Origin of the sequence: Nitrospirillum karajorum (genome assembly GCF_036348415.1) — a bacterium.
GTDB classification, from domain to species: domain Bacteria; phylum Pseudomonadota; class Alphaproteobacteria; order Azospirillales; family Azospirillaceae; genus Nitrospirillum; species Nitrospirillum amazonense_B.
The window spans coordinates 1-115,343 of sequence record NZ_JAZBQB010000001.1 but is presented as its reverse complement, the minus strand read 5'-3'; the positions used below and the strand labels follow the sequence as shown (position 1 = coordinate 115,343).

The 115,343-nt window shown below is 66.7% G+C and carries 95 protein-coding genes, 1 tRNA gene and 6 pseudogenes (1 of these 102 running past the window's edge); 55 read left to right on the top strand and 47 right to left on the bottom strand.

The window, feature by feature from the left end:
• From coaD to UCD39_RS00510, 3 genes are all read left to right on the top strand, one after another.
• Positions 1 to 421: the 3' portion of a pantetheine-phosphate adenylyltransferase gene (gene coaD / locus UCD39_RS00520; RefSeq protein WP_145730758.1), read on the top strand. Its footprint begins 134 nt before the window's first position; 421 of the gene's 555 nt are visible here — the last part of the coding sequence; the start codon falls outside the window, past its left edge; it ends in the stop codon at positions 419 to 421.
• 176 nt (positions 422 to 597) lie between these two features.
• Positions 598 to 673 (top strand) — tRNA-Lys (locus tag UCD39_RS00515).
• A 221-nt stretch (positions 674 to 894) separates the two neighbouring features.
• Positions 895 to 1,791, top strand: a complete 897-nt coding sequence (locus UCD39_RS00510; RefSeq protein WP_330494209.1) for a SphA family protein — start codon at positions 895 to 897, stop codon at positions 1,789 to 1,791.
• Between the two features lie 2 nt (positions 1,792 to 1,793).
• Here UCD39_RS00510 and UCD39_RS00505 read toward each other — a convergent pair whose 3' ends face one another.
• Positions 1,794 to 2,486 carry an SOS response-associated peptidase gene (locus tag UCD39_RS00505; RefSeq protein WP_330494208.1) on the bottom strand — a complete coding sequence of 231 codons (693 nt, stop codon included), beginning with the start codon at positions 2,484 to 2,486 and terminating at the stop codon, positions 1,794 to 1,796.
• A 104-nt stretch (positions 2,487 to 2,590) separates the two neighbouring features.
• Here UCD39_RS00505 and UCD39_RS00500 point away from each other — a divergent pair, with 104 nt between their 5' ends.
• From UCD39_RS00500 to UCD39_RS00485, 4 genes are all read left to right on the top strand, one after another.
• Complete coding sequence (locus UCD39_RS00500; RefSeq protein WP_330494207.1) at positions 2,591 to 3,055, top strand: nucleotide triphosphate diphosphatase NUDT15; 465 nt, start codon at positions 2,591 to 2,593, stop codon at positions 3,053 to 3,055.
• Positions 3,056 to 3,321: 266 nt separating this feature from the next.
• A complete protein-coding gene (locus tag UCD39_RS00495) occupies positions 3,322 to 4,050 on the top strand; it encodes a phosphatase PAP2 family protein (protein ID WP_330494206.1) in 729 nt (242 codons plus the stop codon).
• Between the two features lie 262 nt (positions 4,051 to 4,312).
• Complete coding sequence (locus UCD39_RS00490) at positions 4,313 to 4,498, top strand: hypothetical protein (RefSeq protein ID WP_330494205.1); 186 nt, start codon at positions 4,313 to 4,315, stop codon at positions 4,496 to 4,498.
• Between the two features lie 193 nt (positions 4,499 to 4,691).
• Positions 4,692 to 5,069 (top strand): PilZ domain-containing protein, encoded by a 378-nt coding sequence (locus UCD39_RS00485; protein ID WP_330494204.1) that lies wholly within the window; start codon positions 4,692 to 4,694, stop codon positions 5,067 to 5,069.
• Positions 5,070 to 5,097: 28 nt separating this feature from the next.
• On the opposite strand, the gene UCD39_RS00480 is transcribed toward UCD39_RS00485, so the two are convergent.
• A complete protein-coding gene (locus UCD39_RS00480; RefSeq protein WP_330494203.1) occupies positions 5,098 to 6,405 on the bottom strand; it encodes a putative bifunctional diguanylate cyclase/phosphodiesterase in 1,308 nt (435 codons plus the stop codon).
• A 229-nt stretch (positions 6,406 to 6,634) separates the two neighbouring features.
• Between UCD39_RS00480 and UCD39_RS00475 the strand changes: the two genes are divergently transcribed.
• The 10 genes and pseudogenes from UCD39_RS00475 to UCD39_RS00430 all read left to right on the top strand — a co-directional run bounded on the left by UCD39_RS00475 (position 6,635) and on the right by UCD39_RS00430 (position 16,179).
• Positions 6,635 to 7,477, top strand: a complete 843-nt coding sequence (locus tag UCD39_RS00475) for a YdcF family protein (RefSeq protein WP_330494202.1) — start codon at positions 6,635 to 6,637, stop codon at positions 7,475 to 7,477.
• A 72-nt stretch (positions 7,478 to 7,549) separates the two neighbouring features.
• Positions 7,550 to 8,656 carry a lytic murein transglycosylase gene (locus tag UCD39_RS00470; protein WP_330494201.1) on the top strand — a complete coding sequence of 369 codons (1,107 nt, stop codon included), beginning with the start codon at positions 7,550 to 7,552 and terminating at the stop codon, positions 8,654 to 8,656.
• A 43-nt stretch (positions 8,657 to 8,699) separates the two neighbouring features.
• Positions 8,700 to 9,209: pseudogene (locus UCD39_RS00465) on the top strand (septal ring lytic transglycosylase RlpA family protein); the annotation flags it as partial.
• A 335-nt stretch (positions 9,210 to 9,544) separates the two neighbouring features.
• Positions 9,545 to 9,805 carry an SPOR domain-containing protein gene (locus tag UCD39_RS00460; protein WP_330495465.1) on the top strand — a complete coding sequence of 87 codons (261 nt, stop codon included), beginning with the start codon at positions 9,545 to 9,547 and terminating at the stop codon, positions 9,803 to 9,805.
• 179 nt (positions 9,806 to 9,984) lie between these two features.
• Positions 9,985 to 11,169, top strand: coding sequence for a D-alanyl-D-alanine carboxypeptidase family protein (locus UCD39_RS00455; RefSeq protein WP_330494200.1), 1,185 nt, complete (start codon positions 9,985 to 9,987; stop codon positions 11,167 to 11,169).
• Positions 11,170 to 11,178: 9 nt separating this feature from the next.
• Positions 11,179 to 11,823 carry a dTMP kinase gene (tmk, locus tag UCD39_RS00450; RefSeq protein ID WP_330494199.1) on the top strand — a complete coding sequence of 215 codons (645 nt, stop codon included), beginning with the start codon at positions 11,179 to 11,181 and terminating at the stop codon, positions 11,821 to 11,823.
• Positions 11,823 to 12,941, top strand: coding sequence for a DNA polymerase III subunit delta' (locus tag UCD39_RS00445; RefSeq protein ID WP_330494198.1), 1,119 nt, complete (start codon positions 11,823 to 11,825; stop codon positions 12,939 to 12,941). The genes tmk and UCD39_RS00445 overlap by 1 nt, the downstream gene beginning before the upstream one ends.
• Before the next feature lie 64 nt (positions 12,942 to 13,005).
• Positions 13,006 to 14,526: pseudogene (gene metG, locus UCD39_RS00440) on the top strand (methionine--tRNA ligase); the annotation flags it as partial.
• A 31-nt stretch (positions 14,527 to 14,557) separates the two neighbouring features.
• On the top strand, positions 14,558 to 15,403 hold the full coding sequence (locus UCD39_RS00435; protein WP_330494197.1) for a TatD family hydrolase: 846 nt from the start codon (positions 14,558 to 14,560) through the stop codon (positions 15,401 to 15,403).
• A complete protein-coding gene (locus UCD39_RS00430) occupies positions 15,400 to 16,179 on the top strand; it encodes an MBL fold metallo-hydrolase (RefSeq protein WP_330494196.1) in 780 nt (259 codons plus the stop codon). Before UCD39_RS00435 ends, UCD39_RS00430 begins: the two co-directional genes overlap by 4 nt.
• A gap of 34 nt (positions 16,180 to 16,213) precedes the next feature.
• Here the strand turns inward: UCD39_RS00430 and UCD39_RS00425 are convergent, their stop codons facing one another.
• Positions 16,214 to 17,866 carry an OprO/OprP family phosphate-selective porin gene (locus UCD39_RS00425; RefSeq protein WP_330494195.1) on the bottom strand — a complete coding sequence of 551 codons (1,653 nt, stop codon included), beginning with the start codon at positions 17,864 to 17,866 and terminating at the stop codon, positions 16,214 to 16,216.
• A 606-nt stretch (positions 17,867 to 18,472) separates the two neighbouring features.
• Here UCD39_RS00425 and UCD39_RS00420 point away from each other — a divergent pair.
• Positions 18,473 to 20,440 carry an SPFH domain-containing protein gene (locus UCD39_RS00420; protein ID WP_330494194.1) on the top strand — a complete coding sequence of 656 codons (1,968 nt, stop codon included), beginning with the start codon at positions 18,473 to 18,475 and terminating at the stop codon, positions 20,438 to 20,440.
• Between the two features lie 11 nt (positions 20,441 to 20,451).
• Here the strand turns inward: UCD39_RS00420 and UCD39_RS00415 are convergent, their stop codons facing one another.
• On the bottom strand, positions 20,452 to 20,799 hold the full coding sequence (locus UCD39_RS00415) for a hypothetical protein (protein WP_330494193.1): 348 nt from the start codon (positions 20,797 to 20,799) through the stop codon (positions 20,452 to 20,454).
• Positions 20,800 to 21,107: 308 nt separating this feature from the next.
• Here UCD39_RS00415 and UCD39_RS00410 point away from each other — a divergent pair, with 308 nt between their 5' ends.
• Positions 21,108 to 22,475, top strand: a complete 1,368-nt coding sequence (locus tag UCD39_RS00410) for a phospholipase C/P1 nuclease family protein (RefSeq protein ID WP_330494192.1) — start codon at positions 21,108 to 21,110, stop codon at positions 22,473 to 22,475.
• A 24-nt stretch (positions 22,476 to 22,499) separates the two neighbouring features.
• Here the strand turns inward: UCD39_RS00410 and UCD39_RS00405 are convergent, their stop codons facing one another.
• The gene (locus tag UCD39_RS00405; protein ID WP_330494191.1) at positions 22,500 to 23,924 is read right to left on the bottom strand and encodes a mannose-1-phosphate guanylyltransferase/mannose-6-phosphate isomerase; all 1,425 of its coding nucleotides are present in this window, start codon (positions 23,922 to 23,924) and stop codon (positions 22,500 to 22,502) included.
• A gap of 271 nt (positions 23,925 to 24,195) precedes the next feature.
• Between UCD39_RS00405 and UCD39_RS00400 the strand changes: the two genes are divergently transcribed.
• Together UCD39_RS00400 and UCD39_RS28375 are read left to right on the top strand one after the other, a co-directional pair.
• Positions 24,196 to 25,197 (top strand): glutathione S-transferase family protein, encoded by a 1,002-nt coding sequence (locus UCD39_RS00400; protein ID WP_330494190.1) that lies wholly within the window; start codon positions 24,196 to 24,198, stop codon positions 25,195 to 25,197.
• Positions 25,198 to 25,318: 121 nt separating this feature from the next.
• Positions 25,319 to 25,995 (top strand): annotated as a pseudogene (locus UCD39_RS28375) (HAD-IA family hydrolase).
• Here the strand turns inward: UCD39_RS28375 and UCD39_RS00385 are convergent.
• On the bottom strand, positions 25,996 to 26,859 hold the full coding sequence (locus UCD39_RS00385; protein WP_330494187.1) for a LysR family transcriptional regulator: 864 nt from the start codon (positions 26,857 to 26,859) through the stop codon (positions 25,996 to 25,998).
• Between the two features lie 209 nt (positions 26,860 to 27,068).
• Here UCD39_RS00385 and UCD39_RS00380 point away from each other — a divergent pair, with 209 nt between their 5' ends.
• From UCD39_RS00380 to UCD39_RS00370, 3 genes are all read left to right on the top strand, one after another.
• On the top strand, positions 27,069 to 28,325 hold the full coding sequence (locus UCD39_RS00380; RefSeq protein ID WP_330494186.1) for a cupin domain-containing protein: 1,257 nt from the start codon (positions 27,069 to 27,071) through the stop codon (positions 28,323 to 28,325).
• Between the two features lie 72 nt (positions 28,326 to 28,397).
• Positions 28,398 to 28,877 (top strand): hypothetical protein, encoded by a 480-nt coding sequence (locus UCD39_RS00375; RefSeq protein ID WP_330494185.1) that lies wholly within the window; start codon positions 28,398 to 28,400, stop codon positions 28,875 to 28,877.
• Between the two features lie 145 nt (positions 28,878 to 29,022).
• Entirely contained in the window at positions 29,023 to 29,541 is a 519-nt protein-coding gene (locus tag UCD39_RS00370) for a hypothetical protein (protein WP_330494184.1), read from the top strand.
• Positions 29,542 to 29,570: 29 nt separating this feature from the next.
• Here UCD39_RS00370 and UCD39_RS00365 read toward each other — a convergent pair whose 3' ends face one another.
• Both UCD39_RS00365 and UCD39_RS00360 read right to left on the bottom strand, forming a co-directional pair.
• A complete protein-coding gene (locus tag UCD39_RS00365; RefSeq protein ID WP_330494183.1) occupies positions 29,571 to 29,894 on the bottom strand; it encodes a YciI family protein in 324 nt (107 codons plus the stop codon).
• A 33-nt stretch (positions 29,895 to 29,927) separates the two neighbouring features.
• Positions 29,928 to 30,542 (bottom strand): FMN-dependent NADH-azoreductase, encoded by a 615-nt coding sequence (locus tag UCD39_RS00360; RefSeq protein ID WP_330494182.1) that lies wholly within the window; start codon positions 30,540 to 30,542, stop codon positions 29,928 to 29,930.
• A gap of 121 nt (positions 30,543 to 30,663) precedes the next feature.
• On the opposite strand from UCD39_RS00360, the pseudogene UCD39_RS28370 reads away from it, so the two are divergent.
• Positions 30,664 to 31,485 (top strand): annotated as a pseudogene (locus UCD39_RS28370) (LysR family transcriptional regulator); the annotation flags it as partial.
• Between the two features lie 112 nt (positions 31,486 to 31,597).
• On the opposite strand, the gene UCD39_RS00350 reads toward UCD39_RS28370, so the two are convergent.
• Together UCD39_RS00350 and UCD39_RS00345 are read right to left on the bottom strand one after the other, a co-directional pair.
• Entirely contained in the window at positions 31,598 to 32,284 is a 687-nt protein-coding gene (locus UCD39_RS00350) for an alpha/beta fold hydrolase (protein WP_330494180.1), read from the bottom strand.
• Between the two features lie 101 nt (positions 32,285 to 32,385).
• Positions 32,386 to 33,045, bottom strand: coding sequence for a DsbA family protein (locus tag UCD39_RS00345; RefSeq protein ID WP_330494179.1), 660 nt, complete (start codon positions 33,043 to 33,045; stop codon positions 32,386 to 32,388).
• A 101-nt stretch (positions 33,046 to 33,146) separates the two neighbouring features.
• Between UCD39_RS00345 and UCD39_RS00340 the strand changes: the two genes are divergently transcribed.
• Entirely contained in the window at positions 33,147 to 34,043 is an 897-nt protein-coding gene (locus UCD39_RS00340) for a LysR family transcriptional regulator (RefSeq protein ID WP_330494178.1), read from the top strand.
• Between the two features lie 80 nt (positions 34,044 to 34,123).
• On the opposite strand, the gene UCD39_RS00335 is transcribed toward UCD39_RS00340, so the two are convergent.
• The 3 genes from UCD39_RS00335 to UCD39_RS00325 form a co-directional block, all read right to left on the bottom strand.
• Entirely contained in the window at positions 34,124 to 36,730 is a 2,607-nt protein-coding gene (locus UCD39_RS00335; protein WP_330494177.1) for a TonB-dependent receptor, read from the bottom strand.
• Positions 36,731 to 37,090: 360 nt separating this feature from the next.
• Complete coding sequence (locus UCD39_RS00330; protein ID WP_442943531.1) at positions 37,091 to 38,470, bottom strand: ISNCY family transposase; 1,380 nt, start codon at positions 38,468 to 38,470, stop codon at positions 37,091 to 37,093.
• A 117-nt stretch (positions 38,471 to 38,587) separates the two neighbouring features.
• Positions 38,588 to 39,094 carry an Lrp/AsnC family transcriptional regulator gene (locus UCD39_RS00325; RefSeq protein WP_330494176.1) on the bottom strand — a complete coding sequence of 169 codons (507 nt, stop codon included), beginning with the start codon at positions 39,092 to 39,094 and terminating at the stop codon, positions 38,588 to 38,590.
• A 147-nt stretch (positions 39,095 to 39,241) separates the two neighbouring features.
• On the opposite strand from UCD39_RS00325, the gene UCD39_RS00320 reads away from it, so the two are divergent.
• Positions 39,242 to 40,153, top strand: a complete 912-nt coding sequence (locus UCD39_RS00320; RefSeq protein WP_330494175.1) for an EamA family transporter — start codon at positions 39,242 to 39,244, stop codon at positions 40,151 to 40,153.
• A 16-nt stretch (positions 40,154 to 40,169) separates the two neighbouring features.
• Here the strand turns inward: UCD39_RS00320 and UCD39_RS00315 are convergent, their stop codons facing one another.
• The 9 genes and pseudogenes from UCD39_RS00315 to UCD39_RS00270 form a co-directional block, all read right to left on the bottom strand.
• Positions 40,170 to 40,973, bottom strand: a complete 804-nt coding sequence (locus UCD39_RS00315) for a hypothetical protein (protein WP_330494174.1) — start codon at positions 40,971 to 40,973, stop codon at positions 40,170 to 40,172.
• Between the two features lie 122 nt (positions 40,974 to 41,095).
• Entirely contained in the window at positions 41,096 to 43,912 is a 2,817-nt protein-coding gene (locus UCD39_RS00310) for a hybrid sensor histidine kinase/response regulator (RefSeq protein WP_330494173.1), read from the bottom strand.
• 36 nt (positions 43,913 to 43,948) lie between these two features.
• On the bottom strand, positions 43,949 to 44,596 hold the full coding sequence (locus UCD39_RS00305) for a chemotaxis protein CheX (protein WP_330494172.1): 648 nt from the start codon (positions 44,594 to 44,596) through the stop codon (positions 43,949 to 43,951).
• The gene (locus tag UCD39_RS00300; protein WP_330494171.1) at positions 44,593 to 44,976 is read right to left on the bottom strand and encodes a response regulator transcription factor; all 384 of its coding nucleotides are present in this window, start codon (positions 44,974 to 44,976) and stop codon (positions 44,593 to 44,595) included. Before UCD39_RS00300 ends, UCD39_RS00305 begins: the two co-directional genes overlap by 4 nt.
• A gap of 125 nt (positions 44,977 to 45,101) precedes the next feature.
• Positions 45,102 to 45,344, bottom strand: a complete 243-nt coding sequence (locus tag UCD39_RS00295) for a hypothetical protein (RefSeq protein WP_330494170.1) — start codon at positions 45,342 to 45,344, stop codon at positions 45,102 to 45,104.
• A 13-nt stretch (positions 45,345 to 45,357) separates the two neighbouring features.
• The gene (locus tag UCD39_RS00290; RefSeq protein WP_330494169.1) at positions 45,358 to 48,291 is read right to left on the bottom strand and encodes a CheR family methyltransferase; all 2,934 of its coding nucleotides are present in this window, start codon (positions 48,289 to 48,291) and stop codon (positions 45,358 to 45,360) included.
• A pseudogene (cheB, locus tag UCD39_RS28365) lies at positions 48,288 to 49,404 on the bottom strand (chemotaxis-specific protein-glutamate methyltransferase CheB). Before cheB ends, UCD39_RS00290 begins: the two are co-directional and overlap by 4 nt.
• Entirely contained in the window at positions 49,401 to 50,912 is a 1,512-nt protein-coding gene (locus UCD39_RS00275) for a chemotaxis protein CheW (RefSeq protein WP_330495464.1), read from the bottom strand. The pseudogene cheB and the gene UCD39_RS00275 overlap by 4 nt, the downstream one beginning before the upstream one ends.
• A gap of 20 nt (positions 50,913 to 50,932) precedes the next feature.
• A complete protein-coding gene (locus UCD39_RS00270) occupies positions 50,933 to 52,909 on the bottom strand; it encodes a methyl-accepting chemotaxis protein (protein ID WP_330494167.1) in 1,977 nt (658 codons plus the stop codon).
• A 167-nt stretch (positions 52,910 to 53,076) separates the two neighbouring features.
• Here UCD39_RS00270 and UCD39_RS00265 point away from each other — a divergent pair, with 167 nt between their 5' ends.
• Positions 53,077 to 53,499 (top strand): hypothetical protein, encoded by a 423-nt coding sequence (locus UCD39_RS00265; RefSeq protein ID WP_330494166.1) that lies wholly within the window; start codon positions 53,077 to 53,079, stop codon positions 53,497 to 53,499.
• Positions 53,500 to 53,518: 19 nt separating this feature from the next.
• Here UCD39_RS00265 and msrB read toward each other — a convergent pair whose 3' ends face one another.
• A complete protein-coding gene (msrB, locus tag UCD39_RS00260) occupies positions 53,519 to 53,917 on the bottom strand; it encodes a peptide-methionine (R)-S-oxide reductase MsrB (protein ID WP_330494165.1) in 399 nt (132 codons plus the stop codon).
• Between the two features lie 145 nt (positions 53,918 to 54,062).
• On the opposite strand from msrB, the gene UCD39_RS00255 reads away from it, so the two are divergent.
• The gene (locus UCD39_RS00255) at positions 54,063 to 54,779 is read left to right on the top strand and encodes an MgtC/SapB family protein (RefSeq protein WP_330494164.1); all 717 of its coding nucleotides are present in this window, start codon (positions 54,063 to 54,065) and stop codon (positions 54,777 to 54,779) included.
• Between the two features lie 3 nt (positions 54,780 to 54,782).
• Here the strand turns inward: UCD39_RS00255 and UCD39_RS00250 are convergent, their stop codons facing one another.
• Positions 54,783 to 56,219 (bottom strand): helix-turn-helix domain-containing protein, encoded by a 1,437-nt coding sequence (locus UCD39_RS00250; protein ID WP_145730848.1) that lies wholly within the window; start codon positions 56,217 to 56,219, stop codon positions 54,783 to 54,785.
• A 218-nt stretch (positions 56,220 to 56,437) separates the two neighbouring features.
• On the opposite strand from UCD39_RS00250, the gene UCD39_RS00245 reads away from it, so the two are divergent.
• The 4 genes from UCD39_RS00245 (at position 56,438) to UCD39_RS00230 (ending at position 63,593) form a co-directional block, all read left to right on the top strand.
• Positions 56,438 to 57,973, top strand: a complete 1,536-nt coding sequence (locus tag UCD39_RS00245) for an acyl-CoA carboxylase subunit beta (protein ID WP_330494163.1) — start codon at positions 56,438 to 56,440, stop codon at positions 57,971 to 57,973.
• Positions 57,974 to 58,001: 28 nt separating this feature from the next.
• Positions 58,002 to 60,023, top strand: coding sequence for an acetyl-CoA carboxylase biotin carboxylase subunit (locus UCD39_RS00240; protein ID WP_330494162.1), 2,022 nt, complete (start codon positions 58,002 to 58,004; stop codon positions 60,021 to 60,023).
• 5 nt (positions 60,024 to 60,028) lie between these two features.
• Positions 60,029 to 62,179 carry a methylmalonyl-CoA mutase gene (gene scpA / locus UCD39_RS00235; RefSeq protein ID WP_330494161.1) on the top strand — a complete coding sequence of 717 codons (2,151 nt, stop codon included), beginning with the start codon at positions 60,029 to 60,031 and terminating at the stop codon, positions 62,177 to 62,179.
• A gap of 133 nt (positions 62,180 to 62,312) precedes the next feature.
• Positions 62,313 to 63,593, top strand: a complete 1,281-nt coding sequence (locus UCD39_RS00230) for a DUF3422 family protein (RefSeq protein WP_330494160.1) — start codon at positions 62,313 to 62,315, stop codon at positions 63,591 to 63,593.
• A 17-nt stretch (positions 63,594 to 63,610) separates the two neighbouring features.
• Here UCD39_RS00230 and UCD39_RS00225 read toward each other — a convergent pair whose 3' ends face one another.
• Both UCD39_RS00225 and UCD39_RS00220 read right to left on the bottom strand, forming a co-directional pair.
• Positions 63,611 to 63,991: a hypothetical protein gene (locus tag UCD39_RS00225; protein WP_330494159.1), complete on the bottom strand. Its 381-nt coding sequence runs from the start codon at positions 63,989 to 63,991 to the stop codon at positions 63,611 to 63,613.
• A 163-nt stretch (positions 63,992 to 64,154) separates the two neighbouring features.
• Positions 64,155 to 65,219 carry an NAD(P)-dependent alcohol dehydrogenase gene (locus UCD39_RS00220; RefSeq protein WP_330494158.1) on the bottom strand — a complete coding sequence of 355 codons (1,065 nt, stop codon included), beginning with the start codon at positions 65,217 to 65,219 and terminating at the stop codon, positions 64,155 to 64,157.
• Positions 65,220 to 65,604: 385 nt separating this feature from the next.
• On the opposite strand from UCD39_RS00220, the gene UCD39_RS00215 reads away from it, so the two are divergent.
• Positions 65,605 to 66,276 (top strand): sulfotransferase domain-containing protein, encoded by a 672-nt coding sequence (locus UCD39_RS00215; RefSeq protein ID WP_330494157.1) that lies wholly within the window; start codon positions 65,605 to 65,607, stop codon positions 66,274 to 66,276.
• A gap of 2 nt (positions 66,277 to 66,278) precedes the next feature.
• Here UCD39_RS00215 and UCD39_RS00210 read toward each other — a convergent pair whose 3' ends face one another.
• Positions 66,279 to 66,662, bottom strand: a complete 384-nt coding sequence (locus tag UCD39_RS00210; RefSeq protein ID WP_186455665.1) for a spore germination protein GerW family protein — start codon at positions 66,660 to 66,662, stop codon at positions 66,279 to 66,281.
• Positions 66,663 to 66,922: 260 nt separating this feature from the next.
• Between UCD39_RS00210 and UCD39_RS00205 the strand changes: the two genes are divergently transcribed.
• The 12 genes and pseudogenes from UCD39_RS00205 to UCD39_RS00150 all read left to right on the top strand — a co-directional run bounded on the left by UCD39_RS00205 (position 66,923) and on the right by UCD39_RS00150 (position 83,546).
• On the top strand, positions 66,923 to 68,881 hold the full coding sequence (locus UCD39_RS00205) for a CocE/NonD family hydrolase (RefSeq protein WP_330494156.1): 1,959 nt from the start codon (positions 66,923 to 66,925) through the stop codon (positions 68,879 to 68,881).
• A gap of 172 nt (positions 68,882 to 69,053) precedes the next feature.
• Positions 69,054 to 70,859, top strand: coding sequence for a CHASE domain-containing protein (locus UCD39_RS00200; protein WP_330494155.1), 1,806 nt, complete (start codon positions 69,054 to 69,056; stop codon positions 70,857 to 70,859).
• 89 nt (positions 70,860 to 70,948) lie between these two features.
• Entirely contained in the window at positions 70,949 to 73,435 is a 2,487-nt protein-coding gene (locus UCD39_RS00195; protein WP_330494153.1) for a response regulator, read from the top strand.
• A gap of 352 nt (positions 73,436 to 73,787) precedes the next feature.
• Positions 73,788 to 74,680, top strand: a pseudogene (gene cysD / locus UCD39_RS00190) (sulfate adenylyltransferase subunit CysD).
• Positions 74,680 to 76,617 carry a sulfate adenylyltransferase subunit CysN gene (gene cysN, locus UCD39_RS00185; RefSeq protein ID WP_330494152.1) on the top strand — a complete coding sequence of 646 codons (1,938 nt, stop codon included), beginning with the start codon at positions 74,680 to 74,682 and terminating at the stop codon, positions 76,615 to 76,617. Before cysD ends, cysN begins: the two are co-directional and overlap by 1 nt.
• A 459-nt stretch (positions 76,618 to 77,076) precedes the next feature.
• Complete coding sequence (locus UCD39_RS00180; RefSeq protein WP_330494151.1) at positions 77,077 to 77,868, top strand: efflux RND transporter periplasmic adaptor subunit; 792 nt, start codon at positions 77,077 to 77,079, stop codon at positions 77,866 to 77,868.
• A 54-nt stretch (positions 77,869 to 77,922) separates the two neighbouring features.
• Positions 77,923 to 78,618 carry an ABC transporter ATP-binding protein gene (locus tag UCD39_RS00175; protein ID WP_330494150.1) on the top strand — a complete coding sequence of 232 codons (696 nt, stop codon included), beginning with the start codon at positions 77,923 to 77,925 and terminating at the stop codon, positions 78,616 to 78,618.
• Positions 78,615 to 79,778, top strand: a complete 1,164-nt coding sequence (locus UCD39_RS00170) for an ABC transporter permease (protein ID WP_330494149.1) — start codon at positions 78,615 to 78,617, stop codon at positions 79,776 to 79,778. The genes UCD39_RS00175 and UCD39_RS00170 overlap by 4 nt, the downstream gene beginning before the upstream one ends.
• A gap of 76 nt (positions 79,779 to 79,854) precedes the next feature.
• Entirely contained in the window at positions 79,855 to 81,072 is a 1,218-nt protein-coding gene (locus UCD39_RS00165) for an ABC transporter permease (protein ID WP_330494148.1), read from the top strand.
• Between the two features lie 514 nt (positions 81,073 to 81,586).
• The gene (gene flaF / locus UCD39_RS00160; protein ID WP_330494147.1) at positions 81,587 to 82,105 is read left to right on the top strand and encodes a flagellar biosynthesis regulator FlaF; all 519 of its coding nucleotides are present in this window, start codon (positions 81,587 to 81,589) and stop codon (positions 82,103 to 82,105) included.
• Positions 82,106 to 82,264: 159 nt separating this feature from the next.
• The gene (locus UCD39_RS00155; RefSeq protein ID WP_330494146.1) at positions 82,265 to 83,008 is read left to right on the top strand and encodes a hypothetical protein; all 744 of its coding nucleotides are present in this window, start codon (positions 82,265 to 82,267) and stop codon (positions 83,006 to 83,008) included.
• A gap of 190 nt (positions 83,009 to 83,198) precedes the next feature.
• A complete protein-coding gene (locus tag UCD39_RS00150; protein ID WP_330494145.1) occupies positions 83,199 to 83,546 on the top strand; it encodes a hypothetical protein in 348 nt (115 codons plus the stop codon).
• A gap of 66 nt (positions 83,547 to 83,612) precedes the next feature.
• Here UCD39_RS00150 and UCD39_RS00145 read toward each other — a convergent pair whose 3' ends face one another.
• The 12 genes from UCD39_RS00145 to UCD39_RS00090 all read right to left on the bottom strand — a co-directional run bounded on the left by UCD39_RS00145 (position 83,613) and on the right by UCD39_RS00090 (position 97,963).
• On the bottom strand, positions 83,613 to 84,167 hold the full coding sequence (locus tag UCD39_RS00145) for a putative metalloprotease CJM1_0395 family protein (protein WP_330494144.1): 555 nt from the start codon (positions 84,165 to 84,167) through the stop codon (positions 83,613 to 83,615).
• A 377-nt stretch (positions 84,168 to 84,544) separates the two neighbouring features.
• On the bottom strand, positions 84,545 to 87,343 hold the full coding sequence (locus tag UCD39_RS00140; protein ID WP_330494143.1) for a flagellar hook-basal body complex protein: 2,799 nt from the start codon (positions 87,341 to 87,343) through the stop codon (positions 84,545 to 84,547).
• Between the two features lie 471 nt (positions 87,344 to 87,814).
• Positions 87,815 to 88,096 carry a hypothetical protein gene (locus UCD39_RS00135; RefSeq protein ID WP_330494142.1) on the bottom strand — a complete coding sequence of 94 codons (282 nt, stop codon included), beginning with the start codon at positions 88,094 to 88,096 and terminating at the stop codon, positions 87,815 to 87,817.
• A gap of 11 nt (positions 88,097 to 88,107) precedes the next feature.
• Positions 88,108 to 90,294, bottom strand: a complete 2,187-nt coding sequence (locus UCD39_RS00130) for a flagellin family protein (protein ID WP_330494141.1) — start codon at positions 90,292 to 90,294, stop codon at positions 88,108 to 88,110.
• Positions 90,291 to 91,700, bottom strand: coding sequence for a flagellar hook-associated protein FlgK (gene flgK, locus UCD39_RS00125; protein ID WP_330494140.1), 1,410 nt, complete (start codon positions 91,698 to 91,700; stop codon positions 90,291 to 90,293). Before flgK ends, UCD39_RS00130 begins: the two co-directional genes overlap by 4 nt.
• Before the next feature lie 209 nt (positions 91,701 to 91,909).
• Positions 91,910 to 93,265, bottom strand: a complete 1,356-nt coding sequence (locus UCD39_RS00120) for a peptidoglycan DD-metalloendopeptidase family protein (RefSeq protein WP_330494139.1) — start codon at positions 93,263 to 93,265, stop codon at positions 91,910 to 91,912.
• Positions 93,266 to 93,291: 26 nt separating this feature from the next.
• A complete protein-coding gene (locus UCD39_RS00115; protein ID WP_330494138.1) occupies positions 93,292 to 94,026 on the bottom strand; it encodes a protein-L-isoaspartate(D-aspartate) O-methyltransferase in 735 nt (244 codons plus the stop codon).
• The gene (surE, locus tag UCD39_RS00110; RefSeq protein WP_330495463.1) at positions 94,023 to 94,808 is read right to left on the bottom strand and encodes a 5'/3'-nucleotidase SurE; all 786 of its coding nucleotides are present in this window, start codon (positions 94,806 to 94,808) and stop codon (positions 94,023 to 94,025) included. The genes UCD39_RS00115 and surE overlap by 4 nt, the downstream gene beginning before the upstream one ends.
• Before the next feature lie 10 nt (positions 94,809 to 94,818).
• Positions 94,819 to 96,090: a serine--tRNA ligase gene (serS, locus tag UCD39_RS00105; protein WP_330494137.1), complete on the bottom strand. Its 1,272-nt coding sequence runs from the start codon at positions 96,088 to 96,090 to the stop codon at positions 94,819 to 94,821.
• A gap of 114 nt (positions 96,091 to 96,204) precedes the next feature.
• Entirely contained in the window at positions 96,205 to 97,038 is an 834-nt protein-coding gene (tatC, locus tag UCD39_RS00100; RefSeq protein WP_145730897.1) for a twin-arginine translocase subunit TatC, read from the bottom strand.
• Positions 97,039 to 97,053: 15 nt separating this feature from the next.
• Positions 97,054 to 97,605, bottom strand: coding sequence for a Sec-independent protein translocase protein TatB (gene tatB / locus UCD39_RS00095; RefSeq protein ID WP_330494136.1), 552 nt, complete (start codon positions 97,603 to 97,605; stop codon positions 97,054 to 97,056).
• Positions 97,606 to 97,735: 130 nt separating this feature from the next.
• Entirely contained in the window at positions 97,736 to 97,963 is a 228-nt protein-coding gene (locus tag UCD39_RS00090; RefSeq protein ID WP_145730901.1) for a Sec-independent protein translocase subunit TatA, read from the bottom strand.
• Positions 97,964 to 98,187: 224 nt separating this feature from the next.
• On the opposite strand from UCD39_RS00090, the gene trmFO reads away from it, so the two are divergent.
• On the top strand, positions 98,188 to 99,561 hold the full coding sequence (gene trmFO, locus UCD39_RS00085) for a methylenetetrahydrofolate--tRNA-(uracil(54)-C(5))-methyltransferase (FADH(2)-oxidizing) TrmFO (protein WP_330494134.1): 1,374 nt from the start codon (positions 98,188 to 98,190) through the stop codon (positions 99,559 to 99,561).
• 39 nt (positions 99,562 to 99,600) lie between these two features.
• Here the strand turns inward: trmFO and UCD39_RS00080 are convergent, their stop codons facing one another.
• A complete protein-coding gene (locus tag UCD39_RS00080; protein ID WP_330494133.1) occupies positions 99,601 to 100,458 on the bottom strand; it encodes a phytoene/squalene synthase family protein in 858 nt (285 codons plus the stop codon).
• 206 nt (positions 100,459 to 100,664) lie between these two features.
• Between UCD39_RS00080 and UCD39_RS00075 the strand changes: the two genes are divergently transcribed.
• Positions 100,665 to 101,636: a squalene/phytoene synthase family protein gene (locus UCD39_RS00075; protein ID WP_330494132.1), complete on the top strand. Its 972-nt coding sequence runs from the start codon at positions 100,665 to 100,667 to the stop codon at positions 101,634 to 101,636.
• A 239-nt stretch (positions 101,637 to 101,875) separates the two neighbouring features.
• Positions 101,876 to 102,472: a superoxide dismutase gene (locus UCD39_RS00070; RefSeq protein ID WP_145730911.1), complete on the top strand. Its 597-nt coding sequence runs from the start codon at positions 101,876 to 101,878 to the stop codon at positions 102,470 to 102,472.
• Positions 102,473 to 102,547: 75 nt separating this feature from the next.
• Here UCD39_RS00070 and UCD39_RS00065 read toward each other — a convergent pair whose 3' ends face one another.
• Together UCD39_RS00065 and yajC are read right to left on the bottom strand one after the other, a co-directional pair.
• The gene (locus UCD39_RS00065; RefSeq protein WP_330494131.1) at positions 102,548 to 102,925 is read right to left on the bottom strand and encodes an Mth938-like domain-containing protein; all 378 of its coding nucleotides are present in this window, start codon (positions 102,923 to 102,925) and stop codon (positions 102,548 to 102,550) included.
• 119 nt (positions 102,926 to 103,044) lie between these two features.
• Complete coding sequence (yajC, locus tag UCD39_RS00060) at positions 103,045 to 103,395, bottom strand: preprotein translocase subunit YajC (RefSeq protein ID WP_145730915.1); 351 nt, start codon at positions 103,393 to 103,395, stop codon at positions 103,045 to 103,047.
• A gap of 287 nt (positions 103,396 to 103,682) precedes the next feature.
• On the opposite strand from yajC, the gene UCD39_RS00055 reads away from it, so the two are divergent.
• Both UCD39_RS00055 and UCD39_RS00050 read left to right on the top strand, forming a co-directional pair.
• The gene (locus UCD39_RS00055) at positions 103,683 to 104,555 is read left to right on the top strand and encodes an ATP-binding protein (RefSeq protein ID WP_330495462.1); all 873 of its coding nucleotides are present in this window, start codon (positions 103,683 to 103,685) and stop codon (positions 104,553 to 104,555) included.
• 325 nt (positions 104,556 to 104,880) lie between these two features.
• Positions 104,881 to 105,357 (top strand): Ros/MucR family transcriptional regulator, encoded by a 477-nt coding sequence (locus tag UCD39_RS00050; protein ID WP_145614927.1) that lies wholly within the window; start codon positions 104,881 to 104,883, stop codon positions 105,355 to 105,357.
• A 91-nt stretch (positions 105,358 to 105,448) separates the two neighbouring features.
• Here the strand turns inward: UCD39_RS00050 and torT are convergent, their stop codons facing one another.
• Positions 105,449 to 106,519 carry a TMAO reductase system periplasmic protein TorT gene (torT, locus tag UCD39_RS00045; protein ID WP_330494130.1) on the bottom strand — a complete coding sequence of 357 codons (1,071 nt, stop codon included), beginning with the start codon at positions 106,517 to 106,519 and terminating at the stop codon, positions 105,449 to 105,451.
• Between the two features lie 330 nt (positions 106,520 to 106,849).
• On the opposite strand from torT, the gene UCD39_RS00040 reads away from it, so the two are divergent.
• The 4 genes from UCD39_RS00040 (at position 106,850) to UCD39_RS00025 (ending at position 112,240) form a co-directional block, all read left to right on the top strand.
• A complete protein-coding gene (locus UCD39_RS00040; RefSeq protein ID WP_330494129.1) occupies positions 106,850 to 108,229 on the top strand; it encodes a DUF1800 domain-containing protein in 1,380 nt (459 codons plus the stop codon).
• A gap of 14 nt (positions 108,230 to 108,243) precedes the next feature.
• Complete coding sequence (locus tag UCD39_RS00035; RefSeq protein WP_330494128.1) at positions 108,244 to 109,512, top strand: DUF1501 domain-containing protein; 1,269 nt, start codon at positions 108,244 to 108,246, stop codon at positions 109,510 to 109,512.
• 74 nt (positions 109,513 to 109,586) lie between these two features.
• On the top strand, positions 109,587 to 110,219 hold the full coding sequence (locus UCD39_RS00030) for a phosphohydrolase (protein ID WP_330494127.1): 633 nt from the start codon (positions 109,587 to 109,589) through the stop codon (positions 110,217 to 110,219).
• Complete coding sequence (locus UCD39_RS00025) at positions 110,216 to 112,240, top strand: tetratricopeptide repeat protein (RefSeq protein ID WP_330494126.1); 2,025 nt, start codon at positions 110,216 to 110,218, stop codon at positions 112,238 to 112,240. Before UCD39_RS00030 ends, UCD39_RS00025 begins: the two co-directional genes overlap by 4 nt.
• Here UCD39_RS00025 and UCD39_RS00020 read toward each other — a convergent pair.
• The 4 genes from UCD39_RS00020 to tnpA are packed head-to-tail and all read right to left on the bottom strand — an operon-like array spanning position 112,235 to position 115,244.
• On the bottom strand, positions 112,235 to 112,765 hold the full coding sequence (locus UCD39_RS00020; RefSeq protein WP_330494125.1) for a cadmium resistance transporter: 531 nt from the start codon (positions 112,763 to 112,765) through the stop codon (positions 112,235 to 112,237). The two genes, UCD39_RS00025 and UCD39_RS00020, sit on opposite strands and share 6 nt — an antisense overlap.
• Positions 112,766 to 112,819: 54 nt before the next feature.
• Positions 112,820 to 114,472, bottom strand: coding sequence for an IS66 family transposase (gene tnpC / locus UCD39_RS00015; protein ID WP_442943529.1), 1,653 nt, complete (start codon positions 114,470 to 114,472; stop codon positions 112,820 to 112,822).
• Between the two features lie 59 nt (positions 114,473 to 114,531).
• On the bottom strand, positions 114,532 to 114,879 hold the full coding sequence (tnpB, locus tag UCD39_RS00010) for an IS66 family insertion sequence element accessory protein TnpB (protein WP_330494124.1): 348 nt from the start codon (positions 114,877 to 114,879) through the stop codon (positions 114,532 to 114,534).
• Entirely contained in the window at positions 114,876 to 115,244 is a 369-nt protein-coding gene (gene tnpA, locus UCD39_RS00005) for an IS66-like element accessory protein TnpA (RefSeq protein ID WP_330494123.1), read from the bottom strand. The genes tnpB and tnpA overlap by 4 nt, the downstream gene beginning before the upstream one ends.
• Positions 115,245 to 115,343 lie beyond the last annotated feature (99 nt).

The following is a 115,343-nucleotide window of genomic DNA, read 5'->3' as shown; positions in this document are numbered from 1 at the left end:
GCCGCTGTTCTCCACGGCGGAGCGCGTGGCCCTGGTGCAGGACGAATTGGGGCCGCTGGCAGCCAAGGGGATCTCCGTCGAGGTGCGGTCCTTCGACAGCCTGCTGATGAACTTCGCCGTGGGCTGTCAGGCCCAGGTGATCATCCGCGGCCTGCGCGCGGTCTCGGACTTCGAGTACGAGTTCCAGATGGCCGGCATGAACGCTCGCCTCAACCCACAGGTTGAGACCGTGTTCCTGATGGCGTCGGACCGTCATCAATTCATCTCTTCCCGCTTCGTGAAGGAGATTGGGCGGCTGGGGGGCGATATCGCCCACTTCGTCAGTCCGCGCGTGGCCCATCGCTTGGCCGAGCGTTTTGCCCAGGATGCCCGCCACGGCGTGGGCGGAATCGAGCCGGCGACCGGCGGCGCGGGCGAATAATCCGGCGGTTATCCAGCGTTTTCCGGGGCAGGGGGCCTATGCGTCCGGAAAAGGCCGGAGCCCCGCCTGTTTCCATTGACCGCGCCCACCCCCGTCATTATGGTGCGCGCCACACCGGGACGGGCGCACCAGCCCCGTCTTCGTTCGCGGAAAACCACGCTGTTTTCCCTGCGGTCGATCCCGTAGCTCAGCCGGTAGAGCACGTGACTTTTAATCATGGGGTCGTGGGTTCGAATCCCACCGGGATCACCAATCAATTCAGTCCCTTAAATGGAAATCCCGCCTAATTGGGCGTTGGATGCGCGGCGACATATTGACGCTGCGCTATGTCAGCTGAACGATGTATCGGCCAAACCGATATGGCGTATTGAATAATGCGCCTTCCGGCGGACGTTCTTTGCGCCGATTTTTCTCCTCACCAAAATAAAAGACGGTCGCCCGCGTGTGGTCGTCAAATGAGGAGGACGTGCTCTGTGAAGAACTGGGCGTATGCTGCGGCATTATTGTGTGCTGCTTCGTTTGCAAATATGAACACAGCTCAGGCCACGGAAGGTGGTGGTAACAGTTATCCGCCCGGCGCCAGCATCTATCTGGCGGGCGCGATGCCACCACCCGGCGAGTACATTCTGTTCCAGCCCAACTATTATACCGCCGGCCAGTTGAATGACAGCAGCGGCAATAAGATTCCCTTGGACTTCAGCGTTCAATCCGTCTCGCAGACTTTCCGCGGCTTTCTGGTCACGCCCTATCAATTTTTGGGCGCTCAGGTGGCGGCTCAAGTGATCCTGCCCGTCGTCGACCTGCATGCCGAGGTGGCGGGGCAAAAGACCAACAAATTGGGATTCGGCGACATCGGCTTCTCGCCGGTGCTGCTGGGTTGGCACTTCGGCCCCAATCTGACCCTGGTCTTTGGGACGGACATCTTCACGCCGGTGGGTCAGTACAACGTCAACTCCCTGGCCAACATCGGGCGCAACGTCTGGTCCTTCCAGCCCACCTTTGGGTTGGCTTACATTGATCCCCAGGGCTGGCAGGCCCAGATATCGCCCCGCTTCGCGTTCAACACCACCAATGATGCCACGCATTACCATTCCGGCGCCGATTTCGACCTGGACTTCGCCGTGGCGCGCAATATCGGGGGCTGGCGCTTGGGTGTTTCTGGCTACTACTACGTCCAGTATCAGGACGACACCCAGAACGGACTGACGGTCGATGGCGACGGCCATCGCGGACAAGCCTTCGCCGTCGGGCCGGCCATCAGCCACGACATCGGTCCGCTGCAGGCGACTTTCACCTGGCAGCATGAGTTCATGGCCGACAACCGCGCCCAGGGCGAGAATCTATGGATGCAGTTGGGCCTGCGGCTCTGATCTCAGAATAGGGTCGTGGCGGCCTGTGGGGCCAGGAGGTCGGCATCGTCGTTGCGCACGTTGCCCACCCTTGGCCCTACGGCCCAGAAGCGGGTCTCATTGGCTGGGTAGGGGCGCAGCAGGCCCCGCAGGACGGAGGCGTCGGCGTCCGTTTCGCCCAGCCAGGCGGGCCAGTCATCCGGGGCCAGGATCACCGGCATGCGGTGGTGGATGTGGCCGATGGCATCGTTGGCCGCCGTGGTCAGGATGGTGTAGGTCCGCACCCATTCGCCGCTGGACGGATCCTTCCAGCCTTCCCATAGCCCGGCGAAGGCCGTCGTGCCATTGTTGGCCGGCGCGATGGCATAGGCTTGCTTGGCGCCATTCTCCGCCCGCCACTCATAGAAGGCGGTGACCGGCACCAGGCAGCGGCGCCGGGCGAAGGCCTGCCGGAAGGTGGGCTTCTCCGTCACGCTTTCCGACCGCGCGTTGATCATCTTGGCGCCGCCCGCGAGATCCGCCGCCCACGAGGGCACCAGACCCCAGCGCAGCAGGTCCAGCCGCCGTTCCCCCGTCTGCGCGTTCCAGCGCACCACCGGCGCCGACTGTGTGGGCGCTATGTTGAAACGGCCGGGGAAGTTGGGCAGCGCGCCCAGGGTCTGGAACAGCGCCTCCATGGCCTGGGGCGGTGTGACGGCGGCGTAACGACCGCACATGGCGGGGACAACTCCGGAGCAGGGACGGGCGCTTGGCGCGGCGGCGCCGTCATGATACCGCTGGGGCACGGCGAAATGCCACAGTTAGTGTCTGGAGTGATGTGATGACCCAATCTCTTGTTTCCGCGTCTGCCGCGGCGGGCGTGCCCAAGGTCGGCATCGGTGTCCTGATCCAACGCGAGGGACGCATCCTGCTGGGCCGTCGCCGCAACAGCCATGGCGACGGCAGCTATTCCTGGTGCGGCGGCCATTTGGAGTATGGCGAGACCTTTGAGGAATGCGCTGTGCGCGAGGTGCGTGAGGAATGCGGCCTCGTCGTGCGTCGCCTGCGTTTCCTCTGCCTGCATAACATCCTGGCCTACGACCGGCACTATGTGGACATCCAATTCATCGCCGAGGAGGTTGAACCCGGCGAGCCCCGTGTGCTGGAGCCGCACAAGATCGCGGACTGGGGATGGTACGGCCTCGACGCTTTGCCAAACCCCTTGTTCCGGCCCGTGGAGCTGGCCTTGGACGCCTGGCGCACGCACCGCAGTTACACGCCTGTCTCCACGCCATCGGCGCCATAGCGCCATCGACGCGGGCCTTGTGACGCAAGGCCTATTTCGAAAGCGCGTCTTTGGCGGCACGTTGGGCTGAATATAAAGTTTTTATGACACTTTGTTGGCGGCCGCGAGTCCGGTTGGGTAACCCAGCGGGTAGCCAGCATGCGCCGTGTTTTTCCGGGGGGGGGTAGGGGGGAGTGCTCCCGGCCATCGTCGTGGCCGGCAATTATTGAGGCTGGCCGCTGGCCGCTGGCAGCGCCGGTGCGCAGAGCCAGGAGGAACGACAACAGATGAACAGCTTCGATGGTGCCATCCAGGAATTCCTGACCACCCATGCCTTCACCTCCGACGTGGCGAACCACGCCATCCGCACCATCGCCGACTTCACGTTGTTCAAGGGACTTTTCCCCGTCGCCATCCTCTGGTGGGTGTGGTTTCGAGGGGGCAGGCGCGGGCTGTGGGAGAAGGAAATGGTCATCGCCACCTTCGTCAGCGGCTTGTCCGCCTTGGCGGTGGGGCGATTGCTGGCCCACTTCCTGCCATTCCGGGAGCGCCCCATCTACGACCCGACGGTGCCCTTCCACTTCCCCCTGAGCGGCACCAACGAAAGCATCCTCAGAACCTGGAGTTCCTTCCCCAGTGACCACGCCATGCTGTGGATGGCGGTTTCGACGGGTATTTTACTGGTCTGGCGTTGGGTTGGGGCGTTGGCCATGGCCTACACGGCAATCTTCGTGTGTCTGGTGCGGGTATATCTGGGGCTGCACTTCCCCACGGATGTCATCGGCGGCGCCATTATTGGCATGCTGATCACCCTTATCATGACGCGGGACGCCGTCCGCCCGCTTTATACCACGCCTATCCTGCGGGTCATGATGCGCTTCCCGGCGCCATGTTATATGATGGCATTCTTGTTCTGTTTTGAGCTGGTCACGCAGTTCGATGAGATCCGCATGATCGGGCAGTCCATGCACAAGGTGTTGGAGGCCGGGCGCGAGCAGGCATCCCCCTCTTTATAGGCCGGCCCGGTTGGTAGGGCGGTTCACCGCGATCGAGCCTTCGTTCTTCGTCTTTGGAGATAGCCCGCCCGCTTCAATTCCATGGCCGTTTCGGAGGCTGTATAAATAACTTTCGTTGTAGATCAGTGCCCACAATTGTCAGGGACGATCCGGAACCATGTCCGATCCTCACGACGATCGCGGGGGTGATCCCACAGCAACGACGGGACACGCCACCCACCAAATCCGTCCGTCCGCTTCTTCCGCCGCGGCGCCTTCTGTTTTGTCCCCCGGTACTGCGGCGGACATGGCGCTGACGCGGGCCGCCGAGATGCTGCTGGGTCTACGCGGCACCCGTGCCTATGCCGAAGCGACGCCTGAAGAGCGGCGGGCACTGGAATCCTATGTCCTGGATCTGGTGGGTGGGCGGTCCGGGGGGCTTTTGCAGCCGAAGTTGTTGGTGCCATAACGCCGGACAGGCCCCTTTACGGTCGTTTCCAAGATGATGCCGCCGCGGCGGTTGAGACCGGCGGGCGACGTCTCCCTACCAGCATTTGCCTCACGGTAGGTTTAGCGGCACACTCTGCTCGTGTAGCACGGCCCGGTCGCTCGCTTGAGCGGCGAGCCAGCCGGTGCGGCCCTATGGAGAGGGGAGGGGGTTCATGGCCTGGGACGGAATCAAGCGTGTCCTGTCCAATCTTATGGGGGCCAGCAATCGACGCACCTATGACCGCTTGTCCGTGGATAGCCAGGTTCAATTGAGTTGCGGTGACGTGATCGTTTCCTGCCGGATCGCCGACGTCTCGGCCGGCGGCGCCTTCCTTACCCCCGGCCCTGATCTGCCCATCGGCACCGAGGGGGTACTGCGCCTTCCCGGCGCGCCGGTCGCCGCCGCCGTGCGCATTGTCCGGCGGACCGACACCGGGGTCGGGATCGAGTTCCTGCGCGACGGCGTGGGGGCTATCGTGGCTGGCTGGGTGCGGGCCATCAGCGGCACGCATCATCCGCACACCGATGATCCCGCGCGCCCCGGTGCCTGAACCGCCACAGGGTGCCTGACGGCGCGTCTCACACGCCGCAGAAAAGTTCGAACTCCTTGACGGGCAGCGGACGGGCGAACAGATAGCCCTGCCCCTCCTCCACCCCCATGGCCCGGAGCAGAGAACGCTCCGCTTCCGTTTCCACACCCTCGGCCACCACCTTCAGGCCCATGGCCTTGGCCATGGCGACGATGGCCTGCACGATATGGCGGGTGCCGATATCCTGCTCCATGTCCTGCACGAACTTCCGGTCCACCTTCAGGCAGTCCAGGGGCAGTTCCCGCAGATAGGAGAGGGAGGAATAGCCGGTGCCGAAATCGTCCAGCGCCAGTGCGACACCGCAATCGGCGATCCAGGCCATCTGGCGCAGGGCGCCTTCCAGATCCTCGGGCAATACGGACTCGGTGATCTCCAACTGCAGCAAGTGCGGCGGGATGCCGGTTTCGCGCAGCAGCACGTCGATCAGGGCCGGCAGGTGGCCCCACCGGAATTGACGCTCCGAGACATTGACCGCGATCTGCAGCGGCTGCCGTCCCGCCTCGATCCACGATTGTATCTGGCGGCAGGCGGCGCGCAGGGCCCATTCGCCGATGGGCACCATCAGGCCCGTCTCCTCGGCGATGGGAATGAACTCCATGGGGTAGACCAAGCCCCGCGTGGGGTGCCGCCAGCGGATCAAGGCCTCGCCCCCGATGGGGGTGCCGTCGGTGATGGACACCTTCGGCTGGTAGTGCAGCACGAACGCCTCGTCCAGGATGGCCTGGCGCAGCTCCGTCTCGGTGATCAACTGGTGGCGCAGCCGTTCCCGCATCTGCTCGGTATAGTGCAGGTAGTGGGCGGATCCGGACTTGGCCACCTCTCCCTGGGCGATGGCGGCGTTGCGCAGCAGGGCATGGCCGGTGGTGCCATCGTCGGGCGAAACCGCCACGCCGATCTTGGCCACCATGTACAGCAACCGTCCCTCGACCAGGATGGGTTCGCCAATGCGGGCGGCCAGGGCGGACGCGGTGAACAGCGCCTTGCTGGCGTGGCTGAGGTTGGGAAGGAACAGGGCGAACTGCGCACGGGCGATGCGGCACACCGCGTCACCACTGCCGCACAGCCCCAACACCCGCTCCGCCATCACCGCCATGGAGGCGTCCAGCGCCTGCTGGCCCAGCAGCTTGTACAGCTCCGCCATGCGGGAGATTTCGATGACCAGCACGGCGCAGGGGCCGCTGTGACCGGCCAGGTGATCGTCGATACGGCGGGTGAAAGCGGAAATATCCTGCAGGGCACCGGCACCAGGAGGTGCAGAGTTGGGTCTGGCGACGACGGTCAGGCAGGCATCGGTCACGATAAAGGCTAGGCCGCTTGTTCTCGGTTGAATTTGACCTTAGACCATTTTCTGTCTCGGCCGCATGAGGAAACTGCGCCATCCATGCAATATTCGACAAATCCCACGGAATCTGACCGTATCTGTGGCGCGCGCGCACTGAAGCTTGACCTACAGTGGTAGGCTGTTTGTAGGAGTAAGCCTTCCCCTCCTTGGCTTTGCCCAGCAATGATGATGGGAGACAAGAGTCTTGAGTTTCGCCCTGTCCAAGATTTTCTGGACGCTGACGGCGCCCGGCAACCTGTTGCTTTTGTTTTTGTTGGCCGGACTTTTTGCAACCGGCGGCTTCAGGGCGCGGCGTTCCTTGCGTTGTGCCCGCGCCGCGGCCCTGGGCTTTCTCATCATCGCCGTGCTGCCCGTGGGCGCCTGGAGCATGCGCGCGCTGGAACAGCGCTTCCCGGCCCCCGCCGCGCTGCCCGATCATGTCGACGGCATCATCGTGCTGGGCGGGTCGGTGGACCAGGTGGCCACCGCCGAGACCGGTCAGCCGGAGGTGAATGCCGCCGCCGAGCGCCTGATGGTCATTCCGGAACTGGCGCGGCGCTATCCGGACGCCCGCATCGTTTTTTCCGGGGGGTCGGGAGAATTGCGCGACCCCGACGAAAAGGAGGCTCCGGTGGCCCGCGCCGCGCTGGAAGAAATGGGTATGGACATCGGGCGCGTCACGTTCGAGGGGCAGTCGCGCAATACCTGGGAGAACGCGCTGTTCAGTCGCGACCTGATGCGGCCGCAACCGGGGCAGACCTGGCTGCTGGTCACATCGGCCTTCCACATGCCCCGGTCCATGGGCATTTTCCGCCATGTCGGCTGGCCGGTGATCGCCTATCCGGTGGACATCCGGGCGCCCCGGACCTTGCTGTACCGGCCGGATTTCGACCTGTTGCGCGGCCTGGAACTGCTGTCGCAATCGATGCATGAGTATGTCGGGCTGGTGGCCTATCGCCTGCTGGGCCGCACCGACAGCCTGTTCCCCGGCCCGGACCTTCCGGCCACCAGCGGCTCAGGCCCTGGCGCCGCCACTAAAACGCCCTGATTTCGTTCCTAATTTCAGTCCTGCCCCATTCCGTTCCCTTCCGCTGCCCACCCGTCATTCGAGGACCCGCCTGTGACCCGCATCGCCGTCCGCCGCCCCTCCCTGTCCCGTAGCGCCGGAATGGGGCTGTTGTCGGCCCTGTTGCTGACGGGATGTGCCAGCGGCCCGCCAGCGGCGGCCAGCGCGCCCACCCCGCCTCAACCAGCCGTGCCGGCCCAACCTGCGGCACCGGCGACACCCCCCGCCACCATCCTCACCCCGGAACAACAGGCTGACTTCGCCCGCTGGCTGGAGGGGGTGCGCCAAGAGGCCGAGGCCCAGGGCATCACCAAGGCGACCCTGGACCTGGCGCTGTCCAACGTGCAGGAACTGCCACGCGTCATCGACCTGGACCGCAAGCAGCCCGAGGGCACTGTCACCTTCGCGACCTATGCAGACCGCGTCCTGACCAAGGACCGCATCCAGCGCGGCCGCGAGATGATGCGGCAGAACGCGGCCCTGTTGGCCCAGGTCAGCGCCCGGTATCATGTTCAGCCGCAATACATCGTCGCGCTGTGGGGTCTTGAAACCAACTACGGGCGCATCACCGGCGGCTTCCGCATCATCGACGCCCTGGCCACCCTGGCCCACGACGGTCGCCGCCCGGCTTATTTCCGTAAGGAATTGATCCAGGCCCTGCGCATCGTCCAGGAGGACAAGGTCGATCCCGCCACCATGAAGGGCTCTTGGGCGGGGGCCATGGGCCAGGTGCAGTTCATGCCCAGCGCCTTCTTCAAGTTCGCGCAGGACTTCGACGGCTGCGGGCGCCGCGACATCTGGACCAAGACCCCGGACGTCCTGGCCTCCGCCGCCAATTATCTATCCACCGTCGGATGGGACGCGACCACCACCTGGGGCCGGGAAGTGACGTTGCCCGCGAAAGGTCTGGATGCGGCCGCCGCCGCCGGCCTGGACAAGAAGCGCACGCTGGCGGAATGGGGGCGGGCGGGGGTGAGAACCGTGGATGGCAAGCCATTGCCTGCCCGCGCGCTGTCGGCCTCGCTGGTCATCCCGGATGGGCCGACGGGGCGTGCCTTCCTGGTCTATGACAACTACCGCGCCATCATGAACTGGAACCGGTCCACTTATTTCGCGACCACCGTTGGTTTGCTGGCCGATCAACTTGGCGCGGCGCCTTGAGATGTTGTAGGGTGCTGCCACAATCCATAGCGGTGTGCGAGTGATGAGCCGGGCAAATCTGGTGAAGCAGGCGGCGACGGCCGCCGCTGCCAACGAATCGACGTGGCGGTTCCCGTGGATGGGGACCGCCCTGGCCGGGCTGTCGCTGGGTGCGCTGCTGCTGACGGGCTGTGCGCACAAGGCGGAGCAACAGGGGCCTGCGGTCGTCCAGAAGACCCCGAGCCCCAGTGCAGCCGCCTCCGGCCAGCCGACCTACAAGGTGGGCAACCCCTATCAGATCGGTGGCATCTGGTATTACCCGCGCGCCGACTACGACTACGACCAGACCGGCATCGCCAGCTGGTATGGACCGGGGTTCCACCAGGAGCGCACCGCCAACGGCGAAATCTTCGACCAGAACGAACTGACGGCCGCGCACCAGACCCTGCCCATGCCCAGCCTGGTGCGGGTGACGAACCTGGACAACGGCCGCTCCATCGTCGTCCGCATCAACGATCGCGGCCCCTTCGCCGCGGGCCGCATCATCGATCTGTCCCGCCGCGCCGCCCAGTTGCTGGGCATGGAGCAGCAGGGCACGGCCAAGGTGCGGGTGCAGATCCTGGCGGATGAGAGCCGCGCCATCGCCGCGGCGGCCATGCAGGCCGGCGGCGCCCAAGTGGCCCTGAACGCGCCGCCCAGCAGCAGCGCCCCCGTGCCCACCACCATGGCGGACGGCAGCCCCGTGCCGAAGGCGGCACCCCGCCCCAGCGTGACGGTCCAGGGCCAGGCCCTGCCGCCAGTCCAGGGGGGGCGGCGCCAGGGCCGAGTCCGGCACCATCACGGCCCGTCCAGGCCCCCACCACCATTCCCGGCACCACGGAACCCGACGGCCGCTTCCTGCCGGCGCCGGTGGTGCAGCAGGTCGCCGTTGGCCCCGGGCCGAAGAAGATTTACGTCCAGGCGGGGTCCTTCACCCTGTTCGACAACGCGAACAAGCTACGCGCCCGGCTGGCCGGTATCGGCCCGTCCTTCCTGGCGCCTACCATGGTCAACGGCACGCAGTTCTTCCGCGTGCGCGTCGGCCCGCTGGACACCCCGGAACAGGCGGACAAGGTGCTGGACCAGGTGGTCGCCGCTGGAAACAATGGGGCCCGCGTCATCGTCGAGTAAGGCGCGGGTTAAGCTTGAAATACTCCCGCCGGCCGCCGCACCCTGTGCATCAGGGGCGCCGCTGGTTGGGACATTTTGGCCATAGGCCGTCTGGAGACTGGCACGGCCGTCGGCCATGGGGCATGAAGCCCCTCTATATGCTTTAGGGCTATCGGACACGCAGTCGGGATAGAAGAGACATGGAATTGAAGGTTTTGGCGATGCGCGGCACCAAGCGGGCTGTCCTGGCGGTGGTGCTGCTGAGTGGTCTGTTGGGGGGCGCTGCCCCGATGGCGGTGCAGGCGGCCACCATCGATACCGAGGCCCGCCAGGCCATCCTGATGGATGCCGACACCGGCACCGTCCTGTTCGCCAAGAATGCCGACCAGCACATGCCGACGTCGTCGATGAGCAAGGTCATGACCATGTACATGGTCTTCGACCGGCTGAAGAACGGCAAGCTGTCGCTGGAGGATACCCTGCCGGTCAGCCGCCGCGCCTGGGAACTGGGGGGCGCCAAGACCGAAGGCTCCACCATGTACCTGCCGCTGGGCGCCAACGTGAAGGTGGAAGATCTGATCCGCGGCGTTCTGGTGCAGTCCGGCAACGACGCGACCATCGTCCTGGCGGAAGGCCTGGGCGGCACGGAGGAGGCCTTCTGCCGCAACATGACCAAGCGGGCCCATGACATGGGCATGAAGGACAGCAACTTCACCAACGCCGCCGGCCTGCCCGACGCCAACCACTATTCGACGGCGCACGACCTGGCCATCCTGGCCATCCACACCATCCACGACTTCCCCGAGTACTACCATTATTTCTCGGAGCTGGAGTTCACCTACAACAAGATCAAGCAGGGCAACCGCAACCCGCTGCTGTACCGCAACATGGGCGTGGACGGCCTGAAGACCGGCCATACCGAGGCCGGCGGCTATGGCCTGATCGCCTCGGCCAAGCGCGGTGATCGCCGCCTGGTGCTGGTGATCAACGGCCTGACCAGCATGCAGAGCCGCGCCGATGAACCCGCCCGCCTGCTGGAGTGGGGCTTCCACGAATTCGATGACTACGCCCTGTTCAAAGCGGGGGACACGGTCGACACCCTGCCGGTGTCGCTGGGCACCGCCGACACCGTGCCCGTCGTCATCCCGGACGCGCTGAAGATCACCCTGACCAATGAGCAGCGCCGCGCCATGAAGGTGTCGGTGGTGACGCAGCTGCCGCTGGCCGCCCCGGTGGTCAAGGGCGCCACCGTCGCCACTTTGAAGGTGACGGCCCCGGACCTGCAGACGGTGGAAATCCCCCTGCAGGCGGCAAACGACGTGCCGCGCCTGGGCCTGTTCGGCCGCATGGGCGCCGGTCTGCACCGCATGATCTTCGGCAGCTGAGGACGGACGATGCCGACCGGTCGGTTCATTACGCTGGAAGGCGGGGAAGGGGCAGGGAAGTCCACCCAGATCCGCCTGCTGGCCCAGGCCCTGGCCGACCGGGGCGTGGAGGTGGTGACCACGCGGGAACCGGGCGGCGGCTCCGATGGTGCTGCCGCCATCCGGAGCCTGTTGGTGGCCGGTGATACGCCGTGGCAGCGCCTGACCGAGGCGCTGCTGCACAACGCCGCCCGGCATGAGAATGTCGAGGCGCTGGTGCGCCCGGCCCTGGCCCGGGGCGCCTGGGTGCTGTGCGACCGCTACGTCGACAGCACCGTCGCCTATCAAGGCTACGCCATGGGGGTGGACCGGGGCATTCTGGGTGACTTGCACCGCCTGTCTACCGGGGGTCTGATGCCCGACCTGACCCTGGTGCTGGATCTGCCGGTCGAGGCCGGCCTGGCCCGCGCCGGCTCCCGGCCGGGGACCGAGGACCGGTACGAGCGTATGGGCATGGCCTTCCATGAACGCCTGCGTCAGGGCTTCCTGGACATTGCCGCCCATGATCCCGGCCGCTGCGCCGTGATCGACGCCACCGGCGACATCGCCACCATCCAAGCCCGGCTGCTGGCGGTGGTGGAACAGCGTCTCGGCCCCCTGGGGAGGGCCGCCTGATGGCCGCCCCCGCCTTCGACCGAGAGAGCGTGCCGGCCCCCATCGCCACCTACGACCTGATGGGGCATGCGGCGGCGGAGCAAACCTTGCTGAAGGCCGCCACCGGCGGGCGCCTGCATCACGCCTGGCTGATCGGCGGGCCGCCCGGTATCGGCAAGGCCACGCTGGCCTACCGCTTCGCCCGCTTCCTGCTGTCGGGTGGGGCGGAGCAGCAAGAAGACGGCCTGTTCGGCGCACCGCCACCGCCCACCAGCCTGTATGTCTCGCCCGAGAACCCGACCGCGCGGCGCGTGGCCGCCGGCGCCCACGGCGACCTGCTGACCATCCAGCGCACCTGGGACGAGAAGCGCAAGCGCTTCAAGCGCGACCTGCCGGTGGAAGAGGTGCGGCGCATCGCCCCCTTCCTGCGCCTGACGGCGGCGGAGGGGGGCTGGCGCATCGTCTTGGTAGACGGCGCCGACCAGATGAACGCCAGCGGCCAGAACGCCATCTTGAAGATCCTGGAGGAGCCGCCGCCCCGGGCCCTGATCCTGCTGGTCGCGGACAATCCGGGCGCGCTCCTGCCCACCATCCGCTCGCGCACCCGTACCCTGATGCTGGAGCCGTTGCCCACCACCACGGTGCGCAGCCTGGTCAACCGCATCATGCCGGACCTGGAGATGGGCGACGCCGCCGCGCTGACCACCCTTTCGGACGGCAGCATCGGGCGGGGCCTGGACTTGGCCGCCGCCGGCGGGCTGGATCTCTATCGCGTGCTGCTGGGCGTGCTGGACACTCTGCCGCGCCTGGATCTGGCCGCCGCCCATGCCCTGGCCGACCAGGTGGCGCGGGCCGGGCAGGATACGGTGTGGGAGACGACAACCGACCTGCTGCTGTGGTGGCTGGCCCGCTTCAACCGCGCGCTGGCCCGCGACCAGGCGGCGCCGGAGATCGTGGAGGGCGAGGCCGCCCTGATGGAACGTCTGTCCTTCGCGGCGCGCCGGGATCGTGCGCTTGATCGCTGGATGGAGGTATGGGACAACGTCAACCGCCTGTTCGCCAAGGCGGAAGGCGCCAATCTCGATCGCAAGCAGGTGATGTTGAGCGCGCTGCGCACGATCGAGGCGGCGGCGTCCTGAGGCGCTGTTATCGTCTCTCGCCGCCCTAAATAATAAACCGACAGCCGTTAGCCGGAGAGTTGCCATGTCCGGGCGCCCGCCCTTCTACATCACCACGCCGATCTATTACGTGAACGACGTGCCGCACATCGGCCACGCCTACACGACGATCGCCTGCGACGTGATGGCCCGCTTCAAGCGTCTGGACGGTTATGACGTCAAGTTCCTGACCGGCACGGATGAGCATGGGCAGAAGGTGGAGAAGTCGGCGGAGAAGGCCGGTATCGACCCGCAGACCTTCACCGACCGCGTGTCGCAGAACTTCCGCGACCTGACCGGCCTGCTGAACATCTCCAACGACGACTTCATCCGCACGACCGAGCCGCGGCACGTCAAGGCCGTGCAGGCGCTGTGGCATAAACTGGTGGACAGCGGCGACATCTACCTGGGTTCCTACGCCGGCTGGTACTCGGTCCGCGACGAAGCCTATTACGGCGAAGATGAGCTGCGCACCGACGAGCAGGGGCGCAAGTTCGCGCCCACGGGGGCGGAGTGCGAATGGGTGGAGGAGCCCAGCTACTTCTTCCGCCTCAGCGCCTGGACCGACCGTCTGCTGGCCTTCTACGAGGCCAACCCGGACTTCATCCTGCCCGCCGGCAAGCGCAACGAGGTCATGAGCTTCGTGAAGGGCGGCCTGAAGGACCTGTCGGTCAGCCGCACCACCTTTGACTGGGGCGTCCCCGTCCCGGGCGACGAGAAGCACATCATGTATGTCTGGCTGGACGCCCTGGCCAACTACATCACCGCCATCGGCTATCCCGAGACGGGGGAGGGCAGCGCCTATGCCCGGTACTGGCCGGCGCTGCATATGGTGGGCAAGGACATCCTGCGCTTCCACACCGTTTACTGGCCGGCTTTCCTCATGGCTGCCGGCTTGCAGCCGCCGCGCCGCGTGTTCGCCCATGGCTGGTGGACCGTGGAGGGCGAGAAGATGTCCAAGTCGCTGGGCAACGTGGTGGCGCCGTCCGAGCTGCTGGAAAAATACGGCTTGGACCAGACCCGCTATTTCCTGATGCGCGAAATCCCCTTCGGCAACGACGGCGATTTCTCCCGCCGCGCCATGGTCACCCGCATCAACAGCGAGCTGGCCAACGGCTACGGCAACCTGGCCCAGCGCTTTCTGTCCATCATCCAGAAGAACTGCGGCGCCGTGTTGCCCACGCCCGGTGAGTTCACCGAGGCGGATAACGCCCTGCTGACTGCCGCGCGCGGCCTGCTGCCCACCCTGCGGGCGGAGCTGGACGTGCAGGCCTTCCATAAGGCGCTGGACGCCCTGTGGGTGGTGGTGGGCGACGCCAACCGCTACATCGATGAACAGGCGCCCTGGGCCCTGAAGAAGACGGACCCGGCGCGCATGGCCACGGTGCTGTATGTGCTGGCGGAGGCGGTGCGCCACGTCGCCATCCTGACCCAGCCCTTCATGCCGGAGGCCATGGCCAAGGTGCTGGACCTGCTGGCCGTGCCGGCCGACGCCCGTGATGTCGCCCACCTGGACCAGGCGCTGGTGCCCGGCACGCCGCTGCCGCCGCCGCAGGGCGTGTTCCCCGCCATGTCGAGGAGACGGAGGGCGCCGCCTGATGCCCGACGGTGTGTCCCAAAAGGCTTTCCTGATCGACAGCCACTGCCACCTGGACTTCCCCGACTTCGTGGAACAGCGCGACGCGGTGGTGGAGCGGGCGCGGGCGGCGGGGGTCGGCGCCATGCTGACCATCTGCACCCACCTCAGCCGCTTTCCCCAGGTGCACGCGGTGGCGCAGGCCTATCCCGACGTCTGGTGCACGGTGGGCGTCCACCCCCACCAGGCGCTGGAGGAGCAGGATCTGTGCACGGTTGAGAAGCTGCGCGAGCTGGCGGCCTACCCCAAGGTCGTCGGCCTGGGCGAGACCGGCCTGGACTATTACTACAACAAAAGCCCGCAGGCGGTGCAGGAGGCCAGCTTCCGTGCCCACCTGATCGTTGCGCGCGAAACCGGCCTGCCGGTGGTCATCCACACCCGCGACGCGGATGAGGACATGATCCGCATCCTGCGGGAGGAGGGCGGGGCCGAGGGCAAGCTGCGCGGGCTGCTGCACTGCTTCAGCTCCTCTCCCGAGTTGGGGCGCCAGGCGCTGGAGATGGGGCTGCACATCTCCTTCAGCGGCATCGTCACCTTCAAGAAGTCGGATGAGCTGCGGGAGTTCGCCCGGGAAGTCCCGCTGGACCGCATGCTGGTGGAAACCGACGCGCCCTTCCTGGCGCCGGTCCCCCTGCGCGGCAAGACCAATGAGCCGTCCTTCGTGGCCCACACCGCCCGTTTGCTGGCGGAGGTGAAGGGCATGGACCCGGCCGAGCTGGCACGGGCCACCACCGCCACCATGCTGACCCTGTTCGACCGTATTCCGCCGGCCGAGTGCGGCACTCTCACCACGGGATTCCCGGCGTGAGGGACGGCATGCGGGTGCGCATCCTGGGCTGTGGCGGTTCCGGCGGCGTGCCGATGATCGGCAACGTCTGGGGCGATTGCGACCCTGGTGAACCGCGCAACCGCCGCCGCCGCGCCTCCATCCTGGTGGAGACGGACAACACCACGGTGCTGATCGACACCGGGCCGGAGATGCGGGAGCAATTACTGGATGCCCGCGTCACCCGCATCGACGCCGTGGTCTACACCCACGCACACGCCGACCACGCCCATGGCATCGACGACCTGCGGCAGGTCAACTGGATGAACCACCAGCCACTGCCCATCTACGCCGACGCGGTGAACCTGGGGCAGTTGCAGGAGCGTTTCGACTATTGCTTCAAGCCGCAGGACCGGCCGGACTGGTTCCCGCGCCCCTGCCTGGTGCCGCACGTCATCACCGGCCCCTTCACCATCGGCGATCTCACCTTCATCCCCTTCCACCAGGACCATGGGCGGATACCCAGCCTGGGCTTCCGCATCGGCGATTTCGCCTATTCCACGGACGTGGTGCACCTGGATGACAGGGCGTGGCGCGTGCTGGAGGGCGTGGACACCTGGATCGTCGACGCCACCCGCATCGAGCCGCACCCGGTGCATGCCCACCTGGACCTGGCGCTGAGCTGGATCGAGCGGCTGAAGCCCCGCCGCGCCTACCTCACCCACATGAACCATCAGATGGACTATCGCACCCTGATGGCGTCCCTGCCGCCAGGAGTGGAGCCGGCCTATGACGGCCTGGTGCTGGAGATGGCGTGAACCATCCGGCACCAGGCCGTCTTCAGTCGCCGCCTCAGTAGGCGACCTGGGCGCGGAAGCCCACGGCCTGGTAACGCAGGCCGGTTTGGTTCTGCAGCGTGGCGCCGCTGAGCTTGCTGACGTCCACGATCTGGTAGTCCGCCATGAACTTCAGATGGTCGTTCGGATACCAGTTCAGCCCGACCTGGATGACGTCCTGCTGGCCGCCCGCCACGCCGCCGGTCACCGATTGGGCCAGGAAGCGCTGGACATGGCTGTTCAGGTTGATGTCGCTGTAGCGGGCGGCCAATTCCAGCGCGCCCCAGTCATTGGTCTCGGGATTGAACGGGTGGGCGACCTTGAGCCCGCCGAAACCGCCGCGCGCCGACTGGTACAGGCGCGGCTCACCCGTCAGCACCCAGGATGCGTCCACATAGGCGCCGTGGAAGGTGAGGTCGGGCGTCTGGCTGGCGCCGCCCAGGCCAGCCCCGGCCTGATGCTGGCGGTTGATGCCGATCTCCACATACTCCGCCTGGACCAGGAAGTTCTGGTAGCGCAGGCCTACTTCCGGGTTCCAGGTGTAGACGCCCGTCGCCGGCATGGACCCGGTGTTGATCAGCTTGCTGGTGTCCACCCGCAGTTCAGGCTGTACCGACAGGGCCAGGTTCTGCGCCAGCCGGTTGCTGTCGTTCTGGTTCATGCTGAACACCTTGGAGCCGCTGAAGCCCAGGTGGACGTCATAGTCCTCGCCATAGACCGGGCGGCCCGCCACACGCATCACGGCACCCGTCTGCTGGCCATTGGAGGGCTGGGTGGTGGAGATGGCGGTGGTGACCGATCCGGTGGCGCCGACGGATGAGGTCGCGGTGGTGGTGGACTGGCCGCCATACGCCTGCCCCGTCAGGAAGCCGGAGACGAAGAAGCGGTCTTGGTAGTAACGGGCGCCCACGGCGGCGCGGGCGTCGCCGGCGGCGATATTGCGCTCCACATCCATGATGGCCGGGCGTTCCATGAACATGAAGTCGTTGGAACTGGGGGCGTCCTGCAGGCTGATGTTGGGCTGCAGATAGCCCAGCGCCGCGGTGAAGCCCTTGAACGGCATATAGGCCAGGTTGGCCTCATATAGGTACTGGGTGTTTTGGCGGCCGTCGGGCGACCCGCCGAAGTCGGGCGTGACCGTGGCCGTGACATCGCCATAGCGGAAAACGAAGGGAATGCGGATGCGGCGGGCGTTGACGCCGTCGCCCAAATCAACGCCAGACCGCTTTACGCTGGTATTGTCCTCGAAATAGGCGGCCGCGTCGAACTGCGCCTGCAAGCCGATCTGCAGCGTGCCCTTGCCGCCGAAGGCGGTGAAGGTGGGGCGGCCACCGGCCATGGTGAAGCTGCCGTTGTCGCCGCTGCTGGCCTCCAGCTTGGCGATGGTCTTGGCCTGGGTGGCCGCTTGCGCCGCGACCTGTTCCGCCTGGACCTTGGTTTCCGCCTGTGCCTTGGCGTCGGCGGCCTCGCGCGCCTCGAGCGCGTCCAATCGGGCCTGGATGGCCTGGCTGACCTTCATCTGCGCCTCCAACTGGGCGCGCAGCCGTTGCACCTCCTGCGAGGCTGTCTCTGCCGCATGGGCGGGCAGGCCGGCCATCAGGCCGCAGGCGGCGGTCAGCAGGAACACGCTGGTTCGCCCTGGGCGGGACGTCCGCGTTTGCTTCGACATTTTGAGGAACCCTTCATCTGTATTCGATCGCATCTGATCGGGATGCAGGGTCAATTCTAGGCGCTATATTTATATCTTTATTGCGTCAACCTGATAGTATTTCATGATCGGTCGATAATCGAATCTGAGTATTGGTGGGTTCAGATGTTGTAGATATCGAAATACTCTGTTTTCGATATGGACCAAGGTCAATCAGCCCGGCAAACTCCAATCGTCCGCCTTGTCCACGGCAACCGGTATGCGTGGCGCGCGGTGCTGGGCAAAAATGCCAGCATTGCGAGTGTGCGTTGTGTCACACCGCCGTCATGGTAAAATCCTTGCCATCGACAAACGGTTCGGGTGCCCAAGAATGCGGCGGTCCGGTTCCTGTTTCCTCAGCCCGCGGCGCCTCAACGCCGCCCTCGGCTTCCGTGTCTAAGGCTACATAATCCTTCCCATGAGCCAGCGCCGCCCCTGACACCGGCGGCCCCCTGACGCATCCCCCATCCCCATTCCGCCCTGCGGCTGCCCTTGACCTTGGGCGTTCGCTGATGGCGGTGCCGCGCCCGGACCCCGTCACGGATCCGGATCGGGCGCCCGCATCATGATCCGTCGAACGAGGCTTCCATGCTGGAGTTCCCTTCCTGGGCGCTGCCCACGCTATATGTCGTGGGCGCGGTCCTTGGTGTGTTGGTCCTGGCGTTCGCCACCGGCGCCGTCGTCTATATCCGCAACGATGCCGTGGGCATCGTTGAGAAACTCTGGGCCCTCGGCGGCTCGGTCGAGGAAGGCTTCCTCGCCCTGGGCGGAGAGGCCGGCTTCCGGCCTGAAACGTTGCGCGGCGGTTTTCACTTCTTCATGCCGCTGCAATACCGCGTGCACCGCGCCAACCTGGTGACCGTTCCCCAGGGCAGCCTCGCCTATCTCTTTGCCCGTGGTGGCCAGCCCCTACCCAACGCGCAGGCCCTTGCCCGCTGGCCCACCGGGGTGGGGGTGGAAAACGCCCGCGCCTTCGTCAGCCAGGGCGGCCAGCGCGGCCCCCAGCGCCGCATCCTGCGGGAGGGTGTCTACGCCATCAACACGGCCCAGTTCATCGTGTTCACGGAATCCGCCACCCATGCCGTCACCCTGGGCGACGCCAGCGATGTGCGGGCGGTGGAGACGATGCGCCAGTTGATCGAGGAGCGTAACGGTTTCCGCCCGCTGATCATCCGCGACCATGAGGACGCGGTGGGTGTGGTCACCGTCCACGACGGCCCGGCCCTGGATCATGGCGAAATCATCGCCCCCACCGTGGGTACGCATGCCGCCGATGGGGCCACCTTCCACAACTCCTTCCAGGACCCGGAAACCTTTCTGGCGGCGGGCGGCCGCCGGGGCCGGCAGGAGCAGGTGCTGGTGGAGGGCACCTACTACATCAACCGTCTGTTCGCGACCATCGAGGTGCGTCCCAAGACACAGGTGGATATCGGCAATGTCGGCGTGGTCGTCAGCTTCACCGGCCCGCGGGGCACTGACGTCTCCGGCACGGATCATAAGCATGGCGAGCTGGTGGCCCAGGGCCAGCGCGGTGTCTGGCAGACGCCCCTGCATCCTGGCAAGTACGCCATCAACCCCTATGCCGTGAAGGTCAGCACGGTGCCGACCACCAACTTCGTCCTGCGGTGGATCGAAGGTCGCAGCGAGGCCCATGGCTTCGACGACAATCTGGCGGAGATCAAGCTGATCACCAAGGACGCGTTCGAGCCGGTGCTGCCCCTGTCCATCGTCGTACACATCGGCTACGACGACGCGCCTTGGGTGGTGCAGCAGTTCGCGGACATCAAGAAGCTGGTGGAGCAGACGCTGGACCCCATGGTCAGCGCCTGGTTCAAGGACGCCGCCCAAAGCCGCACCCTGATCGAGCTGGTGAACCAGCGCGCCGAGGTGCAGCGGGAGGCATTGGCGGCCATGAGTGCCCGGTTCGCCAAGTATCGCCTGAACGTGAAGGAGGTGATGATCGGCACGCCGCGCGCTGCCAAGAACGACACACACATCGACACCATCTTTGAACAGTTGCGTGCCCGCCAGGTCGCCCGGGAGAAGGTGGAAACGTATGAGAGCCAGCAGATCGCGGCGGCCAAGGAACTGGAACTGCGCGCCGCCGAGGCGCGGGCCGCGGCCCAGGGCGACCTGACCAAGTCGGCCGTGTCCATCGAGGTGGCGCAGAACCATGGCCGCGCCGAACTGGCCCGCAAGACCCAGGAGGCGGAGGCGACCAAGGTGATGGCCGAGGCGACCGCCATGCGCACCCGCACCGAGGGCCGCGCCGAGGCCGACCGCGTGGCCGCCATCGGTGACGCCAACGCCCAGGCGGCCAAGGCCCAGGTCGACGCCTTCGGCGGGGCGGAGATGGCCCTGTCCAAGGAGGTCGCCGCCATGCTGAGCGGCGCCATCACCCAGGCCAAGGTGCCGTTGGTGCCCACCGTGGCCATGGGCGGCGCCGAGGGGGGGCATGGCACCCTGGTGGATGCGCTGGTCAGCCTGTTGATGGCCCAGGGCGGGCTGGACACCCTGGTGAAGCAGCGGGGCAAGCAGCCGGAGACGGCGGCCTAAGCTCTGAAGCTTCAGGAAGGCCGGGTCGGAAACGATCCGGCCTTTCGGCCTGTGGGGCGAACGTCCGGCGCCTCACCCCACAGGCCCGGATTCTTGGCGGATGACGGCGCCTTCACTCCCAGGGGCCACAGCATGGCGAAGACCAGCAACCATCCCGTCGCCCCGGCCGCCAGCACGCAGAATACCGCGAAGGGCGGCATGTAGCGCAGCAGCGTGAAGGCCATATACAACACCGCCAACAGGATCAGCCACATCAGGGGCTCGAAATAGAAAATCCACGCCAGGAAAGTCCACTTGGAATAAACCTCCGCCCGGCAGTTCGGGCAGACGAAGGGCTTGGACTTTGTCATGTTCGCCATGGGTGGGACCGTATGCTTATGGCATGCGGGACAGGGGCGGGGCGGTATCAGGGGCATGGCCGTAACCCAAAAGCCAGGTGTGCCGCCATTACCGGCGGCGTCCCCATCAATTTATGGCGGGAAGAGGCCCAGTCCAGGACCACCTATGCAGAGCGCAAGGCCCTTGGCTTGCCAATCCCTGGGCGTGGCACTTTCCATCCCTGCGAACTGGCCATGCCCGCAAATTGGGCCGGGGTGTCGCGGAAATGACTTCTAACCCGGGTATGGTCCGGCCCATCCTTGATGGTCCCGAAAAAGCAGGGTCTTAGATGCGACACTCCCATTGCCTCCGCCGCCGTTTGTCCTTGGCCGCCGTCTTTGTTTTCGCGGTCCAGCCGGCCGCCTGGGCGTGGAGCAACCACACGCTTTGCACCTGGCCGGCAGTGGAGGCCATGCCGCAGGTGGCCGGCCACAGCGTGCCGTCTGAGTCGCTGACCGGCTTCCTGGCCAAGGAGGCGGCGGCCCTGCCGGCGGTGCTGGCGGAGGAGGAGCGCTGGGCCCGCGCCAACGTTCCCTTCTATGCCCCCCGGCCGGACGCGCTAGCCTTCACGGTGGCGGCGGATGCGGACGTAGCGGCGCTGAAGCGGGCCTTCGTTCATGCCATCCGCGTCAACGAGGACGTGCCCTTCGCGCTGTACCTGCAACGCCGGCCTGGCACCGCAGCGGCTGCGGGACGCGAGATGACCTGGCCGGACCTGACCATCCTCAAGAGCCCGGAGGACGTGGATCTGAAGCAGATGGAGCGGGTGGAGGAGGGGGAGGCGGCGCCGGTGGCCGATGTCGTCGCCACGGCGTCTAACGAGCCCGACTTCGGCCTGGATATCGGCCTATTCCAGGACAATGGCCAGAACCAGGGCAATCTCTATGCCTTCGGTCCGCAGCCCTTCGGCAATCCCTTGCTCGACTATGGCAGCCAGGCGCCCTTCCACATGGGCTTCTATCATGAGGCGGGCATCGTCTATAAGGCGGCGCCCTTCCTGCAGCACACCTATCCGGAGGCGCGGGTCCACCTCTACATGACTTTGTCGCGCTTCGCCTTCTCCTCGGGCCATCCCTACTGGGGCTGGCGCTTCGCCGGCTGGGCCATCCACTACGTCCAGGACATGGCGCAGCCCTATCACGCCCGCGTCCTGCCGGGCGTGAGCGTACCGTCCATGCTGTGGACCAGCGTGCTGGACATGGCGGGCATCCATGGCCCCAAGATCGCCGCCCTGAACCGGGTGACCAACCGCCACACCGCGCTGGAGAATTACCAAAAAAACCGTATGACAGCGGCGTATGAGCAGGGTGACAAGGCCGATCCCCTGCTGGCGGCGCTGCGCGACACCCGTGGCGACGCCGGCTTGGAAAAGGTGCAAGCGGCGGATCTGCTGGGTGCCATCAGCGCGCAGTCGGTGGCCGTGGCCGACACGCTGGATGCGCAGCTGGAGCGCACGTTCCCGCCGCGCTACGTCTCCGACGCCGCCACCAACCTGGATGGCAAGGACGCCAACCTCTACACCCTGTCGCGCCAGGCGCCGGCGGCCGACCAAGCCAAACTGGCGGACCTGGTCGCCGACCGCATGCGTCAGGCGGGCCGGGACACGCGGGCTGTCATCCGCGCCGTGGCGCCGGACACCACGGCTGCCGCACGCTGAGGCCGGCTTCGGCTACGGCTGCCCTCAACTGCGGCCGTAGCTGTCCTCCAGGCGGACGATGTCATCCTCGCCCAGATAGGGGCCGGACTGGACCTCGATCAGGTTCAGGGGGATCTTGCCCGCGTTCTCCAGCCGGTGGGTGCATCCCAGCGGCAGGTAGATCGATTCATTTTCCCGCACGAGCTGGGTTTCGCCATCGCGGGTGACCGTGGCGGTGCCGTTCACCACCACCCAATGTTCCGACCGGTGGAAGTGCTTTTGCAGTGACAGCTTGTGCCCCGGGTTCACGGTCAGGCGCTTCACCTGGAACCGCTCCCCTTCATGCAGGGTCTGATAAAAACCCCAGGGGCGATAGACGCGCGGGCGGGTCAGCGCTTCGCGGCGGTTCTCCTTCTTCAGGGTGGCGACGACGCCTTTCAGCCCATCCAGACGGTCCTTGTTGGCCACCAGCACCGCATCCGGCGTGGTGACCACGATGACGTTCTCCATGCCCAGCACGGTGGTCAGGACGCCATCGGTACGCACGTAGCTGCCTTGGGTATCGTGCAGCACCACGTCGCCGTGCAGGCAATTGCCCCTGTCGTCCACGGGCAGAACCTCCATCAGCGACTTCCAGGAGCCGACGTCGCTCCACCCGATGCTGCACGGCACGACCGCGGCATGGTGGGTCCGGGCGAACAGGGCGTCGTCAATGGAGATGGACGGCGCCTTGGCGAAACTGTCCGGGTCCAGGCGCTGGAAATCCAGATCCCGCGCCCGCTTGTCCACGGCTTGGCGCACCGCGTCGATCAGCGCGGGCTCAAACGCGCCCAACTCTTCGACCAGGCGGTCGGCGCGAAAGAGGAACATGCCGCTGTTCCAGAGGTGCTGGCCGCCCGCCAGATAACCCTCCGCGATGGCCCGGTCGGGCTTTTCCACGAACTCCGCCACCGCGAAGGCGCCTTGCGCGCTCTCCAGCGCGTCGCCCTTGCGGATATAGCCGTAGCCGGTTTCGGCCCGCGTCGCCTCGATGCCGAACGTGACGAAAGCGCCATTGAGCGCGGCGGGGATCGCCTTTCGCAGGGCGTCCCGCCATGCCGCCTCATCCACGATCCAATGGTCGGCCGGCAGAACCAGCAACAGCCGCTCAGGCTTGGTCGCGGCCGCCACCAGGGCCGCGGCGGCGATGGCTGGCGCCGTGTTGCGGGCCACCGGCTCCAGGAACAGGCTGTCCAGCCCAATCTCCAGGTGGCGGGCCTGCTCCGCCACCACAAAGCGATGCTCGTGGCTGGCGATGACTATCGCCGGGTCCAGGCCCGCCTCATGACAGCGGCGCAAGGTCCGCTGTAACAGCGACACCTCATCAACCAGGGGCAGGAATTGCTTGGGATAGAGCTCTCGGGACAGGGGCCAAAGCCGCGTGCCGGAACCGCCGGACAGAATCAGCGGAAGTATCTGCGCCTGGTCCATGACATCCCTCGAAACAGAGTCACCGTCGCATGCCACATTTGGCCCGCTGGAGGAAGCGGACCGATGATTCAATCGGGGCTTCCCCTTTGCCAACGGCAAAAACGCACATACTCAACCAGCCGCACCTGAATTGGGCCCGGAACCGGCGCCCGTCGTTCCAGTTCCTGAACAGTCATTTCTGGATTACGGATCTCCTCGCCAACCCTGCCGGGCGGTATTGCTTAACCCGAGGGCGGCCCACAGGCGCCTGCCCGGGATCACGGAGAAGACCATGGGTTTGCTGGTTGACGGAGAATGGCGCGACGTCTGGTACGAAACGAAATCGACCGGCGGCCGCTTCGTGCGCAAGGACAGCGCCTTCCGCCATTGGGTCACCGCTGACGGTGCCCCTGGACCGGGCGGCGAGGGCGGCTTCGCGGCGGAGCCCGGCCGCTATCATCTCTATGTCAGCCTCGCCTGCCCGTGGGCGCACCGGACCCTGATCCTGCGCGCGCTGAAAGGGCTGGAGGACGCGATCAGCGTCTCCGTGGTTCATTGGCGCATGCTGGAGCGGGGATGGACCTTCGAGGAGGGGCCGGGCACCGTGCCGGACACGGTGAACGGCGCCGACGCGCTGTACCATGTCTACCAGGCCGCCGACGCGCATTACAGCGGACGGGTCACGGTCCCGGTGTTGTGGGACAAACAGCGCCGGACCATCGTGAACAACGAATCCTCCGAAATCCTGCGCATGTTCAACAGCGCCTTCGACACCGTGGGCGCCAAGCCGGGCGACTATTACCCCGCCGCGCTATGGCCGGAGATCGACGCGCTGAACGCGCGCATCTACGACACCGTCAACAACGGCGTCTACAAGGCCGGTTTCGCCACCAGCCAGGCGGCCTACGAGGAGGCCATCACGCCGCTGTTCGACACGCTGGACTGGCTGGAGGACCGACTGTCCAGTCGCCGTTTCCTGACCGGCGACCGGGTGACGGAGGCCGACATCCGCCTGTTCACCACACTGGTGCGGTTCGATCCCGTCTATGTCGGCCATTTCAAATGCAACATCCGCCGCATCGCCGACTACCCGAACCTGTCGGCCTATCTGCGCGACCTGTACCAACTGCCGGGCGTGGCCGGGACCGTGAACTTCCAGCATATCAAGGGCCACTATTACGAAAGCCACCGCACCATCAATCCCACAGGGATCGTCCCCGTGGGCCCGGTGCAGGACCTCACCGCCCCCCATGGGCGGGAGCGTCTGTCGGCGGCGAACCCGCTGCCGGTGTGATCCCGTCCCCGAAAAGCAAGCCCCCAGGTGCGAACCGGTGCCCAGCGAGCATGGGCGTCGACAGCGGAGCGGCGGGCGCCGCAGGATGGCATCCGCCCGGATAATCTGAAGAAAGCCCTGCATGCCCGCCGTTTCCCCCAGCGTACCCTACGCCGACCGCCGCTTCGCCGCCTTCCTGTTTGACATGGATGGTACCCTGGTGGACAGCATCGCCGCCGCCAATCGCGCCTGGTCCCGCTGGGCGGCGCGTCATGGTCTGGACCCGGCGCCGGTGCTGGCCACCATGCACGGCGTACGGGCGGTGGAGACCATCCGGCGCTGGAGCCCGCCCGGCACGGATGTGGAGGCGGAGGCGGTACTGCTGACGCTGGCGGAGATCGAGGATGTGGAGGGGACGGTCGCCATACCTGGCGCGCCCGCCTTCCTGGCCACCCTGCCGCCGTCGCGCTGGGCCATCGTCACCTCCGCCCCGCGTGACCTGGCCTTGGCGCGGTTGGGGGCGGCCGGCCTGGTGCCGCCGCCGGTGATCATCACCGCCGATGACGTCAGCCGGGCAAGCCCGCCCCCGATCCTTTCCTTCTGGCCGCGCGGCGGCTGGAGGTGGCGCCGCAGGATTGCCTGGTGTGGGAGGATGCGCCGGCTGGCATCGCGGCGGGGGAGGCGGCGGGTGCCGCCGTGGCCGTCATCACCGCCACCCATCATGCCCCGCTGGACACCCCCCATCCCACGGTGCCGACCTACGAGAATCTGGCCGCCGTGGTGGAGGCTGGGCGCCTGCGCGTCACCGCGAGGACCTGATCAGGCCCAAAGGCCAGGTCCCTTTTCCACGATCAGGTCGGCCAGGGCCGCCGGTGCCCCTTGCAGCCGGCGGCTGCGGCCCAGCACGACGAACTCCACCTCCGCCAACAGGGGCAGGGCGCCACTGGTCCCCATATCCACCAGGTCGGAACCGGACGCCCGCATCAAAAGCGGCGATTGCGCCATGACCCCCAGGCCGGCCTGGGCGCCGGCGCGCAAACCCGCCAGCGTCTCGCTGGAGCAGGCGACGAACCAGGACCGCCGGGCGCCGTTCAACGCCTCCATCGCCAATGTGCTGGTGATGGAGGCGTTGGGGTAAAGCACCAGGGGCACCGCCTCCTCCGCGCCCAGCGCGAACTCCCGGTGGGCCAGCCAGGCCAGACGTTCCCGGTGGATCAGCGTGCCGCGATCATCCCCCGGTTGGCGCTTGGCGAATACCAGGTCCAGGCGGCCGGCATCCAGCTTCTGGTACAGCAGGCTGGTCAGGCCCACCGTCAGCTCGATGCTTAAATTGGGATTGGCGCGGCCGACGTCGCGCAACAGGTCGGCCAGGCGCGTCAGGGTCAGGTCGTCCGACACGCCTAGCCGCACCCGGCCACGCGGCGCGCTGTCGGCGAAATAATCCGCCGCCTGGCGGCTAAGGCCCACGATGTCGCGCGCCAGTTCGGCCAACACCGTGCCGTCCGCCGTCAGTTCCACGGTGTGGGTGTCACGCTCGAACAGTTGGCGGCCGCAGGCGGCCTCCAGCCGGCGGATATGCTGGCTAACGGTGGACTGGCTGATACCCAGCGCGGTCCCCGCCGCCGTGAAGTGCCGCGTGTCCGCGACGGCCAGGAAGGTGCGTAACTGGTTGATGTCGAACACCGATCATTCCGCTCAGTAATAACTGTTATTTCTGCACATCGTCCGCAGACCTATCCATATTGGGCGTGTCGGCAGCAAGTCATTGGAATTGATGACCGCTGGCCCGGCGACAAATCGTCCCAGAAGAACATGGCGGCCCTTAACCCGTCCGCGCCCCTGCTCTGGGTTCGGCGGAAGGGCACTGCCCTGCCTTGCCCGAGGTATCCCTCATGACAGATTTCACCAGGCGCAACATCATCGCGGCCGGCGCCGTCGCCGCGGCTGCGGCGGCCGCGAATTCGGCCGGCGCCGCCACCTTTGGCAACCCCGACCGCCCGGCCCAGGGCCGCGTCAACCTCAGCAACCCCATCGCCGGGCAGGAACCCGGGCCGCAAAATCCAGCCCTGGCCAGTCAGTTCCCCTCTTTCCAGGATCCGCCCGCCACCGATGTGGCCGGCATGGACCTGTTCTGGGCCTCCTTCAACAATGCGCACAAGCGCATCCAGGATGGCGGTTGGGCGCGCGAGGTGACGCAAGCCGACTTCGCCATTTCCGAGGCGGTGTCGGGCGTGAACATGCGTCTGGGGCCGGGGGGCGTGCGTGAGCTGCACTGGCACCAGCAGGCCGAATGGGCGGTGATGACGGATGGCAAGTGCCGCATCACCGTCATTGACGCCGACGGTCGGCCGGCCGTGCGCGACGTGAAGGAGGGGGACCTGTGGTACTTCCCGCCGGGCCTGCCACACTCCCTGCAAGGGATCGGGACCAGCGGCGGCGAGTTCACCCTGGTGTTCGACAACGGCCGCGCGTCGGAGTTCAACACCCTGCTGCTGACTGAATGGATGGCCCACACCCCGCCCGAGGTGCTGGCCGACAATTTCGGCCTGCCGCAGAGCGCCTTCAAGAACATCCCCATCGACGACCTCTGGATCTACCAGGCCAAGGACCCGATCCCGCCGCTGGAAGAGGTGCAGAAGGCCGTGCGGTCGCCGGATGGTGAGCCTGAGTTCGAGTTCACCTTCTCCATGGGATCCATGAAGCCCACCCGCGTCACCAAGGGTGGTTCGGTCAAGGTGGTGGACACCCGCAACTTCCCGGTCAGCAAGACCATCGCCGCCGCTCTGGTCACCATCAAGCCAGGCGGGCTGCGCGAGCTGCATTGGCACCCCAACGCCGACGAGTGGCAGTATTACCTGAAGGGGCAGGGCCGCATGACGGTGTTCAACACCGGCCCGCGCGCCCAGACGGCCGACTTCCGCCCCGGCGACCTGGGATACGTCAAGAAAAGCTTTGGCCATTACGTCCAGAACACCGGTACCGAAGACTTGGTGTTCCTGGAGATCTTCAAGGCCGACCGCTTCCAGGAAGTCTCGCTGGCGCAATGGCTGGCCTGCACCCCGCCGGAACTGGTGGCCCAGCATACCAACATGGACCCCAACCTGATCCGGCAGTTCAACAAGGCCCGCTGGGACATCCTGCCGGCGTAACCCTCCACATTCTTCGCCGGCCCCAATCCCTTTGGACGGGGAAGGGGGCCGGCGACCTTGGGAACTTCCACCATGCAGAACGTTCTGCCGGCCTGGCGCCAATTCCTGATCTTCCAGTCCCCGCACCAACTGCTGTCCTATACGGCGGGTACCGGGGCGAGCATCGCCGCCGGGCTTTTCCTGTTCGTGGGCCTACCCCGGCTGCTGGGGCAACAGACCATTCCGCCCGACATCCTGGCGGGGACGCTGGCCTTCTGCCTCGCCGTGTCGCTACGGGTGCCGTACGAGGTGCAGCCCATCCGCTGGCGCGTCACCGCCGCCTTCCCCGACCTGATGGCGGACCGCATCGCCCGCGTCCTGGCCGGGATCGACTACCTGCCGGACGACCGGTCGCGGGGAAGCACCCTCTACCGCCTGGCCTTGCCCCGGTCTCTGGCCTGGCTGCGGTGGCGGGAGTGCGCGGTCGAGGTGCGCGTCCAAGGTGGTGACATCACGATCACCGGTGCCCGCATCGCCGTACGCCATGTGCAACGGGCGTTGCGACAGGCGTGAGGGCCGGTGGGTGGCTGCCGCTCAAGCAAGCGCCATTTCGCCGCATGGACTTGGAGTGGTTGAGTGCTTGCCTCCTGGCCGTCCCCACGCCACAGTTGTGGAAAGATCAGGGACGCAATCGCACAGGACGGATCGTCTGGCCATCATGGAAGCCCCGACCACCATACACTGTCTCATGCCGCCGTGGCGGCGGGTCCTGCTCTTCCAGTCATTCCGCCAATTCCTGAGCTATGTCGCCTGCGTGTCCGCCTCCACCCTGGCCGGCATGCTGATCCTCAACGGCCTGACGCAGCTTCGCGGCCATGATCCTCTGCCCGTGGATATCATCGCCTGGACAGTTATAGGCTCGCTCATCGGCTCCTTGCGACTGGCGTACCGGGTCATGCCCTGCCAATGGCGGTTAGCCGCCGCCCATCCCGGCATCATTTTCAACAGGGCCCCCGACATCCTGGCAGGCATCCGGTATCGGGCCACCGAACACACCGCTGGCCGCACCCTCTATCGTCTGTCGGCGCCCTGGTATCTGCGATGGCCGGATTCTGGGGAAAATGCGCTGGAACTGCGCGTCGAGGGCCCCGATGTCATCGTCACCGGGGCCCGCGTCGCCGTAGCCCGTCTGCGAAACGCCTTGGGTTATGATGACGTGGTGTTATCGCCCCCTTGAACGCCAGGAGGGGTTGGGGGCGGCCAAGGTTATGACGAGCGCGACGCTATCGCCTTGGCATCGACAGCCCAGCGTTCCGAAAAATCTTCGGCCCGCAGTTTGGGCAGGAAGGCCCGGGTGCCATAGTCGACCAACTGATGGACATGGAAGGAATCCCGGCTGAGGAGGTCGGCCACCTCTTCCTGATCCCGGCAGTGCAGGAGAACAACGCCCCCGCTGCCGTCTTCCAGCGGTCCGGCGGCGATGAGGTGGCCGGTATGGCCCAGCGCGACCAGCCAGTCGCGATGGGTGTCGAGGTGCGGATTGATGTCCTCGACGGGGCGGCGATAGGTCAGGGTGACCGCATAAATCATGATGTTTCCTCGCGACTGAATGGAATGTGAAGGTCAGGCGGCGACGAAGTCGGCGATGCCCGCATGTGCAGCGGTCATGGCCTGAATGCGGGCCTCCGGCCCCCGGCTCATGCCCTCGGCACGCAGGATTTCGACGTCGTGGATGCCCATGAAGCCGAAAACCGCTTTCAAGTAACTTTCTTGGAAATCCATAGCGGCGAGGGCTGTGTTCTCGTAAAACCCGCCCCGGGTGGAAACGACGATGACACGCCGCCCGCCGCCCAAGCCAACGGGCCCGGTAGCTGTGTATTTGAAGGTGCGCCCGGGTTGAACGACGCGATCGATCCACGCCTTCAACTGGGTCGGGATCGAGAAATTATACATGGGCGCGCCGATGACGATGATGTCGCTGGTCAGCAGTTCGTGCACCAGGTCGGCGGAGCGCTTGTGTTCCGCCAACGTGGCGGCGTCAAAGGCGGCAAGTCCCACCTCGCGGAAGCCGGCGGCGATGGGGGCATCCAGATGCGGTATCGCCTCCTGGACAAGATCGCGGTGAACCACATCAGCCCCGGGATGCTGTTCCCGCAGCGCTGCGACCAGGGCAGCCGATAGTTCTCGTGACCCCGACGTGTCGTTCATGAAGCTGGAATCGATGTGCAGGATGCGCATGGTGCTCTCCAGTGGATTGGGCATGCGCTAAAAATAGCGCTTGCCCCACCGTTCCATTAGCCGCTCATATCAGGATACATTGTCCTATAGGCAGGACAGTTGCCGACTATGGGGGACCGTTGTGGAGGACCTGAACGATCTGGCCTTTTTCGCCGCCGTGGCGTCGCACGGCAGCTTTTCCGCTGCGGCGCTGGCCCTGGGCGTTCCGAAATCGAAGGTCAGCCGGAGGGTGGCTGAGCTGGAGGCTCGGCTGGGGGTGCGGTTGTTGCAGCGATCGACGCGCGCGGTGCAGATGACGGCCGTGGGGCAAGCCTTTCACACCCATTGTCTGGCGATGACCCAGGCGGCACGGGCGGCGCTGGAACTGGCGGAGCAGGCCAATGAACAACCCTCCGGGCGTTTACGGATAAGCAGCCCCATCGGGGTGGCGCATTTGTTCTTGGCGCCGGTGCTCGCCAAATTCATGCGGATGCATCCTGCGGTCCAGGTGGAATTGGACCTGACGAACCGCCGGGTGGATGTCATCAGCGAAGGCGTCGACATCGCCCTGCGCATCCGGTCCAACCTTGAGGATTCCCACCTGGTGATGCGTCGCCTCGGCTCCAGCCGCCAACTGCTGGTGGCGAGCCCGTCCTTCATTCAACGGAATGGCCCCTTCAATACCCCAGCCGCTCTGAGCGGCGTCATCGGGCTGGGCCCCGCCGGCGTGAGGGGGGAGCGCAACTTCTGGCACCTGAAGGCACCTAACGGAACGGGGGTGGAGGTGGAATATCTGCCGGCCCTTATCACCGACGACGTCGAGATACTGGAACAGGCCACGACGGCCGGCTTGGGCGTGGCCCAACTGCCCGCCCATCTTTGCGGGCGGGCGCTGGCCGACGGGCGCCTGGCGGTGCTGCTGCCGGACCACCGGCTGGCACCGCATGAGCTTCATGCCGTCTTCCCCTCCCGCCGGGGCATGGTGCCGGCGGTGCGGGCCTTCCTCGATTTCCTGGCGGAGGAGGTGCCGGCGATGATGGGGGGGGCGCCGCCGGCGACCCGGTGCTCATATCCAACTAACCCGCCCGCGCGGCCTTTTCCACCAGCCGCACCACGTCGTCGGCATGCGAAATCAGGGACATGTGGCTGGAGGGAACAGTCACCACCGACGCCTTCATGCGCTGGGCCATCCACGCCTGCAGTTCGGGCGCCAGGGCCCGGTCGTCCTGGGACAGCAGGTACCAGGACGGTTTATCGCGCCAAGCCGCTCCTGATAGTTTGTCCGCGAAGCAGCGCCCTGCCACGGGCTGCTGCGTGGCGGCCAGCAACTGCGCCCTTTCAAGGCGCACGTCAGCGGCCAGCGCATCATGAAAGGCGGCGGGATCGAACCAAAGCAGGCCGTCCGCGTCCGGCTTCGCCCCCTGCATCCCGGGAGAGGGAGGGCCATGGCGTTGCAGATCCATTACCGCCTCACCCTGATCGGGCGCCAGGGCGGAAACATAAACCAAGGCGGCGACATTCGGCGCGGTGCCCGCCTCGGTAATGACCGCGCCCCCCCAGCTGTGCCCAACCAGGACGACCGGGCCATCCTGCCGTTTCAACACACGCCGGGTGGCGGCGACGTCGTCGGCCAGGGAGGTGAGGGGGTTCTGGACCGCCGTGACCGTATAGCCCAGGGCCTGAAGGCGGACGATAACCTCCGTCCAGCTCGATCCATCGGTGAAGGCGCCATGAACCAGGACAACGTTTTTAATCTGAGCCATGAGGGTGGTCCCTGAGTGGGCGGGGCTGTGTCCCGTGATGGCAAGACCCGCGGTCGCCGCGGTGGTCGCGAGGATGGTGCGGCGACTTAAGCCCGTCCGCATTATATGCCCCGAATGTCGGCGATCAGGGTCTCGGCAAGACCGAACAGGGCCTCCGCCTTCAGGCGTCGCCGGGTGGAGCCTTCGCCGACAAGCAGGGCGGGAACCCCCTCAAGGTTGAAGGCGTGCATGTCGGCGCGACTGGTTGCGATACGTTGGTGATAGGCCGACACCAGCGCCTCATCGGGCGCCGTCAGGCGTCGTGCCGCCTCATGCAGCCCGAGGTCCGCCAGAATGTTGGCCAAAATCGGCAAGTCGGTATTGTCCCGACCATCGACATAGCGCGCCCGTTGCATCGCCTTGAGCGCGTCAAATTCCCGGTCCGGCCGCGTGAGATGCACGGCGGTCAAGGCCAAGGTCGCCGGGGCGGAGTCCAGCAAGGCACGACGGTCACCCAATACCTTGGTCCGATAGCGGTCGCTGAACGGCACCCCAGTCAGGCGGGCGATGCGCTGGTCGTTGGCCCAGGCGTAGGCGGCGAAGGCGTCGTCCAGCGGGCGGGCGTCCTCACCCGCGAACAGGCCGGTGGGGGCCAGCACCAGCGCGATATCGGGCCGCGCGCGTATCTGCTCCAACGCGGCCGAAGCGCCGTAGCACCAGCCGCACAAGGGATCGAAGAAATAGGTGAGGGGGATGGGGGCGGTCAATTTTGCGGCGGTCAATCGTGGTCTCCTTCCGCGCAGGATAGGAGTTTTGATTGAAACGGAAAGTCGAGATAATGATACAAAGTGTGTGTCAATAGCTAACAATATGGGTTCAGGCTATGCCGGAAGCGGTCAACCTCAACCGCCTGGCCTACTTCGCGGCGGTGGTCGACACCGGGTCCTTCACCCGGGCGGCGGAGCGGCTGGGTGTGACGAAAACGGTGGTCAGCCAGCAGGTCGCCCGACTAGAGGCCGAGGTCGGGACCAGCCTGCTGATCCGCACGACGCGGCGGGTGGAGCCGACAGCGGCGGGCCGCGCCCTGCATGCCCACTGCGTCATGATCCTGCGGGAGGCCGACATCGCGTTCAGCGAACTGGCGCAGTCGAACAGCATCCCCAGCGGCACATTGCGCGTGACGGCGCCCAACGATTACGGGTGCAACGTCGTTGCCCCGCTGGTGGGCCGTTTCACCGCCCGTCATCCAACCTGCGCCGTGGATTTGATCATCGCCGATGCGAAACTGGACCTGGTCCAGGAACAGATCGACCTGTCGATCCGGGTAGGGTGGTTGGATGATTCCAGCCTGCAGGCCCGGCGCATCGGAGCGTTCCGCCAAGTCCTGGTGGCCGCGCCGGGCTTGGCCGACAAGGTCGCCACGACGGATCCGGACGCGCTGCCCTCCTGGCCATTCATCGCCAACACCGCGCTTCGCGATCCGTTGTTATGGCATTTTTCGCGCAACGATCTGGAGCGCCGTGCCGTCCCCATGAGGGCCGCGGTGAGCATGAACATCACGCCCGCCGTTCTGGCGGCGACGCGGGCCGGCGGGGGCATGTCCATATTACCGGATTACCTGGTTGCCGAGGATCTCAAGGCCGGCAGCCTGGTGCGGCTTTTGCCGGAGTGGGACTTGCCCGCCGGCGGCATTTACGTCGTCTATCCCCCGGCACGCTACAGGCCGGCCAAGGTGACCGCCTTCGTCGCCATGCTGATTGACGCTGCGAAGGCCACCTGACGCCTATGCCGAGGGCAGGGCGCCGCCCCCGATGACGGGGGCGGCGTGACCGGACGCCAGCCGGTCAGAACTCGGCGCGATTAAAACTTGGCGCGGACGCCGGCGGTATAGCGCCGGCCGTAGTAGTAGATTTCCCGCGCCTGGGTGGGGGTATTGCCATAGTTGTAAAGGGCGGCACCCAACAGATTGGTGCCTTCCAGGGTCAGCGTGATGTTGTCCGTCACGGCATAGCTGAGGCTGGCGTCCAGCGTGCCGTAGGCGTCAACATTGGTGTCGGAGCTGACCTCGTTGCCGAACCCGCTCATGTACGCGCTGCGCCAGGAATAGCTGAGGCGGGCGCCGAAGGGGCCGTAGTCGTAGAAGCCCACCAGATTGTAGCTGTTGTTGGACAGGCCGGGCAGCTGGTCACGGACGGTGCGGGTCCCGGTGACGAACAGGGTCGTCACGTCGGCGTGGGTGAAGTTCGCCTGCAGCCCCAGGCCATCAAAGGGGGCGGGCAGGAAGGTCATGACCTGCTGATAGGCCAGTTCGAAGCCCCGGACCTCCGCGTTGCCACCATTGGCCAGGGTGGTGATGCGGATGTCACCCCGGCCGGGGATGTTGATCTGGGTGTTCTTGGCGGTGATGTAGCTGTCCAGCTGCTTATAGAACACGCCGCCGGTCAGCGACGCGTCCTTGCGGAAGTACCATTCCAGCGTGGCGTCGTACTGGGTCGCCATGTACGGGGACAGGTTGGGGTTGCCACCGCTGCCGGTCGGCGCGTCGTTGGAGATGCTGAGGCGCGGCGCGATGTCGCCCAGGTTCGGCCGGGTCAGCACCCGCGCCACGCTGAAGCGCGAGACCAGATCGTCGGTCAGGTCGGCCTTCAGGTTCATGCTTGGCAGCAGGTCGGTGTAGTTCTTCTCATAGCGCACCGGTGTCGCGGTGACGCCGTTGGTGGCGTAGCCGCTGGAAACCTGCTTGGTATCCACCACCCGCACGCCGGCGTTGCCGGTCAGGGGAATACCCGCCAGGAACGTCTTCATGTTCAGCCGGCCATAGCCCGCCAGGGTCTCTTCCGTGACCTTGAAACCGTTGGCCAGGTCGGCAGCCGTCAACGGCGCGTTCAGAAGCGAGTTGTCGAAGTAGTTGGCGAAGAAGGCACGGCCGTTGGGCACCAGCCAGGTGCGCGGGAAGTTGCCGCTGAAGCCGCTCATGAAGTCGGAATAAGGGAAGGATTCAAAAAGGGAGGAGGGGAAGGCCCCGCCGGCGACACCCTTGACCCCCGCCTCGCTCACCAGGTCGCGGCGGAAATAGTCACGCTCCCGCTCCCGGTATTCCCCACCCAGCACCAGGCTGGACAGGGGGCCCACGTTCAGGTCGCGGGTGACGTCCAGGCGGCCACCCCAATCGTAATCCTTGCTGTCCTCATCCCGGTATTCCAGGCGGCGGCCGACAAAGCTGGACGGGCTGTTGAGGTTGACCGGGGTGACCAGGTCATAGGCGGCCTCGTACCCCCGGGTGAAATCCATGGTCAGCGGCAGGTAGACCTGCAAACGGCTGCGGTGGATGGGGTCATCGGTGACGCTGTGCGCGGAGGAGTAGGAGAAATCGCCGTCCACCGTCCAGGGACCGTCGGTCCATTTCTGGTTCAGGCCGGCGACGAACAGGTCGTGCCGCTGACCAGACGTCTCGCGGGACGCCATGGTGAAGACGTTGTTGAAGGTACCGCGCACCATGGTGCCGTCAGTGACCGTGAAGGTGCCCGCCGCCGGCTTCACCGCGCTGTCACCCGGATAGAAGTCGATGCCGTACTCGTCGTAATTATCCTTGAGACGGGAGAACAGCACGTCGACATTGGTTTCCCAATGGTCATTGGGCTGCCACTGCAAGGCACCATCGACCGTGTAGCGGCGGCGATCCTCCTGCTCGATGGTGGGGCGGATGCGGGTGGGGGTCCAGGTGTCACCACCGAAGTAGGGATCCCAGGCCTTGGTGATCTGCCAGCCCGTGCTGTACTCGCGGTCCTGCCGCACCGACCGTTCCATATAAGACGCGGCCAGCAGCACGCCCAGGTCCCGGTTGGCGTTCACCCAGGAGGCGATGCCGGACACGGACGGATCGATGCGGTCGCGCAGGTCGGAATAGCTGCCTTGGGCGTTGACGCTGGCGGTGGTGCCCAGGTCGAAGGGGTGGAAGGTCAGGACATTGATGTTGCCGCCGATGGCGCCCTCGTTCATGTCGGCGGTGGGCGACTTCTGCACGTCGATGCGGGACACCAGTTCGGACGGCAGGACGTCATAGCGGAACTGGCGGCCGTTCACGCCGCCGTTCTCCACATTCTCGTTCACCGCGATGCTGCGGCCATTCAGCTGCGTGGTCTGGAAGTTGGAGGCGAAGCCCCGGACGGCGATGTCCAAGCCCTCGCTGCGGCTGCGGGTCATGGTGATGCCGGTGACCAGCTGCAGCGCCTCCGCCACGTTCTGGTTGGGGAACTTGCCGATATCCTCGGCCGACACCGAGTCAACCACCTGATCCGCCTCGCGCTTGACCTCGCTGGCCGTCTGTAGGCTATGGCCATAGCCGGTGACGACCACCTCCTGAATCTGATCCGCCGCTGCCGGCGTCTCATCCGCGCGGGCGATGAAGGGAACAAGGCAGAAAATCAGCGGCACGGCGGTGCGGCGCAGCAGAACGCTCCGGGACATCGTCAAATTCATCCTGTCAGGAGGGGGTAGGCGATGCGCGGGACGTATAAGCGGCGGGCGATAACTTATTTTTTAAAAATGATTAAATAATTGCGACCGTTGCAGAATTATGGTGCGCCCAGTGGAACGAGCGACACCATGCAACCGTCCGCGCGACGCTCGCGCAAGCTGCCGGTGTTCAGCCAGGGGGAACCCGACACACAAAGTGGGGGAGGTGACGACGGTGGCATTCCCCATCTGCGACCTCCTGTCCAACTCACTGAGAACGTTGGAAAGTCGCACTTCGTTTTTGAGTCCACCCGCCTACAAACGGTGTTTCAACCGGATAGAAGTGTCAGGGTGTCCCGCAAAGTAGAACTGTCAGTGCTGGGGGTGGGCGGGGAGCGGAGCCGAAGGCGCAGCGGACCGGCCACCCCCAACACGCAGCGACGTCGAGCCCCTCTTGCGACCCGGCTTTCCCCCCGTCTTGGCGTAACCGATGCGCTCGCTGTGGGTCTGCACCTGGGGCGCAAGCCTGGTGTCCTGCATCGTCTTAATCTCTGCCAGAACCGCCGACAGCCGCTTGTTCTCAACCACCGCCCCCAGGCTCACCCGCTGGCTCTTGTCGAACTCGGTGTAGGGCAGGGCAACGCCCTGCCAGCGGAACTCCACCCGGCCGTCGGCAAAGGCGTAGCTGTCCACATACTGCCCCACCAACCCCCGCGTCACCGCCGTCTCTTCCAGCATCACCCGCCGGCGCTCATACGACAGCGTCAGCTGCCGCCCCACATATCGCCGCTCCCGCCAGCACAGGATGTCCCCCAACCGCTCAGCCAAAGCCCCCAGCGGCCGGTGCAAATCCTCCGGCCGGGCAGGGACCACGGCAAACTGGGCATTGAAGCGTTCCATGAACCCTTCCAGGAAAGCGTTGCCAACCGCCATATCGCTGATCCCGGCAAGCCGCAGCTCCTTCACCAGCCGATCCTGCAGCGTCCGGTTCACCCGCTCAACCCGGCCCTTCGCCTGGCTGGAGTTCGCGCACAAAACCTCAATCCCCAGTTCCGCCATGGCCCGCCCGAACTGCGTCAGGCCCTGACCTGTCCGCGCCTCCGTCTTCGCCACCCGGAAAACCGTGTGCTTGTCGGAATAAAACGCCAACGGCCGACCATGCCGAACCAGGTACCCCTCCAACGCCGCGAAGTAGCTGAACGCGCTCTCCGACGCCACAAACCGCAACTGCATCAGCCGACCCGTCGCGTCATCGATGAACACAAGCAAGCTGCACGGCCCAGCACGGTCCTCAAACCACCGGTGCTCACTGCCATCGATCTGTATCAGCTCCCCCAGGCATTCCCGCCGCAGGCGAGGGCGGTGGAACTGCCGCCGCTGCGCTCGTGACCGCCACAGCCCAGCCGACGCCATCCAACCCCGCAGCGTCTCCCGCGACACCTCCAGCCCATGACGCTCCGCCAGCTTCTCCGCCGCCAGCGTCGGACCAAAATCCCCGTAATGCCGCTGCACCAGTTCCAGCGCCAGCTCCCGAACCCCACCATCCAGACGATGGTTCGACGGGCGACCGCGCGCCTGGTGCACCAACGCGCCGCCGCCACCATCCCGATACCGCCGCAGCAAGCGCCATACCTGCCGCTCGCTCAAGCCCAGAACAACCGCAGCGGACGACGCCGTCAGACGGCCGCCAACCACATCCCCAAGAACCTCCACCCGCCGAACTTCCCGATCGCTCATCACCACCCAGCCCATCACCAACCTCCCAGCCGGCACCACCCAACCAGGAGACTGACACTTCTACTTTGCTCTGGTCTGACAGTTTAACTTTGCGCCTACAAACGAAAAACCGATAAGCAGTCTTATGGAAAATTATCTGACAATGTTCTCGGCCGGCACCGGGCTCAGCGCCTTGGCTTGGCGCATCACGACCAAGGTCTTGAAATTCCTGACGTTCTCATCATCCAACAGGATGCGCCGCGTCAGCTCGTCATATCCTTCCATGTCGCGAGCGACGATGCGCAAGGCGAAGTCATGGTCGCCCGTGACGTACCAGGCCTCCACCACCTCCGGCACGGTGGCGATCTTGCGCATGAATTGATCGATGGCATGGCCGCCGGCGGCGTCGGTGACGCGCCCGCTGTCGCGTTCCAAGGTCACCAGCACCACCATGGTCAGGGGCCAGCCCAAGGTGCGCGGGCGGACGATGGCGATCTCGCGCTCGATGGCGCCAACCTCGCGCAGGCGTCGAATACGGCGATAGCAGGCGGGCCCCGACAGCCCAACCCGCTCCGCCAGAACTGGCATGGGCACGCGGCTGTCGGCCTGCAACTGCTCCAACAGTTTATGGTCGATGGCGTCCAGATCGTGGTCCGGCATGGGCATCCGCGGCTGGGCCTCTGACAGAGGCGGCTAATGATAAAAATTATCAGGATACAGCGATAAATGACACGTTTAGGCGCCTAGGGCCGCTAAACTATGACGGATACTACCCTGCGTTTGCGCCCTCGTCTCTCGGTTACCCCCATGTCCCACGATGCCATCCTGCCCCCGCCCGCCACGGGATTGAACCGTCTGACCTCCTTCCTGCCCATGGCCGCCTTGTTTGCCGCCATGGTGTCTGTCACCACGGGCGCCTCCATCGCCAAGACGTTGTTCCCGCTGACGGGCGCACAGGGCACCACCGCGCTGCGGCTGACCACGGCGGCGATCCTGCTGACGCTGCTGCTGCGGCCTTGGCGGTTGCGCCTGACGCGGGCCGACTGGGGACCGCTTCTGGCCTATGGCGGCGCCATGGCCTGTATGAATTCCTTGTTCTACCAGTCCTTGCAGACCATCCCTGTCGGGGTGGCCATCGCGGTGGAGTTCACCGGGCCGTTGGGGCTGGCGATGCTATCATCCCGCCGCTGGGCCGACTTCCTGTGGATCGGGCTTGCCATCCTGGGCCTGACGCTGCTGTTGCCTATGGAGCGGGCGACCGCCGAACTGGATCCGGGCGGCATCGCCTACGCGCTGGGCGCGGGCCTGTTCTGGGCGCTGTACATCGTAACCGGCAAGAAGGTCGGGACCGCCCATGGCACCCAGGTAACGGCCATCGGTACCCTGGTCGCGGCTTCGCTGGTGTTGCCGGTGGGCCTGGTCAAGACCGGCGCCGCCACCCTGTTCCAGCCCGCCATCCTGGGCAGCGCCGTCATGGTCGGGGCGCTGTCCAGCGCCCTGCCCTATACGCTGGAGATGTTCGCCATGCGGCGCCTGCCGGCCCCCACCTTCGGCACACTGACCAGCGCCGAACCGGCGGTGGGCGCGCTGATGGCCATGCTGCTGCTGGGGGAGGCGCTGTCACCCGCGCACTGGGCGGCCATCGCCATCATCATGACGGCCTCCATCGGCGCGACGCTCACCGCCCGCCGTTCCGCGCCCCCCTTGCTGCCAGAATGAGGTTCGCGGCCGCGCCTCACGTGCCGGGTTTACGGCAATAGTCGCCCAGCGTGTAGGCCGCGCGGATCTCATAGGCACGGCTGGGCTTCAGGATAAACTCGCTGGCGCCGTACCGCACGGCGCCATCCGGCGCGCCGGCCTGGGGATGCCAGTCATAGGTATAGCCCAGGCGGGTCCAGGGGGCGCCGCCCTCCACGTAGTTGACGCGCATGTTACGGGCGAACCAGTCCCAGTAGCCTTGCTTTTCCAGGCAGGTGGCGTCCCCCGCCGCACACTCGGGCCGGACCACGGTGGATGAGGAATCGAGGGTGCAGTGGGCGGCCGTGACGTCCGTGTCGGGACAGGGACGCGCCAAATCCTCCGGCGCCACCCACATCTCCACCACCTCCGAATAATCCCGGGTGGGATCCAGGCCCAGATACTGCTTCACCCGGTCCGCCTTGGCGGTGGCGTCACCGGCGACACCCGCGCAAAAGTCGTGCAACTGCGGCACGGCCGTGACCCACATAGTCCCCCAGCTCGCGGGCGACGTGCCGCCCGTCTTGCCGGCGTAATATTTCTCATAGGCCGCCGTCGCCATGGTCGACGCCACCAGCACCTGACGGCCATGGGGACCGTCACGCCAGGTCAGCCGGGTATTGTCGGGGGCCAACCGCACCAGATCGGGACCGATCAACTCGGGCCGGGCGACCGCCGCGGCGTTCAGGGAGCGGGCGAACAACTGTGCCGGTGTGGCGTTGGCCCCGGACTGCGAAACAGCAGAGCCCTGCCCGGTCGCGGCGCACCCCGCCAGCATCATCAAGGCTGTCGCCCAAACCATCCCGTTCCCGCGCATCTCGTCCCCCATACCCGCGTTACCCGTCAAAGGTATGGCGGAAAGAGGCCGAGTTTGCAACCTGTGCGCAACATGAAATAAGTTTATGCGCGCTATAATGGGAAGGCTCAGAAAGTACGCTGCCGCACCTCCAGGATGCCGCGAATCTTGGCCGCCAGCTCGTCCATGGCGAAGGGCTTCATCACCATGTCCATGCCTTCGTCCAGGAAATCGCCGCGGACGGCGGCATTGGCGGCATAGCCGGTGACGAACAACACCGGCAGATCCGGCCGTCGCCGCCGCGCGATCTCCGCCAACTGGCGTCCATTGAGGCCGGGCAGGCCCACGTCCGTGATCAGCAGATCGATCTGGCTGGACGATTCGATGACGCTCAACGCACCGCGTCCGTCGGCGGCATGCAGCGCGGTGTAGCCCAGCTCCTGCAACACATCCAGAACCAACAGGCGGACGGACTCGTCGTCCTCGACCACCAGCACGATCTCCCCCGCCCCTTCTGGGGTCTCCCCCATGCCCGCCATGCCGGACTCATGGGCGTCGTCCCCGCCGTCGCACGGCAGGTACAGGGTGATGGCCGTGCCGCGCCACATCTCGCTGTCGATGCGTACGTGGCCGCCCGTCTGCTTGACGAAGCCATAGATCATGGACAGCCCCAGGCCGGTTCCCTGGCCGATGGGCTTGGTGGTGAAGAAGGGATCGAAGGCCTTGGCGACCACGTCCGGGGGCATCCCCATGCCGGTGTCGCTGACCCGGATCATGATGTAGTCCCCTGCCGTCAGCCCGTCATGGCGGGCGGCGTAGGCCCGGTCCAGCGTGGCCCGCCCCGTCTCTATGGTCAGGATGCCGCCGTCCGGCATGGCGTCGCGGGCATTGATGGCCAGGTTCAGGATGGCGCTTTCCAACTGGTTCGCGTCGCTGCGCGCCGCCACCAGGTTTTCCGCCATGCCGACGCGCAGCTCGATCTGTTCGCCCAAGGTGCGGCGCAGCAGATCCTCCATGGATCGCACCAGGCCATTGACGTCGATGGGCTTCGGGTCCAGCGATTGTTGGCGGGAGAACGCCAGCAGGCGATGGGTCAAGGCGGCTGCCCGCTGGGCGGAGGCCATGGACGCGTCCATGAAGCGGTCCAGGTCGCTCAACCGCCCCTGGGAAATGCGGCGACGCACGATATCCAGGCCGCCGATGACACCCATCAGCATGTTGTTGAAATCGTGGGCCAAGCCGCCTGTCAGCTGGCCCACGGCCTCCATCTTCTGGGCCTGGCGCAGCTGTTCCTCGGTCTGGCGCAAGGTGTCGGCGCGCTGCTTGTCCTCGGTGATGTCGCGACCGTAGGCGTAAACCAGGTCGCCCTCCTTCGAGGTGTTCCAGGAAACCCAGCGCAGGCTGCCGTCCTTGTGCAGCAGACGGTTTTCGAAATTGGTCAGGTTCTGGTCATGGGTGGCGCCGTTCAGCGCATCCTCTGTGAGGATCAGGTCCTCGGAATGAACGAAGCCCTGCACCCGCCGGCCCTTCACTTCCTCCACGTCATAACCAAGGATGGCCGTCCAGGAGGGGCTGGCCGCCCGACAGATGCCATCCGCACCGATGATCACCAGCAGGTCGCGGGAGTTGTTCCAGACGCGGTCACGCTCCCGTGTCCGCTCCTCCACACGCGCCTCCAGCGTCTCCGCGAACTGGCGCAGCTTCTCCTCCGCGTCCTTGGACGCGGTGATGTCATAAATAACCCCGATGAAGCGGCTGCCCGTCCCTTGGCGGCCATCGCGGTCCCGCTGACCATCACGCCGGTGCTCTCCCCGCTGGGCGAGCCACCGGATCTCTCCAGTGTCGGGGCGCCGGATGCGAAACTCACGATACGGCGGGGCGGTCTCCCCACCGTCCAGGCTGGTGATCAGCGGGGCATCGTCGGGATGGACCACGGCATTGACGGTGCGCACCGGAAGCGCCGTGGTGGGGTGCAGGCCCAGCAAAAGGCAGAACTGTTCCGATACCGAAACGGTACCGAAGCCGCTGATGTACTCGAACGTGCCCACGCCGCCGGCGGTCTGGGCGACGCGCAGCTGCTCTTCCACCCGCTTCTGCTCTGTGACATCGGCCAGCACGCCCCGGAACCGATATGCCGTTCCATCGGCCAGACGGTCGGCACCGCCGCGGGCGGACACCCAGTGCACCGCGCCGTCGCGGCCCACGACCCGGTAATCCTTGGCGAAAACGTCGGCGCCGTGCATCACCCCGGCCACGGCGATGCGGATGCGCATGCGATCATCGGCGTGGATGGAATCAAAAAAGGTGTCGGTGGGCAGGCCGTTACCGGCCTCAACCGGATCCAGGCCGTACAACTCGGCGAAGCGGGCGTCCGCATACAGCCGCCCAGCGGCGACGTCCCATTCCCAGGCGCCGGCCGTGCCCCCGACCACCTGGGCCAGGCGCGCCCGTTCCTTGGCGTCGGCCAAGGCCTGCCGGCTGGCCGCCAGATCGGCCTCCACCTCCAGACGGGCCAACTCCAGGGTCTGGTCGGAATGGGTCCATAGGACGTAGGGCGCGGTACCCTGCCCGTCCAACACCGGGGTCAGGCACACGCGGTCCCAGAACACGCTGCCGTCCTGGCGCACCACCCGCAGGTCCGCGGTCAAGGCCCGGCAGGCTGCCAAGGCCTGTTCGATCCCGGATAGGACAGCGGGGTCGGCATCGGCGGCGGCAAGGAAACCGAAAGGACGACCGGCCAAGTCCCCGGCCGCGTGGCCGGTCAGCCGCTCGAAGGCCGAATTGGCGAAAACCAGCGGCTCTCCAGGGCGGCGATGGTCGGTGATGGTCAGGGCCATGCCGGATTGGACAAGCGTATTCAGCAGCGGGCCGCATAGGGCGCGCAGTTCCGGCGGCACGCCGCTGTCACGCTCCATCATGACCAATGCCTCCGCTCGGCCACTCATGCGCGCCCCCTTGCCTCAAAGTCAGCGGCGAAGACGTCAACGGGCATCGCCGTCCGTTCCCACCACCCGCGTGATGAATTCGCCGATCAATTCTTTCAGGGACTGCAGCGATGGCAGATCCATCAGCATGGCAATATAGCCGCGAATGTCCCGGCCGCTGATGGCGAAATTTATGTACAGGAACAGGACAACACCATCGTCGTCCGGCTTGTCGGAAAGTTCGAACAAAATCTGGCCATCGCCACGCAACACCTGGGGCAACGACATGGCCAGGGGCCGTTGCAGGATATTGGCCATGGTGGCCAGGCAGCCGTTGAGGACGACGTTGCCCGTTTCGGCCAGCGCCTCTTCCTCGATGTCCAACATCTCAGCACCCGACAGTTCGTCGTGGGTGACGGCGCGGACCAGTTCCAGGCTGTTGGTCTCAGGGAAGATCAGTAAGGCGCGGCCGCTGAACGCCCCCGCGAAGTCCTGGCGCACGGCGATCAGCGGGTCGCTTTCCCGCTCCCGGATCAGGGTGGCGGCCACCCGGCGCCCCACCACTTCCACCGATGGCACCGACAGGGTGACCGGACTGCCCACCATCTTGCGCAAGGCAACGGCCGCACGGCTGACCCCAATGTTGACCAGTTCGGTCAGCGCATCGTTTTCCAACTCATCCAAGGCTTGGGAGTCATGGGTCATCCGTGCACCGCGCGCAGCTTCAACGCCGCGCCGGCAACGAAATCGCGAATGCCGTCTTCCGTGATGGGCTTGCTGACGAAGGTGGCGTTGGCCGCGCGGGCACGGGCCACCACTTCATCCTGCACGTTGGCGGTGGCCAACGCGATCGGCATGTCTGGATAGCGGTGTCGCATCTGTTCAGCCAATTCCAAACCGTTACGGCCGGGCATGTTGAAGTCCAGGACGGCCAAATCCACCTGCCTGTCTCGCAAGGCGGCCAGTGCCTCATCGGCATTGCCCGCCTCGATCTTGGCCCACGTGGGTTGCAGCGCCGCCAAAGCCTTACCGACAACGATGCGCGCTAGTTTGCTGTCATCGACGATTAAGACCGTAGTACCCATGTCAACCATCCTGCCAAACTCATCCAATCCGCCATTTTATGCCCCCCGGCAGATATCGGTCTTTTCGTTACACGCCGGAGGTTCAGTATGTATATCGCGGCCTCAATAATCTTGTCTGCGAAAGACTATGGCGGTGCGGCCAAACAGGGTATGACCCAATCGCGGAGAAATACATCGTCGGCCATACCCCGTACAGTTGGCCGCAAAGCGAGAAAAACTTGCACCACGGCACCATGCAGATGGCGGCTGGCGCTGACGTCGATTTGGGACTCGGGCGCCTCCTGCAGCCGGGAGAGCAAAATTTCCGCATCCTCCGCGCCGCAGGTCCCCGCCAAGCGTATGAGGGCGCCGTCCACGATGACCGTCATGGCCGCGCTTCCCTCATGACCGGTCCTCCATGGGCGTTTCTCCGTCGCGGTGCGCGATGGCGATCAGGCCCGGTAGGTCCAACACCATCAGCAGCCCCCCATCCCCCAGAAGGGTGGTGCCCAGCACGCCGGGCATGGCGGCCAACAAGCCGGACATGGGACGCAGCACCACGTCATGCCGCCCCAGGAATGCGTCAACCTCCACCGCCATCACTCCGTCCTTCCCTCGCACGATGACCGCCCGCAGGGTATCGCCCCCCCTGCCGGCGGTGGCCGGCTGGTCGAGCAAATGGGACAGCGCCAACAAGGGCACCGCCGTGTCGCGCAGGACAAAGGCGCGGCCGGCACGGATGGGCAGGACACTGTCGCGGGCGACGCGCACCGTCTCGACCACAGCGTCCATCGGCAGACCATAGCGCTCACCGCCCGCCGATACGACCATTACCTTGGTCAGCACCAGGTTCATGGGTAGGGTCAATCGCACCGTCGTTCCCGAGCCCACCGCACTCCGCAAGCCAACGCTACCGCCCAGGCGGCTGATGGCGGCGCGCACGGCATCCATTCCGACCCCGCGCCCCGACAGGGAGGTCACGGTCTCCGCCGTGGAAAAGCCGGGGCGGAACACCAGATCCAAGACCTGGTCGTCGGGCAGGTCGGCGACCGTGGCGGCTGGCACCACGCCGCGGGCCGCCGCTGTCTGCCGGATACGGTCTGGGTCCATGCCACGCCCATCGTCCGTGACCTCGATGACCATGCGGTCGCCTTCCCGCCCCACGATCAGACCAATGCGGGCCCGTTCGGGCTTACCCGCCGAGACCCGCGCCGCCGGCGGCTCGACACCATGATCGACGGCATTGCGCAGCAGATGGGTCAGCGGTTCGAACAATCCCTCCACGATCCCCTTGTCGGCCTGCACCTCCTGGCCATCCACAACCAGGTCGGCCTCCTTGCCGATGGCGGCGGCCATCTCACGCACCATGCGGGGGAAACGGCGCAAAAGGGGCAGGACGGGCACAAGGCGAATGTCCGTGACGGTGCGGTGCAGCCGACCCACCAGCCGGTCCAGCGTCGCCTGGCGATCGCCCATGATCCGGGCCGCCACGTCCGGGGCCAGGCCATCCGCCATGCGGGCCGCCAGGTCCGCCAAGGCGTTCTTGGCGACCACCAACTCGTCCACCAACGCCACCAGGGTGTCGACGCGGCCGGCGTCCACGCGCAGCCCGCGTGGGCCCTCCACCGCGGGTGGGGCCAGGCCGACCGGCGCTCCCGAGGAAGGCGGCGACCAGTTCAGCGCCTGTATCTGGTCAGGCATGAAGCGGAAGGGCGCCTTGACCGCGTCCAAGGGCGCGGCGGACAGCAGCTCGACCACCAGATCGCAGGCATAGGGATCGTAGGCGTCCGACGCCGGTGGGGCATCGGGCCGGCGGAAAACCCGAAAGGCCAGCAAATCGGGCACCGCGCGGACCAGGGCGATGGGGTCTTCCCCGCGGAAATAACATCCGGCGTCCGGCGTGTAGCGTAGCGCCGTCACGGTGGGGTGGTGGACCACGTCCAACGCCCGCTCCCGGAACAGGCTCTCGACCCAGTGGGTGTCCGAGGGGGCGGTATCCGCCCGTTCGACGTCGGGGCCGGTATGGGACGTCCCTGGGGCCAGGAAGCCGCGTAAGCGCTGCGACAGGGCACGGGCCACGTCGCCCGCGTCGTCGGGCAGCGCCCCCCCTGTCACCCTTAGGGCGTCCAACCAGCGTTCCGTCTGGCCGGTGGCGGCGATCAGGGCATCCGTGGCCGCCCGCGACAAGGCCGAGCGGCCGTCCCGCCGCGCGCCCAGCAGGTCCTCGGCCACATGCAGCACCTCGGCCATCGCCGGCAGGTCGAACAGCCCCACCGACCCTTTTAGCGTATGAATGGCACGGAAGGCCTGGTCGACCAGGGTGGCATCCTCCGGCCGCGCCTCCAGCGCCAGCAGGGCTTCGCCCGCCTGCTGCGCTTGTTCCGGCCCCTCGATGAGGAATTGCTCCAGCAGTTCATCCATGGGCGACCGTTCCCCGCGCGCGGTTCCCCCCGGGCGTTTCTCCTGCGCGCCATCCAGGGGCCGCTGATAGACCACCGCGTCCTCGAAGCGCCGCACGGCGAAGCTGTCGCTCAACCGCGCCAGGGACTCCGAATGGCCCAGACAGAGGTAGCCGCCCGGCAGCAGCCGATCAAAAAGGTTGGCCACCGCCAGGCGGCGGGACAGGTCGTCGAAATAGATCAGCAGGTTGCGGCAAAAAATGACGTCGAAGCGGCCTTGCGCTGCCAATGTCGCCTCATCCACTAGGTTGGCGCTGGTGAAGGTCACGGATTCCCGCAGATCCTGGATGATCTGAAAACGCTCCGCCCCGCTCCCCTCGACCGGCAGGAAATAATCCTGGCGCAGCTCCACCGGCAGACGCGCCAACGACTTGGCGGCATAGCGCCCCGCCCGCGCCTCCGCCAGGGCGCGGGTGTCGATGTCCGACCCCACGATCTCCACATGATAGGCATCGACCATGGCCCAGTTTTCCAGCAGCCAGATGGCGATGGAATAGGGTTCCTCCCCCGTGGCGCAGGGCATGGACCAGAGGCGCAGCCGGTCGCCCGGCCCCCGCCGGGACACGATGTCCGGCAGCATGTCACGGCTGAGGCACTTCAGCTGATGGTCTTCGCGGTAGAAATAGGTCTCGTTGACGGTGAAGCTGTTGATCAGGTGTTCCAATTCCACCGGATCGGCGCGCAGCCGGGTGAAATAATCCTCGAAGGTCGCGGCCCCCATTTCGGCCATGCGCTGCGCCACCCGCCGATCGATGTAGTACCGCTTGCTTTCCCCGAACTGCATACCGGTGCGCAGGTACAGGAACTCGCAGAAGCGGGCGAGATCCGGCGCGCTCAGCGGCGGCGTTTCCCCATCATCGGTGCGGCGGGGGCTCATGGCCCCACCATGCGGCGCAGGTGGGACGCGATCTGATCCACCGGCGCCACCACATCGGCACCGCCTGCCTTGACCAATTCACCCGGCATGCCCCAGACGACGGCCGTCTCCTCGGCTTCGGCGACGGTGCGTCCCTGCCGGGCACGTAGCCGTGTCATGGCCGCCGCGCCGTCATATCCCATGCCGGTCATGAGCACACCGACCAACAGGCGCGCATCGACATGCTCCAGGGCGCTGTCGACTAGCCGGTCCACGCTGGGGTGCCAGCGGTGTTCTTCCTTGGACGGGGCGGGCATCACCATCAGGCCCGCGGGGCGGCGGCTCAGGATCACGTCGGCGTCGCCTTTGCCGATATAGACATGGCCAGGAACCAGGGGCACGGGCCGCGTCACTTCCCGCACCGTGAGCGGGCATAGCCGGTCCAGTCGGCGGGCCAACGCGCCGGTGAAGGTGGCCGGCATATGCTGGGCCACCACCACGGGCCATGGGAAATCGGCTGGCAGCCCATCCAGCACAGCATCCAGGGCGGGTGGCCCGCCGGTGGAACAGCCGATCAGGACCAAGCCCGGCGGAATCCCCCGCCTTGCCGGCTGGACGCGGGTCGTCCAGCGGGTCGGCCTCCTCCGGCGCGGGAGGGCGCCTGGCAGCCTGGACAGCCGGGGTATCCCACCCCTGCGCTTGGCGGCGCAGGCGTTCCACTAGGCGGTGGGACCGGCGCAACCGCGCGCGCGCCGCCCCCCGCACCTTGTCCAGCAATTCCGGCCCCAGCCGGTCCATCTTCAGCGAAATCGCGCCATCGGGCTTCTGGATGAAGTCCACCGCCCCCAGCGCCATGGCCTCCAGTGTCACCTCCGCGCCGGCTTCGGTGAGGGATGAAACCATCACCACCGGCCGGGGCCGCTCCACCATGATCTGGTCCAGGCAGGAGAGGCCGTCCATCTGCGGCATATGAACGTCCAGGGTAATGACGTCCGGGTCGAAGTCGCGCAGCCGCGCCAGGGCCTCCAGGCCGTCGCGGGCGGTGGCGACCTCGAAATCACCGGCGGCGGCGAACAGGTTGCCCAACAGCCGGCGCATCAGGGCGCTGTCATCGACGATCAGGACCCGGGTCACGGCGGCGCCGATCCGGGGTCGTCAACGGCCCCCTGCGGTGGGCCGCCCAGCGTCGCCAGCAGGTCACGCTCCGTCCGGCTGAGCAAGGCCCGCGGCTCGATCAGCAGGATCATGCGCTCCGGGCCATCGGCGGTCCGCAGGGTGGCGACACGGGTGAAGATCGTCTCCCCGCCGTCCGCCGCATGGGCCAGATCCGGCGTCTCACACACCTGATCGGCGGACAGGGTCAGTATCTCCGACACGCCATCGACGGCGAAGCCCGCCAACGTTCCGTCGATGCGCGTGACCACCACCCGGCGCCGTGTGCCGGCGTCCCCGGCTACACCGAAGCGGCGACGCTGGTCGATGACAGGCAGGACCTGGCCGCGAAGGGTCATGGCCCCTTCGATGAAGGGGGGCGCCTTGGGAACGCGGGTCAGGGTTTCGGGCAGGCGCACGACCTCCGCCACCGCATCGACAGGCAAGCCATATTCCTCGCCGCCCACGTGGAAGACGACGACGCGGTCAGCCGCCGCATCGGGGTTGACTGTGTCCATGGCGGAACTCCCTTCCTCGCCATCTTCGGCGCGCCCCTGTGCCAGAAGATGGGCCACCGTCTCATTCCGGAACAGCCGCGCGGCGGACAGGATGGAAACCAGGCCGCGACCGTCGGGCAGGCGGCAGAGGGACTGGATCTGCGCCTCGCCCCGGCCACGGTTCAAGACGGCCGGCACGGCGGCGACGCTCTCGGCCGGGACCCGCAAGATGGTGGTCAGGCGGTCCACCAGCAAACCCACGTGGCCCCCGGGGCCATGGGCCACGATCACGCGGGCGCCACGGCCTTCATCCGCACCACCTTCCAGGCCCAGAAGGACGCGGGCGCTGACGATGGGCAGAAGGCGCCCGCGATGCGAAACGGTCCCCACCATCGCCGCGTCACTGCCGGGCAGGTAGGCCAGATGGTCCGGCACGGTGATGGCCTCCGCCACCTCCGCCAGCGGCAGGGCGTAGCTCTGCCCCGCCAGGGCGAAGGCCAAGAAGGCCCGTTCATCGACGGCGGCGCGGGCCTGGTGCCCAACGGATCGCGCGCCGCTATCGCCCCGGCGCGTCCGCGCGGCCAAACCGGCAAAGGCCCGCCGCAGCAGCTCTTTCAGGTCGATCAGGCGCGCAGCGCCGTCCCCGTCGGTATACAGGGCGCCATCAGGGCTAGGGCCGGCGGTATCCAGGTCGGCCAGCGTGCCGACCTCATTGACCGCCAAGGCCACCGGTTCCCCAGCGTCGAACAGCAGGACACGGCCGCCCTCGGGGGCCGCCCCCCCATCCCCTTCAAGTAGGCGGGACAGGGAAATCACCGGCACAACGGAGCCGCGCACGGTCGCGATGCCCATCAGGCTGGCGGGGGCATGCGGCACACGGGTGATGGGCGGGGGGCGCAGCACCTCCGTCACCGCACCGGCGGGGACCGCCAGCCGGGTGGCGCCCACGCGAAAGGTGAGAACCCGCGCAGATCCCCCCGCCTGAGTCGACATTCCCCCGGTGGATGGTGTGCTCATCCCCCGACCTTCTGGAGTTCGCCCTTCTGGAGTTCATCGGCCAGCGACGCGATCTCCTCAATGGCGGCGGCCAGATCCTCGGCCCCGCGCGACTGCTGCCGCGCGGCGGTGGCGGCCTGCATCGCGGCCCCACCGGCCAGTTCAGCCGCGGCCGCGATCTGCCGCACCCCGCTCAGCACCTCGCCCACCGTCGCGCCGATGGCGTCGGCGCCCTGGGCGATCTCGGTGCCCAGGGCGTGAAGCTCCTGGGCGGAACCGGCGATTCCCCCCAACCGCACGTCGATATCCTTGTTCTTATGCACCTCCGCTTCCGCCACGGCGGCGATGTGCTCCAGATCGCGCCGCACGGTGGCGACCTGAAGCTGAAACTGGCGGATCAAATCCTTGGCGCGATCGGCGTTCTCCCCGGAATCGCGCGCCAGGGCGCGGATGTCGGTGGAGACGACGGCGAACCCCGCCCCCTGGTCGCCCACGCGCGCCGCCTCGACCGAACCGCTGACGGCCAGCATCGTGGTCTGCACGGCAACGATGGCGATGCCGTCGACGATCTTTTCCATGCGCCGGCCGGACTCCTCCAGCGCATCGACCAGATCCACCACGGCGCGGGTTTCCGCCAGCGCGGCCCCGACCCCGGCGGTCAGTTTGCCAACGCCGCCCCGACCTTCGGCCAGCAAGATCTGCGACCGCGCCATGCGCTCCACCACCTGGGTGGCGTTGGCGCTGGTGGCCTGGGCCGCCTGGTGTATCTGCCCCATGGCGCTGCTGGACTGCTGGGTGGACGCCGCCTGGATCTGGGCGCCACGGCTGATCTGGTTGATGGCGATCAGGATTTCACCGGCGGCGCCGGATAACTGTTGCACCGCCGCCGACAACTGTTCCGCCGCGGCCCCAACCTCCTCCGCCAGGCTGGCGCGCTGGCGGGCGTCGCCCAGGCCGTCCGAAAGGGCGGCCAGGGCTTCCGCCGCCTCCCGGCTCTGGTCCAGCGCCTGGCTTTGCTGCGCCACCGAGCGTTGGGCCTCGGCTGCCGCGGCCGACTGCTCCTCCGCCGCGCTGGAGACGCTTTCGGCCCCCTTCTGCGCCTCACGCGCGGCGGTATCCGCCTCCACCGCCGCCAGCAGGATGGCTTGGGCGCCCGAGACCAGCGCCGCCAGTCCGGCGCGGATATCCTCCAGCAGGATGGAAACAGCCCGGCCTTCGGCGGCTTCGGCCGTGGCCGTCGCGGCGGCGGCGCGGATGCGCGCGGCGATGGCGCGAACCTCCTCGGTGATGCCGTCGGCCAGGGACTGCACGTCGCGGGACCGCTTCTCCGATGTTTCAGACAGGGCCCGCACCTCATCCGCCACCACGGCGAATCCCCGGCCCAGGTCTCCCGCCCGCGCCGCCTCGATGGCGGCGTTCAGGGCCAGCAAACCGGTCTGGTCGGCGATGTCGGCCACCGTGCGGGTGATCTCGCCAATGTGGGCGGCATGCAGCTCCAGGCCCACGACGATATCCACCGACTTGAGCTGGCGAGCGGCGTTTGCGGTGACCGCACTCACCGATGCCTCGATCAGGGCGGCGGCCTCCGTCAGTTGGGTCTGCAAGGCCACGGTGCGCACCTGCGCCCGGTCCGCCCGCTCCCGCGCCTGTTGGAAAGAGGTCGCCATGCCGGCCACGGCGGCCAAGGATTCATGGCTGGCGGATGCCGCCTCCTCCGCCGCGCTGGCGATCTGTTCCAACGACCGGCCCAGTTCCTCCGCCGCGGCGGCCGCTTCCGCCACGCCGCTGGCCAGTTCCGCCGTGGCGGCGGCGATGCGTTCCGCTGCCGTCTGGCGGGTCGCTGACGACCGGGCGCGGCGCGGGCGCTTGGCCGGCGCGTTGGGCTGGGCCGTGGCCGCTTTGGAAGGCCCCGCCGGTGCCGCAGCCGCTTCTGCGGCCAACGCGCGGGAGCGCCCCTTGGCGCCGGCCAGCCGGGAGGTTTTTACCAATGCCATGTGTGCCCCCCAAATCAGCCCCTGACCAGCGGCCCCCTGTACCGTCAAGACCCTTGCGGCGCCGGATTTGGTTTTACAGGCGCCGCGCTTGCCTCGGCAATCGACGTAATGCCATAGGCTATACGGCAGGCGGGTCGGCGCGGACAGAGGAATAGAGGGGCCGGAAAATGACGGGAACCAAGAACGCCCTGGGGCGGATAGCGAGCGTGGTGGCGGCGCTGTGCACCCTGGCCGCCGCGGGACAGGTGCACGCCGGCGCACCGGTGGAGGTGGAGGTGACGCGGGGCGCCGACGATGATGTCACCACCGCCCTGGCCGCCGCCGTGATGCAGGCCTTCGGTAATGACGACGGCTTCGCCCTCAGCCAGGGGCGCCGCGCCAATTCCCTGATCGTCGTGGTGCAGGCGCCCACAGCGGCCGCGCGCGCCGGCATCCATTACAAGCTGGCCTTCCCCATCCGCTTCCTGTCGGCGCAGGGCCAGACCCTGGGCTTCACCCAGGTCGTCTGCCAGGAAAACACCCTGAACAAATGCGCGGAGCAGACGGTGGCGGCGGCCGGCCCCGCCGCCAACAAGCTGGGCCGGCACTGAGCGCTGGGGCCACCCGGTTTCAGTCGGGCTCGAAAGTCATCGCCACGCCGTTGATGCAATAGCGCTGGTAGGTGGGCGGCGGGCCATCGGGGAAAACGTGCCCCAGGTGGCTGCCGCACCGGGCGCAATGCACCTCCGTCCGCACCATGCCGTGGCTGCGGTCCACCGTGGTGGCGACGGAACCCTCGACCGGATCGTTGAAGCTGGGCCAACCGGTGCCGCTTTCGAACTTGTGGGCGGACTGGAACAGCGGCTGGCCGCAGCCGGCGCAGGAAAAGGTGCCCGGCCGCTTCTCATGGTTCAGGGCGCAACTGCCGGGCCTCTCGGTGCCATGGCCGCGCATGACGGCGTACTGCTCCGGCGTCAGCAATTGGCGCCATTCCTCGTCCGTGCGCACGACCTCGTATTCGCCACTCATGCTCAAGGCTCCTTTCTGACAAATCGCTTCCCGATATGGGCGTTATCCACGCCAATTGCCACAGTGTCGGCGGCTTGCCTTCCGTCGCGGCCGCGGTCATAAACGGCGCTGATCGGCGCGGCGCCCGAAGACCAAGGAATACAGGATGATAACCGACGACCTGACCAACCCCTTGGAAGTGGTGGCCCGCCTGGCAATGGCGTTGACCCTGGGCTCCGGCATCGGCTTTGAGCGCCAGTTGCACCAGAAGATGGCGGGGTTGCGCACCAACGCCCTGGTGGCCCTGGGCTCCGCCGGTTTCGTCATCTTCTCCGCCATGGTGGGCCAGGGCGACCCCACCCGCGTCGCCGCCCAGGTGGTGTCGGGCATCGGCTTCCTGGGGGCCGGCGTCATCCTGCGCGAGGGCGTGAACGTCCACGGGCTGAACACCGCCGCCACCCTGTGGTGTTCCGCCATGGTCGGCACCTTCGCCGGTGGCGGCTATTGGCTGCCCAGCGTGGCGGCGGCCGGCTTCGTCGTGATCACCAACCTGATCCTGCGTCCCCTGGTGCGCCGCATGAACCGCCGCATCCTGGTGGCCACGGATGTGGAGACGCACTACACCGTTTCCGTCACCTGCAAGGGGGCGGAGGAGGCGCACATCCGCTCCCTGCTCATGCACGCGCTCAGCCACGGCGGCCTGGGCCTGCGCCGCATCGACAGCCAGGACGTGCCGGACACCACCAAGGTGGACGTGACCGCCAAGGCCGTCTCCCCCACCCGCAACGACGCGGCGATGGAACAGATGGTGGGCCGCCTCAGCCTGGAACCCTACGTCTACGCCGTCAGCTGGGAAGTGGAGCGGGCCGAGCCCGAGGGCTGAGGGCTACTTCACCCCCGCCGGCGTCATGCTGAACGGCACGACGTGGCGTTCATGCCCGGCGATGGCCAGGCCCCGGCCGATGGAAGGGAAGGCGCGGTGGCGGCAGTCGTCGCGGTCGCAGACCTTGCAACTGGAACCGATGGGCACCGCCGTTTCCTGGTTCTGCAAATCCAGGCCGGCGGAATAGACCAGCTCGGCGGCATGGCTGATCTCACAGCCCAGGCCCAGCGCCGCCTCGCGCGGGCGGGACAGGTGGCCGCCGCCGGTCAGGGTGACGGTGCGGGCGATGCAGAGATAGGTGACGCCGTCGGGCGTGCGCGCCACCTGCACCAGGATGCGGCCCGGCTGGGCGAAAGCCTCGTGCACATTCCACAAGGGGCAGGCGCCGCCGAAACGGGCGAACTGGAACCGGGTGGCGCTGCTGCGTTTGAAGATGTTGCCCGCCCGGTCGACCTTCAGGAAATAGAAAGGGATGCCGGCGTTGCCCGGCCGCTGCATGGTGCTGAGCCGGTGGCACACCTGCTCGAAACTGGTGCCGAAATGGTTCTGCAGCCGCTCGATATCGTGGCGCACCGCCCGCGCCTGGGTCAGGAAGCGGCCATAGGGCAGGATCAGGGCGCCGGCGAAATAATTGGCCAGGCCGGTATAGGCCAGGGCCCGCGCCTCCGGGCTGCTGAGTGGGGCCTTGCGCACCTCCTCCTCGATCAGGGGGGCGAACTGCATGCGGCCGATCTGCTGCGCCAGGAAAAAGGCGCGGCTTTCGCGCGGCGCGCTTTCCGCCAGGTGCAACTGGCGCAGCGCTGGATCATAGCGCCACAGCACCCCCTCCGTCCCCAGCGCGGGGGACACGGCGCAGGCGACCCCATGCCGGTCGCGCAGGTAGTCGATCAAATCCTCCAAGAGGCGGGTGGGCGCGAAACCCTGGCTTTCGAACAGCGTCTCCGCCGCCACGTCCAGGCTAGCGAAATGGTTGCGCTTGCTCTGCACGAAGTCGCGGACATCGTCGTAGGGGAACGGGGCCGTGCCGCTGGTCTCCGCCTCCAAATCCTGATCCAGGCGGTGGCGGGCCCCCTCCTCCATCAGATGCTGATAGGCGCGGTAGAGCTTGATGAACTGGCCGGCGATGCCGGGGGCGGCGCGCACCGCGTCGCTGATGGCGCTGAGGCTGGACCCATCGTCGGCGAACAGCGGATCGCCGAGCACCTCGCGCAGCTCGCTGCCCAGGCGCAGGTCGCTGTCGTCGGCGAAATGGCGCGGTTCCACCCCGAAGACGGCGGAAATGGCGGCCAGCGCCGCAGCGCTGAGCGGCCGCTGGTTGTTCTCGATCTGGCTCAGATAACTCATGGACAGGTGGCTGGCCTGGGCCAAGGCGGACAGCGCCATGCCCCGCTGCTGCCGCAACTGCCGCACCCGTTCGCCTGCGAAGATCTTACCCGCCATGGCCGCCGCGCCTTTCCTCCGTTTCACAAAGTTTACAAAATATCGGCCCCGGCGTCGCACGATTTCGCGTGGCATTGACTTGAACTGGGATCACACTGTTTGCAAACATCGCAGCTGTCAATCAAGGCCACGGGGCCAACCTTTGCGTGAGTCCCACCCGGCCATAGCCACCAAGCCGCCGCCACCCGGCGCAGCGATAACCGGTCAGGAGACGGGCGTTGACGCTCACGGTCATTGAAACCCTCGAAGCCAAACGCCAGGGCGCCCGCGCGGGCGGCGGCGAAAAGCGCGTGGCGGCCCAGCATGCCAAGGGCAAGCTGACGGCCCGCGAGCGGCTGGAACTGTTGCTGGACGCCGGTTCCTTCGAGGAATGGGACATGTTCGTGGAGCACCGCTGCGCCGACTTCGGCATGGCGGAGCAGAAGGTGCCGGGCGATGGCGTGGTGACCGGCCACGGCACCATCAACGGCCGCTTGGTCTTCGTTTTCAGCCAGGACTTCACGGTCTTTGGCGGCTCCCTCTCCGAGGCGCACGCCGAGAAGATCTGCAAGATCATGGACCAGGCGATGAAGGTGGGCGCCCCCGTCATCGGCCTGAACGACAGTGGCGGCGCCCGCATCCAGGAGGGGGTGGCCAGCCTGGGCGGCTATGCCGAGGTGTTCCAGCGCAACGTCCTGGCCTCCGGTGTCGTGCCGCAGCTGTCGCTGATCATGGGCCCCTGCGCCGGCGGCGCCGTCTACAGCCCGGCCATGACCGACTTCATCTTCATGGTGAAGGACAGCAGCTACATGTTCGTCACCGGCCCCGACGTGGTGAAGACGGTGACGCATGAGGTGGTGACGGCGGAGGAACTGGGCGGGGCCGTAACCCACACCGCCAAGTCCGGCGTGGCCGACCTCGCCTTCAATAACGATGTCGAGGCGCTGCTGCACACCCGCCGCTTCTTCGACTTCCTGCCGCTGTCCAACAGGGAACCGGCCCCGGTGCGCGTCACCGCCGACCCGGTGGACCGGCCGGAGCCGTCGCTGGGCACCCTGGTGCCGGCCAACCCCAACAAGCCCTATGACATGAAGGAACTGATCCTGAAGGTCGTGGATGAGGGCGACTTCTTCGAGCTGCAGCCGGATTACGCCAAGAACATCATCATCGGTTTCGGCCGGCTGAACGGGTCCACCGTGGGCTTCGTGGCCAACCAGCCGCTGGTGCTGGCGGGCTGCCTGGACATCGACAGTTCCATCAAGGCGGCGCGCTTCGTGCGCTTCTGCGACGCCTTCAACATCCCGCTCTGCACCCTGGTGGACGTGCCCGGTTTCCTGCCCGGCACGGCTCAGGAATACAACGGCATCATCAAGCACGGCGCCAAGCTGCTGTTCGCCTATGGCGAGGCCACGGTGCCCAAGGTCACGCTGATCACCCGCAAGGCCTATGGCGGCGCCTATGACGTCATGGCGTCCAAGCACCTGCGCGGCGACGTCAACTACGCCTGGCCATCCGCCGAGATCGCGGTGATGGGCCCCAAGGGCGCCGTCGAGATCATCTTCCGCGCCGATATCGGCGACCCGGCCAAGATCGACGCCCGGACGGAGGAATACCGGCAGAAGTTCGCCAACCCCTTCGTCGCCGCCTCACGCGGGTACATCGACGACATCATCAAGCCGCAAAACACCCGCCGCCGCCTGATCAAGGCGTTCTCCATGCTGAAGAACAAGAAGCTGGAGAACCCCTGGAAGAAGCACGACAACCTGCCGCTATAATTTGCCGCTCTCTGGGGGCCTGCCCGCGATGTTCACCAAGATTTTGATCGCCAACCGGGGCGAGATCGCCTGCCGGGTCATCAAGACGGCACGCCGCATGGGCATCAAGACCGTCGCCGTCTATTCCGAGGCCGACGCCGGCGCCTTGCATGTGCAGATGGCGGATGAGGCCGTGGCCATCGGCCCGGCGCCGTCGGCCCAAAGCTATCTGGTGGCCGACCGCATCATCCAGGCCTGCCTGGAGACGGGGGCCGAGGCCGTGCATCCCGGCTATGGCTTCTTGTCGGAAAAGGCCGCGTTCTGCGAGGCCTTGAAGGCCGCCGGCATCGCCTTCATCGGCCCGGACGTCCACGCCATCGGCGCCATGGGCGACAAGATCGAGTCCAAGAAGCTGGCCAAGGCCGCCGGCGTCTCCACCGTCCCTGGTTACCTGGGCGTCATCAAGGACGATGAGGAGGCGGTGCGCATCGCCCGCGACATCGGCTATCCGGTGATGATCAAGGCGTCAGCCGGCGGCGGCGGCAAGGGCATGCGCGTGGCCTGGGATGACGCCCAGACGCGCGAAGGCTTCCGCAGCGCCAGCAACGAGGCGCGGTCCAGCTTCGCCGACGACCGGGTGTTCATCGAAAAGTACGTGACCGAGCCCCGGCACATCGAAATTCAGGTCATGGCCGACGCCCATGGCAACTGCGTCTATCTGGGTGAGCGCGAATGCAGCATCCAGCGCCGCCACCAGAAGGTGATCGAGGAGGCGCCCAGCCCCTTCCTGGATGAGGCCACGCGCAAGGCCATGGGTGAGCAGGCCGTGGCCCTGGCGCAGGCGGTGCAGTACCGCAGCGCCGGCACGGTGGAGTTCATCGTCGATAAGGACCGTAACTTCTACTTCCTGGAGATGAACACCCGCCTGCAGGTGGAACATCCGGTGACGGAGATGATCACCGGCCTGGATCTGGTGGAACTGATGATCCGCGTGGCGGCGGGTGAGAAGCTGCCCCTGACCCAGGCCGACGTAAAGCTGACCGGCTGGGCGCTGGAGGCCCGCGTGTACGCGGAGGAGCCGACGCGCAATTTCCTGCCCTCCATCGGCCGCGTTACCCGCTACCGTCCCCCGTCGGAAGGGCCGGGCGCGCAAGTGGGCAGCGTCGTCCGCGTGGATACCGGCATCCACGAGGGCGGCGAGATCAGCATGTTCTACGATCCCATGATCGCCAAGCTGATCACCTATGGCCCCGACCGCGCCACAGCCATCACCGCCATGGGCGACGCGCTGGACCGTTTCCAGATCCGCGGCGTGGGCCACAACATCAGCTTCCTGGCCGCCCTGGTGGAATCCCGCCGCTTCGGTGAGGGCCGCCTGACCACCAACTTCATCGCCGAGGAATTCCCGGACGGCTTCCATGGCCGCGAGCTGCCGGCCGAGGGGCTGACCCGTCTGCTGGCCATGGCCGCCAGCATCCACCGCAGCCGGGTGGAGCGGGACGCCACTATCTCCAGCCAGATGGCCGGCCACCACCGCGTGGTCCCCACCACCTGGGTGGTGCGCTGTGGCCGTGACAATCATCCGGCGGAGATCGTCGCCGTGGATGGCGGCCCCGTGGACAGCGGCCACGACGTGACGCTGGACGGCCGGACCTATGCGGTGCGCAACAGCGACTGGCACCCCGGCCAATCCCTGTGGGCCGGCACCGTGGACGGTCACGCCCTGGCCGTGCAGGTGGACGGCACCGGCATCGGCTACCGCCTGTTCCATGGCGGGGCGGAGCTGGAGGTGCAGGTGCTGACCGCCCGCGCGGCGGAGTTCGCTGCCCTGATGCCCATCAAGGCCAAGCCGGACATGTCCAAGTTCCTGCTGTCGCCCATGCCGGGCCTGCTGGTCACCGTGGCGGTGGCCGTGGGCGACGAGGTCAAGGCCGGCCAGGAGCTGGCGGTGGTGGAGGCCATGAAGATGGAAAACATCCTGCGCGCCGACTCCGACGGCAAGGTCAAGAAGATCGCGGCCGAAAAGGGCACGTCCCTGGCCGTCGACCAGATCATCATCGAGTTCGAGTGACCATCATGAGCGACTTCCCCGAGAAGACCCTGGCCGATTGGCAGCGCCTGGCCGCCAAGGAATTCGGCGCCGACCCCGAGGGCTTGGTGCGGACCACGCCCGAGGGCATCGCGGTGAAGCCGCTCTACACCTCAGCGGACCTGGAGGGGCTGGAGCTTCAGACCCTGCCTGGCTTCGCGCCCTACACCCGCGGCCCCCGGGCCACCATGTACAGCCACCGGCCCTGGACCATCCGGCAGTACGCCGGCTTCTCCACGGCGGAGGAAAGCAACCGCTTCTACAAGGCCAACCTGGCGGCAGGCCAGATGGGCCTGTCGGTGGCCTTCGACCTGGCCACCCATCGCGGTTATGACAGCGACCACCCCCGCGTGGTGGGCGACGTGGGCAAGGCCGGCGTCGCCATCGACAGCGTGGAGGACATGAAGATCCTGTTCGACGGCATCCCGTTGGACAAGATGAGCGTGTCCATGACCATGAACGGCGCCGTGCTGCCGGTGCTGGCCGGCTACATCGTGGCGGCGGAGGAACAGGGTGTGGGCCAGGACAAGCTGTCCGGGACCATCCAGAACGACATCCTGAAGGAGTTCATGGTCCGCAACACCTACATCTACCCGCCCACCCCCAGCATGCGCATCGTGGCCGACATCATCGAGTACACGGCGCTGAACATGCCCAAGTTCAACTCCATCTCCATCAGCGGCTACCACATGCAGGAAGCCGGGGCCACGGCGGTGCAGGAACTGGCCTTCACCCTGGCCGACGGGTTGGAGTATGTGCGGGCGGCGGCGTCCAAGGGCCTGAAGGTCGACCAGTTCGCCCCGCGCCTGTCCTTCTTCTTCGCCATCGGCATGAACTTCTTCATGGAGGTGGCCAAGCTGCGCGCCGCCCGCCTGCTGTGGGCCAAGCTGATGAAGAAGCATTTCGACCCGCAGGATGCGCGGTCGCTGGCCCTGCGCACCCATTGCCAGACCTCGGGCGTCAGCCTGACGGAGCAGGACCCCTACAACAACGTGGTGCGCACCACCATCGAGGCCATGGCCGCCGTGCTGGGCGGCACCCAGTCCCTGCACACCAACAGCTTTGACGAGGCGCTGGGCCTGCCCACGCCGTTCTCCGCCCGCATCGCCCGCAACACCCAGCTGATCATCGCGGAGGAGACGGGCGTGCCCCACGTCGTCGACCCGCTGGGCGGCAGCTATTACGTGGAAAGCCTGACCCACAGCCTGGCGGCCGAGGCGGAGAAGCTGATCGACCAGGTGGAGGGCATGGGCGGCATGACCAAGGCCGTGGACAGCGGCTTGCCCAAGCTGATGATCGAGGAGGCGGCGGCCCGCCGCCAGGCCCGCATCGACCGGGGCGAGGAGGTGGTGGTCGGCGTCAACAAGTACCGGCCCCAGAACCCGGAGCGGGTGGAGGTGCTGGACATCGACAACACCGCCGTGCGCGAGGCCCAGATCGCCCGCCTCAACGCCATCCGCGCCGGTCGCGACGACGCGGCGGTGACGGCCGCGCTGCACGCCCTGTCCCAGGGTGCCGCTGACGGCACCGGCAACCTGCTGGACCTGGCCATCAAGGCGACGCGCGCCCGCGCCACCGTGGGCGAAATCTCCGACGCGCTGGAGAAGGTGTTCACCCGCCACCGCGCCGTCATCCGCTCCGTCAGCGGGGTCTACGGCTCGGCTTACGACGGCGATGAGGGCTTCAATCGCATCCGCAAGGATGTGGAGGCCTTCGCGGAGGCCGAGGGCCGCCGTCCGCGCATGCTGGTGGTGAAGATGGGCCAGGACGGCCACGACCGGGGCGCCAAGGTCATCGCCACGGCCTTCGCCGACATCGGCTTCGACGTCGACGTGGGCCCGCTGTTCCAGACGCCGGAGGAAGCGGCCCGCCAGGCGGTGGAGAACGACGTGCACGTCATCGGCGTGTCGTCGCAGGCCGCCGGGCACAAGACCCTGGTGCCGGCCCTGATCGACAGCCTGAAGGCGCAAGGCGCCGGCGACATCCTGGTGGTGTGCGGCGGCGTCATCCCGCCGCAGGACTATGACATGCTGTACCAGGCGGGCGCCGCCGCCATCTATGGCCCCGGCACCAACATCCCCACGGCGGCCGCCGAAATCCTGAACATCCTGCGCAAGCGCCGGCCGGCCGCCGCTTGACCCGTCACCGCCGCAGCCATGCAGGCAGCGAAGGACCGCGTGCGCGGGGCGCACGGCGGTCCGGCCTGGCGGCATGCCCACCCTGTGTTAGCATTCTGGGCGTGGCACCACTGACGGCGTAGGAACGGGCATCATGGGCATGGAGTCGGATCACCCGCTGCGTGGCGTTCTGATGCAGGAGTTGCACTCCCGCATGGCCCTGCCCCTGGCGGCCCCGGCGGAGGTCTTCCACGTCACCTATCTCTGCACCCCGGCGGAGGGAACGGCCTGTGCCGCCCGGCTGCTGACGGTCCTGGGCGCCGCGCCCGCGACCGATGCCGAGGCGCCACGCTACGGTGTCATCGCCACCACCATCGCCGGCCGCCCCGCGCAAGTGAAATGGGAACACCATACCGAGTTCCTCAGCACCAGCGTGGCCGTCAGCGGCACCGATGGGGACGCGACCCGTCTGGCTGTGGAAACCTTGCTGGACGGTGTGTTCGCCCCCATGGGGCCGCGCCGCCTGGCGGCCGTGCATATCCGGGTGGAGCCGGCGGACGGCGCCCCCGCGCCCCACGCCCTGACGGTGCGCTTTCCCACCGGCAGTTGCGCCGGCGCCGTGGTCAATGGCGGCGAGGCCCTGGTGGCCCTGGATTTCCACATTGACGATGACGGCTACAGCCGGGCCCTGATCCAGAATTGGGGGTTGACCAACGACCGCCTCGGCCGGCTGGTCCAGCGCATTCTGGAGATCGAAACCTACCGCGCCGCCGCCTTTCTGGCCTTTCCCCAGGCGCGGGACACCATGGCGGCCTTGACCGACATGGAACGGCGGCTGGAGGAAGCCGTGGGTCGCATCCGCGACAGCAAGACCCCAGCGGAGGATCGCGCCATCCTGGACAGCCTGACCACCCTGGCCGTCGACCTGGGCCACCTGGTCACCCGCAACCGCTGGCGTTTCGGCGCCAGCCTGGCCTATGGCGAGATCGTGAACGAGCGGCTGGAGGAACTGCGGGAAGAACGCATCCCCGGCCTGCAGCGCGTCGGCCTGTTCCTGAAGCGGCGCTTGCGGCCCGGCATTCGGACGGTGGAGGCCGCCGCGCGCCTTCAAGCCGAACTGGCCGCCGGCATGGAACGCGCCCAGGCCAGCCTGCGTACCCGGGTCGACGTCAGCCTGTCCAGCCAGAGCGCCGCGCTGCTGACCTCACTGGACCGCAATTCCAGCATGCATGTCCGCATCCAGGAGGCGGTGGAGGCGCTGTCCATCGTGGGCATCACCTACTACCTGGTGTCGCTGGTGGAAAAGGTGATGCACGGCCTGCCGGAAACGGAGGGCTGGCCCTCCACCAGCCGCATCGTGGCCATCGCCGTGCCGGTGTGCGCCGGCGTCGTAGCCATCGCCGCCCGCTGGCTGCGGCGCAACATGCCGCATTGAAGGACCGTAGCCGGGGCCTATTTGGGCGGGGCGTAGCAGGCGGCGATGTCGGCGCAATTCACCGCCTTGGGCCCCGCCAGGGTGCCGGTATTCTGGGTCTCGTCGCGGCTGAGACTATCGCCGCGTGATGGCGGCGGTAATTCCAGCGGTCCGAACAAGACCTTCAGCCGGGTATATTCGGCATCGTGGTAAGCCTTCTCCTCCTCCGGTGTCGGCAACACGCGCGGGGTGATGATGATGTCGCGGGGAATCTCGTCGGTTAAAGCCGGCGGGGCGGCAGGGCCGGCGGCCGGACTATCGGTCGAATTGCCCGTATCCTGGGCCTCTGCCCCAGGCGACAGGAGGACGGCCACGCCGGTCAGGGCAACGCTGGCAAGGATCAGCAGAGAACGACGCATGATGTCACCGCTTCTAGGCCGAAGGATGGCCAAAAGCGTAGTCCACGCCCGACCGACCGCCAACCAAAACGCGATGCCGACCAAATAAATTCAATTTCACCTGAATGAAACGGGCAACGATATCCCCTTCGCCGCCCGTTCATTACGGGTGGAAAAAAGGCGATCAGAACGCGGCTTCGGCGCTTTTCAGCGATGCCATGTCGATAACGAAACGATACCGCACATCGCTGGCGACGACGCGGTCATACGCCTCGTTCACACCCTGGATGGCGATGGTTTCGATGTCGCTGGTGATGGCGTGCTTGCCACAGAAGTCCAACATCTCCTGCGTCTCCTTGATGCCGCCGATCAGGGAACCGGCCAGGCTGCGGCGCCCCATGATCAAGGAGAAGGCGCCGACGGGCACCTGTTCCTCCGGCACGCCCAGCACGACCAGCGCGCCATCGACCTTCAGCAGGCCCAGATAGGCGTTCCAGTCGATGGGCGCCGACACGGTGTTGATGACCAGGTCGAAGGTGCCCGCCAGCTTGGTGAAGGTCGTTTCATCCGACGTGGCGTAAAAATGGTCGGCGCCCAGGCGCCGGCCATCAGCCTCCTTGCGCAGCGACTGGCTGAGCACCGTGACCTCGGCCCCCATGGCGTGGGCCAGCTTCACCCCCATGTGGCCCAGGCCGCCCATGCCGATGATGGCCACCTTCTTGCCCGGCCCGGCCTTCCAATGGGCCAGCGGGGAATAGAGCGTGATGCCGGCGCACAGCAACGGTGCCGCAGCGTCCAACGGCAGATTATCGGGAATGCGCAGCACGTAGTTCTCATCCACCACGATGGTGGTGGAATAGCCGCCCTGGCTCAGGGTCTTTCCGTCACGCTCCATCGCGTTGTAGGTGCCGGTCATCCCCTGGGTGCAGTACTGCTCCAGGCCCTGGAGGCAGTATTCACAGGTGCGGCAGCTGTCGACGAAGCAGCCGACGCCCACCCGGTCACCCACCTTGTACTTGGTTACGGCCGGGCCGACCTGGGTGACGATGCCGGCGATCTCATGCCCCGGCACCATGGGAAACAGGCTGCCGCCCCATTCATCCCGCGCCTGGTGAACGTCGGAATGGCAGATGCCGCAGTATTGGATATCGATGACCACGTCGTGGTCGCGGGGGTCCCGGCGCTCGAAGGTGAACGGCGCCAGGGCTTCCTTGGCCTTGTAGGCCGCATATCCCAAGGTCTTGATCACGTCAGCCCCTCTCTGATGGCTTGATCTCACGATAAGGCGCGGCTTCCCGGTGTCCCCCCCGGTGCGGGCGATCCGCCCCTCGAAGCCATGCCCGCCCCACATAGGAAGTGAAGTGACTTAGTTCAACCGCTCACCCTGTCGGTTGATCAAAAAGATTGGCCGGCCATCGGGCATGGCGGGCTGGCGCGATATTATTGCGACGAAATAGCCCACGCGCACCGTGTAATCACTGTGGATATGATTCCCGCCATAATATTCATCACAAAAGATTGCAATCGTGCAAAAAGATAACGATCTCCCAGATATTGGAAATAATGACATTATTGTTTGTGTCGGACTGCCGGGAAGCGCCTCCACCTGGTCGTTCAACGTGGTGCGCGAACTATTGTCCCATGCCTACGGGGAGGATGGCTTCAAGTCGGATTACCATAATGAGTTGGACCACCACGTCGGCATCGGTGACAGGCCCAAGATTCCCCTGGTGCTGAAGACCCACCACCCGGACACCCTGACCCAGGTGCGGATCGCGCACGAGGACATCCCCGCCATCATCACCCTGCGCGACCCCCGCGATTGCGTCGCCTCGCTGATGCAGCGCTTCGACCTGCCGTTCAATGAGGCCTTCGCCTATGTGCTCCGCAGCGTGCGGCGGGTGCAGGCCTGCCTGGTCCATGGCCGGTGCGCGCTGGTGTTCCGGTACGAGGAGGATTTCCATAACAAGCTGGACTCGGTGGCCCGCGTCGCGGATTTCATTGGCGTCAGCGTGCCCGATGCGGTTCTCAGGGCCATTCATGAAGGCCTGCTGACCCAGACCGTCAAGCGCACCCTGGCGGAAATGGAAAATTCGGGCCGCTTCGCCGTGAACGCCGGCACCGACGCCAAGCCCAACCTGTATGACCCTGTCACCCACTGGCACAAAACCCACATCGGCGACGGCGCGGTGGGCAAGTACAAGACTCTTCCGGACCGGGCACGGTCCCTGATGGACAACGCCTTCTGGTCCTTCCTGGCGGCCTACTACCTGCCGCAGGACGCCGTCATGCCGTTGGATGCCTGAGATCAGGCGTCCACGGTCGAGGGTGCCGCCGCCTCGTCCTGCGGGACGCGGGGGCCGCGCATCCGGGTGACCATGGCCGTGACATGCTCGGCCGCCGCCTTGGTGGTTTCCGGCGCGATGGGATGGAAGGTCACCTTCCCGTCCTGAACCACCAGGACCGCGCAGGGAATGACGCCGCCGCCCCCACCGCCGCCCACCGCCTCGCCCCACACGCTGCCGCCATAAACGCCGACACCAAAGGTGGTGATGTTGACCGGAACGATGAGGCCGCCGGGTATCTCCACCGGCGTGCCCAGGACGCCCTTGCCCAGGATGGTTTCAAACTCCGTCAGCAGATCCTGGGACAGGGTCTTGGTCGGATCGGCGAGGAAAGGGTTGAGTAGCATGGCGGCAGCCTCCTTTGTGCGCCGCAACACTATCATGGCGGGTGTCGCTATGGAATATTTCCACTTAAGGAATCAGCTCGAGGGGCTGTAACCGTTCCGTTACCGAACGCCATTTGACCCGACCGCCTACCCCGGTATCGTTCATCCCCGCTCGCGCTGACGCGCGGGATATTGGATAAAAAGGGGCAAGGGTCATGGCTAGGTTGAAATCGGGACAGGCGGCCGGACGGGCTCGCCGAGGACCGCAGGCGCGTCCACATTTGGGGCGCCTGCGTGTCGGCTTCGGCGCCGCGGGGTTTGGACTTCTCGCCTTGTTGGCCGGCACGTCGCCGTTGAGCAGCACGGCCTGGGCGCAGACGACGTCCCCCCTGTCCCCCATGGCCCCCGACATCCCGGCCAAGGTCGACACCGCCATCGAGGGCGCGGACTACATCAAGCGCGATGTCATGATTCCGATGCGCGATGGGGTGAAGCTGCACACCGTCATCGTCATCCCCAAGGGCGCCAAGGGCGCGCCCATCATGCTGACCCGTACCCCCTATAACGCGACCAAGCGCGCCAAGCGGTCCGTCAGCCCGCACATGCTGGCGACTTTGGCCCAAGGGGATGAGAGTTTCGTGGCCGAAGGCTACATCCGCGTTTTCCAGGACATCCGCGGCAAATACGGGTCGGAGGGGGACTATGTCATGACCCGCCCGCTGCGCGGCCCCCTCAACGACAGCGAGGTCGACCACGCCACCGACGCCTACGACACCATCGACTGGCTGGTGAAGAACGTGCCGGAAAGCAACGGCAAGGTCGGCATGGTGGGCTCCTCCTACGAAGGGTTCACCGTGCTGATGGCCCTGGTTAACCCGCATCCCGCCTTGAAAGCCGCCGTGCCCATGAGCCCCATGGTGGATGGCTGGAAGGGCGACGACTGGTTCCACAACGGCGCCTTCCGCCAGACCAATTTCGATTATTTCCAACACCAGACCACGGTGCGGGGCCTGGGCGATGACATCCCACGCGGCATCTATGACGATTACGACGCCTTCTTGCGGGCTGGGTCGGCCGATGGCTTCGCCCGGCAGTACGGCCTGGCGCAATTGCCCTTCTGGCGCAAGCTGACGGAACACCCCACCTACGACGCCTATTGGCAGAACCAGGCGTTGGACACCATCCTGGGCGCCCGCACGCCCACGGTGCCCACCATGATCGTGGCCAGCCTGTGGGACCAGGAGGACATGTACGGCGCCGTCCACACCTATGAGGCGATCGAGCCCAAGGACATGCGCAACGACCTCAATTACCTGGTACTGGGCCCCTGGCGGCACAGCGGCGTGAACTATGACGGTTCCACCCTGGGGCCGCTGAAGTTCGAGGGCGACACCGCGCTGGATTTCCGGCGCAACACCATGCTGCCCTTCCTGGATGAACACCTGAAGGACGGCGCGCCCAAGGCCGATACGCCGCCGGTGCTGGTGTTCGAAAGCGGCACCAACGTCTGGCGCCGCCTGCAGAAGTGGCCGACGGCCTGCGCCAGCGGCTGCGCCGCCAGCCTCAAGCCGCTCTACCTGCAGGCGAACGGCGGGCTGGGCTTCAGCGCGCCGGCCAAGGGCGCCCCCGCTTTTGACGAGTATGTCTCCGATCCGGCCAAGCCCGTGCCCTACGTGCCGCGCCCGGTGCGCTTCTCCGACGGTGACGCCTGGAAACGCTGGCTGGTCACCGACCAGCGCGCCGTGGCCGACCGCACCGACGTTCTCGTCTACACCAGCGAGGTGCTGACGGCGCCGATGAAGATCAGCGGCGCGCCGGTGGTGAACCTCTACGCCTCCACCTCCGGCACCGACAGCGACTGGGTGGTGAAGCTGATCGACGTTTATCCCGACGAGGTGCCGTCCCAGCCCGAGATGGGGGGCTATCAGCTGGCGGTGGGCATGGACGTCTTCCGCGGCCGCTATCGCGACAGCCTGGAACACCCGACCGCCATACCGGCGGACAAGGTGCAGCGCTATCGGTTTGAGCTGCCCAACGCCAACCACGTCTTCCTGCCCGGCCACCGCATCATGGTGCAGGTCCAGTCCAGCTGGTTCCCGCTCTACGACCGCAATCCGCAAACCTTCGTGGACAATATTTTCCTGGCCAAGCCGGGCGACTATCGCAAGGCGACGCAGCGTGTGTTCCACCAGGGGTCACAGGCCAGCTTCATCGACCTGCCGGTGGTGCCCGCCGACTGAGGCGGAACCGAAATCTTTTCACCCAGGCTGGGCTGTCAGAGGCCGGGCGATCAACCGCCCGGCCTTTTTACCATCACCTCCGATTGCACGGCTTCAATCCCTGGCGGCATGCGCTAAACTTGAGTTCGAAAGGCGCGTCGTGACGCGCGCAAGCTGAGCAACAGGCGGCGTCATGCGTCCAACACCGGGGCACGCCCTGGCGACTTTGTTAAGGATCTCGGCCCTTGCGGCGGCCTATTTCGCCATGGCGCGCCTGGGCCTGGGCTTGGCCAGCCTGAGCGAAAGCGCCAGCCCGGTCTGGCCCGCCTCGGGCCTGGCGGTGGCGGGATTGCTGATCTTCGGCAGGGCCACATGGCCCTTCGTCCTGATCGGCGCCTTCGTCGCCAACGCGCTGACCCCTGGCGTGGGCCTGCTGACGGCCGCCTTCATCTCCGTCGGCAACACGGGCGAGGCGATGCTGGGTGCCCTGCTGTTCAAGCGGGTCGATCGCATCGATCGGGAGCGGCTGCAGGTTTCCCGCGCCGCCGCCTTCGGCCTGGCATCCGTTATTGCGCCGGTTTGCAGCGCCACCATCGGCATCAGCGCCCTGCTGGTGGCCGGCAACCTGTCCTGGGACGTCAACCTGGGCGCCGTCTGGGTCACCTGGTGGACGGGCGACGCGCTGGGTATCCTGATCGTGACCTCCCTGATCGTTGCCGTGGGCGAGGCCACAGCCGCCCGCTATCGCCCGTCCTACCTCTGGGCCACCTTGTTCAGCGGCCTGCTGCCGGTGCTGGGCCTGACCGCGGCGGGTCTGCTGCTGCCTTTCCTGCCGGTGGCCCGCACGTTGCTTGGCCCGGCGGCGGCGCTGGGCATCTTCCTGCTATACCCCGCCATCCTGCTCGCCGCGCGGCGTTATGGTCCGGTGGCGGCCCATCTGGTGGTCCTGGCGGCGGCGACGGCCTATGTGCTGGGGACGGCGGCGGGCATCGGCCCCTTCATCGACGCCTCGCTGAACCAAAGCCTGCTGAACATGCAGGCCATGCTGGCGACCTTCGCCCTGACGGCCATCGTCTTTTCCGACATTCCCCGCCAATCGATCCGCCTGGCGTCCATCGTCTTCCTGGCGGGTTGCCTGATCGCGAGCGGCGTCTTCATGGACCGCACGGATATCGCCCGGTCCCGCGACGACGCCCACATGGGCAAGATCGTCGACAACGCCATGGCCCGCATCCATGAGCGCCTGTTGGTCTATTCCAACGCCCTGCAAGCGGGGGCGGCGCTGTACGCAACCGAATTGCCGGTGGGGCGGGCCCAATGGAAGGCGTTCGCCGCCACGCTGAACATCGATGGCCGCTATCCGGGCATCAATGGCATCGGCGTCATCTATCCCGTGCCGGTCGACGGGCTGGATGCCTTCCTGGCGCGGGTACGGGCGGATGGCGCGCCGGAATTCACGCTGCGGGCCGCGTCGGCGGAGGCGGTGCTGGATGATTTCGCCGACGCCCTGGAATACGACATCATCACCTATATCGAGCCATTGGCATCGAACGCCCCGGCCATGGGCTTGAACCTTGCCAGCGAAGCCAATCGCCGCGACGCCATCCTCCGCGCCCGCGACACCGGTCAGCCCGCGATGACCAAGCGCATTTCCCTGGTCCAGGATGCGCAGCGGCGTGCGGGTTTTCTCTACTTCATCCCGGTCTACGCTCCCGGGCAACCCCTGGACACGGTGGCGCAGCGGCGCCGGGCCCTGCGCTGCTGGATCTACGCGCCCTTCATCTCGGAGGTGTTCTTCCGTGAGGCTCTGCGGGACATGGTGGATGAGGTTGACGTGGCCGTGTACGACGGCGGCGTGGTGCGTCCCGACGCCCTGCTGTACCACAAGATCACCCCGGTCGGCCTGGGCGGCCAGCTTGCCGCGCGGCTGGGCCTGAAGTCCCCCACCCTGGCGATGCCCGACCAGATCAGCCGGGTGGATGAGGGGGGCACGCCCTGACCCTGGCTTGGTCGCGGTCGGGCAGCTTCGCCACGGCGGGACAGGCGGGGGCGGCGCTGGCGGCGGCCAGCCTGACGTTCATCGCCCTGATGCTGGCGGCCCTGACCGCGAACCTGCATCTGGTGCGCGCCCGCGCCACGGCCATCGCGGAGGGGATGACGCGCGAACTGAGCGCCATGAACGCCAAGCTGATGACCACTGGCAACCGGCTGGCCCTGGCAACGCAGGCCGGGGGAATCGGGGTTTGGGAATGGGATTTGGCCACGCAGGCCCTGGTCTGGGACGAGCGCATGTTCCAGCTCTATGGAGTCGACCCCACCGCGCAGCAGCCTCTGACCTATGCCCTGTGGCAGTCGCGTTGCCACGCCGAGGATTTGGGCCGCATGCAGGCGGAGATCCAGGCCGCCCTCCGCGGTGAAACCCCGCTGGACACGGAGTTCCGCATCCGCCTGCCCGACGGCACCGTCCGCCACATCCAGACCAGCGGCAAGGTCGAGCGTGACGCGAACGGCCAGGCGACCAGGATCGTGGGCGTGAACTGGGACGTCACGGCGGCGCGGGAAAGCGCCCGGGCGCTGGCGGCGGAGAAGCGGCGCGCGGAAGAGGCCAATCGCGCCAAGAACGACTTCCTGGCCAACATGAGCCATGAGGTCCGCACCCCCATGAACGGGGTGGTGGGGATGGTCCAGCTGTTGCTGGACACCACGGGCCTGACCCCCGAACAGCGGGGCTATGCGGAAACCATCCGCGACAGCGCCGACGCCCTACTGGGCGTCATCAATGACATCCTGGACATCTCCAAGCTGGAGGCCGGAAAGGTCGATCTGGAAAACCTGTCCTTCGATCTGGGGGACCTGGTCGAGGGGGTCGCCGCGATCCTGGCCCCCCGGGCCCGCGACAAGGGCGTCGAGCTGGGCGTCCTGGTGGTGGAGGAGGCGCGGCGGCACTGGCGCGGCGATCCCACCCGGCTGCGCCAGCTATTGCTGAACCTGGCCGGCAACGCCGTGAAATTCACCGACCGGGGCTGGGTCAGCATCGTCGTCACCTGTGTGGCCGACGCAGGGCCGGGCCCGCGGCGCCTGCGCTTCACGGTGCAGGACACCGGCATCGGCCTCAGCGAGGACCAGGCCAAGCGCCTGTTCCAGAAGTTCACCCAGGCGGACGCCAGTGTGACCCGCCGCTTCGGCGGTACCGGCCTGGGTCTGGCGATCTGCAAGCAGTTGGTCGAGTTGATGGAGGGCGACATCGGGGTGGAGAGCGCGCCCGGCCAGGGCTCCCTCTTCTGGTTCGAATTGCCGTTGGCGCCAGCCGAACCGGCGGACGCCCCCCTGGCCTCCTTGGAAAGCATCCGGGGGCGCCACGCCCTGGTGGTCGACGACCTGGCCATGAATCGCCTGATCCTGGCGCATAATCTGAGTTTCGACCTGGGGCTGCGGGTGGACGAGGCGCAGGAGGGGGAGTCGGCGCTGACGATGCTGGGAATGGCCGCCGGCGGGGACGACCCGTATGACATCCTGCTCATCGACAACCGCATGCCGGGACTGTCTGGACCGGAGGTGGTGGCGCGGGTGCGGGCCGACGCCCGGCTCAATGATCTGCGGATCATCTTGGTGAGTTCCATCGAGCCGGATCAAGCGACCCTGGACGCGCGGTACGACGCGATACTGGCGAAGCCCGTGCGTCGCTTGCCCCTGAACGAGGCGGTGGCGCGCGCCTTCGGCTGCGTCATGCCGCCCTGCGCCGCTCGGGAAACATCTGAAGCCGAAGAGGCCGGGCCTTTACCGGCCGGGGGCGGTCGCCGTGTGCTTGTGGTGGAGGACAATCCCACCAACCAGGCGGTGGCCACCCTGATGCTGCGCAAGGCGGGCTACGCCGTCACGATGGCGGAGGATGGCGCCCAGGCGGTGGCCGCCTACGCCCGCGACCGCTTCGACATCGTGCTGATGGATGTGCAGATGCCGGTCATGGACGGGATGGAGGCTACCCGCCGTATCCGCGCCGCGGAACTGGCAGGCGGCTGGCCGCGCACCCCCATTCTTGCCATGACGGCCAACGCCATGGCGGGCATGAGCGCCGATTATGCCGCTGCCGGCATGGACGACTGTGTCTATAAGCCCTTCCGCCAGGAGCAGATGCTGCGCGTTGTCGACCATTGGTCGGGCGGCGCCCATGCGCCGCAAGAAACGGAAAAATCGCCGGCGGCCCCTGCGGCGGACGCCCCCCTGCTGGATGAGTCGGTGCTGGCCCGCCTAAAGCCCATCGCCGGGCCGACCGCCTTCGCCCGACTGGTTCAAGACTTCATCGATAATGGTCAGAATCGCGTGATCCAGGTGGTGCGCACAGCGACCGACAGCCCCACGCCCGACCTGCGCGCCCTGGGTCGCCACGCGCATGATCTTGTTTCAACGGCCGGCAATTGTGGATTAAAACGTTTGGAGGAGACAGCGCGCCAGCTTCAGTCCGCCTGCGATGGTGAGGATGGGGATCGCGCGCGGGCCTTGGCGGCGCTGGTCGCGACCTTGGGGCCATCATCCTGGCGGGCCCTGGGGGAGCATTTTCTCGTGCCTGTCGATTGACACCAAGCCTGGCTGTCTTCCTTCTGCCGTTAACGAAAAATACACTGTTAATTTGTTATTTATTCACCTTCTTCCCAAGTATTTTTCAGGGGCGCAGGAATTCCATATTCGCAATGCCATGTGTGAAAGTTTCCTTTATACCTCTCGCAAACGGGTATTGAGTATGCGACGACCACCAGCGTGATCGTTAGGCGTGCAATCGCAGGCTTCTGGGATAGTGAGCCGTATAGGACGGCAGCCTTGGCGTGATGACAGAGTGATTGACGTGAAAGACGCGGCAGTGTTGGACAGCATCATACAGCCCCCCTCCCCCCTTCCCGCCGCGCTTGCCGGCACCCTCGCCCCCCCTCGGTTGACGCATTTGCAGCGGCTTGAGGCGGAGAGCATCCACATCCTGCGGGAGGTGGTGGCCGAGACGCAGAATCCGGTGATGCTTTATTCCATCGGCAAGGACAGCGCGGTGATGCTGCACCTGGCGATGAAAGCCTTCTATCCGGCCAAGCCACCGTTTCCGCTGCTGCACGTCGACACCACCTGGAAGTTCCGCGAGATGATCGCCTTCCGGAACCAGCGGGCGGCCGACCTGGGCCTGGATCTGCTGGTCCACACCAATCCGGAAGGTTTGGCGCGGGGCATCGGCCCCTTCACCCATGGCTCCGCCATCCACACCCAAGTGATGAAGACGGAGGCGCTTAAGCAGGCGCTGGACCGCTACGGTTTCGACGCGGCCTTCGGCGGCGCCCGCCGCGACGAGGAGAAGAGCCGCGCCAAGGAGCGCATCTTCAGCTTCCGCACCGAGCAGCACCGCTGGGATCCCAAGAACCAGCGCCCCGAGCTGTGGCAGCTGTATAACGCCCGCAAGAACAAGGGCGAGAGCATCCGTGTCTTCCCCTGTCCAATTGGACGGAGCTGGACATTTGGGAATACATCTACCTGGAAAACATCCCCATCGTGCCGCTCTACTTCGCCGCCGAACGCCCGGTGGTGGAGCGTGACGGCGCCCTGATCATGGTGGATGACGACCGCCTGCCCCTGAAGCCGGGGGAAGTGCCGGAGATGCGGCGCGTGCGCTTCCGCACGTTAGGCTGCTATCCGCTGACCGGCGCCATCGACAGCGACGCCGATACCCTGCCGGGCATCATCCGCGAAATGCTGTTGGCCCGCACGTCGGAACGCCAGGGCCGGGTCATCGACCGTGACGGCGGCGCCTCGATGGAACAGAAGAAGCAGGAAGGGTACTTCTGATGGCCCCCGATACCCCTCTGCCCGACGCGCTGGAAGCGGGCGTGACCGAGATCGAGCGCTATCTCGCCGCCCAGCAGTCCAAAGGGCTGCTGCGCTTCATCACCTGCGGCAGCGTGGACGACGGCAAGAGCACCCTGATCGGCCGGCTGCTGTACGACAGCAAGATGCTGTTCGAGGATCAGTTGGCGGCCCTGGAGGCGGACAGCCGCAAGGTGGGCACCCAGGGTGGCGATCTGGACTTCGCCCTGCTGGTCGACGGTTTGTCGGCGGAACGCGAACAAGGCATCACCATCGACGTCGCCTATCGCTTCTTCAACACCGACCGGCGCAAGTTCATCGTGGCCGACACGCCCGGCCATGAGCAGTACACGCGCAACATGGTCACCGGCGCGTCCACCGCCGACCTGGCCATCATCCTGATCGACGCGCGCAAGGGCGTGCTGCCCCAGACGCGGCGCCACAGCTTCTTGGTGTCGCTGCTGGGCATTCGCAAGATCGTCCTGGCGGTCAACAAGATGGATCTGATGGCCTACGACCAGGCCGTCTTCGACCGGGTGGTCGCGGAATACCGCGCCTTCGCCCGGCAGTTGGACCTGACCGACATCCAGGCCATCCCCCTGTCCGCGCTGAAGGGCGACAACGTCACCACGCTCACCGACGCCATGCCCTGGTACCAGGGGCCCACCCTGATCGGGCACCTGGAGACGGTGGAGGTCGCGGATCTGCGCGCGGTCGCGTCCTTCCGCCTGCCGGTGCAATGGGTGAACCGTCCCAACCTGGACTTCCGCGGCTATGCCGGCACCATCGCCGCCGGCACCGTGCGACCGGGCGACCGCATCCGCGTCCTGCCCTCCGGCCAGGAAAGCCGCGTGGCCCGTATCGTCACCCACGATGGCGACCTGAGCGTGGCCGTCGCCGGCCAGTCGGTCACGCTGTCCCTGACGGATGAGATCGACATCAGCCGGGGCGACATCATCTCCGCCTTGGATGAGCCGGCCGAGGTGGCCGACCAGATGGAGGCGACGCTGGTGTGGATGGCGGAGGCCCCGCTGCTGCCCGGCCGCCCCTACATCCTGAAGGTGGGCACCAAGTCGGTTCCGGCCAGCGTGGCGACGCTGAAGCACAAGATCAACGTCAACACCCTGGAGCAATTGGCGACCAAGACCCTGGCCCTGAATGAGGTCGGTCTGGCGACGCTCAGCCTGGACCAGCCGGTGGCCTTCGACGTCTATCGCCGCAACCGCGACACCGGCGGCTTCATCCTCATCGACCGCCTGACCAACGAGACGGTGGCGGCCGGCCTCATCCGCTCCGCCATCGTGCGCACCGTGCCCTGGCAGGTCCTGGACGTGGACAAGCGCGCCCGGTCCCAGATGAAGGGCCAGCGTCCGCGCGTGCTGTGGTTCACCGGCCTGTCCGGCGCCGGCAAGTCCACCATCGCCAACCTGGTGGAAAAGAAGCTGCACGCCCATGGCCGGCACACCATGCTGCTGGACGGCGACAACGTCCGCCATGGCCTGAACCGCAATCTGGGCTTCACCGACGCCGACCGGGTGGAGAACATCCGCCGTGTGGCGGAGGTGTCGAAGCTGATGGTCGACGCCGGGCTGATCGTGCTGGTGTCCTTCATCTCCCCCTACCGGGCGGAACGGCGCATGGCGCGGGAGCTGCTGGGTCCGGGAGAATTCCTGGAGGTGTTCGTGGACACGCCCCTGGCGGTCGCGGAGGGGCGCGACGTCAAGGGCCTCTATGCCAAGGCCCGCGCCGGCAAGATTCCGAACTTCACCGGCATCGACAGTCCCTATGAGCCGCCGGAGTCACCCGACGTGCGCATCGACACCCAGGCCATGACCGCCGAGCAGGCGGCCAACCACATCTTCACGCTGCTGTCCCGCTTCGACGAGGATGCCGACCTGGTGGACGGCGCCGCCATCTGACGACGACCGCTTGTTTCTGTCAGAAGGGCCGGCCGGAGCGATCCGCCGGCCCTTTCGCCTATCTGGCCCCAACCGGCGGGGCGCAACTGGCCCTGGTCGTCAACCCGTCTTATAGATCAACCATTTGTGGTGCGACATTCCGCGCCACGCGGTATGATGCCACCGGGGAATGTACCAGTCGGGGGGCTAAGGTGCAGCTGGACAAGGCGGAATTGTTGCGGTCCATGACCATCGACCGGACGCCGGGGGCGGCGCGGGGTGGTGGCGGCGGCCGGGGTTTGGCCCTGGGGGTGACGGCGGGCGTCAGCGTGGTCGTCATCGCGTTGGGTATCGCCTGGGCCGCTGGCCTGCTCACCCGCTCAAATGCCTCCGATGCGGCCTCTGCGGCCAGTTCCGTGAAGCCGGCCCCAGCGGCATCGGGCATCTCTACCCAGTCCCCCCGCGCCCCCGGTGTCAGAGGTGCGCAGCGGCAACCTCATTGGCTCCGGCTATGTCGTGGCCCGCCGGGTGGCGACGGTGTCGGCCGACGTCACCGGGCGGGTGCGCGAGGTGCTGGTGCAGGAGGGCATGTTTGTGCAGAAGGGCCAGGTGCTGGCCACGCTGGACGATGTGCTGGCCCGCAGCGATCTGGACCTGGCCAAGGCCCGCCTGGCGTCGGCGGAGGCCGCGGTGGTCGCCAACCAGGCCGATTTGGTGGACGCGGAAAAGACGCTGGAGCGCACGCGCGCCCTGACCGGCCGTCAATTCTCCAGCGAGGCGGACCTGATCAAGGCCGATGCCCGCGCCGCCTCGCTGCGCGCCCAGTTGGTGAAGTCCAAGGCCGATGTGAACGCCGCCCGGGCCACCGTCGCCTATGACGCGGAGATGGTGGACCGTTACCAAGTCCGCGCGCCCTTCACCGGCGTGGTGACGGAAAAGAACGCCCAGCCGGGCGAGATCATCTCCCCCATGTCCTCGGGCGGCTTCACCCGCACCGGTGTCTGCACGCTGGTGGACATGGACAGCCTGGAGTTCGAGGTGGAGGTGAACGAGGCGAATATCGCCCGCGTCCGTCCCGGCCAGAAGGTGGAGGCGACACTGGACGCCTATCCCGACTGGAAGGTGCCCGCCTCCGTCCTGGCCATCATCCCCACCGCCAGCCGGGAAAAGGCCACCATCAAGGTGCGCGTGGCCATCGCCGCCAAGGATCCTCGCATCCTGCCCAACATGGCCGCCAAGGTGACCTTCCTGAACGAGGGCAAGGGCGGCTGACCCCGCCCGCGCTCACCCCTTTTCCGCACGACCCTCACTTGGGAGCCGAAGTCCATGACGGGCCAGACCTTGATCCACCTGCAGGATGTGTCCAAGCGGTTCGTGAAAGGCCGGGACACCATCACCATTTTCGACCATCTGGGCCTGACCATCCCGACCGGCGATTTCGTGGCGGTGATGGGGCCCAGCGGGTCGGGCAAGACCACCCTGCTGAACCTGCTGGGCGGCATCGACCAGCCGACAGGGGGCAGCATCACCTTCGACGGTGGGCGGGTGGATACCCTGACGGAAGGGCAGCTGGCCCGCTGGCGCGCCCACAACGTCGGCTTCATCTTCCAGTTCTACAACCTGATGCCCACCCTGACGGCGGCGCGGAACGTGGAACTGCCCCTGCTGCTCACGTCGTTCGGACGGGCGGAGCGCAAGCGGCGGGTGGAAGCAGCCTTGAGCCTGGTGGGTCTGGCCGAACGCGCCAACCACTACCCCCGCGAAATGTCGGGCGGCCAGCAACAGCGCGTAGCCATCGCCCGCGCCCTGATTTCCGACCCAAAGCTGCTGCTGTGCGACGAGCCCACGGGCGACCTGGACCGCGCCACGGCGGATGAGATCCTCTCCATGCTGCGCCTTCTGAACCAGGAGATGGGCAAGACCATCGTCATGGTCACCCATGACCCGGAGGCGGCCAAGTACGCCCGGCGCACCCTGCACCTGGACAAGGGCCGCTTCACCGAACGGGAGCTGGTGGCATGAGTGACCTCTACCTGCTCTGGCGCAACCTGTTCCGCCGCAAGCTGCGCACCTTCCTCATGATGCTGGCCATCTTCGTGGCCTTCGTCATCTATGGCGTGCTGGGCAGCATCAACTACGCCTTCGAGCATGGGGTGGACTCGTCGGCCGACAACCGGCTGGTGGTGGTGAATAAGATCACCTTCATCCAGCCCCTCCCCTATGCCTACGTCGGCAAGATCGCGGCCATCAAGGGCGTGAAAAACGTCACCTTCGCCAACTGGTTCGGCGGCTATTACCAGGACGCCCGCAACCAGATCGGCACCTTCGCCGTCGACCCCGAAAGCTATCTGCGGATCTATCGCGACGACCTGCGCATCGATCCCGCCCAGAGAGACGCCTTCATCCACGACCGCACCAGCATGGTGGTGGGCGAGGCCATCGCCACGAAGTACGGCTGGAAGGTCGGCGACCGGATTCCCATCAATTCCAACATCTTCACCAACAAGGCCAACGGCAGCCACACCTGGGAACTGACCGTTGCCGGCATCGCCTATGCGGCGAAGGAATCCTTCAACACCAGCTTCATCATCTTCCAGTACGAAAACTTTAACGAAAGCAAGACGTTCGGCAAGGATACGGTGGGCTGGATCACCCTGGAGACGGACAGCGCCGCGGTGAACGACACGGTGGCCGCCACCATCGACGACCTGTTCGCCAATTCCACGGCGGAAACCAACACCCAGTCGGAAAAGGCGTTCGGTAAGGCCTTCCTGGCCCAGTTGGGCAACATCGCCCTTATCATCACCCTGGTGGTGGGGGCGGCCTTCGCCACCATCCTGATGATCGTCGGCAACACCATGGTGATGGCCGTGCGCGAGCGCACGAAGGAGATCGCCGTGCTGAAGACCCTCGGCTTTCCCTCCTGGCGCATCTGGCGTCAGGTGCTGGGGGAATCGGTGCTGCTGGCGCTGCTGGGCGGCCTGCCCGGGCTGGCTGTGGCCGGACTGCTGGTGATGGTGCTGTCCAAGGGCGCGTCGGGCGCCATTCCAGGATTGGCGCTGACCCTGCCCGTGGCGGGCCTTGGGGTGGCCTTCATGCTGCTTCTCGGGGTGGTGACGGGTTTCCTGCCGGCTTGGAACGCTCTACGCCTGAACATCGTCACGGCCCTCGGCCGCCTGTGATCCGTCAGTCCCGCCTGCTCACTTCGCATCGCTGGTTCTCTTCGCCCCGCTGCTTCTCTTCGTAGGAAACAACGTCATGCGCGTGTTCAACGAGATCGCGGTGGTCGCCACCATCTGCATAAAAAGCATTCCGCAACGCTTCTGGGCCTCCCTCTCCACGGTGGTGGCGGTGGGGCTGGTGGTGACCGTGCTGTTGGCCTTCCTGGCCATGGCCGCCGGCTTCCAGCAGACCCTGCGCGGCACGGGAACCAAGGACATGGCCATCCTGATGCGGGCCGGTTCCCAGGCGGAACTGAACAGCGGCGTCACCCGCGACCAGGCGCGCCTGATCGAGGAGGCGCCGGGCGTCATGAAGGACGCGGACGGCAAGCCCCTGGTGTCGCCCGAACTCTACGTCATCGTCGATGGCGTCAAGAAGACGGCCGTGCCGGCCGACGGCAACCTGAAGAAAGCCCCCCGCTCCAACCTCACCCTGCGCGGCCTGGGCCCCGTCGGCATCGCCGTGCGACCCGGCCTGAAGATCGTGGAAGGCCGCACGTTCAATCCCGGCACCAACGAGTTGATGGTGGGCCGGGCCCTGCAGAAGGATTTCGCGGGCCTGAACGTCGGGGACACCGTCAAGCTGGGCAACAGCGATTGGCTGGTGGTGGGTGCCTTCGAATTGGGGGGCAGCGTCTTTGAATCGGAATTGTGGGCTGACACGCCCGAGGTACAGGATCTGTTCCACCGCCAGAACGTCTTTCAGTCCATCCGCGCCCGCCTGACAGGTCCCGACGCCCTGAAGGCCCTGTCGGACTACGCCACCAATGATCCCCAGTTGAAGCTGGACGTGACGACGGAGGCCGAATACTACGCGCAGCAGGCCAGCCGCACCTCCGACCTGATCCAGAAGCTGGGATGGCCGCTGGCCATCGCCATGGCCTTCGGCGCCCTGGCGGGCGCGCTGAACACCATGTACAGCTCCGTCGCGGCGCGGGCGCAGGAAATCGCGACCCTGCGCTGCATCGGGTTCAGCGGAACCTCCTCCTTCATCGGCACCCTGCTGGAAAGCCTGGTGCTGGCGCTGGCGGGCGGCATCGTCGGAACTCTGATCACCTGGGTCGCGGTTGATGGCCTCACCGGTTCCACCCTGGCAGGCAGCACGTTTTCGCAGGTGGTCTTCACCTTCCACCTGACGCCGGCGGTGGCCCTGCAAGGGATCATCATGGCGCTGATTGTCGGATTGGTCGGCGGCGTGTTCCCCGCTTGGCGTGCGGCGCGGGTGCCGATCGCCGAGGCCTACGGCAGCCCCTGAAGCCGTCGTCCCCGATCGCCCGCCGGCGCATTTCGGGGACGCCTTCAAAATATCTTTACCTTTTTGCCCTAGATACTAGGCACCGGCTCCGGGCCCTGGGCGTCATTGCGCGCCTTGGCCCGGGTTCGGTGGTCCGCCGCTTGCATATATGCGACGGCGCAGCCCCTGAGCGTGAGCCTGAACCGGCAGTTGCTGCCGGGTTGATGGCCCTAAATGAGTATGGGATACTTCCCAAGTCGGCATTATTGACCGCCCCCAGGCGTTTCTTGCCCCCGTTGGGTTAGGCAGAATGGGGGATGGCGGTGATGCCAACACCCCGAGGATGGGGCCTCTGGGATGAGGGAAGGTGTGGCCCGGCGGGGTTATGTCATGTGACGTAGCAGGCCGGTACAGGTAAAAGGGCGGCATCGGCACCGCACCCGTCCAGGCTTGGGCTGCCCCTCATGGCATGTCCACTGGAAGGGACAACGGACCCGCCGCCCGGAAACGCGTTAGCCAGGGATCACGTGATCTGATGAAGCCTTCGGCCGGATATACCAACCGTCCCGCGTCGGACAATCCCCGCGATATCGAAGCCTGGGGCCTGACGGAAGCCGCGCGCCGGTTGATGCTGGCGGCGCAGACGCCCGAAAACCCCGAGCCCTTGCGCCAAGCGTTGTCGCTGAACCAGCGCTTGTGGACCATCTTCCAATCGTCCATGGCGGAGGAGGATTGCCCCCTGCCCAAGGACCTGCGCGAAAAGATCCTGGTGTTGTCCCTGATCGTCGACCGCCAGACCTTCGAACGGCTAGGCGATCTGGACGTCACCAAGCTGCAGCAGCTGATCGACATCAACCGCAACATCGCCGCCGGGCTGTCGCAACGCCCGGACGACGCCGCAGCGGGCCTACCCGCCGGGATGGCCGCCTCGCCCGCGACGCCGCCGCGCGCGCCCATGATGACGCCGCCGGCCAATCCGGGGGCACAGCGTCCAGGCATGGCGCCTGCGGGCATGACGTCTGGTGGTGCGGGCAAGTTCAACATATCGATCTAAACGGAGGACGGCGCCAAAGCGGGCGCGAAAAATGTCGCGCCGCCCAAGTTGGATCGGAAATATCTTGCATTTTATGTTTTCATTCCGCAGACTTATGCAAGGTAGTTAGGCTTATTGCCCCCGCGTCTTGGCAGGGGCCTGACCATAGGGATCACTCCCGTGAGCAACGTCGCCACATCCGCTGTCAGCAGCACCACCTCCGCCGGCGCGGCGGCGAACGCCTCAGTGTTCGCCCAGCTGGCACAGATCCAGGCGCAACTGGCGGCGCAGAACGACGCGCTCTCGAACAAGGCGTCGGCGCAAAGCTCCAGCGCCATCGGCACCCCACAGAACTTCACCAAGTCGACGGCGAAGTCGCAATACAACAATGTGGCCTCCGCCACGGACATCGGCACGGTCACCAACGGCCAGACGCGGGTCAACGCCTTCGGCAGCCTTAGCTCCGGCGACCCCGCCGACTACCTCAGCTTCAAGATGTCCCGTAAGGGCATCATCAACCTGGGCCAGTTGGACATGGGTCAGACCCGGGTCCAGGTGATGACCAAGACTGGTGTTGTTCTGGCCGACAGCAGCAGCAAATCCGGCAGCGCCTACGACGCCTACACGGCCATGGTCAATGGACAGAAGACGCTGGACGCCGGCACCTATGTGTTAAAGGTGTCCAGGGCCGATGGCGTCAAGCTGACGCAGAAGGTGAATTACGGTGTCCAGGTCGCCGCAGGCGATTATTCCAAGGACTACACCACGACGATCACCGCGCCCTCGAACAACGCCAGCATTTCCGCCAGCGCCGCAGGCATCTCATCGGCCTTGACCGACCAGCTCACCACCATGAAGAACTGGACCATCGGCCAGACGGGGACCCAGAAGCTGATGGGCACAATGATCAACCTGTTCGCTTAGGCGGGCAGGTTTCATATAATGACGGGTATGAGGCCGGCCACCGTTGTGGCCGGCCTTTTTGATTCCTCCCTGCGGCACCTGGGCGTGCGATGTCTCAACAGAAGTTTTTGACAGAAGTGTGATCAAGGGGAAATCCTATGGGTTGTAATAAAGCCATGACCGATCCCCACAGCAACCTGGGAGGCTACGGATGAAGACCCTGACGTGCGTGTTGACGACGGCGATGATCGCTTTGGCAGCACCTGCTTTTGCGGCTTCTGGCGGTGGCACCTGGCCCACGGTCAGCAATGAGGCGCGTCAAGTACCGGTCAAGCCGGACCTCAACCTATATCATGGCCCTATTATTCCCTGCGGACCCGAGCCGACGGGAATGACCGCTGCGACCAAGGCTCGCCTGACCAACGTCGCGCAGCGGGTTGATAGCTTGATCGATCAGCACAAGTGCGACGAGGCTACCGCGCTGGCCAAAGAGCAGGGCGGTGTTGTGATGGCCGACATGGCGACCAAGATTTGCGCCCTGCGCTATAACGCTGAGTAGAGTGGGCCCGACTACCAAGTATCATCGCTGGTCGCCACCACCGCAGGGGGGGCGAATGCCGCTCTCCTAAGCGAACAGCGCCAGGGGCTGTGCCGCTGCGGCCTGTGCGGCCTGCACGATCCCGGCATCGACCGCCCCTTGGGTCTTGCGATAGGCGGCCGCCCCCTGACGGCTGGTAACGCCCCCTGCCCCGACCTCTTGTGTGCCTGCCGATGCCATATCGCCCTCCGCGGCCAGGGCAGATCCAGACAGGGCGTCGCGCTGTCCGTCCTTCGGCTGTGTCTTCTGCTTGGCCGCTTCCCCCTGCGCGGCGACAATTCCCGCCTCCGCCTGGGCGGCCACGGCCCGGTCCTGGCCGGACGGGTCGGCTGGCGCCAAGGCGGCACGGCGTACCGTTTCCAGCTTGGCGATGGTGGCTTGGGGATCACCCTGAACCGAACCGATGTCGATGGCCACCTCGCCGGCGGTGGCATAATGCTGGCCATCGGGCCCAGTGGTGAAGGTGAAGGTTTCCGACCCGGCATAGGGGCCGCCAGCCGCCTTGTGGGCCGCCTCATGCGCCCGTACGGATCGGTCGACAGCCTTCAGCTTGTCCACCTGCTGCTGTTGCGCATCCGTCAATCTGGTGCTGGCACCGGCCGCGCCACCCCCCCAGCCCCGGCTGATGCTTGGCCCCTGACGCTGTAAGGACTGGCCGCGTGGCTGGGCGGGCTGGTGTTGGATACGGATGTACCCTGCCCCGCCGTGGTGGTGGCGGGCGCCGGGCCGGTCAAGGCGCGCGCCCAGACGGGCGACGCAGAAATGCCACCAAGGGCGGACATGCCGATGCGGTCGCATTGGTTTTAATAATGCAACCATTTCAACACCACAGGCGCGAGCGCGCAAGACAAAGCCGCCCGCCCCCAGGCCAGGGGCGGACGGCGCAATGCCAAGTGCTTGACGCAGAAGACCACCAGGCCCAGGACGGCGGCGATGGGCCGCACCTGGGCCATCAGGCCTTAGCGCTTCAGGTTGATGGTGTCCTGCAGCAGGTCGTCGGCGGTGGTGATGACCTTGGTGTTGGCGGTGTAGGAGCGCTGCGCCACGATCAGCTGGGTGAACTCCGACGCGATGTCGACGTTGGAGCCTTCCAGGCTGCTGGAGGCGATGTCGCCGGCACCGTTGATGCCCGTGTCGTTGAAGCGGGCCTTGCCGCTGTCCACCGTCTCGGTGAAGACGTTGCCGGTGGAACGCGACAGGGCGTCCGGGTTGTTGAACAGCACGATCGGAACCTTGGCGATGGTGCGCTGGCGGCCGTTGTCGTAGTTGGCCAGCACGGTGCCGTCGGCGTTGATCTGCACATCCTTGAAGGTACCGGCCGGGCTGCCGTCCTGCACCTTGGAGGTGACATTGATGCTGGTGCCGTCAAACTGGGTCAGGCCGGAAGGCTGACCGAAGTTCCCCAGGTTCAGCGTGAAGTGCTGCAGACCAAAGCCGAAGTCGATGCCAAAGCCGACGGTGGCCGCAGCACCGTTGCTTTGATCGGCGGTGACGGTGGCATTACCGGTGCCAACCGATGTGGAGTCCATGTGGCTCAACGTACCGGCCGCGGCCGTGGTGCCATCGGACAACACGCCGCCAAAGGTCAAATTGATGTGACCAGGCGTCTGGCCGGCGATGACCGGCGGCAAGGTCGTGAAGAAGCTGTCGCTGTTGGTGTTGCCGGTAAGGGTGATCGTGCCGCCGGACGACAGCGCCTGTACGCCCAGCCCCTGCTGCGACGCCTGGGTGTTGATCAGTGCCGCGATCTTGCCGCTGATGTCGCTCAGGCTGGCCTCGGTGCCGTCGGTGGTATACGAGACATGAATGGCCTTGCCCGGCGGCGTCACCTGCTTGGTCGCCAAGGTGGCGCCCAGGTCCCTGGTCGACAGCACCAAGGAAGTCGCAGTAGACGCGCCCGTGTTGAGAACGAAGGGCGATGAGGTGTCGTTATTAACCTGCGACGCCAGTCCCGCCACCGCCGACTGCAGATCCGGATACTGGGCAATGTTGTCCGCCTTGATCTGCAGATTGTAGGTCGTGGCACCTAAAGTAAGGGTATAGACTTGCCCGACGCTGGTGGCCGTCGTGGCCGTGACGGAAGAATTGCCGTTGGTGAAGTCGAAGGTGTAATCGGTCGGCAAGGTGGGGTCAGGCACCGTGCCCGACGTCGTCGAAGCCGTCACTGTGGCCGTCTGCGCCAGGGGCGGCGAGATGTCGAAGGAGTATTTGGTCCCGATGTCGCCCGGCTGGCCGGTGATGGTCAGCTTTTCCGTCTCTTTCTTGCCCGTCACATTGCCGGTGTAGATCGACGTGTTGGCGGTATTGAGCAGGTCAGGGGAGTCGGTGGCGGTCATGGACAACGACACCGGACCCGGGTTGGTGCTGGCCAAGGTCAACGTCCCGTTGGTGGCCGAGGCCGAGATATTACCCTTGAGGCTGGGGGTCGTGCTGGTGTCGGTGTTGACCAAGCTTGCCAACTTGGACATGACGCCGCTGAGGTTGACCAACGAATTGATGTTCTGCGGGGTCACCGTGACGGAGACGGTCACGGGGCCGATGGGGTTGCCGGCGTTGTCGGTGCCACTGACGGTGGCTGTGTACTTGTCGTCGATGTTGATTGAGTCGCCCACCACCGTCTGGGATACCGAACCTTTGACGCCCGTGCTGACATTGCCCGCCACGATGGTCGTGGCGGTACCAACGGTATGGCTGGTGATGGCGCCGTTGGAGACGGTGCCCACCGCGGTGAAGTCAGTCCCCGGGGTACGGGCGGTCAAGCGCAGCGCGCCGGTGGAGCTCACCGAGGCGGTGGCACCACTGGAGGTGTCCGAGCCGTTGATCTGGTCGGCCAGCGCCTGCGCAATATCCTTCATCGAGTTGAACTGGGCGGCGTTGGTCTTTGTGATGGTCTGGTTGTAAGTCTTACCGTTGATGACGACGGAGTACACGTCGCCGATGTTGAAGCCAAACGCTGGCGATGTGGCCGCGGTCGAGAAGGTGACATCCTTCACGCCGGCGCGGTCGAGGGTGTTTGGCGTCAGGCTGGATTCGCTGCTGGCAGCGGGGAAGCCCGTGGACAGCAGGCCCTGCACGGGCAGGGACGACGCTGTGCCCTGCGCGCCGTCGGCGGTGACGCCCAGCTGCCAAGTGCCCGCGGTGGCGCCCTGGCGCCATGTCAGGTTCACGTTATGCGCGGTACCCGCGCTGTCATAGACCTGCACCTGGGTCGGGGTGATGGAACCACTGGGATTGGTCGGCAGGTTGGCCTTGACGTCAATTTCCTTGGTCGGCACCGGGCTATCGATGTCCGACGTCACCTGCACCGGGCTGGCGGAGGTGGCGAACAGGCCCGTGGCGCTGTCGTAGGCGAAGCCGTTCAGGGCGTAACCGGAGTTGTTGACCAGGGTGCGCGTCTTGTCCAGCGCGAAGCTGCCGTCACGGGTGTAGTAACGCTCACCGGACGCGACGGTCTGCCCGTTGACCGTCGTCAGCTTGCTGACGCTGAAGAACCCGTTGCCGCGGATGGCGAGATTGGTCGGCGTGTCCGACGACGACACCGTGCCCGACACGTTGTTGACGTAGTCGGGACGGGCCTGGACGCCGCCCGCCTGGTATTGCGTGCTGCTGGCCGAGATGACCAGGGATTCGAACGATGTGTCGATGCGCTTGAAGCCCGTCGTCTGGGCGTTCGCGATGTTGTCGGAAATGTTGCTGAGCGCGGTGGACTGCGCCTGCAAACCGGAAATACCGACGGACATCGAGCCGAAAATGCTCATGGTGCTGGCTCCCAGGAAAGAGCGGTTGCGTATCTGACACTCCAGGAAAGCAAGATGGATGCCAGATTGCGAAGAATGTCGCCAAAGCACCCAACATCGCTCAGCAGAGACGCGACATCGAGCACCGACCCAAATAAGCCCCTAATCAGGAAGGGTTTTTTCGGCACCGCCCCATCCGCCCTACGGCTATCGGCGCCTGATTGCCGCCCGGCAGCAAGTGCCGCGAAGCCACGGCACCGGGGCATTTTTTCCTACCGCCGGCGCCACCCGGCCGTTTCTTCCGGGTCACTGGCATCGGCCGATCGGAGGGCCACAAGCGTGGGGGGCCGTGAACAAGGGCCCACAAACAAGGAAGGCCGGACTGGTCCTCCCCCTTTTGGGGAGACCGGCCCGGCCTTTTCCTGGTCCGTTCCTGTGGGTTCCTTTTGAACCCGCGGTCCCTTTTGGACCTGTCGCGTCGGAGATGCGGGATCAGGCGCCCTGCGTCACCGAGAACTCGCCGGAGCGAACGCTTTCAGCCAGGATTTCCAGGTATTCCGCGGTGGTGGTCTTACCGTACTTGGCCAGGATGCCGTAGATGGAGGCCATCACGGACATGGTGCCGATGGTGTCATAGGGCACGCCCTCGCTGGCGGCGTTCACCCAATAGGCGTTGAATTGGTCGAACAGACGGGCGCGCTGGGCCTCGTCATTCACCGGGGCGGCGGCGACGGTGGCGGCGGCGAAGGCTTGGGCAGGCGTGTAGGCGTTCATGGTGGATCTCCTCAGCTCAGGAAGTTGACAAGGGAAAGGGAAGCGATTTTGCCGGCGACGGTGTAGGCGCCCTGCTGCTGGTTCAAAGCCGCTTGCAATTGTGCTGCCACAGTCGTGGGGTCGACGTTCTGGATGCTGCCGATCTGGTTTTCGATGTCGGCCAAGGCGTTCTTGTGATTGGTCGCGGCTGTGCCCAGAAGGCTTTGCGCATTCACGGTGCTGGCGTCCAGTTGCCGGATCTGACTCTGAGCCGACACGATGCTGGAGCGCGCGCTGCTCATCAGCGCCGTGTAGTTCCCCGGATTGTTCACGGCGGACAGCATCTGCTTGATGCTGATGACCAGGCTCTGAATGGCGGGATCATTGGAGCTGATGCCGTACGTGACGCTGGTGCTGTCATCCACGTTCAGCGAGCTGCTGGCGAAAGCCGACGCGTTCTGGATAGCGGACTGATACTGGCTATCGTACGGGGCCAGGTTGGGCGGCGTGGTCACCGTGGTGCTGAAAGAACCCGGGGCCTGGTAGGGCGCCAACGTCACGGCCGTCATCTGGTTCTGGTTAGTATTGTTCTGCACCGTCGATGTGGTGGCGAAGCGCTGCGACCCCATGCCGGTCAAGGTGACCTGAGCGGAACCCGGTGGGTTTAGGGTAACGGTGGCGTCGGCCGAGCGGTGGGGATCCGCATTGATTTGAGCCGCCAGCTTGGCCGCCACGTATCCCATCGCATCGCCGGCGGCCACCGGCGGATTGGCCGTGGGCAGGCCCGTGCTCTTCATGGCCGCGAGATCGGCGGTGGTCATCACGTAGGTGTAGGCCGTTGGACCCTCGACCTTGTCGTAGCTGATGTTGTTCGCCGCGTTGGCATCGTCGCTGGTGACATTGATGGTGTTGCGGTTCCCCATGTTGATGGTGAACACGTCACCAACGTCGACGCTGGGACCATTCAGGTTGACGTTGTCGATCTGCGGTACGGCGGTCGTCGGCGGCACGGCGGTTGGGTCCGCGGCGACCGCCAATTGCGACGTGTATTGGGAATAGACGTTGTCCTGGTCGGTGTGGCTGGTGTAGCCGGGATAGCCCAGCAGCGTCGGATCACCGGCCGGCGTGACCGTATTCTGATAGCCGGCCACGGGGTAGACGTTCGAGGAGACGTCGAACGAATAGCCTGCCGAATTGCCAATCAGGGTCAGTTGATTACCGATGACAGAAGCCGTCAGCGGCAGTGGCGGCGTCTGCCCGTTGGCGATGGCCAGCTGATTCGGGTCGTTGATCTGTGACGCGAAGGCATTGAGGATGTCGGACATGCTCGTTTCCGACCCGGTCGTCGTGTAGGTCAACTGCTTGCCTGCCACGGACATCGTATAGATGTCGCCCGCCGTACCCAGCGTATTGCCGGTCAGGGTGACCTGGCTCACCTGCTTGGTGGCCGACAGGTTGCCCACCGGGGCGGTGTCATAGCGGCTACCGGCGAAAATGTAGCGGTCGCCGGCCTTGGTGTTCAGCAAGCTGGAAAGCTGCGTCAGCGCCCCCTGCAACAACGCCTTGGGCGCCGCCAGATCCGGGTAGGCGACACTGAAGGTGGCGCTTCCGGGCCCCTTCAACTGGTTGATGTTCAGACTGATGGACGCGCCATCACCGGGGCCACCAGTCATCTGGAAGGTCTGCTGGCCATCATCAGGCGGCACGGCGGTCAAGTTGATGGTCTTGGTGGATATGCCGCCCATACCGTCGTTGACGGTGACGTCATAGCTGCCGGCCTTGCCGCCGTTCGACGGCACGGCGGTGACCGTGTAGGTGGCGGCAGCGGCGAACACCGATTTGCTGCTATCGACCGACAGGCCCAGGTTGCCGTTGCTGGACGAGGTGACCGCGGATACCGAAGGCGACCCCGCCCCCGCTGGTATATTGGCCGAGCTCAGCAAGTTGGAGACGATGGTCTGCATCGACGACAGCGCTTTTTCGGTGGCGTTCACCTGGGTGGTGGCCGTCGTGATGGCGTTGGCGTAGCCGGTGTGCTGGGCATATTGGGTCTTCAGGTCGAGCAGCCGGTTGGCCTGCGAGCCATAGGCGGAGAGATCCTGCGACTTGATGCCGGAATTGAACTGCTGCTGCAGGTCGGCCAGGGTCGTCGAAGACCCGTTGATGCCGTTCAGCAGCGACAGGTAATTGCCGTAAGAGCTCACACGGGAGATGGTCATGTCACGGCCTGCGAAAGAGCGTCGAACATCTGCCCGATGACCGAGATCACCCGGGCGGTTGCCGAATAGTTGCGCTGAAGGACCTGAAGGTTCGCGACCTCCTCATCCATGTTGACCCCGGTCGAGCTGGCGTAGCGCGTCTGCAGGGTGTTCATGAAGGATGAGGTGGTGGTAGCTTGGGTGTTGACATTGGATTGGATGGTGGACCAGTTGCTGCCCACCTGGTCAGCCATGCCGCCATAACTGACGTTGGTCAGGGTCAAGCCGTCGGCCGTCAGGGTGCGGCCTGTCGCCGTCATGGCGCTGACCATGGCATTGACCGCCGATTGCTTGATGGTCTTGGTACCGTTCAGCAGGGACTTGTTGACCGCCAGGGTGCCGGCATCGCCGCCGGTGAACAGACCGGTATCCAGCTCACCGTCGTTGGTGGGGCCCGCGTTGTTATAGGCGTCGGTGATGCTGGTCGGCTGCCCTGCCTGGGTGGAACCGGTCAAAGCACCCGCGATGGCATTCAGCTGCGACTTCAGCTTACGGAACACCTCGGTCGTCGGGTCACCGCTGGCCGGCGCCGGGGAGTTGTCCGCGACCAGATCCAGAAGGCCGCCCAGCTTGCCGCTGCTGACGGCGGCGGTGATGTCGGCGCCGCCGGCGCCGGAGATCACACCCTTGTCATAGCTCAGCTGCGTGGTGGTGCCATCCACCAGGGTGGCGCCCGTGGGCGTGAACACGGCGATGGAGCCGTCATCGCGCAGGGTGGTGCGGATATTGATCTTGGAGGCCAGGTCGCGCAGCGTCGCGTCGCGCTGGTCCTCGAAATCGGCCGTCGGCTGGTTGCTGGATTTCAGAGCGGTGATGGTGGCGTTGAACTGGTCGATCTGGGTGAGATCGGTGTTGATCGACGTCACGGTCTGGGTGATGTCGCTCTTGGCCTGGGTCGCCATCTGGTCGACACCCGCCGAGAGGGTGTGGATGGTCTGGACCAGGGCCTGGGCCTTCTGCACCACCTGGTTCTGCGCCACGGCGTTTTCGGGCGCGGCCGACAGGGCCTGCAGGGAGGAGGTGAAATCCTGGAACGCCTGGGTCAGCTTGGGCGTTGCCGTATCACTGGCGGAGTTCGAGAGGGTGCTGCCCAGCAGGTTTCCGATCTGCCCCATATATTGGGACAGCACCTGCTGCATCCCGTTCTCGGACGTGGTCCCGTGCAACTGCGCCTGCAGGGCCGCGTCCACCGAACGCGAATACTGCGAGATGCTGACTCCGCTCAACGGATCGGTCGTTTGCGAAACGGTGTGTTTCGTACGATCCGCGTTCGTGGCGTTGTTCATGTTCTCTGAAACGACCTGGATGCCGGCCTGAATGACATTCAGGCTGTTGGCGGCCGTATTCAGCGCGCTGAACAAACTCATGGGACCGGGCCTCGGTGGCGGGGACTTCCGCGCAGGGGACCGACCCCCATGGCCGATCCGCCTCCCACTACGCAAAGCCCGGGCCAACCGGAGCAGCGGACTATACCGCTGGAATCATTCGTATTTTTGCAAACTGCTGAAAATGGCAGGGGCGGCAAAATCTGCCGCCCCCTTTTTATGCCGGGCCCCGCTAGGCAGGGATGACCGGGTCAGCGCCCGCCCTTCCCCGAGTCCAAAACCTCCATGGGATCCAAGACCTTATTGCCGGGCGCCCGCACCTCGAAGTGCAGCTGTGGGCTGGTCACGTTTCCAGTCGCCCCGACGGTGCCGATGCGCTGGCCCCGCGCCACCTTGGCCCCCGCCTCCACCATGATCTGGTCCAGCTGGGCGTAAGCGGTGACCAGGCCATCGGCGTGCTGGATCAGGACCAGGTTGCCGAAGCCGCGCAACTGGTTGCCGGCGTATTTGACGACACCGGCATCGGCCGCCACCACCGGCGTACCGGTGGGGGCCGCGATATTGATGCCATCGTTGTACTGGCCGCCCGGCTTGGGCCCATGGGTGGAGATGACCTGACCCGTCACCGGCCACAGGAACCGCGCACCCGACTTGGGCGTGGGCGCTGGCGCCTCGGGGGCGGACGGCACCGCCGGCACGGCCGCAACCACGGCCGGCGGGGCCGCAGTCCCCGGGGCACGGGTCGGCGCCGGGGTGGCGGCTGGTGGAGCGGCGGCCGACGGCGTGTCGGTGGGCTCGGACGAAGCACCCGGGGTGACAGGCGCCCAGCGGGCGGCCGGCGCCGCTGTCGCGCCAGGCGGAATAGCCGCCCCCGTGCTGCCGGTGGGAAGCGGTGCCGATGACGGCGCCGAAGCCTGTGGGGAGGACAAGACCTGGCTTTCCACCGTCCGCCTGGGGGCGGCGGTGACCGGGGGAGGCGCCGTTGCCGACGGGGGCGCCACCGTCACGGGCGCGCGACCCGCCGTCGTCACACCCGGCCGGGGTGCCGCCACCGGCGGCGGCGCTTCGGCCACCACCGGTGCATTCCCTGGTGGCGTCCAGCCTGGCGCGGCCCCGGAATGCGGCAGGTTCAGCGTCTGCCCCACGCGCAGCAAGTAGGGAGGCCCCAGATTGTTGAGGCGCGCCAACTCGTTGCTGTCCACGTTGAAGGTGCGGGCGATGCCATAGAGGGTGTCGCCCGGCTTGATCACGTAGGTGTGCGGCGTGGGCACCACCAGCCGCTGCCCCGGCGTCACGGTATAGGGCGGTTGCAGGTGGTTCTCATCGATCAGGTCGCGCAGGGGCACGTTATAGCGCTTGGCGACGTCATAGATCGTCTCGCCCTTGGAGACGAAGATGACGTTGGACGGCGTGGGCGGGGGCGTGACCACGGGGGCGGGCGGCTCCGACCGGGTGGCGCAGGCGGACAGGCCCAGCGCCAGGGCACCCGCGAGGGCGCCCCGCATCATCAGCCGGGACAGGCCCGGCGCGGCGGCGGGAACCGGAGCATCAACGGCCTCGGCCGCAAACGCGGCGACAGTCGTCGGGCGGAAAATCGTCAAGGCCATCGCACTTTTTCGTTCGAGGTAAGGCATCACGCCCGCTGATGGATTACGTCGGAAAAGTCGGGCGGAATTAGGGCCGGCGGCATAGTCCCTGGCATCCCCCCGGTCGACACCGCGGCGCCCGGTTCGGCCGGAACCTCCGGCAACAGCGGAACGAACCGAACCGGCCACAGCTGCTCCCGCTCCACCCCGGCCTCCGTCTTACGCAGGCGCACGACGTGCAGGCTACGCCGGTCGGGCCCCAAGGGTATGACCATGATGCCCCCCACCGCAAGCTGGTCCATCAGGTCCGGGGGTGGGTCCATGCCGCCGCCCGCCGTCACCAGGATACGCTCGAAGGGTGCCGCTTGGGGCCACCCGCGCATGCCGTCGCCATGGCGGGCCGTTATGTTGTGCAGGCGCAGGGCCTGGAAGCGCGACTCCGCCTCCGCCAACAAGGGGCGGTGACGTTCGATGGTGTAAACCCGGCGGGCCATCTTGGCCAACACCGCCGCCTGATAGCCCGAACCGGTGCCGATCTCCAGCACCTTCAGGCGATCGTTCAGGTGCAGGGCCTGGGTCATCAGGCCGACCACCATGGGCTGGCTGATGGTCTGGCCGTGACCGATGGGCAACGCCGTGTCCTCGTAGGCCTGGTCGTGGAAGGTCGGGGGCACGAACACCTCCCGCGGGATCAGCTCCATGGCGCGCAAAACATCCGTGCTGTTCACGCCATTGCGGCGCAACAGCATCAACAGACGGATCTTGCGCGCGGCGCTGCTCACCCGAATACCCCCTCCAGCCGCTTCAAGGTCTCGTAGTGCGTCAGGTCGAGATGGATCGGCGTGACGGAAATGCCGCCCAGCGCCTCGACCACATGGACGTCCGTGTCTTCCGGCACCTGGTCCAGCCCCCGGGCGGCGCCGATCCAGAAATAGGGCCGGCCGCGCGGGTCCGTACGCTCGAACAAATCATCCCCGGCCTTGCGGTTGGCGTGGCGGACGACATGGATGCCGGCCACCGTGTCCGGCTCCACTGCCGGGAAGTTCACGTTCAGCAGCACGTGGCGGGGCCAGTCGACCGCCACCCCCTTGCGCACGACCTCTGGCCCCCATCGCTCAGCCGTCGCCCAGTCCGGGTCCCGGCCATCGCGCAGGCGCAGGCTGAAGGCGAAGGCGCGAACGCCCAGCAAGGTCGCCTCCATGGCGGCGGCGACGGTGCCGGAATAGGTCACGTCCTCACCCAGGTTCTGCCCGTGGTTGACGCCGGACAACACCACATCCGGGCGATGGTCCGCCATGAGGTGGTTCACGGCCAACAGGACGCAGTCGGTGGGCGTGCCATCCACGGTGTAGCGCCGGTCGGCCAAACGCTTCATCCGCAGGGGACGGTGGATGGTCAGCGAATGGCTGGCGGCGGACTGCTCGGCATCCGGCGCCACCACCCAGACATCGTCGGTCAACTGCCGCGCGATGCGCTCCAGCGCCGCCAGACCGGGGGCGTGGATACCATCATCGTTGCTGATGAGGATGCGCAGGGGGCGGTCTTCCGCCCCTGGGGCCCGCATCGGCACGCCCTCAGCCACGGACGATACGCTCCAGCCCGTTCATGTAGGGCACCAGGACATCCGGCACGCGGATGGAACCGTCAGCCTCCTGGTAGTTCTCCATCACCGCCAGCAGGGCGCGCCCCACCGCCACGCCTGAGCCGTTCAGGGTGTGGACGAACTGGGTGTTCTTGTCGCCCTTGTGGCGCCAACGGGCCTTCATGCGACGGGCCTGGAAGTCCCCGCAGTTGGAGCAGCTGCTGATTTCCCGGTACATGTTCTGGCCCGGCAGCCACACCTCGATGTCGTAGGTCTTGGCCGCGCTGAAGCCCATGTCGCCGGTGCACAGGGTGACGGTGCGGAAGGGCAGGCCCAGGCGCTTCAGCACCGTCTCCGCCGCCTCGGTCATGCGCTCATGCTCCGCGGCCGACTGATCGGGCGTGGTCACGCTGACCATTTCCACCTTGTAGAACTGGTGCTGGCGAATCATGCCGCGCGTGTCGCGACCGGCAGCACCCGCCTCGGCGCGGAAGCAGGGCGTGCGCGCCGTCATGCGCAGGGGCAGTTCCTCGGCATCCAGGATGCTGTCGGCCACCAGGTTGGTCAGCGGCACCTCGGCCGTGGGGATCAGCCAGTGCCCGGTGTTGGTCTGGAACAGATCCTCGGCGAACTTGGGCAGCTGTCCGGTGCCGAAGGCCGCCTCGTCCCGCACCATCAGCGGCGGCGACACCTCGGTATAGCCGAACTCGCGCGTATGGGTGTCCAGCATAAAGTCGCCCAGCGCCCGCTCCAACCGGGCCAGCGGGCCCTTCAGGACGGTGAAGCGGGCACCCGACAGCTTGGCGGCGGCGCCGAAGTCCATGAAGCCCAGCGCCTCCCCCAGGTCGAAATGCTCCTTGGCGTTTTCGATCACCGGCGGGGTGCCGACGCGATGGCGCTCCACATTGTCATGCTCGTCCTTGCCCTGCGGCACATCGGCGGCCGGCAGGTTGGGGATGGTCGACAACAGGCGGTCCAGCTCCTCCGAGAGCGCCTTTTCGGTGGCCTCGGCCTCCGCCATGCGGTCCTTCAGGCCGGCCACCTCGTCCATCAGCGGCTGGGCGTCTTTGCCGTCCTTCTTATAGGCGCCGATCAGCTTCGACGCCTCGTTACGGCGGGCCTGCATGTCCTGAAGCGCCGTCTGGGCCGCGCGGCGGCGGGCGTCCAGATCCAGCACGACGGCGGACTGGGGCGGCAACCCGCGGCGGGCCAAGCCGCCGTCAAAGGCTTCGGGATTGTCGCGGAGGACGCGGAGGTCATGCATGGCAGGCTTCTTGGAAGACGGTTAGACGTTGGTCACCGACTTATAAGCGGGAAGCCCCACCGGGGTCCAGCCCGCCCCGCCATTTTGGCCGCACACCGGGTGTCAGGCCCGGCCTCAACCGGGCGTGCCCTCGCCGTTCGCGGCCTTCTCCGCCGCCTCCGCCTTCGCCAACTCCCGCGCCCGGCTACGCTCGATACGCCGGGCGGCGAACACCGACACCTCATAAAGCACGATCATGGGGGCCGCGAGCGTGGTCTGGCTGATGGGATCGGGCGGCGTCAGGATGGCGGCCAGCACGAAGATCAACACGATGGCGTAACGGCGCTTCGACGCCAGCTGGTCGGCGGTCAGGATACCGACGCGCACCAGCAGGCTGAGCAGCACCGGCATCTGGAAGGCGATGCCGAAGGCGAAGATCAGCGACATGGCAAAGGACAGGTACTGTTCCACCCGCGTCTCGGCCACGATGGGAACAACCCCTGCCCCGCCCCTCTGCTCAAAGCTGAGGAAGAAGCTGAGCGCCGTAGGCATCACGAAGAAATAAACCATGCAGGTGCCGAGCAGAAACAGCACCGGCGTCGCCAAAAGGAAGGGCAGAAAAGCCTTGCGCTCATGCTTGTACAGGCCGGGCGCCACGAACTTCCATATCTGCTGGGCAATGATGGGGAAGGCGATCAGCGCCGCCGCCCACAAAGACACCTTCACATAGGTGAAGAAGGCCTCGGTAGGCGCGGTGAAGATCAGCTTATGCTCTGGCGCATGTTCACCCCACGCCTTGACCATGGGGACCAGCAGCCAGCCGTAGATGCGGGCGGCGAACTGGTAGCAGACCAGGAACGCGACTAGCAGCGCCGATATGGAAATGATCAGGCGGTTGCGCAGCTCGATCAAATGATCCAGCAGCGGCATGCGCGAGGCGTCGATTTCGTCTTGGGTGGGATCGGCCATGGGGCGCTGGCCCTATCAGGATTTGGTCGGGACCGGCGCCTCGGCGCCAGCGGGATCGGCATGCGTCACCGGGGGCGGCGCCACCGGCAGGGGCTCGGCCGCCGCCTCGGGCGTCGATTCCGGCAGGATCAGGGGCATGGCGGGGGAGCCAATGGCCGGCAACTCGGGCGCCGACAATTCGGATTCGGCGGGCTTGACTTCGGGATGAACCTCGACCGTGCCAGATTCCGGCGCTGCGGTGGGCGTGGGCGTCACCTCGGTCGCCGTCAGCGACGCGGTCGGGTTGATCTCCAACGCCTGGCGCACGCTGTCGGTCGGGTCCACCATCTTGGTGACCTCGGCCGTCAGGTCGAACTGGGCCACCTTCTGGGCCTGCTTGCGCAGATCCTCCAGCTCCGCCTGACGCACCATGTCGTCCAGGTGGGACTGGAAGTCACGGGCCAGCAGGCGCGCCTTGCGCATCCATTTCCCCGCCGTGTAAAGCGCGACCGGCAGGTCCTTGGGCCCGATGACGACCAGCGCCACCACCCCGATGAGCGCGAGTTCGGACCATGCGATGTCGAACATGGACGGCGAGCCTTATTCCCGACAATTCCCCAGATCGGCCGAACACGGCCCCGGGCGCTGACGCACCCCGGCCGTTCGGCACGACACTTCCGCTTGCGCGCGGCCGGGTCCAGGCCCGGCCGCCGCCGGCTCAGCCCTTGGAAACGGTGTCCTTGGGCGCGGCGGTCGTCGAGGCGTCCGTGTGGCCATCGATCGAGCGGGGCGCGGAGGCGCCGCCTTCTTCCTGTTCGTTCAGGCCGGCCTTGAAGTTCTTAATGCCCTTGCCGAAGTCGCCCATCATGCGGGGCAGACGGTTGCCGAACAGCAGCAGAGCGATGAAAAGAACGATCAGCCAATGCCAAATGCTGAAAGAGCCCATGGGTGGGTCCCGTGTCCTGAATAAGGTGTGAGGTCGATACCGACGCCCGTTAAGGCGCGGCACTATGGCATGGCGGCGGCGCCCGCCGCAATGCCCGCCCCATACATAGGGATAAGGGGCGCCGGATGTAAGATGCCTCCGCGGCACCAGAGGCTTGACGGACGGCGCCGGCTGGCGTCTTTGGCCGCACGCGGTTTCAGTTTTGGTGGAAGCAAGGTCCGGTCATGAGCGATACCCCCACATCAACGAACGCCAACGGCCCTGTGCACGTCATCGGCGGCGGCATGGCCGGCAGCGAGGCAGCCTGGCAGCTGGTCCAGGCGGGGGTGCCGGTGGTGCTGCATGAGATGCGGCCCGTGCGGGGGACGGAGGCGCACCAGACCGAGCATTTCGCCGAGCTGGTCTGCTCCAACTCCTTCCGTTCCGATGATCATGAGTACAACGCCGTCGGGCTGCTGCACGAAGAGATGCGGCGCTGCGGCTCCCTCATCCTGGCGTGCGCGGATGAGCACAAGGTGCCGGCCGGCGGCGCGCTGGCCGTGGACCGTGACGCCTTTGCCCAAGCGGTGACGGCCAGGCTGACCGCCCACCCGCTGGTGACGGTGGTACGGGATGAGGTGGCGGGCCTGCCTCCGGAGGAGTGGGACAGCGTCATCGTCGCCACCGGCCCCCTCACCTCCCCCGCGCTGGCCGCCGCCGTCCTCGAACTGACGGGCGAGGCGCAGCTGTCGTTCTTCGACGCCATCGCCCCCATCGTCCATTTCGACAGCATCGATCTGAGCCGCGCCTGGTTCCAATCGCGCTATGACAAGGTGGGCCCCGGTGGCACGGGCAAGGATTATATCAACTGCGCCATGGACAAGGCGCAATACGAGGCCTTCATCCAGGCCCTGATCGATGCGCCCAAGACCGAGTTCAAGGAATGGGAGAAGGACACGCCGTATTTCGAGGGCTGCCTGCCCATCGAGGTCATGGCTGAGCGGGGCCTGGACACTCTGCGCTATGGCCCCATGAAGCCGGTGGGCCTGACCAACCCGCATGATGACCGCCGGCCCTACGCCGTCGTCCAGCTGCGCCAGGACAACGCCTTGGGCACGCTTTACAATCTGGTCGGCTTCCAGACCAAGATGAAGTATGCCGACCAGACGCGGGTGTTTCGCATGATCCCGGGGCTGGAAAATGCCGAGTTCGCCCGCCTGGGCGGCCTGCACCGCAACACCTTCCTGAACAGCCCCCGCCTGCTGGACCCCACCCTGAGACTGAAGGCGGCCCCCCGCCTGCGCTTCGCCGGGCAGATCACCGGCTGCGAAGGCTATGTGGAAAGCGCCTCGGTCGGGCTGATGGCCGGCCGCCTTGCCGCCGCCGAACGCCTGGGCAACCCTGTGGTCCCGCCGCCCGTCACCACCGCCCTGGGCGCCCTGCTGGGCCACATCACCGGCGGGGCGGAGGCTGAGACCTTCCAGCCCATGAACGTGAACTTCGGCCTGTTCCCCCCACCCACCGAGCGCGATGCCCGTGGCCGGGAACTGCGTGGCAAGGAGCGCAAGCTGGCTTACACCCGCCGCGCTCTGGCCGATCTGGCCGCGTGGCTGGGGTAGGCAGTTATTGATCGCCTCAGGCGCCGGCTGCTTTGATTCCTACCACCGGCCGCTGAACGCGGCCCAGGCCAGACGGGCGGCGCGCAGACCGTCGGGGCGCAGCAGCTCCGGCGCAAGGGGGTCGTGGCCGGCCCTCGCCAGGCGCTCCAGCGACAGGCTGGCCAGGCGGGCCGGCAGCAGGGCGGGCACGGCGGCGCGCGGAAGCTGGCCACGCAGGCGCCGGGCGGCGGCCAGCTCGTGCCGGGCTGCGTCCGCGATCTCCTTCGCCACGGCGGTCAGGCCCGGCTGCGGCTTCAGCTCGAACAGCGCTGCCTCATCGGCGCCGTGCCGTCGCATCAAATCCGCCGGCATGCGGGAGCGGTGGGCGCGGGCCAGGAAGGGCACGGCGCGCAGGATGCCGGCCAGGGCCCAGCCCCGGCCGACATGCGCGGCCACGGTTGCGGCGGCCCCCTGCGGGGCCACGCCCAGAACCTGAAGGGCCAGGCGCACCAGCGGAGCGGACGTCACCTCGGCATAGCTGACCAGGCACGACAGATCGGCCGGCGCCTCGTCATCCATGTCGGCCTCGCGCGCGTCCACCAGCAGGTCGAACTGTGCGCGGTCCAAGCCGTGGCGACGTACCGCCTGGGCCAAGGGCTGCACCACCTCATGGCGGCGGGGTTCGCCCTCATAGACACCGGCGATGCTGTCACGCCACCATTGCAGGCGGATTTGCCCCAGCATGGGCTCCGTCACCACCTCGCGCGTCTTCGCCACCTCATGATTGAAGGCGTAGAGCGCCGCCAGATCCTCCCGCCGGTCGGCGGGGGCGAACAGCAGGGTCAGGAAGCGGTCCGGGTCCTGCCGGCGGACGGTCTCCAGGCAATAGGACAGGGTGGGCTGGGCTGAGGGGGCCATGGCGCGACGCATCCGGCGGGGAAAAGCGCGCCTTTATGGACCGGCGGGCGGGTGCCTGACCAGCGCGTCGTGCCGCCCGCAGGGATGTCCTGCCCGGAATTGCCAGAGAGGCTCATGCTGCTTTCCCTTCATCCGGCGTCCAAGCTCTGGCACTCTGTGCTCCCATCTGCCACCGGGCCAATCGCCACCGAGACGGAGGACCGACCATGGCCGATTTCCGTATCCAGCCGCCCCCCATCGGACGCGCGCGCCCGGCCCAGCGCCGCCCGCCCGTCCAGGGCGGCTATGCCTCGGCCCTGCGGCGGGTGCCCAAGGCCATGCGGCGGCACGCGGCGGCCTTCGCCTCCTTCCTGAAGCTGGCGCACGACATCACCGGCGACGCCAACCTGGAGCCGGAGGCCAAGATCGCCCAGCTGGACGCGTTGGAGCGCGCGCTGGTCAGCGGCGGCAACGTGCCCTCCTGGCTGGGGCCGGCCCTGGAACTGAAGGCCAGCCTGGCGATCACCGGCGGTTCCTCCCTACACGCCCGCCAACTGTTGCAGGCCTTCCGCCGCGACGCCGAAGGATATCGCGCCCGTACCTGGGGCGACGTGCTGGCGGCCTGCCGCCTGGCGGCCAACCCGGTGGGCCACCACCTGCTGGAGCTGTATGGCGAAAGCGCCGACGCGCTGGCCGCAACGGACGCCCTATGCACCGCCATCCGCCTGCTGCGCGTGGTGCAGGAGTGCCGGGACGACTGGGTGCGGCTGGGTCGCTGCTACTTCCCACTGGACTGGTTCGACGCCGTTGGCGCCAGCCCGGAACATCTTGTGGAACATCGGGCGACGCCGGCGATCCGCATGGTGCTGGACCGTATGCTGGACCGCATCGACCGACAGCTGGATCACGCCCGCGCGCTGCCGGGCGCCCTGCGGGACCCGGGCCTGCGCATGGAAACGGCTGTTCTGCTGCACGCCGCCCGTCTGATGGCCGGGCGCCTGCGCCGCCGCGATCCGTTGGCTCAGGGCATCAGCCTGGGCCCGCTGGCCCGCGCCTGGGTCGCCCTCCGCGCCCGGCTGGTTCTGGCCCGCAGCATGGCCGGCATGGCCCCCACCCCACCCTCGGGCCCACCACCCGACCCTGATGCCGACATCAACGACGGGCCGGACCCGGAACAGCCGTCCCGGCAAAAGGGTTAACCTTTCCGGCCCCGAACCGGTTCTATTCGCTTCCCGGGATGGGAATGTTCATGTTACCCCCTTGCTCCGGGTAGGGAAACCAGGGCGCGGGCGGCTGTCCTGTGACCATGCCCACATGCCAGGGCCACCAGACCAGGGCATGATTTCGTTGAAGAATAACGGTCCCGGTGGACGGGCGGCCCCGCATCACGGCCGTGCCGGCCACTCCCGAATAACCCCCGTAGAAGACGAGGAAAACCATGGCTTTCGAACTTGCCCCTCTGCCCTACGCCAAGGACGCCCTGCAGCCCTACATGTCGTCCGAGACGCTGGATTACCACCACGGTAAGCACCACAACGCCTACGTGACCAAGCTGAACGAGCTGATCGCCGGTACCGCGTTCGAGGGCCAGAGCCTGGAGGACATCGTCAAGGCGACCGCCGGCAAGGCCGAATCCCAGGCCATCTTCAACAATGCCGGCCAGCATTGGAACCACACCTTCTTCTGGAACAGCCTGACCCCGAAGGCCTCGGCCATCCCGGGTGAGCTGGAGAAGCGCATCATCGCCGACTTCGGCAGCGTCGAGGCCTTCAAGAAGGCCTTCGTCGACGCCGGTATCGGCCAGTTCGGCAGCGGCTGGGCTTGGCTGGTGGAAGACACCACCGAAGGCAAGCTGAAGATCACGAAGTCGGCCAACGCCGACACGCCGCTGGCCCACGGCCTGAAGCCGCTGATCACCGCCGACGTGTGGGAACACGCCTACTACATCGACTACCGCAACCGTCGCCCCGACTTCCTGAAGACCTTCGTCGACACGCTGGCCAACTGGGAATTCGCGGCCCAGAACCTGGGCTAAACAGTCCAGGGGCGGAAGCCCGACATGAAAACCCCGGCCTTCTCGCGGAGGCCGGGGTTTTCTTTGCCCGAAATATCAGGCCGGCAGTAAAGCGGCGGCCACGCGCCGCCCCTCGGCCAGCAGCACATTATAGGTGCGGCAGGCGGCCCCCGTGTCCATGGCGTCGATGCCGCCCAGACCGCGCTCCTTGACGGCGCGGCGCAGGGTGGAGGGGAACAGCTGCATGGTGGGGCCGGTGCCCAGCAGCACGATCTCCAGCGCCGGCTCTTCCGCGATCAAGGCCGCGAAATCCTCCGGCAGCAGGCCGGCGAACCCATCGACCGTCCAGGAGATGGTACGGTTGGGGAAGACGATGATGGGCGTCTCATAGACCACATTGCTGACGCGGAAGCGGCCGGGTCCATAGGCGTCGATGACCTGGCGATCGGCGGGTATGAGGGGGGTGATATCCATGGGCTTCCAGCCCTCCCGAGAATGAAAAAGGCCCGCGCACGGCACCTTGGAAGATACGGGCACGGGCCTTTTAACTGGCGTGCGGCGGCGGCGGTTTCAAACCCGCCGCCCGCCGCGGCTCACTTGGAGTCGGTATCGGCCTTGGCGGGCTCGGTCTTGGCCAGGACGGTGGTGATGGTGCTGCGCAGGACGCGGAACTTCACGCCCTCACCGGCATCGATGGTGACCTCGTCATTGTCGCCGACCTTCACCACGGTGCCGATGATGCCGCCGCCGGTAACGACCTTGTCGCCACGGCGCAGGGCCTCCAGCATATTCTTGTGTTCCTTCATCTTCTTCTGCTGCGGGCGCATCAGGAAGAAGTACATGACGATGAACACCGCCACGAAGGGCAGGATACCCATCAACTGGTTTGAATCGACGGGGCCGGCGCCGCCGGTGGTCTGAGCCTGGGCAGTGGACACGAACATGGGACGGTTGCTCCAGCGTGCGGGACTATGCAATGGCCAAACAGGGGCCATCAGGGGCCAACGGGGCGGACATGCCCGCGTTTGGCGGGGACTATACCGACCGCCGGCCATGTTGCAACCCAATCTCAGACCCCCGGCCGGCGCGGGTTGCCGCCCAGCGGTGGTGCCCGTACCGTTCACGGGTTGAACAGGTGGGCCGCAGGCATACCGCGCATGGCCCTGAGGGCGCCCCCTCCGGGCGCTGTTGCAATCAAGAAGGAACCAAGCCCCGTGACCCTCGAGTCCCCCTGCTGCCGCTGCTGGCCCGGATCGCGGACGCGCTGGACCGGCTGGCCCCGCCGCGGCCCGCCCCGATCGACTTTCATGCGGCCGACGCCTTCGTCTGGCAGGCCGATGGCGACCGGCTGTCCCCGGTGCCGGAGGTATCCAAGGTCGACATCAGCCTGCTGCAAGGGGTGCAGAACCAGCGCGACATCCTGCTGGAGAACACCCGCCGCTTCGCCCAGGGCCTGCCGGCCAACAACGCCCTGCTGTGGGGCGCCCGCGGCATGGGCAAGAGCTCGCTGGTGAAGTCGGTGCATGCCGCCGTGAACGAGGCGGCCGGCCGGCCCCTTGGCCATGGCCCCCTGGCGCTGGTGGAAATCCACCGCGAGGACATCCCCTCGCTGCCCCGCCTGCTCGCCGCCGTGCGCGACAGCGGTCGCCGCTTCGTCCTGTTCTGCGACGACCTGTCCTTCACCAATGACGACGCCCATTACAAGTCGCTGAAGGCGGTGCTGGAGGGCGGCGTGGAGGGACGGCCGGCCAACGTCGTGTTTTACGCCACCTCCAACCGCCGCCACCTGATGCCCCGCGACATGATCGACAACGAGCGGTCGACCGCCATCAACCCGTCCGAGGCCGTGGAGGAGAAGGTGAGCCTGTCGGACCGCTTCGGCCTATGGCTGGGTTTCCATAACTGCGACCAAGACACCTACTTCGCCATGGTGGACGGCTATGCGGCAGCCCTGGGCCTGACCGTGCCGGTGGCGGAGTTGCATGCCCGCGCCGTGGAATGGGCGGTCACACGCGGCAACCGATCCGGGCGCGTGGCATGGCAATTCATCCAGGATATGGCGGGACAGGCGGGCGGAAGCCGGGACCATACGCCGGACCTCTGAGTCGCGGCCCGCGAGAGCGACTTATAAAACTTCTCACCTGCTTGCCACCACCCGCCGACGACGAAGCGTTCAAAACGGATTGGGAGTCGCCTCAAAGGCGACTCTTCGTCCTACCCATGTAACGGGTTACAGCTTCCGATTCTCGGCGGTTTTCGCCTAGAGAGGGTACGTAACTCGATTCCCCATTACTCTATCCCCCCAAGTTTTCCGCGATTTTGACAATTCCAAGGGGGGAGACACTTCTTTTCAATACAAACAAGATAAATTCGGTTATAGTCCGTCCAACAAAACCTGCAACAAGTGACAAACAACGCCAGGGCTGGACATGACACAACCGATATCCGATTCCAATGACGACCTGCAGATCATCGCCCTGACCGGAAAGATCGTCACGAGCTATGTTGCCGGTAACACGCTGGCGCCCGCCGCCCTGCCTGATCTGATTAAGCAGGTGCATGACACGCTGCGTCGTCTGGTCACGCCTGAGGAAGTGGTCGCCACCCCGGCGGAGCCGCTGACCCCGGCCGTTCCAATCCGCAAGTCGGTGACGCCGGACTACATCGTGTGCCTGGAAGACGGGCGTAAGCTGAAGATGCTGAAGCGCCACCTGCGCACCGCCTACGGCCTGTCGCCGGAGGAATACCGGGTGAAGTGGGGCCTGCCGTCCGACTATCCCATGGTCGCGCCGAACTATGCCGAGCAGCGTTCTGGCCTGGCCAAGGCCATCGGGCTGGGCCAGCGCTCCCGCACCGAGGGCAAGCCCAGCGGCAAGCGGCGCCGCAGCAGCGCCGCCGCTGAGTAATTCCTGCGTCGCTGACAGTATCGATCTGGATAAGGCGGGCCTTGTGCCCGCCTTTTTCATGCGCCCGCCTCAGGGCGCGTTCAAGGTGCGCCTAAATGGGGGACGGTCCACCCGGCGCATCCGGAATCGGCGTACCGGGCATGGGGGCGCTGAGTACGGGGGGACCGGCGGAGGGCGACACGGCTGCCGGCGGCGCCAGGGGGCGCAGCTGGAATCTTTCGCCCTGCGGCACCGCGATGCGTGACAGGTCATAACCAGGCATGCCCGCCATATCCAATCGCTCCACCGTCATGACATTCCAGACGCCATGCGGCCGGCCTTCCACCGCGCGCACCGCAAGATCAACGGCGATGCGCGCCTGCACGATGGGGGAATCGGCGGCCGCCAGGTCCACGATCCCGCTCTTGATCAGGTCCGCGACGGCATCGGTGGCGTAGGTCGCCACCAGATGGGTGGAGGCGTCGTGGCGTGACCGCAGATAGCTGGCGGCCGCCTGGATGGCCACGGCGTTCCCGAAAACCACGTCGATGTCCGACACCCGGTCGAACAGATCGCGCACAAGATCCATTTGCGTCGGCAGCGCGGTCGCGCCGTGGCCGCCGTGGATCACCTCCACCCCCGCACGACCCAGGATCGCCAAGGCCGCGGTTTCCATGGCCTCCGACCATTCCGCCCCCTTAGGCCCCGGTAGCCACCCGACCTTTAAGGGACGCCCGGCCGACCTTTCCCATTCCGCGCGATGGGCCACGATGTAATCGGCGCCGACACGGGCGTCTTCCCGAAAATTCGACACGATATGGGCGGTGACGTAGGGCGAGGCCATGCCGTTGATCAGGTCGATCAACGGCCGCCCGCTATCGGCGATGGCGGCAGCCTGGGCTTCCAGGCCATTGCTGGATATCGCGGCGATGATATAGGCGTCAGGTTTCAACTCACGACAGGCGTCGACTTGCGCCTTCTGCACATCCAGCCGGTCATAGCCGCCCGCCTGGTAAACACCGATGACGACGCCCTGGCGCTCCGCCTCACGGACCAGACCCCAGGAAACACCCCACCAGAACTTGTCCTGAGTCCCTGGCAGCAGGGCGCAGATGCGCCAGGGATGGCTGGCGCGCACGAGGGGAACATAGGGCGCGGTGCGGCCATCGCTGGCAACGGACACCCACGTGTCCGGCCGCGCTACCTCTGGATCAGCCATCATCCCGGTCACAGCGAGAAAGCCCCCCAGCCCCCACGCCCAGCGCCGGCCTTTCCCCAAAGCCATACAAGCCCCCAGGTCACTGCTTCGTATGCTGACATCGCGCGCCGCCCGATAAAAGAGCAAAGGCGTCGCCCGCCCCGCACTTTTACCGGGTCCGCAGGGTCCCCGCGCCATGCTCCGTACCAGGGCCGATGCGGACGTTTCCCCCTCGCCTGATGTGGCCGGAAGGCCCCGAAGGCGCGGAAACGCTTGGGTGCCGGCGTGGAACCGGCCTGTACGAGGACATCCCCCATGACCCTGGAAGCGGCGACCCTGCAAGCGGCCATTGCCACCAACCGATTCGGTTTGGGCGCCCGCCCCGGCGACATCGCCGCGGCGCAATCCGACCCCCGCGGCTGGCTGGAAGCGCAACTGGCGCAGACCGAGGCGCCCCTGGAACTGCGTGACCTGGATAGCAGTGCCACCCGCCTGGCCGCGACCTATGCCGCCCGCAAGGAAAAGGACGAAGATGCCCGCAAACCGCTGCGGGAAGCGTTGCGGGACGCCTACCGCGACGACGCCGCGCGCCGCACCCGGGCGGCCATCGCCACCGATACGCCCCTGCGGGAACGGCTGGTGCACTTCTGGTCCAACCATTTCACCGTCTCCGTCAGCCGGCCCATCGTCGCCGCAGCCGTCGTGCCATATGAGACAGAGGCCATCCGGCCTCACGTCACCGGGCGCTTCGCCGACCTGCTGCTGGCCGTGACCCGCCATCCGGTCATGCTGAACTACCTGGACAATGCGGTATCCGCCGGCCCCGACAGCCCCGCCGCCATCCGGCGCCAGCGCGGCCTGAACGAGAACCTGGGCCGCGAATTGCTGGAACTGCACACCCTGGGGGTGGACGGCGGCTACAGCCAGACGGACGTGCGCGAACTGGCCCGTATCCTCACTGGCTGGAGCGTCGCGGCGGAACGGGACCGGGATACGGGCACCTTCCTGTTCCGCGCCAACCTGCACGAACCGGGGGACAAGGTTCTGCTGGGCCAGCGCTATGGCGAGGATGGCATGGGTGAGGGCCTGCTGGCGCTGCAACGCCTGGCGCGACATCCGGCCACGGCGCGGCACATCGCCACCAAGCTGGCCCGCCACTTCATCGCCGATGACCCGCCCGCCGCCGTCGTGGCCGCGCTGGAGAAAAGCTACCGCGACAGCGACGGCGACCTGGGGGAGGTCACCCGCACCCTGCTGCGCCAGGATGCCGCCTGGGCGCCGGAGCTGCGCAAGGTGAAGACCCCCACAGAGCTGGTGATCTCCACCGCCCGCGCCCTACACGGCGCTGTCCATGAGCCGGATGCGGCGGGTGGCGGCAGCCAGCCGGCGGGCCATGCCGATCCCACCTTCCGCTCCCTGGCCGTGCTGGGACAATTGCCCTTCGCGGCCCCCTCGCCCGCCGGCTGGCCGGACCAGGCGGCGGACTGGGTGGGGCCCGAAGCCGTGGTGCAACGGGTCGACTGGGCCCTGACGGTGGGGGAGAAGCTGGGCGACGGCATCGATCCCCGCCAAATCGCGGAGCAGGCGCTGGGCCCCCTCGCCAGCGAGGCGACCCGCCAGGCCGTGAGCCGTGCGCCCAGCGCCGCCGACGGCCTTGCCCTGCTGATCTCCGCGCCCGAATTCCAGCGGCGCTGAAGGAGTGCCCCATCATGACCGCCTCCCTTGATATGAACCGTCGCCACCTGCTGGCCAGCCTGGGTACGGCCGCCGCCATGGCCGCCCTGCCCCGCGTCAGCTTCGCCCGCACCGTGGGTGACCAGCGCTTTGTCCTGATCGTCCTGCGGGGCGGGATGGATGGCCTGGCCGCCGTGGCGCCCTACGCCGACCGCGACTATGGGTCCCTGCGCGGCCGCTTGGCCCTGGCCGATCCCAACGCCCAAGGCGGCGTGCTGGACCTCAACGGCTTCTTCGGCCTGAACCCCGCCCTGGCCGACATCCACCCCTGGTACGCGGAGGGGCAGTTACTGGTGGCCCATGCCGTCGCCACTCCCTATCGGGATCGCAGCCATTTCGACGCCCAGGACCTGCTGGAAAACGGCACGGTGACGCCGCATGGCACGGCAACCGGCTGGCTGAACCGCGCTATCGGCCTGTTGGGCGGGAGCCCGTTGGACGGAAGTACCGCCGGGCGGCGCCTGGGCTTGGCGGTGGGCCAAGGCGTGCCCCTGGTGCTGCGCGGCGCAGCACCCGTCGCCTCCTGGGCGCCATCGCCCCTTAAGGAGGCGGATGGTGACTTCCTGGACCGGGTGGCCGCCCTCTATGCCAGCGACCCGCTGCTGGCGAATGCGCTCAAAGCCGGCCTGGAGTCCGCCAGCATGGCCGACCACGCGCTGAATGCCGATGCCGACATGTCCATGGACGGCGCCATGGCGGATGGTGCCCCCAAGGCCAAGGGCGCGCGCCTGGATCCGGCACAGCTGGGCGAAACCACCGGACGGCTGCTGGCCGACGCCAACGGCCCGCGCATCGCAGCGCTGGACCTGCAAGGCTGGGACACCCACACGCAGCAGGGAACCACCGCCGGCCGCCTGGCGGGCGCGCTGGGCAACCTGTCCAAAGTGCTGGTCGCCCTGCGCGCCGGCCTGGGCCCGGCCTGGCGCCAAACCGTGGTGGCGGTGGTGACGGAGTTTGGGCGCACCGCCCGGCCGAACGGCACCGGCGGCACCGACCACGGCACGGCAACGGCCGCCTTCCTAGCCGGTGGCGCCGTGCAGGGGGGCCGGGTACTGGCCGATTGGCCGGGCCTGGCCGATGATCGCCTGTACCAGGGGCGCGACCTGGCGCCGACCCAGGATTTGCGCGCCCTGTTGAAGGGTGTTCTGCGGGAGCACCTGGGCCTGGACGGCGGCGCGCTGAACAAGGCCGTCTTCCCCGGTGACGGCTCTCCCGCCGCGGTACGGGGCCTGATCCGCACCTGACGGACAGGCCCCTAGCCTGCACCCCGCCGGACGCGCTATCTGTTGCAGGGTGGCGACGGACGGAGGCGATGGGCATGACGGGTGAGGCACGGGCCTGGGTCAGGTTGCCCTCAAGGCGGCATCTGAACCTGCTGGCGCCCACGCCCCTGGACTGGGATGACGAGGACCTGGCCATGGGCCTGGCCCGCACCTATCGCTGGGGCGGGCACTCCCGCTGGCCCCTGCCCCTGTCGGTGGCGCAGCACTCCCTCACCGTCCTGGCCCTGTCCCGCGCCCAGGCAGAAAAGCCCTTAAGTCCGGCGGCGGAACTGCGTGAGCTGTTGCACGACGCCGATGAGGGCTTGTTGGGGTTCGACGCCATTTCGCCGCTGAAGCCCTTCCTGGGCCCGGAATACAAGGCCCTGGCCGCCCGGCTGGAAGGGGCCATCACCTTGCGCTACCAGATCCCCGCCTGGAACCAGACCACGAAGAAGAACCACAAGCGGGCGGACCGCGTCGCCGCCGCCAGCGAGGCCCTGCACGTGGTCGGTTGGTCGCGGGAGGAAATCCGCCGGACGCTGAAAATTCCCTACCTGCCTTTGGATGACGATCCCTTGGGGACGATCTATGCGGGCACTCCGTGGGAACCTTGGCCCGCCGACCTGGCGGCGGAGCGGTTCCTGGACGCCCTGCGCGACCTGCTGCGGAAAAGGGATGGCCGGGTATGAGCACCCTGGCCCGGGCCCATGCCGCCGTGACCGCCGGTCGCATGGCGGAAGCGGCGGACCTCTACCGCGCCGCGCTGGCCCACGCGCCCCATGACGGCACCGGCTGGCTGGGCCTGAGCCTCGCCGCCGCCGCCCTGGGCGCGTCCGACGAAGCGCTGGCCGCGGCGGAAAGGGCCGTCGCGCTCCTGCCGAACCACGCCCCGGCCTGGGCCAACGTGGCGGAGCGGCGGCGCCAGGCCGGCCGCATGGCCGATGCGGGCACCGCCTACGCGCACCTTGCCGCCCTGCCGGGGGTGCCGGCACCGCTGCGGGCCGATGCGGAGAACGGGCTGGCCCTGGTGGCCCGCGACAGCGGCCAAATGGAGGTGGCGGAGGCGCACTGGCGCCGCGCCATCGCCCTGGACCCCGGCTTCGCCGGCGCCTACGCCAACCTGGGCAAGATGCTGTTCGACCAGCAGGCCATGCACGCGGCCCGGCAAGCGCTGACCCGCGCCGTCACGCTGGACCCCGCCAACGGCGGCGCCCGCATGAACCTGGCCCTTGTCCATAAGGCCCTGGAGTGCCAAGCAACGGCGGTGGAGGAGCTACGACGGCTGCTGGACCAGCCTGGCACAAGCGAGCAGTTGGCCCATGACGCGCGCTTCAACCTGGCCCGCCTGCTTCTGCTGAGCGGCCCTGGCAAGGAAGCCTGGTCCCTGTATGAAAGCCGCTGGAAGGTAAGCCACTTCCCCTCCGTCCGCCGGGCCTTCCCAGTGCCGGTCTGGCAGGGGGATAGCCTGATGGGCCGCCGGCTGCTGCTGTGGGGTGAGCAGGGGCTGGGGGATGAAATCCTGTTCGCCAGCTTGGTGCCCGACCTGGCCGGCGGCCTGACGGACGCGGTACGGGCCGCCGGTACCGATGTGCTGCTGGAATGCGACCACCGCCTGGTGCCGCTGTTCGCCCGATCTTTCCCGCCCGTGACCGTGATCCCCCGCCCGCCCGAGGTGGTGCTCAGCGGCTCCCGCGACACCTCCGCCGATCCGCGCGCGGCCGCGGCCACGGTGCAGTTGCCGACGGGCAGCCTGCCCCGCTATTGCCGCCCGACGCTGGCCAGCTTCAGCGGCGCGCGGCCCTTCCTGAAGCCGGACCCGGAGCGCGCGGCCTTTTGGGCCAAACGGATCACGGCACTCGGTCCCGGCCTGAAGGTGGGCCTGTGCTGGACCAGCGGCCTGCTGACGGCGGAGCGGGCCGTCAGCTACACCACCCTGGCCGATTGGCTGCCCCTGGCGTCCGTGCCGGGCATCCATCTGGTCAGCCTGCAATACAACCGCGACATCGTGGCGGCGGAGCTGCCGGACGCCCGCGCCCGCGGCCTGGACATCATCGACTGGCCAGACCTCGACCAGCGCAACGACCTGGACGAAACGGCCGCGTTGATCTCCACCCTGGATCTGGTGCTGACCGCCCCCACCTCCGTTGGCGAGATCGCTGCCGGCCTGGGCGTGCCCACCTGGCGCATCTCCACCCCCAGCCAGGACTGGAGCGGCCTTGGCACCCCCATCCGCCCCTGGTACCCGGCCATGCGCGTCTTCCCCGCCGCCAGGGAGGGGGAAACCATGGCCGATATCATCCAGCGCATGGCCCATGCCTTGAGCAGCCTGGCACGGCCAACGGCGCCGGCCATGCCCCCGAACCTGAACGACGCCCTGGCGCTGCACCAGGCGGGCCGCCTGATGGAGGCGGAGGCCGCCTATCGCCAGGTGCTGGCGGCCCTCCCCCCGGAGGGTCACGCCAAAGGCGACGCCCTGCACTTGCTGGGCCTGCTGTTGCACCAGGCCGGCCGGCCATCGGAAGCTGAACCGCTGCTGCGCCAGCTGTTGGCGGCGGAGCCGGCCTTTTTCGAGGCATGGAACAGCCTGGGCGCCGTGCTGCTGGCGCTGGGCCGGCGGACGGAGGCGGCGGACGCCTGGCGCGCCGCCTTGCGCATCAACCCCAACTATGACAAGGCGGCGGCCAACCTGGGGCGGCTGGGCCCCCTATAGTCCGAGCCAGGATCGGACCAACGGAATCGTCCCCGCGTCGGCGATGACCCAGACCCCCACGCCGATCAGCACCCAGGGCAACAGCAACCGGCCCCAACGCCGGATGGGGGGCCCGGCGGCGGGATGGGTGGCCAGCCACCGGGCGAAGACGAGCCAGGCCCCGGTCAGGCCCGCGAACACCGCCACGGTCACCAGGATCTCACCGGCGCTTTGGGTGGAGAACAGCGGCACGTAGACGCCGATATTGTCCCCGCCGCCGGCCACGGTCACGGCGGCGACGGTCCAGGCCCCACCCCGGGCGGGGGCGGCCTCATCATCGTCGGGGCGCGCGGGCCACAGCAGGCGCATGCCCAAAGCCAAGGGCACCAAGCCCAACAGGCCCAGCCATGCCGGCCGCACCACCAACGCGGCCAGGGCGCCCATCAGTCCGGCCGCCACCAGAATGGCGATGCCCAGGAACTGACCGACCACGATGTCGCGATGGCGCCATCGCTCACCGGCGAACAGCGCGACCAGGGTAAGCATGCGGCGTAGGCCGCAGGGTGCTGACGGCCTCGTCGCCCGGGCCGTAATTCCCGGTCAGGCCGCCACGGCGGGTGTCGCCGCCGCCTTGAGTGTCCAGCGCCAGGGCAGCAATTCGTCGAGCCGGTGGGCCGGGTGCGCGGCAATCCGGGCTAGGACGTCGGCCAGCCAGGCCTGCGGGTCGACGCCGTTCATCTTGGCGGTGACGATAAGGCTGTACAGGGCGGCGGCACGCTGGCCGCCGCGGTCGGAGCCACAGAACATCCATGACTTCCGTCCGAGCGCAATGCCGCGCAAGGCGCGTTCGGCGGCATTGTTCGACAGGCAGACGCGGCCGTCGTCCAGGAACAGGGTGAAGGCAGACCATCGCTTCAGGATATAGTCGATGGCCTTGGCGAGGTCGTGGCCACGGGACAGCTTGGCGCGCTGCTCGTGCAGGTAGGCCCGCAGGTCCTCGACCAGCGGCTTGCTCACTTCTTGGCGGACCGCCCGGCGTTCGTCCGCGCTCTTGCCATTGATCGGCCGCTCGATGTCGAACAGGGCATCGATGCGGCGCACCACCTCGATGGCGATGGGCGAGAGCGCGATCGTCTTCTTGCCCGCCGCCTGGCGCCGGGCGTTCTCCTCAAGATCGGCCATGGCGAAGAACGGCCGCCGGGCATGCACCCAGCATCCCGCCTCCCGGATGGGGCCGGGACTTCGGTCGGCCGCGTAAAGCGCGCGATAGCCGTCAAAGGCGTCGGCCTGGAACAGCCCGGCATATCCGGCCAGGTGGCCCTGCGGATGCTCGCCCTTGCGGTCGCGCGAGTAGCGGAACAGCGCCGCCGGCGGCGCCGTCCCGCCGAACGGCCGGTCGTCACGGACATAGACCCAGCAGCGCCCGGTGTCGGTCTTGCCCTTGGCCAGGACCGGCACGGTCGTATCATCGCCATGCAGGCGCTCCGCCGCCATCACATGGGCCTCGACCCGCCGCAGCAGCGGCTCCAGCGCGGCACAGCTCGCCCCCACGGCGTCGGCCATGGTCGACAGGCTGACCGGCACGCCTTCCAGCGCATAGCGCTCGGCCTGCCGGTTCAGCGGCTGGTGCTGGCCGAATTTCTCAAACAGGATCATCGCCAGCAGGCTGGGGCCCGCCCATCCCCGGGGAATGGCATGGAAGGGGGCGGGGGCCTGGCTCACCTTCTCGCAGTCCCGGCAGCTGAACTTCTCCCGCACCGTCTCGACCACCTTCCACTGGCGCGGGATCACTTCCAGCGTCCGGGTCACGTCCTCGCCCAGCTTGCGCAGCCGCGTGCTGCCGCAACAGCCACAGGCCGTCGGCGGATCGATCACCACCCGCTCACGCGGCAGATGGTCGGGGAATGTGGCGCGCTCGGCATGCTTGCGGGTGAAGCCCGCCACGGTCGTGGTCTTGGCGACGGCGGTCTCCGCCGCCAGCTCGTCCTCGGTGGCGCTGGCCTCCAGTTCCTCGAACCGCAGGGCCAACTGATCGACCAGCCGCGCCGACCGTTCCGAGCGCTGGCCATAAACCTGGCGCTCCAGCTGGGCGATCCGCAGCTTCTGGTGCGCGATCAGGGCCAGGTCTTCCGACGCCCGCGCCCGTGCCACCGCCAGCTCCGCCGCCGCTTCCAGCGCCTGCGCGCGCGCCATCACCAGTGCTGCTTTCAGCGCATCGATGTCGTCCGGCATGGGGGCATGATCGGTATCCATGACGCTGAGTGAATCATGAATCCGCCCCCGCCGCTCCTGGAAAGTGGCGCTGGTCGACCCTATCCGGCACTGCTCGGCCGCCAGGTGTGCCGGGGGTTGCGCCAATCGATGCCGTCGAGCAGATAGGCCAGCTGCGCCGCCGATATCCCCACCACGCCGTCGGCCGGTGACGGCCACAGGAAGCGCCCCTTCTCCAGCCGCTTGGCGTAAAGCGACATGCCCAGGCCGTCATGCCACAGGATCTTGATCAGGTCGCCCCGGCCGCCCCGGAAGACGTAAAAGTCACCCGCGTGCGGATCGCGGCCCAGCGCCTCCTGCACCTGCAGGGCCAGGCCGGTCATCCCCCGCCGCATGTCCGTCCGGCCCACCGCCAGCCAGACCCGCACCCCCGACGGCACCGGGATCATCGCCGCTCCAGAACATCAAGCACACGGCGGAGCGCCTTGCCATCAACCGTGGCCTCAACCCGAAGGCGGTAGCCGTTCGGCAACTCGATCTCGATCCGCCCAGCATCCGCCGGTGCCGACCTCTTCTCCGCGCTTCGCACGTCCGTGATCGTCACCGGCAGCAACGCGGGGCCGGCCTCACACGTAGGGGCCAGCAGACCATCGCCATACTGCCGCCGCCAGATGAACAGCTGGTTGGTGTTCACGTCGTAACGCCGCGCGACCACCGAAGCCGACGCGCCCGGCTCGAACGACGCCGCCACGATCTCACGCTTCAGCGCTTCACTCCACGTCCGACGCCGGCGCTTGCCGCCCATCGTGTCCATTATCCCGCTCGTGGACACTTCACACCCTCACAGGCCAGATCTCCTGCCATCTTCAGCGAGCGGTATCACAGATGGAAGGCGGCCCTCAGCGGAGGGGTA

Coding starts and splice junctions, on each gene's coding strand:
- UCD39_RS00030 (WP_330494127.1), top strand. CDS start 109,587: ATGACGGGTGAGGCACGGGCCTGGGTCAGGTTGCCCTCAAGGCGGCAT.
- UCD39_RS00485 (WP_330494204.1), top strand. CDS start 4,692: ATGGCCTGGGACGGAATCAAGCGTGTCCTGTCCAATCTTATGGGGGCC.
- UCD39_RS00255 (WP_330494164.1), top strand. CDS start 54,063: ATGATAACCGACGACCTGACCAACCCCTTGGAAGTGGTGGCCCGCCTG.
- UCD39_RS00265 (WP_330494166.1), top strand. CDS start 53,077: ATGACGGGAACCAAGAACGCCCTGGGGCGGATAGCGAGCGTGGTGGCG.
- UCD39_RS00270 (WP_330494167.1), bottom strand. CDS start 52,909: ATGGCATTGGTAAAAACCTCCCGGCTGGCCGGCGCCAAGGGGCGCTCC.
- UCD39_RS00195 (WP_330494153.1), top strand. CDS start 70,949: ATGCTGGCGGCCCTGACCGCGAACCTGCATCTGGTGCGCGCCCGCGCC.
- UCD39_RS00295 (WP_330494170.1), bottom strand. CDS start 45,344: ATGACGGTCATCGTGGACGGCGCCCTCATACGCTTGGCGGGGACCTGC.
- UCD39_RS00360 (WP_330494182.1), bottom strand. CDS start 30,542: ATGCGCATCCTGCACATCGATTCCAGCTTCATGAACGACACGTCGGGG.
- UCD39_RS00025 (WP_330494126.1), top strand. CDS start 110,216: ATGAGCACCCTGGCCCGGGCCCATGCCGCCGTGACCGCCGGTCGCATG.
- trmFO (WP_330494134.1), top strand. CDS start 98,188: ATGAGCGATACCCCCACATCAACGAACGCCAACGGCCCTGTGCACGTC.
- UCD39_RS00400 (WP_330494190.1), top strand. CDS start 24,196: ATGGGTTTGCTGGTTGACGGAGAATGGCGCGACGTCTGGTACGAAACG.
- UCD39_RS00330 (WP_442943531.1), bottom strand. CDS start 38,470: ATGGGCTGGGTGGTGATGAGCGATCGGGAAGTTCGGCGGGTGGAGGTT.
- UCD39_RS00240 (WP_330494162.1), top strand. CDS start 58,002: ATGTTCACCAAGATTTTGATCGCCAACCGGGGCGAGATCGCCTGCCGG.
- UCD39_RS00050 (WP_145614927.1), top strand. CDS start 104,881: ATGACACAACCGATATCCGATTCCAATGACGACCTGCAGATCATCGCC.
- UCD39_RS00410 (WP_330494192.1), top strand. CDS start 21,108: ATGCGACACTCCCATTGCCTCCGCCGCCGTTTGTCCTTGGCCGCCGTC.
- UCD39_RS00405 (WP_330494191.1), bottom strand. CDS start 23,924: ATGGACCAGGCGCAGATACTTCCGCTGATTCTGTCCGGCGGTTCCGGC.
- UCD39_RS00380 (WP_330494186.1), top strand. CDS start 27,069: ATGACAGATTTCACCAGGCGCAACATCATCGCGGCCGGCGCCGTCGCC.
- UCD39_RS00210 (WP_186455665.1), bottom strand. CDS start 66,662: ATGCTACTCAACCCTTTCCTCGCCGATCCGACCAAGACCCTGTCCCAG.
- UCD39_RS00250 (WP_145730848.1), bottom strand. CDS start 56,219: ATGGCGGGTAAGATCTTCGCAGGCGAACGGGTGCGGCAGTTGCGGCAG.
- UCD39_RS00070 (WP_145730911.1), top strand. CDS start 101,876: ATGGCTTTCGAACTTGCCCCTCTGCCCTACGCCAAGGACGCCCTGCAG.
- flgK (WP_330494140.1), bottom strand. CDS start 91,700: ATGAGTTTGTTCAGCGCGCTGAATACGGCCGCCAACAGCCTGAATGTC.
- UCD39_RS00290 (WP_330494169.1), bottom strand. CDS start 48,291: ATGAGCCCCCGCCGCACCGATGATGGGGAAACGCCGCCGCTGAGCGCG.
- serS (WP_330494137.1), bottom strand. CDS start 96,090: ATGCATGACCTCCGCGTCCTCCGCGACAATCCCGAAGCCTTTGACGGC.
- UCD39_RS00165 (WP_330494148.1), top strand. CDS start 79,855: ATGCGCGTGTTCAACGAGATCGCGGTGGTCGCCACCATCTGCATAAAA.
- tmk (WP_330494199.1), top strand. CDS start 11,179: ATGCCGACCGGTCGGTTCATTACGCTGGAAGGCGGGGAAGGGGCAGGG.
- UCD39_RS00455 (WP_330494200.1), top strand. CDS start 9,985: ATGGAATTGAAGGTTTTGGCGATGCGCGGCACCAAGCGGGCTGTCCTG.
- UCD39_RS00075 (WP_330494132.1), top strand. CDS start 100,665: ATGGCCGATTTCCGTATCCAGCCGCCCCCCATCGGACGCGCGCGCCCG.
- cysN (WP_330494152.1), top strand. CDS start 74,680: ATGGCCCCCGATACCCCTCTGCCCGACGCGCTGGAAGCGGGCGTGACC.
- UCD39_RS00150 (WP_330494145.1), top strand. CDS start 83,199: ATGAAGACCCTGACGTGCGTGTTGACGACGGCGATGATCGCTTTGGCA.
- UCD39_RS00090 (WP_145730901.1), bottom strand. CDS start 97,963: ATGGGCTCTTTCAGCATTTGGCATTGGCTGATCGTTCTTTTCATCGCT.
- UCD39_RS00425 (WP_330494195.1), bottom strand. CDS start 17,866: ATGTCGAAGCAAACGCGGACGTCCCGCCCAGGGCGAACCAGCGTGTTC.
- UCD39_RS00230 (WP_330494160.1), top strand. CDS start 62,313: ATGGGCATGGAGTCGGATCACCCGCTGCGTGGCGTTCTGATGCAGGAG.
- UCD39_RS00420 (WP_330494194.1), top strand. CDS start 18,473: ATGCTGGAGTTCCCTTCCTGGGCGCTGCCCACGCTATATGTCGTGGGC.
- UCD39_RS00035 (WP_330494128.1), top strand. CDS start 108,244: ATGACCGCCTCCCTTGATATGAACCGTCGCCACCTGCTGGCCAGCCTG.
- UCD39_RS00365 (WP_330494183.1), bottom strand. CDS start 29,894: ATGATTTATGCGGTCACCCTGACCTATCGCCGCCCCGTCGAGGACATC.
- UCD39_RS00065 (WP_330494131.1), bottom strand. CDS start 102,925: ATGGATATCACCCCCCTCATACCCGCCGATCGCCAGGTCATCGACGCC.
- UCD39_RS00435 (WP_330494197.1), top strand. CDS start 14,558: ATGCCCGACGGTGTGTCCCAAAAGGCTTTCCTGATCGACAGCCACTGC.
- surE (WP_330495463.1), bottom strand. CDS start 94,808: ATGCGGGCCCCAGGGGCGGAAGACCGCCCCCTGCGCATCCTCATCAGC.
- UCD39_RS00315 (WP_330494174.1), bottom strand. CDS start 40,973: ATGGTTTGGGCGACAGCCTTGATGATGCTGGCGGGGTGCGCCGCGACC.
- UCD39_RS00300 (WP_330494171.1), bottom strand. CDS start 44,976: ATGGGTACTACGGTCTTAATCGTCGATGACAGCAAACTAGCGCGCATC.
- UCD39_RS00415 (WP_330494193.1), bottom strand. CDS start 20,799: ATGGCGAACATGACAAAGTCCAAGCCCTTCGTCTGCCCGAACTGCCGG.
- UCD39_RS00080 (WP_330494133.1), bottom strand. CDS start 100,458: ATGGCCCCCTCAGCCCAGCCCACCCTGTCCTATTGCCTGGAGACCGTC.
- UCD39_RS00500 (WP_330494207.1), top strand. CDS start 2,591: ATGACCCAATCTCTTGTTTCCGCGTCTGCCGCGGCGGGCGTGCCCAAG.
- UCD39_RS00350 (WP_330494180.1), bottom strand. CDS start 32,284: ATGGCTCAGATTAAAAACGTTGTCCTGGTTCATGGCGCCTTCACCGAT.
- UCD39_RS00135 (WP_330494142.1), bottom strand. CDS start 88,096: ATGAACGCCTACACGCCTGCCCAAGCCTTCGCCGCCGCCACCGTCGCC.
- UCD39_RS00175 (WP_330494150.1), top strand. CDS start 77,923: ATGACGGGCCAGACCTTGATCCACCTGCAGGATGTGTCCAAGCGGTTC.
- UCD39_RS00120 (WP_330494139.1), bottom strand. CDS start 93,265: ATGGCCTTGACGATTTTCCGCCCGACGACTGTCGCCGCGTTTGCGGCC.
- UCD39_RS00320 (WP_330494175.1), top strand. CDS start 39,242: ATGTCCCACGATGCCATCCTGCCCCCGCCCGCCACGGGATTGAACCGT.
- UCD39_RS00310 (WP_330494173.1), bottom strand. CDS start 43,912: ATGAGTGGCCGAGCGGAGGCATTGGTCATGATGGAGCGTGACAGCGGC.
- tnpA (WP_330494123.1), bottom strand. CDS start 115,244: ATGGACACGATGGGCGGCAAGCGCCGGCGTCGGACGTGGAGTGAAGCG.
- UCD39_RS00225 (WP_330494159.1), bottom strand. CDS start 63,991: ATGCGTCGTTCTCTGCTGATCCTTGCCAGCGTTGCCCTGACCGGCGTG.
- UCD39_RS00370 (WP_330494184.1), top strand. CDS start 29,023: ATGGAAGCCCCGACCACCATACACTGTCTCATGCCGCCGTGGCGGCGG.
- UCD39_RS00170 (WP_330494149.1), top strand. CDS start 78,615: ATGAGTGACCTCTACCTGCTCTGGCGCAACCTGTTCCGCCGCAAGCTG.
- UCD39_RS00375 (WP_330494185.1), top strand. CDS start 28,398: ATGCAGAACGTTCTGCCGGCCTGGCGCCAATTCCTGATCTTCCAGTCC.
- tatB (WP_330494136.1), bottom strand. CDS start 97,605: ATGTTCGACATCGCATGGTCCGAACTCGCGCTCATCGGGGTGGTGGCG.
- UCD39_RS00335 (WP_330494177.1), bottom strand. CDS start 36,730: ATGTCCCGGAGCGTTCTGCTGCGCCGCACCGCCGTGCCGCTGATTTTC.
- UCD39_RS00020 (WP_330494125.1), bottom strand. CDS start 112,765: ATGCTTACCCTGGTCGCGCTGTTCGCCGGTGAGCGATGGCGCCATCGC.
- UCD39_RS00445 (WP_330494198.1), top strand. CDS start 11,823: ATGGCCGCCCCCGCCTTCGACCGAGAGAGCGTGCCGGCCCCCATCGCC.
- msrB (WP_330494165.1), bottom strand. CDS start 53,917: ATGAGTGGCGAATACGAGGTCGTGCGCACGGACGAGGAATGGCGCCAA.
- flaF (WP_330494147.1), top strand. CDS start 81,587: ATGAAGCCTTCGGCCGGATATACCAACCGTCCCGCGTCGGACAATCCC.
- tatC (WP_145730897.1), bottom strand. CDS start 97,038: ATGGCCGATCCCACCCAAGACGAAATCGACGCCTCGCGCATGCCGCTG.
- UCD39_RS00505 (WP_330494208.1), bottom strand. CDS start 2,486: ATGTGCGGTCGTTACGCCGCCGTCACACCGCCCCAGGCCATGGAGGCG.
- UCD39_RS00325 (WP_330494176.1), bottom strand. CDS start 39,094: ATGCCGGACCACGATCTGGACGCCATCGACCATAAACTGTTGGAGCAG.
- tnpC (WP_442943529.1), bottom strand. CDS start 114,472: ATGGATACCGATCATGCCCCCATGCCGGACGACATCGATGCGCTGAAA.
- UCD39_RS00275 (WP_330495464.1), bottom strand. CDS start 50,912: ATGTCGACTCAGGCGGGGGGATCTGCGCGGGTTCTCACCTTTCGCGTG.
- yajC (WP_145730915.1), bottom strand. CDS start 103,395: ATGTTCGTGTCCACTGCCCAGGCTCAGACCACCGGCGGCGCCGGCCCC.
- tnpB (WP_330494124.1), bottom strand. CDS start 114,879: ATGATCCCGGTGCCGTCGGGGGTGCGGGTCTGGCTGGCGGTGGGCCGG.
- UCD39_RS00040 (WP_330494129.1), top strand. CDS start 106,850: ATGACCCTGGAAGCGGCGACCCTGCAAGCGGCCATTGCCACCAACCGA.
- UCD39_RS00340 (WP_330494178.1), top strand. CDS start 33,147: ATGCCGGAAGCGGTCAACCTCAACCGCCTGGCCTACTTCGCGGCGGTG.
- scpA (WP_330494161.1), top strand. CDS start 60,029: ATGAGCGACTTCCCCGAGAAGACCCTGGCCGATTGGCAGCGCCTGGCC.
- UCD39_RS00130 (WP_330494141.1), bottom strand. CDS start 90,294: ATGACCATCTCCCGTGTGAGCTCTTACGGCAATTACCTGTCGCTGCTG.
- UCD39_RS00305 (WP_330494172.1), bottom strand. CDS start 44,596: ATGACCCATGACTCCCAAGCCTTGGATGAGTTGGAAAACGATGCGCTG.
- UCD39_RS00140 (WP_330494143.1), bottom strand. CDS start 87,343: ATGAGCATTTTCGGCTCGATGTCCGTCGGTATTTCCGGTTTGCAGGCG.
- UCD39_RS00200 (WP_330494155.1), top strand. CDS start 69,054: ATGCGTCCAACACCGGGGCACGCCCTGGCGACTTTGTTAAGGATCTCG.
- UCD39_RS00495 (WP_330494206.1), top strand. CDS start 3,322: ATGAACAGCTTCGATGGTGCCATCCAGGAATTCCTGACCACCCATGCC.